Here is a 115,343-nt window from a genome sequence, read left to right as displayed (position 1 = left end):
CTGTTCCATTAGGCAGGCCATAGGCCTCATCCATCAGATCCTCAAAATCCATTTCGGTCTTCATCAGGCATCCCCCTTACGATCTGTATTCGCACGCAAACCCCAATCAATAAAACGAACGATGCCCTGATTCAGAACCTCAAGCTCCTGCCGATTCATCGCATAATGCCCCATCATTAATGCATTGACATACAACATCTCAATGGCAATCGGAGTCATTTGGGCATCTGGTGAAGTCAGGACCCGCTGAATAATTGGATTGCTGATGTTCAGGTACAAGGTCGAATAACCTGCCGAACTAATGCCGGATGACAATGATCCGAGGACAGATGAGAATAATTCGGTACTCTCCTCACTTGCTTTTTCCAATGCCCGCAGCGTGGAAGACTCCTGCGAGAGCGTGAACAGCACCGGCAAATCAGCTGGCTTGAAGCCCTTGACCTCTGCACGGCAGCGGAAACGTTGCAAAGCAGAGTCAGCAAGGCGCAAGGCATCATAATACTGATTCCGTTCAGCTGGTGGCACATCAGTGAAACTCATGGATACCTCATCCGGCTGCAACCGCTGCGTCTGTACATGCTGCACCACTTGTGGCAGCATTGCCATCAAATCGCTGTCGTAGATGTATCCACCGTTAATGACCAGCATCGATTGGGCTGACGCGACATGATGAATCTGGCGATACTCATCCACTGTGGTCGTGAAGTACAACGTCTCTCCCTCACTCATCAACTCGCCCAGTTCCCGATGACCACGGGTACTTTCAAATGGAAGCCAGTGGTGAATCATGGCATAGAACTCCTGATCCTGCACAGCCAGTGCCTTCATCGACAGCGCATGCAGGCGAATCAGCTTTTGCAGCCGTTCCGTCTGGCTCTCAGCCATGTCGGCCAATCCTTTACTAAGGGCATCGCCAAGTTCGGAGCGAACCTCTTCCAGCTTTTCATTTTCATAAAAATGCTCCCGTGAAGCTGTTGGTTGAAGCTCATCTGTCCAAATCAGGCATTTCACGAAGAAGGCCCAATCCGGCAAAATATTCTCAGCCTTCTCCGAGATCAGCATTCGCTTTAGATACACCCGGTGAGAACGCTTGGCATTCAGATTAACTGCATGCGGAAGAACAAAGGCGATGCCTCCTGTACGGCCAGAAGCCGTCGTCAGTGGGATGAAATCCTGAAACTTCTCTCCAAGCAAGCGTTCACCAAAAGCCAGCACTTCCGCTCTTCGTCCACGTGCAAGCTCAGGCTCCATCAGCCAGATTGGTGACTGGCTATTGACGATATGCTGAACCCCCTCGCTGTGCAGGATGACCGGATAAGGCAATAACGCTCCGTAATAGAACAAAGCTTCTTTCACATATTCCGTTTCAAAATAATGCGCTGCATCCGGTGTACAACGCAGATATACTTTCGTTCCCGGAGACAACTGTGTCTCCAATTGCCGAATCGTATACGTTCCATCGGGCTTACCCCGCCACTCCATTGAAGGTCCACCCTTCGCGGATTGCGTCAGCATGACGATTTCATGACTCACCATGAAACAGGACAATAATCCGATCCCGAATCGCCCGATGAACGAAGTCTCTCCATCCAGCAAGGCCTGCTGCCCACGCTTCGAGGATTGTCCGATCATCGCAAGAAACTCATGGATATCGGCTTCCGTCAAGCCAATGCCGTTGTCCTCCACCATCATGGTCAACTGCTCACCTGTTCCGGTCAGTTCTACACGTACTTCACCCTGGAATCCCGGTTCCGCTTCTGTTCGAGCTGTAATGGCATCCGTCGCATTTTGCATTAATTCACGTAAAAATACTTTAGGGCTGCTGTATAGATGGTTCGATAGAATCTGGATCATACCACTTAGGTTTACCTGAAAGCGATACTCATTGGATGCTGTCATTTCGCTCACCTTCCTCTGGTCCAACCACATCTGATGTTCCCTACTTGGAAGTGTTCATATGATGTGTTAGACGAAATAGTTATGTAATCACAAGAAATGAGGCGTTCCATTGGATGGATACGCCAAGTAACGACGTCAAACCGGCCTTGGCTAACCAAGACCGGCGTTAGATGAATATTCAGGCATTCCTGATATGTAAGAGGCCTTATGTCTAATTACCACGTTATGGATGGCAATGAAACGAGATATTGCATCCTTTTAACCAGAATACATGGTATAGACCACAGTGAAAACAAACCTGAGACCCGATTTCGCCGGACTTTAGGGGTGAAGTTGCTGCCTTCTTTTGGGACTAAAGGCGGAGAAGTTTTATTTCCGGACCTCCATTTGAACGATATTGCTCATCTGGACGTATAATCTCCAAACTCAGATCGGACGGTGAATATACATGATTGAAGTTCGCAACATTTCCAAGCAATTTAAAGTACATCAGGCACTGAACGATGTCAGCTTCACGGTTGAACAAGGCAGCGTTACCAGGCTGATCGGGCCCAACGGTTCGGGCAAAACCACTCTGATCCGCATCATGAACGGCGTTCTTGGCGCTTCGCGCGGGAGAGTGAGCATTAACGGTCTTGATCCCTTCCGTGAGACGGAGAACGTACTCGCCATATGCGGCACGTTAACCGAGCAGAGTGGATTGTATGAAAATATGAGTGGGCGTGACAACCTGATCTTTTTCGCTGAAGCTTTCGGTGTACAACATGCCAAAGCACGGATTGATGAGCTCGTGGATCTGTTCGAATTACAGGAATATCAATATCGAAAAGTAGGCACCTACAGCACATGTATGAAAAAACGCGTAGGTCTAGCACGGGTGCTGCTGCACCGCCCCTCCATTCTCTTTCTGGATGAGCCAACCAATGGGCTTGACCCGGATGGAATTCAGATGGTGCTCCGAATCATCCATCGGCTAAATCAGGAGGAACAGATGACGATTCTCGTATCGTCTCACGTGTTATCACAGCTATCGGCCGTGTGTGATCGGTATATTTTCATGGAAAAGGGGCTCAAGGTTGAGGAGGGTACGGAGCAGGAGGTCGTCAACCGATACCTGACCTCACCCCGGATTGAAGTTGAAGCGACCATGCCAAATGGCTGGCAAACGGTAGCAGGGTATACACCGGAGACAGTTTCCGCGAAGGGATCGGCAGCAGCATGCGAAGATGCATTCCAGCGAAGATTTTTAATGAAATTCAATTTCATATCTGTCCATTTTATCCGGCTGAGATGTGTAACATATTTTCCATAGTTTACCGATATAACGTAAGGTGATAATGTGTTACTTACATACATAAAAAGAAGGGTGACGATTGATTTATGAACAAATGGTCTACACGTATGCATCACACGGTTTTCACCTTGCTGCTGTTCACACTGATCACGGCAGCAGTGCTTGGAGGCGGAGCCAATGCTCATGCAGCTTCCCTCAGTCAAACTACGGTCTATTACGAATCCGATGGTGTATTGTACAAAGTATCCGGTGACGGAAGCGGAACTACAGAGGTATTGCTTGATTTTGAAGGAGATGGTCTGTCTGCGGCGGGCTCCTATCTCTATTACACCCGTTCCGAGTCTTCCACAACGCTGCTTCGTGTTCCCAATGACGGTTCAAGTGATTCTGCTGAAACGTATGCAACAGATGTGTTGAGCTACTTTACGGATAATGGGTTCATCTATTATATGGATTCCAAAGGAACGATCTATCGTGCAAATGGCAATAGCGAAGCTTCCGCTGCCACCAAAATTGCAGACAAAGCAGATACAGATTTCCCGCTGCTCGCCGTAACGAAAGGCCGTGTATATTATAACGGGCTCGTTAATGGAAACCCATGGATCGTTTCCAAGGCATCCAATGGAAGCGGAGCAGTGCAACGAATTGCTGCTGGTGCAGTAGAGAGTCGTTATTTTATGAACGTGGCCAAAAACGAACTGCAATTGATGGTGAACACTGACCCATACGAGCAGTACTACTCGACCAACGCCATTCTCATGTACAAGGTAAACTACAATACAGGCAAAGGTACAGCAGTTAATCCCAAAGCAAAGCTGGATGTGAACGCTGTTTACGCTGGCGGCTGGGGCAACAATCTGTATGTGTATAACAAAGGCATCAAGCTGGACAGCAACAAGGATTATGATTATTCAACAGGCAAAGCCTTTGCTTTGACCACTTCTGGCAAAACTCTTCAGATTCATAGTAAGAGCATCCGGGAGGTCAATCCACTGGGTACAGATAAGGTTGTCGTTGTGGATGCAGACAAAAAGGCGTATGCCAAAACCATCGCCGGGAACAAGGTATCCAAATCTGCCAACCTGAATTTGAACAGTGTCACTTTCGTAACTGCTCAGTTGACCAACGGAACACCAACTATTGCATATCTTTCCGGTACAAATGGTCTATATTCCGTGAGCGCAGCTCTCAAAGTAACCAAGCTTGCTGGAGAGGAATGGTCAACGTTCCAGCTTCATGACGATGTTCCGGGCATGTTCTACATCAACGCAAATGATCTCTATCGGCTGTATCATGTGCAAGCCAATGGTACAGGCAAAAAGGTGCTAAGCGACGTGTTCCTGGATGATATCCTGTTGGTCGTGCCAAACTAACCCACACATGTGGGTATAGACTTATAGAAACTTATAGCTATCTCAACATTCTAGTTTCAAATATAGAGGATAACCCTAAAGCCATCACGGCTCTGGGTATCCTCTTTTTTTCATGTCCAAAACTATTTTTCAAAAACCCTTCCATATGAGAATGATAATTGTTATCATTAAGAAAATAAGACAAAAGGATGGTCCGTATGACTGAACAGCTTTCCTTCATTTCTGAAACCTCATCTCTACCGCTCCTCTCTTCCATGTGCCGTGTACGGCGCGGGGAGCATTTCCGTGTGCAAGGCAAGACGGTGTCCCGGCCCATGCTCTGTCTTATTTTACAAGGAGACGGTGTTCTGGTCTTGAACGATACAGTCTATACCGCCGAAGCCAATCAACTGTATGTTCTGAAGCCAGGAACAACGATTGAGGCGGCTGCACGCTCGGCTGTTACGGAGTTTATAATACTTAGCATGGATACGGTATGTTTGCAGCAAGTGCGTGGCCAATGGAAAATGTCCTCCTCTTCTGGTTTCCCGCTGGATTGGGAGACAGGCAGACTGATGGTTCGTCATGACCAACAAGCCAGAGCGCGAGTTGAACAATTGTATGAAGCCTATCGCGGCGTTCACCCCGATCACTTTATCAGTATACATAGCCAGCTGCACGAGCTTTTGCAGTATCTCTCGGAGAACCGGCTTGAAGAAAATTATGAGAAGGTCGATCCGGCGCTTGAACGCAGCATTATGTATATGAAAAGGTTCATGAGTGAAGGTATCAGCATGGATCAACTGGCCAAAATTGCCGGATTGACGCCAAGCTCCTATTCTCGCAGTTTCAAGAAAGCCAAGGGCATGTCACCTACCGATTATCTGAATCGCTTACGGATTGACGAGGCCAAAAAACAGCTCAAGCAGGAAACATGTGTACTCAAAGACGTCGCCGTATCTGTTGGCTATGGCAATGAATATTATTTTAGCCGCAAATTCAAACAAACCTTGGGGATCGCACCCAGCTTATATATGAAAAAAGACCAAATTCGCGTGGCTACCGCGTCCAGAATGGGACTTCATGAGAACCTCTCTTCGCTCGGATTGTCTCCCGTAGCTGCAATGGACGGATTCCATGATCGGGAGCTTGATGAAGTCGAGCAGCAGCAGCGGCTATCCACACAATTGGAGAAATTACGTCAGGCCAAGCCGGACCTGATCATCGGTGACTTTTATCATCAACCCTTTTACGATCAGCTCAAAAGTATTGCACCTACGGTTATCCTGGATCAGGCCCATGACTGGAAAGAAAATCATGTACGCTTGGCTGAACTGGTCGGACGGGAGCAGCAGGCCTTACAGAATTTCAAACAGCTGGAGCTTCGCAACCTTGATATCGGACTCCGTTTGAAGCATCATTTCGGGCAAGAACGTATTATGCTTATGCAGGTTACGAATCAGTCTATCCGGCTCCAGGAAAATATCGAGCATCCATTGAATCGTCTTATCTACGGTGAACTTGGACTGAACCCTGCACAGATCATGTCTATAGATTTCATGACAGATGAGTATGCGGCAGATAGCATTCCCATGCTGGACACGGATCATCTGTTCATGAACCGCGTCTCCAATACTCCTGCCAGTGAGAAACTGCTTCGGCGCATGAAACAAACTACAGCCTGGAATCGCTCTCCAGCCGTGTTGAAAGGTAACGTACATGATATATCCGATTGGTCTGTACGATCCTGGACCCCAAGCGGACGCCATCAGATCATGGACGAACTGGAACAGATCGTTCAGCGGCTTGTGACCTTATCACGTGTGGGATTAATCGGCCAATTGTAAAGCATGTGTTTTTCTTCATTATAAATGTACAAGTACGTAACCCCCCAAGACAAAAGAGCCCTCTCCAATTCGGAAAGGGCCTTTTGCTTTTGCTGTTATTCATGTTCCTTGATCTCTTCCTTCGGAACCAATTTGTATATTTCTTCATCTTCCATGGTATCAATCAAGCGATCCAGCCATTTGTAATAGGCCTCTGCTTGAAGCACCTTATGCTTGTCTTCCTTAAGAATGCGAAGAAGTTCAGCATCTGCTTGTTCATCCAGGTCAGCAATCAAACGATTCATTTCATCAACGGATTTGCGCAGTACCTGAAGGTTACTCTCCACGGCTTTTCTCCATTTAATTACAAAATAATCCGTAAACGTCTGATGCCAGTCATACTCCACTTCATATAGGTCTTTCCGGGAGCCTTTGCTCCATACTTTATTCACCATTTTTAGATCCAGCAGTGTACGTACGCCGGTACTCATGCTCGTTTTGCTCATTTCCATTTCCCGGCCCATATCGTCAAGGGTCATAGGTTTGTCTGCAAAAAAAAGCAATCCATATAAGTGTCCCGTGGACAGCGTAACGCCGTATAGATCCATATTACGCCCAATGGCTTCAATGACGCGTTTACGGATTCTAAGAACGGTTGCCTGCTGTTCCTCTTGTAAATGGTCCAAGCTCATGCTTGCAACCTCCATTCTCAACATTCCCAGTCTCGGCAAAATAATTGCAACTGTAAGATCCGGCTTACATGGGAAAGTATCCGGCAGGACATCCTATATGCCAACAGGCTTTAGGTTACCCCATGTATTTCATGGGAGCTTTACCAGGTTGCAAACGCCTACGACTTTCTTTTAACCAAAAAAACTGCTTAGATTCAGCACATTTTCTATTGTAGAAAAAGCGATATCAAATGTAAAGGTGTCTTATTAGCCAGAATAAGGAGAATGACGGAGCATATGGACGGAAAACTTTGTACAGTTTTTACTGTACAAACATTATGTACTGTTTATTCAGTTGCTATACGGGTTAAGTATTGTTAGAATACAAAACGTTACCCAGAAAGACGGGAAGCGAAGCAACGATTACCGGATTTCGTGGCTGGGCGCACAAGTGTATGGGCTTGTGGATGCTGAAAGCCGTTCGAAGTGCACAACACATCAGAAGGGGTGAAAACATGACCATACTTGAAGTAAAAAATGTAAGTAAACTGTTTGGACCCCAAACCGAGCAAGGTCTACAATTACTGGAGCAAGGTTGGGGCAAAGAAAAGTTGGCCAAAGAAAAACAGATAACGGTTGGTGTCAACCGGGTCAACATGGAAATTCAGGAAGGTGAAATTTTCGTCATCATGGGACTGTCCGGAAGTGGTAAGTCTACACTTGTTCGAATGTTCAATCGTCTGATTGAACCGACATCGGGAGAGATTCTTGTCCATGGTAAAGATCTACGTAAGATGAACAAAGAACAATTGCGCGAAGTGCGTCGGAAAACGATCAGCATGGTATTCCAGAAGTTTGCGTTATTCCCGCACCGTACCGTTCTCGATAATGTGGAGTATGGTCTCGAAGTTCAAAAAGTAGATAAAGATGAACGTCGAGAAAAAGCAAAAACGTCGCTTGAACTGGTTGGCCTTAAAGGCTGGGAAGACAAAATGCCGGATGAGCTGAGTGGCGGGATGCAGCAACGTGTAGGTTTGGCTCGTGCGCTGGCGAATGACCCGGAAGTCCTGTTAATGGATGAAGCATTCAGTGCACTTGATCCACTGATTCGTCGGGATATGCAGGATGAGCTGATTGAGCTTCAGGATAAAATGAAAAAGACCATTATTTTCATTACCCATGACTTGGACGAAGCGCTGCGCATCGGCGATCGTATTGCCCTTATGAAAGACGGCGCAGTCGTGCAGATCGGTACTCCGGAAGAAATCATGATTCAACCGGCCAACTCATATGTGGCCCGCTTCGTCGAAGACGTGGACTTGTCCAAGGTCCTTACCGCATCTCATGTTATGCGACGTCCTGAAACGATTACGCTTGACCGTGGTCCTCGTGTTGCCCTCGAATTAATGCGCGAACGTGGTATTTCCAACCTGTTTGTCATTGACCGTTCGAAGAAGCTGCTTGGTGTTATTACAGCAGAAGATGCAACCCGCGCGATGCGCGAAAACAAAGTGTTGAACGATATTCTGATCACGGATGGGCCGACTGTAGCGCCTGAAACCCTGATTCATGAATTGTTCGAAATTGTAAGTTCAGCCCATGTGCCGCTCGCTGTTGTTGGCGAAACTGGCCGTCTGCAAGGTGTTATCGTCCGCGGTGCCCTGCTTGGAGCACTAAGCGGTGAAGTTGCAGTAAAGGAGGAACTTGTGAATGATTCCCAAAATACCACTAGCATCGTGGATTGAAGCGATTGTTGACTGGATGAGCACCTCGCTCTCCGGATTATTTAAAGTCATTTCTGTTGTTATTCAGGAGGTTGTCGGATTTTTCTCCGGGCTGTTCATGCTCCCCCATCCGCTCCTGTTTATTGTAATACTCGGTGTATTGGCATATCTTGTTGGCCGAATACCACTGACCCTGTTTACAGTTATCGGTTTCTTGCTCGTAGATAACCTCGGATATTGGTCCCAATCGATGGATACTTTGGGCCTCGTTATTACGTCAGGATTAGTCTCCATTCTGCTTGGTGTTCCCATCGGTATCTGGCTCGCATACAGCAAAACTGCAGCCCGGATTATTACACCATTGCTTGACTTTATGCAGACCATGCCTGCATTTGTCTACTTGCTGCCAGCGGTAACCTTCTTCAGCCTTGGTGTGGTTCCCGGTGTTATCGCGTCCGTTATATTCGCGATTCCACCTACGATTCGCCTGACTCACCTCGGAATTAAGCAGGTATCTGGCGAACTGGTCGAAGCAGCGGATGCTTTTGGTTCTACGTCCATGCAAAAGTTGTTCAAAGTACAGCTTCCACTCGCATTGCCTACCGTAATGTCAGGGATTAACCAAACCATTATGCTGTCGCTGTCCATGGTTGTTATTGCTTCCATGATCGGTGCACAGGGTATTGGTGCGGAAGTCTATCGTGCGGTAACACAGTTGCAGATTGGTAAAGGTTTTGAAGCTGGTCTGGCTGTCGTGGTTCTTGCGATCGTACTTGACCGTTTCACTCAAAATCTGTTTATGCCAGGCCGTAAGAAAAGCTCACGCTTCTCAGCGAAACAAAAAGCCTGGATTACTGCTGCAGCCACATTTGTTGTGCTCGTAGCTGGTTTCTCACAATACTTTGTTGGCGGCAACAGTACTTCTGCCGGCGGTAACAACACTCCAGCGAATGCTGTAGGTGAAGAAGTCAAATATCAGATCATTGGTATTGATCCGGGTGCAGGCATTATGAAATCCGCTGCCAAAGCCATTGAAGATTATCATCTGACGGACTGGACCCTGATTGAAGGATCTGGTGCAGCGATGACTGCCACACTGGACAAAGCCATTAAAGCGGAAGAACCGATCATTATTACAGGCTGGACTCCACACTGGATGTTCAACAAATATGATCTAAAATATTTGGATGATCCCGAAAAATCTTTCGGTGATGCTGAAGAAATTCACACCATCGCACGTAAAGGCTTGAAAGGAGATCACCCGGTTGCTTATGAATTCCTGTCCCGTTTCCAATGGACATCCGATGAAATGGGAGAAATGATGAGTGCCATTCAGAATGGTACATCTCCAGAAGAAGCCGCAAAAGACTACGCTGAGAAACATGCAGACCAGATTGACGAATGGACCAAAGGTCTGACGCCAGTTAACGGTGATGCATTTAAACTTAGCTATGTAGCCTGGGATTCTGAGATTGCGAGTACTAACCTGTTGAAATATGTCATGGAAAGCAAACTTGGCTATAAAGTTAACGCCCTGCAAGTTGAAGCTGGACCGATGTGGACGGGTGTCGCCTCAGGCGACGTAGATGCCTCTCCAGCAGCTTGGCTGCCATTGACTCACGCTGACTACTGGGAACGTTACAAAGACCAGGTGGATGATCTGGGAGCCAACATGACCGGTGTACGCACAGGGCTCGTTGTTCCTGCATACATGACAGACGTTAATTCGATTTCAGATTTGGAAACAGGTGCTTCTTCCTCCACTCCATCGGCGAATGCCAATGTGGGAAATGAAGTGAATCATCAAATTATCGGTATCGATCCAGGTGCCGGAATTATGAAATCCACAGCGAATGCCATTGAGAAATACGGTTTGTCTGACTGGAAACTGGTTGAAGGTTCAGGAGCCGCAATGACAGCTACGCTGGATAAAGCGGTTAAGAATAAGGAACCGGTTATCGTTACCGGTTGGACACCGCATTGGATGTTCAATGCATATGACCTGAAATACCTGGACGATCCGGAAGGCGTCTACGGTGAAGCAGAACAAATTCATACCATTGCCCGTAAAGGGTTAAAGGAAGACAAACCTGTCGCTTATGAATTCCTGGATCGCTTCTCCTGGACACCTGAGGATATGGGTGAAATCATGGTTGCCATTCAAAACGGAGAAGATCCCCAAAAAGCCGCAGCAGCTTTTGCCGAGAAGCATAGCGACAAAGTGGCTGAATGGACCAAAGGTCTGACTCCGGTGAATGGAGATTCCATTAAACTAAGTTACGTAGCCTGGGACTCCGAGATTGCAAGTACGAACTTGCTGGAGTACATCCTGAAAGAAAAACTGGGTTACAAAGTAACCTCTCTTCAAGTGGAAATCGGTCCAATGTGGACCGGCATTGCCAATGGTGATGTTGATGCAACTCCAGCTGCATGGTTGCCGCTCACCTCTGCAGATTATTTCAACAAATACAAGGATCAGATCGATGATCTCGGTCCAAATATGGACGGTGCCAAAACAGGTCTGGTTGTACCAACCTATATGGACATCAATTCCATTGAAGATTTAAAAGATAATTAAACCAGATTGAGATGAATAAACCTGAATTTGGCAAAAAGACCACCGAAATCTTTCGGTGGTCTTTTTGAGTGTAACTTTTACTTGGCAGTGCCTTCAAACCTAATGAAAGTCTGAATGGACCTGAAGTGCCGTTAAAGTAGATTTTCTCCCTTTCAATGAAAAGCTTCGCTCTGGATGTGGATCAGGAGTCGGCTAATCACTCACGGTTTAGAGCAGAGCATGTGCAAGCGCTAATGAATCGGAGACTTCTTATTTAAGGATATGAAGTGACTCCAGAAATCTAAAGAACCTGAGACACGCTATATCAGAAAAAAACAGTCGTTTATAGTGTTTTTGTCAGGCAATTCAGTAAATAGCATGTCTCATGTTCCTTACTTTGTAAAAAGAAGAGCTGAAGGCAAAATAAGGCGTCCCAGGTTCCTTAGATAATTTGTCCACACATTCCCAGGGGTAAACTGGCCTAGGCTTCAACACTTTTTAAAAAGCTAACTTCCACACCCTAACTAACCTCGAAAATCTCAAGCATAAAGCTAAACGTACTAATCGTTACCTTCTACATTAAAGGCTGTGAAACTGAATTATGTACTCAGGCTCTGCAAATTTCTTTTCTTTTTTCCCGCTCATCCAATCAGCAGCAATAATACGCCAATCGTAATCAGCACAATACCAAAAATCCCATACACCACTCTTGCACCCTGACGTCCAATGGTTTTCACAAAGAGACCTGCTCTAAAACTCTTCATAAACCAATCCCAATTGTTGATTCCACCCAACAAACTGAAAATCCCTGCAGCAATAGCCAATAGTGCGATTAAAACCGGTTGATCTTGCATGTCAACACTCCTTCAATATAATCCTGTCTACTATACCTTCCTCTGGTAAAAATGAACAGTCATTAATTAGTAAAAAAACAGCTTGCAGATGAAGGCCTGCAGGCTGTTTTCCTTAGAGTAAAAGAGTTTAGCGTTTCAGGTTAAACTGGTTTTGGCTTCCTTTTCATAGGAAGATTGAGACGTCTTATTACTTCGCCTGAAACTCACTCGCTGACATCAACAGCGTTACAACTTCAGCACGAGTTGCTTCAGCGAGCGGTTTAAACATGTTCTTGCCTGTGCCTTTCACCAGTCCTGCATCATATGCAGCTGCGATATAAGGCACGGCCCATGCAGGTACTTTATTTGCATCTGCAAAGGTTAATGTAGTATTTGATTCAACTGGAAGTCCGAGTGCTCTTACGAGCATAACCGTCATCTCTACACGGGATACTTTGCCGGATGCACGGAACGTCTCATCCGTATAGCCACTAATGATCCCTTGTTCTACAGCTTGAGCAATAAAGGATTGTGCCCATGTTGGAATTTTGGAAGCATCCTTAAACGTCAACGCCTTGCTGCTGGCTGGATGTTCAAATGCTCTTGCCAGCATTACAATGAACTCGGCGCGTGTTGCCGGGGTATTTGGACGGAAATTACCGTCCTGATATCCATTCACAATTCCCCGGGAAATGGCCTGCTCAATGGCAGCTGCTGCCCAGTGATTGCCGATATCTTTCAAAATCACACCCGGATTGGTTGGTGTAGTACCTCCTCCATTCCCATTCCCATTCCCCGGAACGGAAGGTGTTGTAGGCGTGGTCGGAGTTGTTGGATTGGTTGGTGTCGTTGTACCTCCACCACTATTACCACTGCCCGGATTACTTCCATTATTTCCACCGCCATTACCAGGATTGCTTCCATTCCCGCCACCCGGAAGTGGAGCTCCCTTCAGATCGGTACTACGTCCTTCCGTTGTCTGATTCACCGTACCTACCCGGTCCAGATGTTCATGGAAGACTTCATAATCGACCAGATTCAGTTCATAGTACCGGTTGTCATCCTTAGCCGCTCTCATGGAACGATAAAAGTCTCTACCGTTAGCCATAAACGAGTTCGTCGCTACGATGTAGTATCCGTTTGGATCGATATCCGTGTACGTACCATTGGCATTCTTAATCTGTACTTTGAGTACGCGTTGACCGACTTGGGTCACCGTATTAGATATAGCATCAACTTTCTCTCCCGGCTTCGTGGAATCGTAGTAGAAACGCATGCCTGAAACTTGCGGGAAGCGCCCTTCTCCTGTTTCCACGCCGCTCACACCATTTTCCAGCGCAGCCGTAATTTCCTTACCTGTCATTTTCAGCGCAGACAGGTTGTTGCCGTATGGCATTACGGCCAGCAGGTCGCCCAGGGTAATATCTCCCTGCTTGAACGATTCCCGAATGCCTCCACCATTTTGGATGGCGACATATCCTTTGACATCGTTTTCCTTCACAATGGATTTCACTTTCTCCAGCATGCCGTCTGTCACGAAGTTTCCTAGATTCGTTTCTTTTTTACGAACACTGTTACGTTCTCCATCAAGGAATACATTCGTTTTACCGATAACTTCTTTTTTGAACTCAGCCAGAGGTTTCGCATAGGTTGCCAGCTTCGCTTTTGCAGTCGGATCATCTGCGTAAACATACTTACCGGTGGCATCCTTTGCATCCAGGTTCAGCAATTTGCCGTTCCATGTTTTCAGTACGCCTGCTTCGTTGAACGTTACATCCAATTGACCCAGGGAAACGTCATATTCTCCCGTCTGTACGACCAGCGTCGGATCGGTGTGTGCATCTACAACCACCGGTTTGTTCAGAATAGTGTGTGAATGACCACCCACTACGATGTCGATGCCTTCTACCGCTTCTGCCAGTTTCAGGTCTACCGAGTAACCCAGATGCGTCAGCGCGATAATTTTGTTGATACCTTCATCTTGCAGCATGTTCACTGTCGCCTGAGCACTAGCTTCGTAATCCTTAAACTTCAGATCATCTCCTGGTGATGACAGAGATACGGTATCCGGTGTCGTCAAGCCAAAGATTCCGACTTTCTCGCCGTTTACTTCCGTAATAATGGCCGGATAGATCCGGGAATTCTCGCCTGGATTTCCGATGGTATCGTTGTACAAGCCACCCAAATTCGCATCCTTCGTATAGTCAATATTGGCACTCACAAATCGGAATTCCGCTTTTTCAATAAATTCCTTGAGTACGCTTGGGCCTTTATCAAACTCATGGTTTCCGAAGGTCATAGCATCGTATCCGATCATGTTCATGAAATCCAGATCCGCCAGACCGTTATAAAGGTTAAAGTACAATGTACCAGAGAATACGTCCCCTGCATCCAGCACCAGGGTGTTATCATTGCGTGTTTCCTTAATCGCTGTTACGCGGCGCGGGATGTTATCCAAATGCGCGTGTGTATCATTGGTGTGCAATACACGCAGGTTGAAGTCTCCCTCTTCTGCCGCGCTTCCAATGCTCAGCTGCGCGAGCAGCGGATCATGGTCACTGACCCGACCATGGGAATCTTCGAAGTCAGCATTCACATGAACTGCTTCGATCGCCGCAGTTTCGGACAGATTTTTGCTCACCAGAATGTGATCCAGTGTCTGAGAGTTTCCGTCATAGATGTAGGAATAACGCTTGTTCTCTGGCAGTTTGTTTACCAGATTGTCCAGCTTGTCTCCTGCAACGATGTTCAGCGTCTTGGAGAACTGAAAGTCATTGAAGTCGCCAAGAACAGCGACATTTACCTCAGGGTCTTTGTTGATTAATTCAGTTACAAAATTATTGACAATTGTCGCTTGCTGCGCACGCTGCACTTCGCTGCTGCGGGTTACAGGCTGAACATTTCCAAATGGGGCTAAATCTCCACCCTTGGAATTGAAATGGTTAGCGATAACAACCACACGTTCACCATTAAATTCAAACTCTGCCGCAAGTGGTTTTCTTGATGTTTTAAAAGCAACATTATCCGGTTGAATTCGCCCTGGATTCAGAGACAGGTTTCCACTTGCATCAAGGGACAATGCTGTTTTTGCATCACCCTTGGTACCTGCTTTTAAGGATACCCGATCCGGATTGTACAGGAACCCTACACGAATGTTGCCTCCGGTTGCTCCCCCATCCATATTATTTAGCGGTGCAATATCGGTATACTGATAGCTTGGTCCATTATTGCTTTTAATTGCATCCAGAAGTGTTTTGAAGCTTTCACTCGCGTCTGTGTTTCCGCTATCTGTTGCACCGTCATTATCCTGAACTTCCATAATCCCGATGATATCAGGACTTTTCAGATTGTTCACAATAATTTTGCCGATTTTATTACCACGTGTCGCATCTTTTTTGCTGAAGTTCTCCACGTTAAACGTAGCAATGGTCAACTTGTCTTGGTTCGGTTCAATCGACGTCGTAGCCTGTTGCAAACCACTCGATACAATGGCAGGCAGGCTGCCTTCCAAATTTACTTTATAATTACTACCCGAATAAGAAAGCACTCCATTAATCGGACCTGTAAATTTATCACCCGTGGTCGCAGCTTGAGAAGGTTTTTTGTTAATAAACAAGCGTTGAGGATTTAGAGAACTTTCAAACTCTCCTGCTCCGTCTCCACGTAAGATTAATCCTCCTGCCGGAGTCTTCAATGGATTATTAGGTTCATTGTCTACTGTCACTGCTAGTCCAGTACTACTGGAGTATGGTCCAAGAATAGTTGCATCATTTAACTGAACACGCATGCCTTCAAGACTTTCATAGAAATCAATGGCATCCATGTCCGGGTTGAATTCGCTCAATCCATCCGAATCAATGACATTCGGTATTACGCGGCCCCCTTTTCCAATGATTACGGGTTGTGGCAATTCAACATTGGGTTGTTCCAACGTGATCTCAGAAGCTACAATTTCAGTGGTTGGCAGGTCTGTTACGCTTGCTGCATACTCTTTCACCTTGCCGGCAACCTTTACCTGGTCCTTGACTTTCATTCCATGATCTTTCTTATAGATTAAAATTCCCTCAGAAGTTGCTGGATCTCCATCTTCCTGACCAGGAATGGATTGCATATAGAATGAATCTGCGTTAACTAGAGATGTAACAATCCCATCTACATTCTGCACATTCAATCCATCATAAATGGAATAATGGCCTGCCCCCTGAATTTCGTGAATACGTACACCATCCACCCGATCCACCGCAGTATACTCAAAAGAAAAAATGGTGCTTACTCTGCTATCCGCAGTGGCAACAGCTTTAATGATTTGATCCTGATTAATCGTAATAGGCTGTGTGTATTCCGTTGAATTCACAGTTGGTTCGGAACCGTCCAGTGTATAGAAAATTTGGGCACCGACATATGGAGAAGTCAACGTAACTTCCGTTCCTTTTACAATGCCACCGGAAGGTGTGCTCGCTGTGACGGAGAGCAGATCTTCCAGAATATCCGACGCCGTTCGAGGAATCAACTCCAGACCATAAGTGGAATGGTAAGTCAAGACTCCTGTCACTTTATAATACGATTTGCCAACGGAGAGAGCAGATGGGCTGTTTTTGGCATAAATCAGCATTTCCCCGCCATGATCATCTGTCGCCGTATACGTGGAAGAGCTGCTTTTTGTCACCTGAATGTTGTTTACTTCGACAAGCATCCCTTCATACTGCCCTCCAGAACCCTTAGTCCCCCCCGCACCTGGAGCAAAATGGGATGAGTTGAGCGATACAGGTGAAGGTAGATCCTGTGACTTTTCGACAGTCCGAATATAGCCACCCTGAAATCCGGATTTGCTTGCTTCAACTTGGACTAGGCCGTTATAGATCGTAATTGGACCGTAGGCTTCAATCCGATCTCCAACTTCCACACCAGAAGCATTGCCGCGCACAACGATTCCGGCATCGTTATCCTGAATATACAGATTCGATACACCGCCGGATAATTCGCTGTAAGTTACAATGCCTTGAACGGTAACGGTCGTATTTTCAGTCGCTTTTCTTGCATCAGAGATGGAAATAGGGCTGTTGTCGACGATGGTGTAGTCAAATCTGGTAACATCGCTATTGTCGATCCCCTCTTTGACTGCGTAGGTTTCAATATGAGTTGCATCATTTACCGTGATGGGCACGGTGTAGGGAAGATAATCAGTGTCCGTATTCTGCTTGTAGTATACCGTTGCACCGACTGTGGCTGTTTCTAAGGCCACCTTGGTCCCGGTTGGAATAGCGCCGGAAGCAGGATTAGCTGTGACGTTTGCCACTTTGGTTACAGGAGTCTCATCGATCAATTGGAAGGTTGTTGAGATATTGTAGTGTATACCTTTGGAGCTGAAGTACTCAGCTATATTACCATTGCTAATACGAACTTTGGCTTTATACAAGGAAGGATTACTTTTCAGTCCGAAAATACTTCGAGGTGCAGAGGTGGGTATCTGAACAGGCATCATTTTACTGATATTTGTTTCATCAGGAGTATCGGCTATTGCAAAATTGGTATCCAAGGTGAAATCCGGGTTCAACCTTACATTTGGGCCGCTACTGTAGGTTCCTACAACATATCCTTCAATTGAAATGTTCGAATCTCCAAAATTAAGATTAAGCGCCTGAGCAACCGTTAACGGCTCATCCGCCGCGGCTGCCTTACTGCTGAACAATCCAGCCGGAATAGCACCTGTGATGAGCAGAACCATGGCCAGGAACAACCTGAGCCACCTCTTCATTTGCAGAACATGCATCTTTTACCTACCTCCATGTTTTAAATTCATAATCATTTGTTCATGAAGCTTGTACATTAGTTCAAATATAAGATAACTGAACTTCTATTACGTGTAAACAATATTCTTTTTAAATGACACAAAATAGAACATACACATCACAAATTTGACGATTAAAAATAAAAACAAGTAGAAAAGTACTAATTTACGTCTTTTATATGTCAGTTTTTTTGCTTTTACAGTGGATATCTGTGTATAACAGCCTATATCGAGTGATTTAAACTGACATATCAGAGATATGAATCTCTGTAATCGACATTTATTGATAGTTATCCCTATACGCAATTCGCCTTAAAGCGATTTGGTCCAAGATCTTTTCACAGCAAAACGATGCGACAGTCAAGATTGACCATCGCATACATCTCACTCGTTATGACATCCTAAGTTAAGCCATACATTTCAACTTTGCTATATCCAGCGTAGAGTTTGTCCTATTTCAAGAAATAAGTTACTTCTTCACCGTGCTGTTATATTGCCCAATCTTGTCTGTAATTTGCTTCGCTGCTGCATCCAATACGTCTTGCGGTGTACCTTGTCCATTCAGAACGGTCTCGATCGCTCCTTCGACAATTTGACGAGCTTCGGGGAATACACCCATGACGGCCCCGGATGTTGCTGTCGAATCCGCGGAAGCATGCAATTGGTCGACTGCTGTCTGGAATTGCGGGTACTTCGCCATATTATCCTTTAATACTTGCTCATTGTAGGCTGCTGTCGTAATAGGGAAGTATCCTGTCGCAACACTCCAGTTGGCTTGTACCTCAGGTGTTGCCAGGTACTTTATGAATTCCCAAGCGGCTTGCTGCTGAGCCTCGGATTTGTTGTTCATGATATACAAGCTTGCGCCACCAACAACCACGCCGCCTTCTTTGGCATCTGCCGGACGTGGCAGGAAGCCTGTTCCCAGCTCAAACTTGCCACCAGCACCCTCTACAATTTTTCGCAATCCAGCGGTGGAATCCAGCGTCATGCCGATTTGCTGTGCGGTGAATGCAGCGGTCGTATCGTCCGTGCTACGTCCCAGATTAGAGACGGTTTTCTCGTCCATCATCTTTTTCCACCACGTCAAAGTCTTCACACCAGCCTCGGAGTTCAGCATGGATTCAGTCGCTGCACCGGTTCTTCCGTTACCATTGTTTACATAATCTGCATTCTGGTTCGCGAAGAACTGTTCCATAAACCAGCCATAAATGGCCATGGACGCGCCTGGTTTACCGTCTTTCGCCAATGCTTTAGCCGCTTGCTCAAACTCTTCATATGTCTTAGGCGGGTTCTCCGGGTCCAAACCAGCAGCTTTGAACATATCTTTGTTGTAATACAGAATCGGGTTCGATGTGTTGAACGGCATCGCGTTCAATTTGCCATCGATGGTGTAATAACGGATGATATTGGGCTCCAATTGGGACAGGTCGAACTTGTCTTTATCGATAAATTGCTGTACCGGCGTAATCATGCCCGAATCGATCATGAACTTGCTGCCGATCTCGTATACCTGGATAATATCCGGACCACTGTCCGAGCCCATAGAAGCTTTGAGTTTGTTCAGGCTCTCATCATATTTCCCTTGATAGATTGCCTTCACCTGAATGTCCGGGTGACCTGCGTTGAAATCGGAAGCGAGTTGATTAATGGCTTTCTCCCCTGCACCTGACATCGAATGCCACCAGGTCAGTTGTACCGGCTCAGCAGCTGCGGCATCTGCCTGCGCTCCGCCCGTTGTGCTTGTTGTTTCGGTTTTTCCGCCACAAGCGGACAATACCAGCATAAGTGCAGCCAACATCAATGCAAATGTTCCTCTTTTTTTCAAACGAAACCCGATCATAATCGCTCTCCTTTTTTTGGGGCTCACTTCAAAATAAAACCTTGGAGATGACACGGAGTGGCCGTTACGGGTCCGAATCGTTCTTTCGATCGCTGTTATCCCCCGATTTTATTCAATTCCCTTCAAAGGGGAAAATCCGGGGATAAAGGCGAACGCTTCGCTTCTACAGAATCGATTACGTCCCTCCACTACTACCGTGGTTTATCTTCTCAACATTTTATTTCAAGAGTGAGGCCTTGTTTATTCGCTCCTGGGTATCCAAACCACAAACCCGTAAATCCATAAAACTTTTAACTTAATTAACCCTTCAGCGCGCCTGCGGCCATACCTCGGACAAGCTGCTTCAACCCGAAGACCAGAAGCAGCAGCGATGGTAAAATAACAAGCGCTGTGCCGGCAAACACCAGATTCCATGCTGTGGATTCCTGGAACTCCAGCATCGAGATTCCGATCTGTACCGTCCTCATCTCCGGGGTATTTGTGACGAGTAGAGGCCAAAGATAGGAGTTGTACATGCTCAGGAACGAATAGATTGCCAATGTTCCAAGTGCCGGGCGGGACAATGGCAGGACATGGGACACAAAATACCGGATATGCCCACAGCCATCAATCTTCGCTGCTTCAAACAGTTCCTTGGGCAGCTGCATGAAGAATTGTCTCAGCAGGAATGTACCGAACGCTGTTGCCAGGAACGGAATCGTCAGCCCCTGATACGTATCGAGCCAGCCCCAGCTGCGTACTGTCAGATAGTTCGGAATCATGGTAACTTCCCAAGGAATCATCATCGTCGCCACAAACATGCTAAAGATGACGTTCTTGCCTTTAAACTCCATTTTCGCGAATGCATAGGCCGCCATACTCGCTGTAACAAGCTGACCAAGCATCGTCAGTCCTGCCACCAGAAACGTATTGCCGATAAACGTACCAATCGGAACGATATCGAATACTTCCGTGAAATTGGACAGGTCTATGGATTGCGGAATGATATGAGGCGGATACGCACTGGCATCCTCCGGCGTCATGACCGCCATGAAAAAGGTGTACAGCACCGGATACAGTACAAGTGCCGCACAGATTGTAAGCAACATATACAGCAATGTTTTGGTCCATGGTGTTCTCATTGGTAATGCACTTTCCTTTCCATCCATTTGAACTGAATCAGGGTCAGCAGCATAATGACCGCGAACAGGATAAGCGCCTGCGCACTGCCCGTCCCAAAGCGGAAATTAACAAAGGCTTCCTGATAGATGGAATATACGAATACATTGGTACTGTCCATCGGGCCGCCCCGGGTTAGAATGTTGATTTGACCAAACGATTGGAACGCACCAATGATCGATACAACGGTGACGAAAAACAGGGTTGGCGACAACAGCGGCATCGAGATTTTGCGAAAAGTAAGCAAAGGACCTGCGCCATCCATCTTCGCGCTCTCATAAATTTCATCCGGGATGCCCTGTAATCCGCTGGATAGAATAATGTAATTGAATCCGAGATTCATCCAAATCGTCATAATGGAAATCGATATTAACGCCCAATCCGGGCTGGTCAGCCAGGGAATTGGATCGATTCCAACTTTTCCTAATAAATAATTCAGCATGCCCAAGGTCGGATGGAACAGGAACTTCCAGATGACCGCCGATGAACCGACAGACAATACCACGGGCAGAGAGAATACAAACTGAAATATACGCATTCCCTTGAAACGGTTGTGTGTTAATGCCGCTAGAATCAGAGCTGCCAGCATGCCGGTTGGCACGGTAAACAGGACAAATAGCAACGTCACTTTCATGCCTTGCAGGAACAGTCCGGACTGAAATACCGCCTTGAAATTGTCCAGTCCCACATAAGCTGCAATCTGCCCGGTAGGGTCAGTGGAATGCAGACTCAGGTACACCGACTTAAACATCGGATAAAACAGAAACACTGCAAATAAAAGCAGCGATGGTGCCAGGAAACCATAGGCCAGCATATTCTCCCGCATTCGCTGCACACGCAGCGAAGCTGTCCGGCGCTGACTCGTATTAGATACGCGCCGTCTGGCAGCAGGCAAGCCGATCCGGTTGTCAAGCTCACTCATCGGATTTTCTTCCCCCTTAATCTACGCATTCGGTGTGTGAACTTCATCACCCACACTATCTAGTGTAAAAGCCCACTGTCACAGCAGCACTCATTCTGAATCAACGCAGCGTTAATCGTGGACATGCGACTTTACCAAACAAAGGACGTTAAACATACTTCAAAAGAAAATCACTAAACAGCAAAAAAACCGCAAGAACTCCCTTGGCTCGGGAAGGTTCGTGCGGCTTTATGTGTTAAGAGAAGATGAACAACGATTCGATATCAACTCCATAAATTTAACAGAAAACTGGATATTTAACGTTAACGCAAAATGTTCAGTTGAAATTTTATTAGAAAATGGATGGCATGTAAGTACATTACAGACCCGTCTCACGTCTCATGCCATCGCCCAGTGTAGAAGAATTTTACTAACGATTGAGATGATATGGCACAGTCGTGACAATCACGTCTTTGTAATTAATCAGATAAGCGCGGATCATGAAGCTGGTCTGGTTGTGCAGTACATTTTGCCACCAATGCTTGGTGATGAACTGCGGAATTAGTATCGTGATATGGTCCGTCTCGGCCGTCTTCCATTCCACGGTATCAATGAACTTCTTGAGCGGTCCCATAATACTGCGGTATCTCGATTTAATGACAACCAGGCGAACGCCAGGGTTCCACTCTTCCCACTTCTGCTCCATCTTGCGGATGGCTTCATCATCGAACCCGATATACAAGGCAACCACGTGATCTGACATCGTCTGTGCGTATGAGATTGTGTTCATGACCACCCTCGTAATGCCAGCCACTGGAATAACGATCGTATTGCCCTTTCTCACCGGTTTCTCCAGCTTGATATCAATCCGCAATTCATCCGCGATGTTGCAGTAATGTCGGTGAATGCGCATGAACACATAAACGACGAGTGGCAAGAAAATAAAGATAACCCACGTTTGCGTGAACTTGGTGAATATAAAAATCAAAGTAATCGACAGCGTGGTCAGCATCCCAATCGTATTGACGAGCAGCTTCACACCCCATCCGGATGGTTTGACTTTGATCCAGCGAATCATCATGCCCAGCTGCGACAGGGTGAATGGAATGAATACACCCACGGCGTAGAGCGGGATCAGACTTTCCGTGTTTCCTTTGAATCCAACAACCAGCAAGGCAGACATCACACTGAGAAAAATAATACCGTTCGAGAAGCCAAGGCGGTCTCCTCTAACCATAAACATATGCGGCATATATTTATCCTTTGCCATCATGAAGGACAGCAGCGGGAAAGCAGAATACGCCGTATTCGCCGCCAGGAACAGAATCAAGGCCGTCACACCCTGAATAATAAAATACATCGCACCCCTGCCAAACGTAGCTTCGGCAATCTGGGAAATAACTGTAGCTTTCGGATCAGGCTTCACCCCGTAACCATAAGCAAGTAACGTGATGCCGATAAACATGGCTCCCAGAATACATCCCATAAGCATCAAGGTTCCCGCTGCATTTTTCTCAGCAGGCTGCTTAAAGTTCGGAATGGCATTACTCACCGCCTCAACCCCGGTCAAGGCCGAACACCCAGAGCTGAACGCCTTCAGCAGCAGAAACAGACTCACATGAGACATACTCGTTCCGAATTCAGGGGCGGCAGCTTCCATGCCACCAGCGAGAAATTTGATGCCCCCGGATATAATCAGAATCGCAATCGAAAAGATAAACAGATATATGGGGATCGCCAATACGGAAGCAGATTCCGTCACCCCTCGCAAATTCATAATAGTCAGAAATACAATCATGATCAGTGCAATGACGATGCTGTAATCATGAAGCATTGGAAAGGCAGATGTAATCGCATCCGTCCCTGCGGACGAACTTACCGCCACAGTCAGAATATAATCGACCAGCAAAGATCCCCCGGCAATCAAGCTCGGAGCCGTACCGAGATTATCCTTGGCTACGATATACGCGCCGCCTCCTGTGGGATAAGCAAATATCGTCTGGCGGTAGGAAAAAATTAAAATGACGAGTAATCCCAACACGGCGATGGAAATTGGAACAGAGTACCACAAGGCGGCGAATCCGGCCGCAACGAGCACCAATAAGATCTGCTCCGTACCGTAGGCAACGGACGATAGTGCATCGGAGGACAGAATGGCGAGCGCCTTCCATTTCCCCAATTTCTCTGCATCCAATTCAGCCGATTTCATAGGCTTGCCTATTAAGATTCTCTTCATTTTGCCAAGCATGATCATAACTTCCTTCCGTCTTTCATCTGTGAAGCATTGTTATTATGCAAAATCGCCGAGCCATTGACAATACGTCATTTCACCCGAATTTCGCCAGCGTGTGATAATGCATTCTACGATTCAATAATCGATAACAAAGCCGCGCTTTATCAGTTTTTTGAACGTTTTTGAACCAAAATGGCGTTTGTTCGCTGAAAAAAAGGAAATGGCCTTTGGTTTAATAAACCAAAGACCATTCATATTAGACTGTGTTGTAGCTCTTTCTTTTATACGATTTCGATCCGTCAAACTTCTATGCCCAATATACCAGGACGTGGAGTGACACCGAAAGCTTGGGCCAATGTAGCTAGCTGCTCATCCGTAATTCTCTGTCTGATCTCATGGCCTGCAACCAGCATATACACCTGAGCCGCTTTCTCAATAGTCTCTATAAGGCCAAAAGCTTCATCAATCGTTGTACCCGTTCCAAAAATCCCGTGCTGCGGCCAGATGACCGCGTGGTATTCCTTCATTTTCTTAGCCGTTTCCCGTCCGATTTCATTCGATCCAGGCACCATCCACGGAATAATACCAACACCGTCAGGAAATACGACAACGCATTCCGTACACATCTGCCACAGCGTCTTTGTAAATTTCATTTCATCCAACTCATGTATAAAGGTCATTGCAAGCACATTGGTCGCATGGTTGTGCATCACAACCCGGTGTTTCGGGTCGACTTTCAGACGTTCGATATGGCTCATAAAATGGGTAGGTAATTCACTGGTCGGATTGGCCCCCGACTTTAGTCCCCACAGCACTTCCAGCTCCTGTCCATCATCCGATACACGCAAGACCCCCAGATTACTCTCTGGATCAGCCAATACATTTTTGAAATATTTGCCCGAAGCGGTCACGATAAAATACTTTCCTGCCAGCTCATGCATCGAAAATGCAGGTTTGATCTTGCGAATAACATGGTTAACATCGATGTATTGGGCGACTTCCTCTTTCTCCAGCAAATAGCTGACATTGCCACCATTTCGTTCATCCCACCCGTTTTTCCACATATGTTGAGTAATCTCCGCCATCTCACGGACAAATGGGATATGGAAGCCCGCCGCCTGCGTTGTTTCATTGGTAAGGGTCACGTTCATCATCATTCTCTCCTCATGATAAAAAAATAAAATGCTCGTCACGCACATAGTAAGTTCCTTTTTTCACATTTATTATACCTTTGTTTATCTTTAAAAGTCAACATTTCACAGATAAATATACTTTATTTATTTTTATTTATTTTTGTTTATGTTTGTTTTATATACATTTATAAAAACAAGCAAAAAAATACCTCACCGGCGTCCGGCGAGGTCAGTCACACATCTATCTAACACGAGAAGGGGTTTACAAGAATTATCTTACCTCTGCTACCTTAATAGAAGCTGAAAATGAAATAAAAAAACGATGAAAACCCATTTCCCAAAAAATAATGGTCACCGCTTCTTTCCATCATTCAAGCTATATATTTAAAGACGTTGTGCTGCCCTGAATGTGGAACATATTTATTCCTTTTTCAGCAAATAGGACGGGTGCATCAGCCCTGTCGGTTCATAACGCTCATCCCGTACATATTCGAAGCCCAGCTTGGACAGCATGTGGCGTGACACTTCATTATCCGGGTGATGCCTGGCAAACAAAGCTTTCACCTTCAGTTCGCCAAATGCATAGTCAATCACCGCCCGTGCCGCCTCCATAGCGTAGCCTTTGCCCCAGTAATCTCGGGTAAGATGAAATCCCAATTCGTATATCTCTTCTTCCGGAGAATATGGACGCAAGCCGCAGCAACCGACAAATACTTCCGAATCTTTCTCAAACAGTGGCCAGTATTGCATTCCCGCGTCCTCTTGCCTTTTTATTCCTGCGTCAACCGCGCTTCCACTTCATCCTCGCTCAGAAATCCCTTGCTACTGATCCACTTCGTTACCTCATGATCTCCCCATAGAGCTGCCGCCAGAGCACGGTCTTCTTCACTCCATGTCGAGAATACAAGCCGCTCGCTTTCAAGAAACGTTGTTCTGTTCATCGTCCAATACCCTCCTGTTTCACAACATCAGTCTGTATGCTGTTTCTAATATAAATTACTCGAATGGTAGCCTATGTAAACAAAATTATGATCTAAACCTATTAGATCAGTGATGTCAGCACCATAAAAAAAAGAAAAACCTCTGCAGACAACATGTCCGACAGAGGTTCACAAAGCACGCTACATTCATTAGAAATCAGATATCGCGATTTGAATCGTGCCTGTTGAAGCACCTGCGGCAGTAGTCAACAGTGCAGCTACAAGCAGCAAATCAACAGACAACGTAAGGCTGTTGTCAGCTGGGATCATATACGTGATCACTGGAGCGTTAACACGAGTCACAACCAGATCTACCGGGGCAGGACCAAAATTGTTCACTGTGATGCTGGCATTCGTGCCTCCAGCCAGGTTTTCATAAAACGATTCACCCACGCTTGCAGCCAAAGAATAAATTTGCTGTGGTAAAAGGATGGCCATGGAAATCACCTCCTTTTGCTTTGATACGGTATTCTATGCTTGGAATCTATTAATGTAACGGTAGATTGACCGCGCGATAACGTCCATTTTAATAGAGATGCTAGAATACTAGACACAAAAAAAGCCCCGCCAGTCATTAGGCGGAGCCAATTACACAAAACTTATACTCTAAGATGATTAAGCGTACAGCATGAAAAAGTTCAACTCATGCCCTTGCTGTTTCAGGTAATTATACAACTGTGAACGGTGATGGAACACATGCGTTAGCGTTTCAATCTGCCATTGAGCCTGCAAATGACCGTGCTCCATATAGAAAGCTTTGGTTGAACGATTCAACAGATCTTCTTCGCTCAGTGATACAATATAAGCTTTGTAGGACTCCAAATTCCCCCAAAGTGTTGCCTCCAATTTTTCAATATCCTCGATCCCTGACAGACTATTCTCTACCTCACCAACCTCGGCTTCGTTCTTCTCCTGCATAATGGCAAGGTCCGATGCCGTGATCTGAATAAAATGATGGACCAGTTCCACCAGTGAACGCATATTGTCCTGCGGGCGGTAAGCCCAATCCTCTGGACGGATCAGACGAATCAGGCTCGCCCCCGTACGTACTCCCGTCTCCAATTCATTGAGCAGATGATCCCGCATTTGCATAGTTCCATTCATATATGATATCTCCTTTACTATTATTCTCACGATTTCAGTATACCGGAAGGGGCAATCGACTTATTGTACAAATCGGACAACCTTTGTTGATGTTCTTTGGCAGCGGTCAGCGGAGTTTCTCCATAAAACTTGCGGAATTGACGAATCAAGTGGGCTTGGTCAAAAAAACCATGATTCAGGGCCAGCGCTGCCCCGTCCGCCGTATGCCCCTGATGAATACTGCCCAGTACACGGTGAAAACGAACCACCTCACTGAATCGCTTCGGACTGATTCCGATCCATTCTGCAAACTTCCGATGCAGCTGGCGTTCACTGACAACTTCTCGCATGGCCAGCTCACTGACGCTCATACGTCCCCCATCGATAAAGATACGATGCAGCACGTTTTTCATCAAATCAGTCTCGTATGTATTGGTTTGCACGGATAGTGGACTCAGATAGGCATTCATTACCTCCCCCCGTTCTTCAAAGGTTCTTGTTCCAGCCATCCGCTCCTGAAGCTCATTCAACCTGACTGGCCAACATTCCTCAAGCGGAATTCGCATGTCCGTAAATCCTTCCAATGGCAAACCATGAAAGACGTACGCCCCACCCGGAAAAAAACGTACGCCAAATGTATAATCGGCGGAAGGACTTACATCGGATGCCTCAGGCGCAGCGAACGGATGCGAATAATTGCCACAGTATGCATAGGTATGAACCGAACGGACCGCGTCGTATGTAATCAGCATGTCCGTGCAGCCATCCGGTAATACCCGAGCCGGTACTGATATAGTTTCCTGATCTTGCTCTCCCGTGTGCGGAATAGAACCCGATTCCCAATAACAGGCTACATGAGCCATTAGGGAAATAGAAGGTATTTGTTCAATATAATACGTGTTCCGATCTGTCCCATTTATCTGAATGGGTCTGAACAGCGGATGCAGGCTGGGGTCCACGAACCATCCCTCCGTTACTAGCATTTATGTATTTATCTATCATACCATCAACCGATGAAATGAAGAAAAAAGTGCCCCGCCGGACGATCCGACGGGGCTAGTCACACATCTATTTAACACGAGAAGGGGTTTACAAGACTTATCTTACCCCTACTACCTTAACGGAATCTGAAATGAAGATGAAAAGAACATCAAATTTTATGGACAACTCCGGAGACTTTCATTGCTCCCATGAAGGATTAAGCGCCCTAGCCATGGCTTGGATATACTCCTGGCTAAAACGCCGGCAGTGCTTCATTCATTTCACTGTAAACTTGACCCTTGTTCCATCGGCATACTGCTCCAACTGATTGCCCACCCAGGAGCCAGCTCCCCTGTTATCACTTGGACTTATGTATCTGATATCTGCGCCCGCGCCACCTTCTTCACACATCGCCATCGGCCATTCATCCCGGTCATAACCCGTCTTGGTCGGATAGCCTTTCAGCGACTCTCTGCGATTGGCATCCGCCCCATCCCGGTCAATGGTACAAACTGCCGAATGTCCTGCTGCGATGGCGTCACGGATATGTGCCCCTGTCTCCGGGTAACGATCCATCGGGAAGGTCAACGTGTATGTGGTAGCAGCACCTTGGACTGTCGAAGAGGGCTGTACATATACACTTCCAGATAAAGCCATAACGAAAATAAGGACAAGCATACACCACTTCTTAACCATTCTAACACCTCCAAATAATGTTAAATACTCTCTAATTTTACAGACGGATTGTGAGAGAGTATCGCACCATTTGTAAAATAAATGGAAGAAATGATGTTACATGTTGACCTATTGACAAGCGATTTGCCTTGTTGGAATTTTAAAATGATGGATTTCAGGTCAAACGCCCAGTCGTTTGGGTAGGCAATCGCATAGAATGCCGTATAAATGATTTGGGAGGTTTTTTCTTGAATAATTATCCAATGATGCATCCAATGGTCAACTCACATTATGTACCGCACATGCCACATAACATTGTCGTTCATCCAGTGGATCATTGCGTAGTCGAAAGTCTGATGTCCCTGGTGGGAAAAGTAGTTATCCTGGAAACGACTCGCGGCAGACTGGATGGATGTGTGGTCGCGGTTAAACATGACCATGTTGTACTGGAGGAAAGAAACAGAAAATTCTTCGTGCGCATTGCCGAAATCGTCTGGATTATGCCTGACTAAATACCGATTGAGGGCTATCGAACCGAACGCCTCTTAAAATGGAGGATCAGACCACACCTAAGAGATGACTCCTGTGCAGCACGTGCTGCACAGGAGTCATCTTTTTAGTCTGCTCGCTCCACTGTCCCTATTTTTTAAAGAGACGCGTACTGGTTTAAAGTTTCCCAAAGGAACATTATAATGAGAGTACGAAATAACGATGCATTACGAGGTGAGAATTTGCAATATCTGTTTACAATACTATTCATCCTAGGCTTTATGGCTTTTTTCGTATTTGTTGTTTTGATAATCTTATCCATACGAAAACATAACCGGATACCGATAAGATATGTAATTTTAACGGCGGCATGTTTTGCAATTGCTTCGATCGGAATGTATGGCATGTTGACTTTACCTTCAACTCCTCTGCAATCATTTGGGACAGATCACACAGAGAAACACGAATCGAATGCCTCTGGCTTCCATATGACAACCGTGGAATTCAAAAACAAGTTCAATGGCGCCGTGGGCAAATACCGACTGAATGGTTTGAGTATTACCCGCTTGGATATGAAAGACTCTTCCGAGCAGAGCACTGGCGTGTTCGAGTATGTATTCAATGATAAATTACGATTGGTTGGTACTTTAAATTCAGATCAAAAAGTGCAAGAAGTCAGGCTGTACTGGACTGGTGATGTCAACGAACCAACAGGTGGAATCTTTTTGACGGCTATCGCTACACTTATTCTGACCACCAATAGCGAGTACACGTATAATGATGCGCAAGACGTGATTCAGGTTATGGGCATATTGGATCGTGATGTAAGTCAGAGTGATTTTGATGGAGCGACGGTTCGAAATGGATATGAATATCGCTTCAGCGTAGAGGATCATGATCTCTCTACTTTTGAAATAACTGTTGCGAAATGAGACCCTATTGTGTAAAGAGGCCGCTCCATGAAGGAACGGCCTCCCGTGTGCGAGAGTTACTCAATGGTGATCTTGCCTTTGAATCACATGATTAACGATCCTCTGAGCATCGTATTTAACCCATCCCAACAGTGCTGAACCTCGTGATGTTTGCCAAGGCAGCCCTACAAAGTACAGTCCAGCAACCGGTGATACGCCTCTCTCGTGTAAAATTTCACCTTGGGAATCAAAAGCAGTAGCGATATCAATCCAACCATCATTTCGTTTAAACCCAGTCGCCCAGATTATATTGTCTACGGGTGTCTCACTCCCATCCTCATATAGGATGCGGTTATCTATTGCATTTATAGCACGTGGACACTTGTTAACTTTCCCTTGGGTGATCAACTCTTTTAACTCATAGCCATATACGTACTCAGACTGATTGCGTAACCATTTTCCGACCATACCATCTGCACTTGCACGTAATACTCCGAGGTAATACTCCGAGCTTTTCGAAATACCAGAATATACTTCGTTTCATGATATGCAAAGGCCTAAAGGTTATATTTCGAGCTATGGATATGTATACGGTTTGTCTATCATCTGATGCTAACTCCACGGCGATTTGGGCACCTGAATTCCCTCCGCCTACGACTACTGTTGTTCCAGGAAGCAATTGAGAAATATTTTTATACTCTGATGAATGAAGCTGAATTACATTCTCGGATAATGACTTCGCAAAATGAGGAACATTCTTGGTCTGGAAAGGTCCTGTCGCAACGATAATATTGCGCGCCTCAATCATTCCATCATTAGTTTCAGCTTAGTACACCTCATCTTGCTTCGAGAGACGAGTGATTAAACAGTTTAACTTTATTGGAAGCTCCATTTGTTTAGCATAGTTTTCAAAATAATCTGCAATTTCATCTTTGCTTGGCAGGCTATTTTTATTTCCACTAAGAGGCATTCCGGGTAATCCGTCATACATTCGTGGGGTAAAAAGACGCAAGGAATCATACCGTTTACGCCAAGATTCCCCGACAGATGAGACAGCGTCAACGATTAAAAAGGTTAGCCCCGACCTCTGAAGATCGTAACCTGCCGCCAAGCCTGCTTGCCCGGCCCCGATAACTAATACATCATACATATGTATCATCTCCAATATCGCTTATGTATTAATATATGAGTACTTATTCATATGTTCATTTTACTTAACTATTGTCTATTTAGCAATAGTAGAAAATATCACTACTTTTTTTAAAAAAATCAACATTAAAAAGACTCCCTCACGGGAGCCTTTAATCAATTCATCCTAGTTTGCTTGTAACGTATCTTTAATGCTATTCCTGATATGCTGGTTATTTTTCACCTGGTGTATTGATCGATGTCATCGATCGCAGACTGGTGCTCTCTTCTATGATGGTCTTCATGTTGACGAACGTCGTTCTTTAACTTGGCTAAGAATCCCCACCCCATAAATACAAGTAAAAGTACGGTAATCAAAGCATAAGCAAAGCTATATTGATTCATGTAAAAATTGATAAAAATTGCAGCGAGCATCAAGCCCAAAATCCACAATGTCCACTTCGTGCCCTTTCTCAAATGATTTCCTCCCTCGATCTTAGTAAATGAAAAAGGCTCCCTTTCGGGAGCCTTCATCTATCGGCATTACAAAAGGTTTTTATACCTTTATTACATCATGCCGCCCATTCCACCCATACCGCCCATGTCAGGAACGCCAGCAGCGCCTGCAGGTTCTGGTTTGTCAGCGATAACCGCTTCAGTAGTCAGGAACATTGCTGCTACGGAAGCAGCGTTTTGCAATGCATAACGTGTTACTTTCGCAGGGTCAACGATACCCGCTTCGATCATGTTAACCCACTCACCAGTCGCAGCGTTGAAGCCTACGCCAGTTTGCTCTTTTTTCAGACGTTCCACGATTACGGAACCTTCTTCGCCAGCGTTAGCTGCAATTGTACGGATTGGTGCTTCCAAAGCGCGCAGGACGATGTTTACGCCTGTTTGCTCGTCACCGGACAGGGCTACGCCTGCAACCGCGTTGTATACGTTCATGAGCGCTGTACCACCACCGGATACGATACCTTCTTCAACCGCAGCGCGAGTTGCGTTCAGGGCATCTTCGATGCGCAGTTTGCGTTCTTTCAATTCTGTTTCAGTAGCCGCACCGACTTTGATTACTGCTACACCGCCGGACAATTTAGCCAGACGCTCTTGCAGCTTCTCTTTGTCGAACTCGGAAGTTGTTTCTTCCAGTTGTGTACGGATTTGGCTTACACGTGCATCGATATCGGATTTGTTACCAGCACCGTCAACGATGATTGTGTTTTCTTTCGTTACACGGATTTGACGAGCTGTACCCAGTTGTTCCACAACAGCGGATTTCAGGTCCAGACCCAGTTCTTCCGTGATCAATTGGCCACCAGTGAGGGCAGCGATATCTTGCAGCATTGCTTTACGACGGTCACCAAAGCCAGGAGCTTTAACAGCTACAGCGTTGAATGTTCCACGCAATTTGTTCACAACCAGCATCGCCAGTGCTTCGCCTTCGATATCTTCAGCGATCAATACAAGCGGTTTGCCTTGTTGTACGATTTTTTCAAGCAATGGCAGGATTTCTTGCGTGTTGGAGATTTTTTTGTCTGTGATCAGGATGTACGGGTTGTCCAGAACAGCTTCCATTTTGTCCGTATCCGTGATCATGTATGGAGAGATGTAACCGCGGTCGAATTGCATACCTTCAACCACTTCCAGCTCGGTAGCGAATCCACGGGATTCTTCAACCGTGATAACGCCGTCTTTACCCACTTTTTCCATAGCTTCAGCGATCAGTTCGCCTACTTCTTCGTCAGCTGCAGAGATTGCTGCAACTTGTGCGATGGATTGTTTGGTTTCAACTGGTTTGGAGATGGATTGCAGTTCAGCTACAGCAGCTTTAACCGCTTTGTCGATCCCTTTACGGATACCGATTGGGCTGGCGCCTGCAGTTACGTTTTTCAAACCTTCTGTGATCAGCGCTTGAGCCAATACAGTTGCAGTTGTTGTACCGTCACCGGCAACATCATTGGTTTTGGTTGCTACTTCTTTAACCAGTTGTGCACCCATGTTCTCGAATGCATCTTCCAGTTCGATTTCTTTAGCAATCGTTACACCGTCATTCGTGATAAGCGGGCTTCCGAATTTTTTCTCCAGAACCACGTTACGGCCTTTAGGACCGAGTGTTACTTTAACTGCATTAGCCAATGCGTCCACACCACGAAGCATGGAACGACGAGCGTCTTCACTGAATTTAATGTCTTTAGCCATGGTAAGAAAACCTCCCTAGTATATTGTGTAAAATGGTGTTGCTATATGGTTCGGTTAACCGATTAAATTTGAATTAGTCGAGAATCGCGTGAATATCGCTTTCTTTCATAATCAAATATTCTTTACCTTCGAACTTGATTTCTGTACCGGCATATTTGGAGAAAATAACGCGATCTCCTTCTTTCACTTCCAGAGCTACACGTACTCCGTCTTTCAATACTCCTGCGCCAACAGCAATAATTTTACCCTCTTGCGGTTTTTCTTTTGCGGAGTCCGGCAGTACGATCCCGAAAGAAGTTGTTTGCTCTTGCTCCAGTGGTTCTACCAATACGCGTTCACCTAAAGGTCTGATCATGAAAAATAGCCTCCTTTTGAAATTATATAACGTTACATTGTAGGTTGTAGCCATATGTATTAGCACTCGACAGTGTTCAGTGCTAACAACCAACTTTATGATACTTCAACTTGAAGCATGATTTCAAGTCCTTTTCATGAATTCCTGCGAGATTTTACGTTGTATTTACACCAAGCCAACCAAAAAACTCCCGGTGTGCCTGCGTAAATGCCGTATTACCTTATTAACTTATTCCACAGAATCCGTAAGTCCTCCTGCATCGTTCTCAGGCAGCCCTTTTCCATTGTATCCATTGTTGAACATAATATGCCTGCTTGTCCCGTTCGTCAGAACATAAGCTGTAAAAGCTTGTCTCCCTTTAGTTCCCGGGTAAGAACTGATCGCCTTATCCCGGGACGGGCACCATACAAGATTATCATAGTTACAAAAATCGTATGGAATCTCTCTTGTTATACTGCGCTCTGCTTATCATCCTCGTCACGAACATAACGTGACTCGATCGCTGCATCAGCTGCAAGCTGTTTGCGATACACAAAGCCAGAGAGAAACACACTGACCTCATATAACAGCAGCAAGGGAATCATCACCAGAAAATCGGAAATAAAGTCTGGCGGTGTGACCACAACCGCAATGAAGATCAGGACAAAATAAGCGACTCTGCGCATTTTGCGAAGCCGGATGGGATTCAATATCCGTAGTCCTGTCAGGAACATAATAATTAACGGAAGTTCAAACAACAAGGATACCGGCAGTACAAGGCCAAACAAAAAGCTGAAATACTGCTTCATTCCGTAGGTCTCGACAAGCCCCATTTTTTCCGTAATCGATGAAGTAAAAGAAAGTGCCATCGGGAAAACAACGTAATATGAAAAAGCCAACCCGATCAGAAACAACAGAAATACATAAGGTACATACTTCAGCGTGGCTTTCCGCTCACGCGGCCGGAGACCCGGACTGACAAACTTCCAGATCTGAAACACTGTAAACGGCAGCGTAATGACCAGTGAGAACAGACCGGCAATCTTCATGTAGATGCCAATCCCGTCCCAGAACGAGAATGCATGCAACACAAACCCCTGAGCGGTCTCTGCCTTCGTTAGATATTGATACACCGGGTCCGCCACCAGAAAGCCTGCCACCAGCCCCAAAATAAAAATGCTCAACACATAAATCAACCGCTTGCGCAACTCACTCAAATGTTCTGTAATCGTCATTTCTTCCTTCTGCTGCGTCATGCCTGCCCCCCATTGTTGCCAGCTTAAAATACAAAACCCTTCCGGCAGGAAGGGATTTCTCTTTCATTGCCGTCAAAGTTATTCCGGCAGGCGTTTATCCTCAGGCTTGTCTGCAGATGCCGTCTCAGATGCCAGCGGCTTCGCCTTTTCCTGCTCCTTGCGACTGGATGAATCATCATCCGCAATAATCTCACGTGCGCCTTCTTTGAATTCACGGAAAGTGCGTCCGACGGCTCGCCCCAGTTCCGGAAGCTTGTTGGGTCCAAACAAAAGCAACGCGATAACGGCCAGCAATATAAAACCTGTTGGTCCAATGGAACTAAACATTGATATTATTCCTCCTCATTTCAAGCTTCAAAGATGCACACGCTTGGCCATAAGCTCATGGATGTCTTTGCTTCATTTTGAATTATGTCAATCATACCATAGATGTAACCACTTACATAACCCACATTATTCACAAAAAAAGACCTCGACATCCAATCATTTTTCCTGCTTGATTTCACACCTGCTACTATATGTTTCACACTTATTGCTTGAACTGCCCCGTAACCATCAACAATGCTTCCGGAAGCTGGTCCATAATGGCCGCCAAATGCTCATGCACACCCTTCGGTGTACCTGGCAGGTTGACAATCAATGTACGTCCGCGAATACCGCATACGCCGCGGAACAGCATCGCAGAACGATTTTTGCCCATGACACTGTATCTCATAGCTTCCGCCATGCCAGGGACTTCCCGTTCAATGACCCTCCGGGTTGCTTCTGGAGTAATATCACGAATCGCAAGCTCCGTACCCCCAGTAGTTAATACCAAATCAGCGTGAAAATAATCTGTCATCTCAATCAAAGCTGCGATAATCTCATCGGGTTCATCGGGAACGATGCGGTACTCCACGATTTCCCCACCCAGTTCTTCTTCCACAAGTTCCCGGATCACTTGGGCACTCGTATCCTCACGTTCCCCGCGGGCCCCTTTGTCGCTGGCTGTCAGGATTGCTGTTCTCCACACCATAAAGATCACCCTTCTCCTCTATGAAAATAAATGTCCCTTATCGGCTGAAATCGCCGTTTTTGCCACCACTTTTGGAATTCAGCATGGTTGGACCGATAATCATATCTTTTTGCATGGCTTTACACATGTCATAGATCGTCAGTGCCGCTGCCGACGCCGCCGTGAGCGCCTCCATCTCGACACCTGTCTTTCCTTCGGTTTTGACCGTAACTTCAATCTGCAATTCATCGACACCGTTGTCATGAAAACGAATATCCACACCCGTCAATGCCAATGGATGGCACATCGGAATCCAGTCCGACGTCTTCTTGGCGCCCTGAATACCCGCAATTTGGGCCACAGCTAGAACGTCACCTTTACCGATGCGGCCCTCCCGAATGGCTTCAAGCGTAGCCGGATTCATCGTCACTTTGGATACCGCCACAGCTGTACGCACAGTACTTTCCTTACCTGAAATATCAACCATCCGGGCTCGTCCCTGTTCATTAAAATGAGTCAGTTTACTGCCCGAAGCCTGGTCGTTATTCGTTTCTGAATTCAATCACATCACAACCCTTTATTCGATATGTAATATACCTTCGGTTGTTATCAACAGATCAAGCCGCAGATCAAGCGGGTCCATCGGAATTTCATCTTGAAGCTGGCCCGGCAATACCAATGCAGCCATCCGTGGTCTTTTGTCCGTCATCGCACATTTTGCTGCAAGTGTCTCGGCAAAACGATCATAATAACCGCCGCCATAACCAATACGCCCTCCACGGAGGTCATATCCCAGCCCCGGTACGATGACTAGATCGATATCCGGCCAGCGATCAGGTGGCAGCACTTCACAGGAATCCTTGGGTTCAGGTATTCCCCATATTCCCGGCTGAATATCCTGTTCACCCATGATACGCCGCAATTCCATCCGAGCCGGATTCGCCAGCACTTTCGGTGCGAGCATCCGATCTCCATGCTTCCAGCCCTCTTCAAATAAAAAGGCTGTAGATGCTTCGCTTCCATAAGACAAATAGCTAAAAATCATAAGCCGCTTGTTCTCCAGCTTCCATTTGTCCCGTCTAAGGCGCTCCAGCTCCAGCTCCCGCTTCGTCACATGATTAATCTCAGTCATCACCTGCTGACGCATGCTTTCATCCATCAGATCCCGGCTCTGTCTCAGCTTGGAACGAAGACGGCTTTTCTGTTCCGTATGATCCTGCATGTCCTTGAATAACCTCCTGTTGATCGGGAAGGTAAACTAGCTTTCCATTCAAACCATTTATATGTTATGCACCAGTTGTCATCGTGTTGGAATCGTTAAAATGATTCATTTTCTGCAAAATCCTCATGTATTAACATGCCTTCTTTCAGTTTATCATTGATTGACCAAAAAGACTACACGCCCCAGGCACTCCTAATCGGTGCATTTGCTCTGTATTTCATGTAAACTGGGATATAGTTGTCATATCAAGAACTGGACCTATGGAGGAACTTAATTTTATGCTGCTGCAAGTATCCGGAATTATCAAACGTTTTGGTGTCGATCCAATCCTGGACGGCGTGAACTTACAAATATTAGAACGCGAGCGCATCGGCCTCGTTGGTGTTAACGGTGCAGGAAAATCCACTTTGCTCAAAATCGTAGCTGGGGAAATGTCCTACGATGGCGGACAGATTTTCAAATCCAAGGAAACAACGCTTGGTTACCTCGCACAGAACAGCGGACTGCAATCCGATCGCTCCATATGGGAAGAAATGATGAACGTATTCGCCCACCTAACCCAGGCAGAAGCGGATTTGCGTCAGATGGAGCAGGATATTGCTGACCCCGCGCAGATGGAAGATGAAAAAAAATATGCCGATCTGCTTGAGCGTTACGCCAGACGCTCGGACTGGTTCAAGGATCATGGCGGTTATGAGATGGAAACCCGCATTCGCAGTGTACTGCACGGGATGGGCTTCGGTGAATTTTCACCAGATACCCAGATTGCCACTTTGAGCGGCGGGCAAAAGACCCGTCTTGCGCTTGCTCGCATTTTGCTTCAGGCCCCTGACCTGCTCATGCTGGACGAGCCTACCAACTATCTCGATATCGCCACCTTGACGTGGCTCGAAGATTACCTCAGAGGTTATTCCGGCGCCCTGCTGGTTGTATCTCATGACCGGTATTTCCTTGATCGGCTTGTAACGAACATCGTGGAGATCGAACGGCATCGCTCCAAAAAATATACGGGCAATTATAGCCGGTACATGGAACTGAAAGCCGCCGAGTACGAAAGCCAGATGAAGCAATACGAGAAACAGCAGGATGAAATATCCAAGATGGAGGAGTTTGTTCAGAAGAACATCGTGCGTGCTTCAACGACCAAACGGGCACAAAGCCGCCGCAAGGCACTCGACAAGATGGATCGACTCGACAAACCGATGGGAGATTTGAAGAAAGCTCATTTCTCGTTCGAACCGGCTGTGATGTCCGGCAAGGAAGTACTCCGTGTGGATCAGCTTTCCGTTGCCTACGATGAGGCTTCGCCGTTGTTCCGCAATGTATCTTTTGATTTAAGACGCGGGGAAACGGTTGCTTTGATCGGTCCGAACGGTATCGGAAAATCAACCTTGCTGAAATGCCTCACTGGAAGTTTGCGTCCTGTAAGCGGTGAGATCCAATGGGGTACCAAGGTGCAGATTGGCTATTATGATCAGGAGCAGACCGGACTTAACCCCTCCAATACCGTATTGGAAGAACTGTGGAGCGCCTATCCAGGCATGGAGGAAGCACGCATTCGTACGGTGCTGGGCAACTTCCTGTTCAGTGGAGATGATGTCCTCAAAAAGATCTCATCGCTAAGCGGTGGAGAAAAAGCACGTGTCTCCCTCTCCAAGCTCATGCTCAAGGAAGCCAACATGCTCATTCTGGATGAGCCTACGAACCATCTGGACCTGTTCGCCAAGGAAGTGCTTGAAGCAGCGCTGATGGACTATGAGGGCACGTTGCTGTTCATCTCGCATGACCGGTATTTCCTCAATAAAATGGCTGAGCGTATTGTCGAGCTGCATCCCGGTGGAACAGAGCATTACCTCGGCAATTATGATGATTATGTGGAGAAGAAACAGGAGCTTGAAGATATTGCTCGCGAAGCTGCTGAAGCACGCCTTGCTTCTTCCAAAAATTCGGCCAAATCGGATCCAGCCCTATCCGCAATCGAAAAATCCGGTGCCGCCTCATTCGAAGCAGACAAGCAGGCCAAGCGCGAAGAACGTAACCGCCAGCGTAGGCAGGAAGCTCTGGAACAACAGATTGCGAAGCTGGAAACGGAGATTACAGAGCTCGAAGCACAGATGGCTACGCCTGAAATATTTCAGGACTACATGAAGCTGCAAGAGCTCCAGGAGAAAGCGGAGGATCACAAGCTTCAACTGGCCAAGGCTTATGAAGAGTGGGAAGAATTAGCTATGGAATAACATTAAAATAGAACGGACTTTATATCCAAAGCTGATTCCTTAGGGGGATCGGCTTTTTGGATTGAGCATAAATTGAGAAGTTGAGTAGGATGAGTACCCATTTGTCAATTCCACTCGAATCAAGTAAAATATTTTTACGTTGTAAAGCCTCTCATTTATCCACAAGAAAGCAAGATAGCAAGCAATTCAATTTATTTAATTATACGGCGGTAGAATAGCTTTTTTTGTACAAAAACCATATTTATCCACCAAGTTATACACATTATCCACATCTTTGTGAATATAACTCGACCATTTTATCCCCTAAAGCCTTTTATTTCCGAAAACATTACTGGTTTGACTTTTAGATAGTTACCCACAATTTACACTGAATATGTGGATAACTATAATCACACCTTGACAAACGCATTCGTTCTTTCAATTTTTTTCTCCTATAAAAGGACAAAAGCAGACCTCAGTATTTAAGGCCTGCCTCTGGTTTATATTTGACATAAAGTTATGTGATTTACTGGAGTACTATTACGCGTGCACTGATTCATCACTTTCGGAAGATTCCGCCTTCAGTCCGGCTGCATTACAAGCTGCAACATACGCCAGACCCGCTGCCATAACAATATCATTGTGCGTGGCAGTTCCTCTAAATTCACGTCCTGCACGCTCCACGGTAACCGCAGCTTCTGCACTCGCAGCCTCTCCTCCGCTCAGTGCGTGCATTTCCATATCGACAAACGTAATGTCGTCCGAGATACTTTGACCAATCGCACGAATCGTTGCATCTACCGGACCACCGCCAACCGCAGAATAGGATTGCTCCCCTGCGCTCGTGCGAATGCGAACTGCTGCCATTCGATCCGTCATGCTGCCCGCCGTAACCTGCAATTCAACCAGTTCATAATCCTGTGCAGGAATATTCATGGTCTGGCTCACCATCTGCAATAACTGGTCATCACTGACCACCTTCTGTTGATCGGCAGTTTCTTTAAATATCTCATACAGTTGTTCCATTTGCTGCTCATCCGGTTCAAAGCCATATTTGCGAACCCGATCCTTCAAGGCGTGACGCCCGGAATGTTTGCCCAGAATAATCATGCTGCGTGGAATGCCCAGCGCTTCCGGGTCCATAATCTCATACGTACTCCGATTCTTGAGCAAACCATCCTGGTGAATACCAGACTCATGCTGGAAGGCATTGCGCCCTACTACCGGTTTGTTATAGGCAATTGGGAAATGCATCGCACGGCTAATCTGACGGGAAGTCTCATACATCTGGTTCAGTTTGATATTTGTCGTTGCGCCAATCACATCTCCCCGCGTCTCCAGAGCCATAATCAGCTCCTCCAGGGCACAGTTACCCGTCCGTTCTCCCACACCGTTGATGGTTACTTCAATCTGGGAAGCACCGTTGGCAATCGCAGCCAGACTGTTGGCAACCGCAAGTCCCAGATCGTTATGACAGTGTGCGCTGTAACGAACCTTGTCTCCGCCTCTTGCGCCCTCACGTACCTGACGGAACATCTCTCCATATTCATGCGGCAGTGCGTACCCAACCGTATCTGGCAAATTGATAATACTTGCTCCCGCTTCAATGGCTACTTCGACCATCTCGATCAAATCATCCATCTTCGTGCGAGCCGCATCCATGGCAGTGAATTCCACAATATCCGTGAACTGACGTGCATAGGAGACCATCTCCCGGGCGGTAGCTACGACTTCGCTGCGCGGACGGCGCAGTTGATGCTCTATATGGATGTCCGAAGAGGAGATAAACAGATGAATACGACGGCGTGCTGCGTCAGCCGTTGCTCGAACGGCTGCATCAATATCCCCTTTGACCGCACGCGCGAATCCGCAAATCTCCACGTTTTGCAGTTGTCTGGAAATCGCCTGAACCGCCGCGAACTCACCTGGACTTGAGATCGGGAATCCAGGCTCGATGACGTCAATGCCCAGAGAAGCCAATTGATGTGCCAGTTCAATTTTTTGTTCAGGCTGCAGACTCGCTCCCGGTGCTTGTTCTCCATCGCGCAGTGTTGTATCAAAAATCTCAATCATCCGTTTGTTATTGTTCGTTGTCATATTCATCAACCTCCATCAAATTTGAATGTATATTGGATTTTTGGGATCGGAACGAGGCGTTCACTTCCCGTTTTCTATGTTTATTCATTTTGCACTCCATGCCGGCGTGCACGTCGACTTGCACGCCAGTCTTATTTCTTTCTAAACCATGATTATGGATTCCCATCGCCCACCCTGCTGCCGGCAGCAAACACAAATAACCCGCCATCTCATCTAAGAGACGGCGGGTTATTATCCCCTCCGCGGTACCACTCTTGCTTGATGGTCCAGGCTTGCGCCAGACACCATCCACCTCGTCGTCTCCGGCCTAGATCCATTGCAGTTGCGTACACGCAACAATAACAACCGATCCAGCCGGAGAAACACCCTATAACGGAGGTTAGCCGTTGCTGTGTACCACGATGTCCTTTGGTTACAAGGACAAGGGATGAGACATCGTCTCATCTGTTTCCACAGCTCCGTTCCCGGGCGAGATTCGAACGATTCCAGCCACTGCGTTGCACCAACCCGCAGCTCTCTGTGCGCTTTATCGTTTTACTGCTCCCGTTCATTACATTTATGATATGTGACCATGAATTACATCACCATTTTGAAAATCAAAAAAGCCTGCCATCTCCTGCAATAATGCAAGAGACGACAGGCTGTTCACCTTCGCGGTACCACTCTTGTTGACTTTCATTTCCTTCGAGCTGATCCTGTATGCGTCCATACCGTTATCATTGCCCAAAGTGACAAAAGCCCCCTCAGTTATTGTTGATCTTCTACCGATATGTCATCCGGATTCCATCAACAACGGCCCATTCACGGAGGCAACCCGTAACCATGTACTTTGGGCCATCATCGGCCTTCGGCTTCTCCCGAGGAGTTACCGTGTTCCATCGTTCCGCTTCCAGGTGAGTTTCAGGTTTCCTTTGACTGCGTTGCACCACCCCGCAGCTCTCTAAGACCGGGAAATACCCTACTGTTCCTGTTCATTGCGTTTCAGTTCAGGAATCTATATAAGTCAACAAATGAGTATTTACACTGGCGCTCCGATGACAGAACAACCTTCCGATCTCTGTTATCCCCAGATTTCTTTGATTCCCTTCTCTAAAAGGGAAAATCCGGTGATAAAGGCGAACGCTTCGCTTCTCCAGGTTATTTCTGTCCTCTCCGCTATCGTGTAAATGTTTAGTTGAACATATCGTATTCCTGTTTTAATTTGTAATTAATATACAGTCTTCACTTGAGGCTGTCAAGTCTTCATATGCATGCTATAACGATTGTACAGACCATGCCTCAAGTGAAAGTCCAGGATCAGCTTTGGCATCGAACTCCGAAATTTCTCCCCGCTGCCATTTCAAATACGCTGCAGCTCCAATCATCGCTGCATTGTCCGTGCAATATTCCATCGGCGGGATTAGCAATTCGAGCCCTTCCTTCGCACAACGCTCCTGCAAAGCTGAACGCAATCCCCGGTTTGCCGCAACGCCACCGCATAACAGCAATTGACGTGATCCATACTCACGGACTGCCCGTACTGCTTTTTCTACCAGCACTTCGACGACAGCTTCCTGGAAGCCCCGTGCCACAGCCGATGGTTCAAGTGTTTCTCCGCGCATTTTAGCTTGATTCAGCACATTCAAAACAGCAGACTTCAGACCACTCAGGCTGAAATCATACGAATCGGCTTCCAGCCAGACGCGTGGCAAAGGTACCGCCTGCTCTGCTTCAGCAGCCATCCGGTCCACATGTGGTCCTCCCGGATAGGGACAACCCAGTGCACGCGCTACTTTGTCATAAGCCTCGCCTACAGCATCGTCACGCGTACGTCCGATCAGTTGGAACTTACCTTCGGATTCCATATGCACTAGCTCGGTATGACCACCTGAAACCACCAGTGCCATCGCTGGATATTGCAGCTCATGGGTAAGTCTGTTGGCATAGATATGTCCCGCAATATGATGTGTGCCAATGAGTGGTTTGCCAAGTGCCATGGCCATGGTTTTCGCCGCGACGATACCGACCAGCAATGCACCAACCAGTCCAGGCCCTTGCGTCACGGCGATTGCACTCAGATCACGCGGACGGATGCCAGATTGTTCAATAGCCTGTTCCAACATCAGTGTAATGACTTCAACGTGTTTACGCGAAGCCACTTCAGGTACAACTCCGCCAAATGCCTTATGTGTCTCGATCTGACTGGAGATCAGATTGGACAGCACTTCCCGTCCATCCTTGACTACCGCTACGGATGTTTCATCACAGCTTGTCTCCACGGCCAATATATAAGATGGTGCTGAACTTACCTTTTCATTGAAATCCTTCATGAATCCGTTACGCTTCCTTCCTCTTCGCCGCTCCGGCTCGCAGGCGGCAAATTCGCCCACATAATCATCGCATCTTCCCCATTGTCGGAGTAATACCCTTTGCGAAGACCAGCCGATTCAAACCCTTTTTTCTGATACAAGCTCTGGGCAATCCGATTCGAAACCCTGACTTCCAGCGTCATTCGTTCCATCCCGAGATAAGCCGCCGTTCTCATCAGTTCGTCCAGCAGCTTCTCGCCGAGCTTGCGCCCACGATAAGCTTCCCGGACTGCAATATTGGTAATGTGGGCTTCATCCATGATTGTCCACATACCGGCATAGCCGATCGCTGTACCTTCCAATTCCATGACCATATATTTAGCAAAATGATTGTGTGTCAATTCATTCTCAAATGCTTCTTCCGTCCAGGGCAGGGTGAAGGCTTCATGTTCAATAATCATGACATCTCGAATATCATCCAGAGTCATGAACCTGAACTGAAGCGCTGCTTCCTGCTGATGATTCTCCACGTTGTCCATCTGCTTCCCCTCCCCCTTTAGCCTTTGCGCAGCAGGTTGGCTTCCGCTTCAGCCAGCTGGGTGTAGTTGGGTACGAGCGCATGCACGTCATCTCGCTGACCTGCAAGCAGCGCCTCGGCGCCTAAGCGCCCAACCCAGCGGCCCTCCAGCTCATAGGGTACGAGCTGGAGCGCCGTTCCTGCGGGGCAGCGAAGCTCAGCCGCTGCTGCCGCATGCGGGCCCGTCTCGCCGACAATCCAGACGGCAGCGGGCCGCTCTTCCGGCGCCGCCTCCGCCATGCGGGCGGCGAGGGCTTCCAGCCATCCGTCCACCATACGGATGGCATCTGGCGCCAGCCGCCGGGGCGCAGCGCTCCCGGCGGAGGCAAACAGCGCGGTATAGGCTTGACCGCGCCTTGCATCCACAAGCGGAACGATCCAGTGGACAGGGGCGGCACCTGTGCCGCCCTGGTCCGCGGATGGCGTTCCGCCAGCCCCTGCTGCGGCATCCTCTGCCGCAGCTTCGGCCTTGGCGGCGAGGCCACTGTGCCAGCCGCCCCAGGCCAGGGCCTGAAGGCTGGACACCCCGACAACGGGGATGTCCCAAGCCCAGGCCAGCGTCTTCGCCGCGGTCACCGCAATGCGGATGCCCGTGTACGATCCCGGGCCAATGCCGACGGCAATGCCGTCCAGCTGTCCTGGCTGCGTGCTGCTGGCTTCCAGCAGCTGCTCCATTACAGGCACGACGTGTACCGAATGGTTGCGTTCAGCCCGTTCATTGCGTTCTTCCAGAAGGGCGTGGCCTTCCATCACTGAGGCTGCCATCACCGCAGTCGAGGTATCCAACGCCAAAAACCGCTGGCGCGGCTGTTTTTGTAAATCTTCCATCATCATTTGACTCCATTCTGTCTGAACTGTCGGCACATGGCAGCATAAGTCTCGCCATACCCATCCAGCGTAATCGTTCGATCCTCTGGACCCGTCGTTTCAATCTGCACATGCAAGTGTTCCTGCGGCAGTAATTCGGGAATGATACTGGACCATTCCACCAGACTGACTCCGGTTCCATAGAAATACTCATCCAGTCCAAGCTCGTCCGCTTCTTCCAGCGATATGCGATACACATCCATGTGATATAAGGGCAGACGCCCTTCGTATTCCTTGATCAGTGTAAACGTAGGGCTGTTAACCACGTCACGTACACCCAAATGCCAGGCAAACTTTTGCGAAAATGCCGTTTTGCCCGCGCCCAGATCACCGTCCAGTGCAATCACCATGCCGGCGGTTGCCTGTTCAGCGAGTCTGGACGCGAGTACTTCTGTATCTGCAATGCCATGGGAGTGATACACCCACTGCTCATGCGTCTGATTCAATATACGCCCCACCTTTGGCGGTCAAGCCGCCTGAGTTCACTTTGAACTTTATTATATCGGTCCCATTCTCCCCCCGCAACATCGAAGGAGCAGAAGCAGAGCAGAAGACAGGCCACCATTCACACGAACGACAAATAAACCGGTACCTGACGGCACCGGCCTTCCTAGACATCCTTTACCAAACTTTCTCTTTTACTCTTCCAAACGATCTACACGTACCGTCTGGGTATTCCCCGGTCTGCTGCCCACTTGCACTGTTGCCATGCCATTCGCTTCATCCACATTTTCGATCCAGACCGGATCTCCTTCCAAGGTAACTTCAATCGTATCTTTGGAGTCATAAATGGCTTTCGCGCGTTTCACATCTAACATTATTCATACTCTCCTTCCGGATCATCATGCGATTCCCGCACCATGCTATCTGTCGTACTTTCACCGATATAACCGTTATCTTCTGTAACTTGTCCACCGCCCAAACCCTCATTCACCATCCGGTCAATGTCCAGCATGAACGACTCCCGGTCAAGCGGCAGCTCTTCTGAGGTAATAGCCTCCCAGTTAACCGCTGTTGCAGGCGTATGAAAATCCTCAGACCCTTCCGACTCGGCACGAGGATACGGAGAAAACGTATGGGCGTGAGCTTCAGCTTCGTCTCGTTTGTTCTTCATAGGGGTGCCTCCTGACGTGATAGTTAATAAATAATATCATCCTCTTCCAAAACCAACGTTTGACATCGCAGTTCTTAAAGGATGTTTCTGTTATCATCCCCCACTCTTTCTGAAGCATACCGCTTCCATGGAAATACGGTTATCCCGCCCGTGAAATGCCCATACTATACATAAAATGTTCTCGGAAAGGAGCCGTTCATGCACACGGTCTGGAAAGGTGCCATTAGCTTTGGTCTGGTTCATGTTCCTGTCAAAATGTTTTCGGCTACCGAAGACAAAGACATCTCCATGCGTTATATTCACAAAGTCTGCGGCAGTCCACTTGCTTATGTACGCAAATGTCCCTCCTGCGAAGTTGAGGTTCAATGGGAAGAGATCACCAAAGGATATGAGTATGAGAAAGGCAAATTCGTCTTGTTCGAGAAGGACGAGCTTGAAGCGTTAAATGATTCCAGTAGCAAAACCATTACCATTCTGGATTTCGTGGATTTAACGGAGATTGATCCGATTTATTTTCAAAAAACGTATTACCTCTCCCCCGATCAAGCGGGAGGAAACGCCTACCAGCTATTAATGACTGCCATGCGGGATACAGGCAAGATTGGCATCGCCAAAATATCCATTCGCTCCAAAAGCAGTTTGGCTGCGATCCGAGTGCTGGATGATTGCCTCTCCATGGAGACCATTTTCTACCCGGACGAGATCCGTCCTGTTTCTCAGGTTCCCAACCTGCCCGAGGTTCTGAACGTAAACGAGAAGGAATTGACGATGGCCAAGCTGCTGATCGATCAGTTATCTACTCCTTTTGAACCTGGTAAATATACAGACGACTACCGCGCCAAACTGCTGGATCTGATCAATCACAAAGTAGCCGGTGAAGAAATCAAAATTGCTCCGGCTAAGCCGGAAGCCAATGTCATGGATCTGATGGCAGCACTGCAAGCAAGTATTGAAGCTGTGAAGCCCATTCCAACCGATCCCGGAACTACCACAGCCAAACCCAAGAAACGTGCTCCGAAGAAAACGTCGGTCCAGGCAGCGGCCGGGGGAGAAACAGAGGCTCCTGCTCCTGCCAAAAGAAAGAAGGCTGCGCCTAAGCCCAAGGCTTAAGCGACTAACAGCAATGAGACTCACTTGTTATCAATGTCTACATTGGAGATCCGGCCATGAAGCCGGATTTTTATTTTGTATTCCATAATAGAAGTAATATTCAACCAAGAATGACTACACCAAAATCGAAAATACAATTGACGAAAGTTGATTTATATTTTATATTAACTTATGAAAAGTAACTTATTTATAAATGTACAGTTGAGTCTCATATCCACATGAGCTATGACATTACAATAGCCCTATACCATTGCCAATGGGCGAACCGCAACAAACCAACTAAACTTGTTTACAGGAGGAAATCCTTATGACTTCTACTTATCAAATTCCTGCTACAACCCATCTGGGTGAAGTAAGTCTGCGAATCAGCAATTTGGAGCGATCCATTCAATTTTATACCGAAGTGGTCGGACTGAAACTGCTTGAACGCAGTGAAAAAGTCGCTACCATGACTGCCGATGGAAAGCATTCGCTTCTACGCCTTGAGCAGTTGACCGATGCCGTGACGATGCCTGTTCGCTCCACTTCAGGCCTATATCACTTCGCCATCCTGCTGCCCGACCGCAAATCGCTGGGCCTTGCCCTCCGTAACCTGGCTGAATCCGGCATTGAAATTGGTCAGGGTGATCATCTGGTCAGTGAAGCATTCTACATTTCAGACCCGGATCAGAACGGTATCGAAATCTATGCAGACCGTGCCCGCGACACCTGGAAGCGGGATGCAGATAATAACTACATTATGTCAAGTGATCCCGTTGATGTAGACAGCCTGTTCGCCTTGGCCGCAAACGAGCCTTGGCAGGGATTGCCCGCCGGAACCGTCATTGGTCATGTTCATTTCCACGTACGTGGTCTGGAAGAATCGCGCCGTTTTTATACAGGAGTCCTTGGTTTCGACATCGTTGGTAACTTCGCCAATATGTCCGCCCTGTTTGTGTCTGCAGGCGGTTATCACCATCACATCGGGCTGAACATTTGGGCTGGTACAGGCGCCCCTGTAAATCCTGACAATGCGACAGGCATTGACTACTTCACCATCGTTTATGACGAGAAAGAACAATTGGAACAAGCTGTAGAGCAACTGCGTCAGTCGAACGCATCTATCGAACAGCAAGGTAAGGACTGGTTTACTGTAGACCCACAGAATATTCGCATTCGCTTGACCACAACGAGCTAACACGGGAAATCCGTGACGTAAATATTGTGTATAAAGTTGAGTCCTCTGATTAGCCCTGACAACTGATTTCCTCGCTCCTATAAGGAAATTAGTTGTCAGGGCTTTTTTGCCTGCCTTTTTATATGTTGATATTTGTCTTTATCCATTTCCTAATAAAATTGGTGCAATTGGCACATCCTAACCAAATATCTAGATCGACATGCGAAGGAGAACCCACATGATTGAGAAGGGGCGTTTAACTGTAAGACAACTGGGCTCACTGATGTTCTTATGCACGATTGGTGAACAGATTATCGTCTTCCCCTCCATGATCACATCATTTGCTCATCAGGATGCATGGTTGTCCGCATTATTGGGCGTTGCTGGAGGTATGGGGGTATTGTCCATTATGCTCGTTGCTTACAAACTGCAGCCCCGGATGAATCTAATTCAACATGTACTGCATACTCTGGGACCCTGGATCGGGGCCTTATTCAGCTGTTTTTATTTATTCTATTTTCTGATGGGTACCTCCGCATTCATAAGAGAAATTGGAGATTTCATGACGACCCAGATCCTGCCTGAATCCCCGCTCTTCATTGTGAATTTGCTCTTTGTTTGTACTCTAATCTGGGGGCTCTTTTCTGGGCTGGAACCCATAAGCAGGAGCGCCGAGGTATTTCTTCCTCTGATCGTGCTGTTTCTGCTCATTCTGACGGTATGTATGTTCCCGCAATCACATCTGGACAACATCAAGCCCGTTCTTGCACAAGGCTTTCTGAATCCCTTCAAAGGCTTTGTCGCTGTGCTTACCTATCCTTATTGTGAATTGTGCATCTTTCTTATGCTCTTTCCTTATGCCAAAAAGGAAGCTCATTGGGAAAAGGATATCCTTCTGGCAGCCATGATAGGCGGATTAATGCTTACCCTGACGCTAACCATATGTCTGTTGGTCATGGGGCCATTTATGACGCAGCACCATTGGTTCGCAGCATTTAATCTGTCGCTGAAGATTAACATAGGCAACTCTTTACAGCGAATCGAAGCCTTTATGGCCTCCGTCTGGATTATTGCCGTTTTTTTCAAGAGCATTCTGTTCTTCTATAGCTTTGTACTCGGAATTACTCATCTCTTCAAATTGTCCAGCTATCGTCCACTCATTTTGCCTAGTGCCCTGTTGATTCTGGCCCTGTCCATTGTTGTGGCTCCCAACGAAAATTTCTACCTTAAGGTTGTTATTCCGTATTGGATTGATTGGGACCTGACCTGTGGCATCGGAATTCCTTTGCTGCTCATTATGGTACATAAACTAAAGGCACGGCTGCGGAAGGGTTAAACTTGTGACACTCAACATACGGCATCAACCTCCAGACAAATTTGAAAGCGGAGAGGAGTATTAAGCACATGTTCCATCCCCTGATTCCTTTTGAACCTGTATCCCGAGATGTGATCCCTACCGGGCAAAACTGGATTGCCCAAATCAAATGGGATGGCGTCCGCATGCTTGCTTACGAGGATGGACAAGAACTTCAATTGATCAACCGCAGACTGCACAATCGAACTGCACAATATCCTGAGCTGGTCCAGCCACGTAATCTATGCTCCGCTCCTTCTTATATTTTGGATGGAGAGATTATTGCCCTTGACCCGGATACGGGAAAACCGTCCTTCTATCACGTGCTGCGGCGAGATCGCATGAGCAGACCGGATGGCATTGCCCAAGCTGTAACCCAGATTCCGGTGACTTACATGGTATTTGATATTCTTTTCTGCGATGGGGTATGGGTCACAGATCAACCACTTGCAGATCGTCAGCGTCTGCTGCATCAAGTTCTGAATCCTGCTCCCCACGTTCAGGAGGTGACCAACACGTCCGATCCCGACGCCCTGCTCACTGTGATGAGACAGCACCAGATGGAGGGAATTGTATGTAAAGACCTTTCCAGTACCTATGGAATCAACGGTAAGGATCAACGCTGGCAAAAGGTCAAGATTTTCCACGATCTATATGCGATGATTGGCGGGGTTACCTACCGCAGTGGCATCGTGAATGCAATCGCAGTCGGTGTATACGATGGGCCTCACTTTGTCTATATTGGTCATGTCGGCACGGGTAAACTGAACTCGGACTCCTGGCGTAAACTAACCGAAGAAGTACAGCCTCTCATTCGAAAGGATAGACCCTTTCATAACATACCGGAGAGAAGCGCGGAGACCACATGGGTCGAACCACAAATCGGTGTCAAAGTGCAATTCATGGAACTCACACACCATCTTACCCTACGTCACCCAAGCATCCAGGCCTTTGCTTCGGTAAAGCGAGATGAGTGTCAGATCAGCCAGATCAGTCATCTTATCCCTGAACGATAAACCACTTTCTATCCGCCTGAAATAGTAAGAGGCCATTTAAAATCATACTTGTCACCATAGGAGGTGTTCTTCATGGCCCACACGATAAAGGGCACTATAACCATTAATGGAATGGAGCTTACCGTAACCAATCCGGACAAGCTGTTATGGCCCGAAGCAGGTGTAACCAAGGCTATCTATTTGCAAAAGTTGGCGGCAATGGCCCCCTATCTGCTTACCTACACCCGAAATCGGCTGCTCACCACGATACGTTATCCACATGGTGCAGGCGGCCAGTTTTTCTATCAGAAAAATGCCCCGGAGCCCGTTCCGGAGTTTGTACGAACCGAGATGCATGACGGGATACGATATGTGGTGATGGACAACCTCCCTGATCTGTTATGGCTTGGCAATTTGGCCGCTCTGGAATTTCATCCTTCCTTACATGCCGTAGGCAGCCATCTGCCTTGCGAGTGGATGATTGATCTCGATCCTTCGCAGGAAGAAGAACCTCGCATCATGCAGGCAGCACTGATCGTGGGGGAAACGCTGACTTCGCTTGGTCTGAGATCGGTACCGAAAACCTCCGGTGCCACAGGTATACAGATTATTGTTCCGATCCGCCAAGGTGTAACCTTCGATGAATTAAGGGACATCGGTTATTTTGTAGGCAAATACGTTACTCAAAAACATCCGGATCTATTTACACTCGAGCGACTAAAAAAAGACCGGGGGGACCGCATTTATTTTGATTACCTCCAGCATTACGGTGGCAAAACACTCGCAGCTCCTTACACTCCCCGCGCCAAACCAGGCGGTACTGTGTCTACTCCGCTCACATGGGATGAGGTTCGGAACAACGTTTCGGTCAAGGATTACCACTTGATGAACATCGTGGAACGCCTGACGCAGACCGGGGATCTGATCGCAGCTGTGGAACCCCAACCCGTTGAACTGGTCATCCAGCATTTAAAACAAAGATAGCCGGTCACCCTCAAACCAAGGGTGCCGGCTATCTTTTCGTTACGTGCGATGAGATTCGCTAATGTATACCTTTTTTCTTGAAACGTCCGCCCTTCACATCGTGAATGTTACCAATCGCCACAAAGGCATGTGGGTCCCAATCTTCAACAATGGACTTCAGCTTAGCTTCTTCCAAACGGGTGATCACCACAAAGATAATTTTCTTCTCGTCTCCGCTGAAGCCGCCCTCTCCATCCAGGAAAGTGACGCCACGACCAAGACGGTCGGTTAAGGCTGAACCAATATCACGGTACTTCTCGCTGATAATCCATACCGATTTGGATTGATCCAATCCTTCATTCACAATATCAATCATCTTCATGGCAATATAATAAGCAATCATGGAATACAGGGCATTTGGCCAGCCAAACACAAAACCTGCACCAGCAAAAATAAATACGTTAATGAAGAGTACGATTTGGCCTACAGACAATGGCGATTTCTCACTCAGCAGAATGGCTACAATCTCCGTACCATCCAGTGAACCACCGGAACGAATGACGAGACCAACACCAACCCCCAAGATTAATCCACCAAATACAGCTCCAAGCAGCGGTTCACCTGGCGTCAGTGCAGGAACGCGGTGTAACAATGATGTTCCAATCGACATTACAACGATCCCGAGCAATGTAGATAACGCAAACGTTTTACCAATTTGTTTATACCCCAGAATGAGGAAAGGCAAGTTAAGCAAGGTCAGGAAAATTCCGAGTGGCAGATGTGTAAGCTCTGACACCATAATCGAGATCCCTGTTATTCCCCCATCAATAACGCCATTCGGCACGAGAAATACTTCGAGTGACACAGCCATCAGTGCAGCACCGACCAGAATCATCACAATGCGCTGCAGAAGCTTCAATGAAAACACCGAGCTCTTCACATTGCGGTCCGGCTTGGATGTTAGTTCTTTAACCGATACATTGGACATGGTATCCCCCCCATTTTGATCAAAATGTGAATCCATTTCATAAATCATTTAAGTACTCAGGGGAACCCTGCATACAAAGGAACAACACCGTTCCAACACGATATGCACCCCGTTATAAAAGCACCTAAAGGCTATATGAAATGTATTCATGTATGTCTTAATTCCGGTTGACACTTTCAAAAGAGAGCAAAAGGGAGCCTGTTTTCCCGCAGACTCCCCTCCTTCGCCAAGACATAATTTATATAAACATTATATCATAAAAGATCAAATTTGAGCAAAATAGTTAGCAAAAAGAAGATAAATTCACAAAAAGTGAACTTATCTTGAGAAATCCGCCCTATAACGGCTAAAGCAGCGGAGAAAGCATGCGAGAAAGCATTTCCGCCCCTTTTTGCCACCGTGAACGCTGCTGAAACACCTTCACATCAATCTGGCTGCATTCTTCCAGATCACGTTCAAAATCCTCGGTCAGCCGTTGCATGGATGAAGTCTCAAACAACACTGCGGTCAACTCGAAATTGCAGAAAAAGCTGCGCATATCCATGTTGGCTGTGCCTACCGTCGCAAGCAAATCATCCACAATCAAGACCTTGGCATGCACAAAACCTTTACGGTATTGATAAAACTGCACTCCAGCACGCAATAATTCTTCGATATAGGACAGAGAAGCCAAGTGCACAAGCCGGGAATCCGATTGATACGGAATGATGATTTTCACATCTACCCCACTCACGGCAGCCGTCTTAATCGCTTCATACAATGCGGGATCCGGAATGAAATAGGGTGTTGTGATATATATGCGTTCGCATGCCACGGAAATCGCCCCAAAGCACATTTCCTGAATGGCATCCCAGTCCTGATCCGGGCCGCTGGCCAGAATCTGAATTCGCTCTTCCCCGCTGCAAATATGTGGCGGGAACAGCTCTGTCAGTTGAGGCTCTGTAATCTGCTCGCCTGAAGCAAGTTTCCAGTCATTCAAGAACGTATTTTGCAGGAAATATACGGCATCTCCCTCGATCTGTATATGGGTATCGCGCCAGAATCCAACCTCCGGATATTGTCCGAGATAATCATCACCTACATTAATCCCACCCACAAATCCAATCCTGCCATCCACCACAACAATTTTGCGGTGATTCCGGTAGTTCACCCTGCGGTCAATCATTGCAATGAGCGGCGGCAGAAAATAATGAAACTCCACGCCCGCGTCCTGAAACTTGCGGATAAAGCTCCAGCTCATCTTGTGACTGCCGAGTCCATCGCAGATCAAACGCACTTTGACGCCTTCTTTCGCCTTGCGAATCATCACATCCTGAAATTTCGTACTGATAACATCATCCCGAAAAATATAAAATTCAACATGCAGATGGTGCTCTGCCTGCTCCATGGCCCTCAACATGGCTTCAAATGTCTCTTCACCATTCGTAAGTACTTGACTCCGGTTGCAGCCTGTAATTGGGCTCTCAGACAAGTGTGATAACAAATTGAACAAACGGTGCTGATGGTTGTATCGGCTGCCCGACATCTGATCGGCATGCTCGATAATATGAGCCTGTTCCCAGATCGTTTCCCGTATTTCCCGAAATATTCGTGAACCGCCTTTACGGACCTTTTTGCGTTTGCTGTAGTCCTGGGCGACAAAATAATACACAACAAAGCCGATCAAGGGAACACAGAATAAAATAAAAAGCCATGCCACAGCTTTCGCCGGATTGCGGAATTCCAGCAACAGAATGGTGGCTGCCTGGAAAGTAAATACGAGTAATATAATGACCAGCCAAAACATTCGGCTTCCTCCTCATGGCAAGGGATAACCTTGCCGTTCTCTCACTGTACAAGCTTTGACGATAAAGCCTTTAGCTAATCATTAGATACCCAATGTATGCACTGTTCGTAACGTTTGCTTAGATAAAATTTTACATACACAGCGCATCTGCAGCAGCACTCAGCCAGTTCTTGCCATGCTTTGGCGTTGTATATTCTGACTGTGTTCCCCTCTACATATGATTCATTCAAGTCTGCGGATCAGCACTCCATCGCCATTTGGCACACTCTGCCTTCCAGACTCTTCCTCTTTTCTTGATCAGAAGGTGGTCTTCTTACGTAAAATTAGATATAATATTCGTTAAAAACTTATTACTTAAAGGAGAAGACTAGTTAATGGAAAGTGAGAGGTATGCGTTAAATTTAGTATTGGTTGCATTTTTGATAGGACTTTCGGCGTTTTTTGTTGCAGTGGAGTTCGCTCTGGTACGGATTCGTCCGAGCCGGATTGACCAAATGATTGCAGAAGGAAACAAGCGTGCCTTGGCTGTTAAACAAGCCGTTGCCAACCTGGATGGATATTTGTCCGCCTGTCAGTTGGGTATCACGATTACATCTCTGGGACTGGGCTGGCTGGGAGAACCCACGGTAGAGAAAATTCTCCACCCTGTGTTCGAAAGCATGAACATGCCTGAGGCAGTTTCTTCATTCTTATCGTTTGTTATTGCGTTTGTTGCCATCACGTATTTGCATGTGGTAGTTGGTGAACTTGCACCTAAAACGATTGCAATCCGTAAAGCCGAAGCCGTTGCTCTGCTGACGTCTACACCTATCATCTGGTTTAACCGAATTATGTATCCTTTTATCTGGCTGTTAAACAGCTCAGCGAATCAACTGGTCAAGTTATTCGGAATCAAACCTGCATCGGAGCATGAAGATGCACACTCCGAAGAAGAATTACAGTTTATCATTAATGAAAGCTTTGAGAGCGGCAAAATCAACCAAGCCGAGTTCGGATATGTAAGCCGGATTTTTGCTTTTGATGAGATGCTTGCCAAAGAAATCATGGTACCCCGGACTGATATGGTCTGCCTTTATGTCAATAGATCGAACGAGGAAAACCTGGATATTATCCGTCAAGAACAATACACCCGTTTTCCAGTAGTAAATGAGAGCAAAGACGATATTATCGGTATCATAAATACCAAACAATTTTTCCTGGAGTTGTACGGGAACGAAGAACCTGTCGATCTCTCTTCCCTCATTCAGCCGGTATCGGCTGTTCACGAAACGACTCCGGTCAAGGACCTGCTCAAGAAAATGCAGAAGGATGGCGTGCATATTGCCGTGCTGGTCGATGAGTATGGAGGTACGTCCGGGATTGTAACGATTGAGGATGTGCTTGAACAGATTGTCGGTGAAATCCGGGATGAGTTCGACGCAGACGAAGTGGAGGATATTCAGGTTATCAATGAAAACTATGTCATTATGGATGGCAAGGTGTCCTTGTCCAAAGTAAACGATATGTTCACGTCAAACCTGGATGCGGACGAATGGGATACCATTGGCGGATGGCTCTATAGCCATCGTCCCGAGATGAACGAACAGGAAGAATATGAATTCGAGAATCTGACTTTCGTTTTGCTGGAAAAAGACAAGAATCGCTTCTACAAAGTCGCTGTTGTTCCCAAGGAACCGCTGACCATGTCCGACTACACCGATGAAGATGATAAAGAGTCCAATTGGGCTAAATAAAGCAACTACTTCATATATAATAAGAAGAGCACTTGCCTACATTGGCAAGTGCTCTTCTTATTATATATGGCTCAATGTGTCACTTCCCCATGTTATCACTCAACCAAAAATGGAACTTACCGTCCCGTTTTTTAGTTTGATTTTAATACCCACTTCGCAATATCATCGATAATGGCTTTGGAGACATTAGATGGCTCAGCATACTCTTGACCAATCGAAAGTCCATCATAGCTGGACAAAAGATGATTTACCTTTGGATAGCTATTGTACGTTACATTGGAATGACCTTGCAGAGCCGATTTCCAGGTTTGGAATTGATTCATAGACACTTGCACATCGTTTTCGCCTTGGATAATAAGCATAGGGGTGTTTTGTGTTTTAGCCAGTTTTGCAGGTACATAATCTCTCTGCTCAAACCACCAATAAGCAGGTTGAAGTGGAAATGCCTCAGGAAGATGATCTACAGAATATTGAGGATCTTTAACGATCGCAGCCACATTTTTATAAAATTCAGCTTGTTCTTTAATGTTCTTCGTGTCTAAACCTAGCCGCTCCATCCGGTCTACCAATTCGTCCTGCTGCTCGGTAAGCACATCCACAAAGCTACTACTTGGTGCAGCAAGCAGAATACTTCCTGCAATATCATGCTGCTTATCATCAGCAATGATTAACGGTAATGCAAACCCGCCTTGACTATGTCCAGCCACAAAAATCGCTGTAGAATCAATATGTGTATTCTTTTTAAGTAATTCTACTGCATCGTTTACCTGATCTACGCTCTCTTGTTTTAATGTGAATTTAGGCTGTGAAGCCACCTTATAGGTATGCTCATACGTGACCTTATCGTATCTTAATACAGCAACTCCTTGTGAAGCTAAACCTACCGCAAGATCGCGAAATGGCTTTGCACCACCAATGGCAGCATCTTGATTGCTAGGCCCAGATCCGTGTACCAGAATGACAACTGGGAAAGGTCCCTCTCCCTTGGGCAAAGTTAATGTCCCTGGTAAAGCTAAATCACCTTGACCAACCGTAATGTCTTGTTCTGTATAGGCAGATGGGTTGTCATAGCTTGGTTTTTGATACACATCTGGAGTAGCGGCTGCAATATACAAGTCATCTACAAGTCCGTTATGATTCATTCTGACCGTAATATTTAAACGAGTCAGTTCTGTCTTAAAAGTATAGGTAACATTGCGATGCACTATGTTATTTTCTACACGCTTAGCTATGGCTTCACTTGTAATTTTACCATTTTGTCCTTCTAAAGCTCCCCATAGCTGACTCAACAACGTCGGTGACAACACTCCACTCACAGAGGTATCAACATACTTGGCGGCCTCCTTGCCATCGCCCTCACTTATAAGTGAAATAAATATATCCTCAGGTGCTGCCTTCAGCGTCTCGGTAAGAAATCCCCCATCCATATAGGTAACTCCTTTCGTTAACTGAACAGGATTCTCTAAGGATATGGCTTGCCCATTCACCATCGCCTGTTTCTCTCCTACCTTAACTACAATAGTAAGCTCACTTCTACTTATTGTAATTTTTCCTGTTTTTTGTTGCCAAGATACCTCTGCCCCATTCTTTTCTGCAATCTCACGAATAGGAACAAGATTTTCATGACCAGCGGGTTTTTCAGCAGCTTCTGAGATGGATGTCACCGGAAGGATGAGACCTACGAAAGTAAGAGAAAGTAATAGCTTTTTCCAATTGTTCATTGTAATAACTCCTCCTAATCATTTTATCTATTATATGCATAGATCTATGAGCATTTATTGGCTAGGACTATACTTATAACAACAATAGCAATGATGAATAACAACAGGACCCAAGATAATGGATGAGCGAAGTTAATCGTCCAGCCTATGCCATAACGTTTTTCTACGGTAAAAGAAGGATCATTGGCATTGAAGTAAATAAAACCAAGCTTCCAATGATCATCGTCATTCACAGGCTGCTCCTTGGATCTTTCACGATCCTCTTGATGATTCCGAATTTCCCCACCGCCTTGTCTGCCTGTGAGAGACAGCCATACAGCGCCTAACACGATTACCATAGGGGTGATGAAGCTAATAGCTGTCAACAAGACCAGATTAGGGACGAACATATTGATCTGAATGAAGGCAAATAAAATGGTAAGAAGTAACCCCGTTATAATCGTAAATAGGGACCATTTACGGCGGAATTGAATATTTTTAGCAGCAAATTGGGCAGGATCAGATGGGGTAAGATGTTGTTTGCTTGTTTTAATACTCCAGTTCACCAACATCATAAGTGCAATGATTCCTAACTGTACAAGATTAATAGCCAGTACCGAAAGGTAGGTTTTAGGCACACTGGAAGTGACATTGCCCTGAAAATCATATTTCATTGGAATGATGTTAGGCAGTACCTTATAATTCACGATCGAAATGATCGCAATGGCTACAATAATAGCAAAGTGAATGAGAAACCAATAGTTGGAATAGGTGAGCTTGTTTTGGCGGAAGGTGGTATCAATTTTAACCCGTTGAGGTGCTTCTACAGTTGTAAGTGTTCCCTTTAGCTTTTTCATCTTGAAATGAAATATCATATTTAGTGCTGCCCAGTACACAATGAATATTATTGTGGAAACACCGGTGATGATTGCGGTAGACTCTTCATTAGCAGATCGGAGTAAATACAGACAGACAAGTATAACCATCCCGTTCCCGATCAGACTTACTGTAGCAAACATACTCCGGAGCTTACGTAAGATGGGTGTGTAGTAATTATATTCACTGACCGTAACCCCAAAGCTGATGGTTTCCCTTGACAAATATGGTGCAAAGGATAGAAGTACGGCTAATGGAGCAAAGATTAAGATGATAGGTAATATAGTAAATAGTTCCATACATAACACACTCCCTTGATTCTTTATTCTCTGTTGTGACCCATCTTTATATCATCATACATTTGGTCTAATACCGCAGATAGTTCCTCTTTGGTCATTCCGCGACATATCGCTTCGGCAATAATCGGTCTTAACTCTCTCTGCTGCTTTTTCAAAAAATCATCCGTTAAATCAGGCATTCCATCAGGGTTCACTACGACTCCCTTTTGTCTATGAATTAGAATGTATCCATCTTGCTTGAGTATTGTATAAGCTTTGTTGACCGTATGAAGGTTAACCCCAATATCGGCGGCCAAATTCCGAACCGAAGGTAGCGCCTCACCTAGCTGTAATTCACCACTAGCAATGCCTTCGATAATTTGATAAACCAGTTGCGAATAGATGGGAAGTTCGGATTGCATATCCAGTTGAATAATCAAGAGTTCACCTTCTTTTTGTTATCTGTTATATATCAAGTATAACAGATATAACATGAGTGAGCAAGAAGTATGAAAAAAAGCCGCATATCAATCGCGAGGGCAAGTTACCAGGCCCTTCACCATTGATATGCGGCTTATCCATGTGTTTCAAGAGCAAACATTAGTGGTGACACATGACAGAGTTTTATTTCAAATTCCATTCAAAGTTCAGTCTTATCTTCAACAATCCGATAATGGATTTTGCGAACTATAATTTTCAGAATCATATATAAAGGAATAACGATAATCATCCCAAGAATGTTCCCCAGGTCTGCACCTACAAGCAGTAAGATGACGGTAGTCAACGGATGAATGTCCAACTGTTTGCCATAGACATAAGGAGAGATCAGATTATCCTGAATTTGCTGAGCGATAACAATGATGACAAGCGACCAGATCGCCATTGAAGGTGATTCAATGAACCCCACAATGACGACAGGAATGGCTGCCAGCAAAGCCCCTACATAAGGAATGAAGTTCAGGATAATGGATACGGCCGTCAGGAGTAATGCATATGGCAAACCGAGAAAGAGAAAACCAATATACATCAGGATGCCCAAGGCTACATTGACAATGACACGACCTACAATGTAGCTGCTCAAAGCTTCATCGATTTCATGTACCGTCTCTTCTCCATCTTTACGGTAACGTCTCGGGAGCAACAGTGTAAGATTAGTTCCAAATTTGCTGCCTTCCTTGAGCATGTAATACAGCATGATCGGGAACGTCGCCAGAATGATGACCAGATTAGATACGACAGAAAACAATCCGGATACATAATCCGTTACCTGGGCAATTCCTTGACTTAGAAAATCGGAGAAGCGTGAGAACAGATCGGAATCCTCAGGTATATATTTTGAAAGAAAACCGCTCTTTTCGAATTCAGCCAACTGATCACTGAGCGAAGTAACCAGTACTGGGGCATTCTCCACAAAATTCAACAGTTGTTCACGCAGTGAAGGCCATACAAGCACACTGAATCCTGCCATAATCAGCGCAATCACCACATAAATAATAAGGACTGACAGTGCACGCTTCATTTTGTGCCGTTCCATATAGTCGACGAGCGGACGCAGCAGATAATAGAAGAAACCAGCAATCAGCAGCGGAATGATGATGATATGAATCAGCGAGGTCAAGGGGCTGAAAATAAAGTTGACTTTATCCCCCAAATACACGATGAGCAGCAGCAAAATAATTGCTGTGCATATACGGTAAAACTTGTTGTTTATCAAGAAACGTGATCCCTCCATACGCTGCTCTGCCAAATACGACTGCGGCGATAATATGTATGTCATGCAACTTAATACAGCTTGGGCAGCGTGCTCCATTCCAAGCCGTATGCTCATGTATGATTATATGTACCCTTAAATGCTAGTCATGCCACAGCGGATGCTGAATATACTCTCTTTTCCATCCTGAAGGAGAAATTGGGCAAAAAAAAGAAGCAGGCAATTAGCCTGCCACATCTCTTTTGTTGAATACAACCCATGAGATCAACATGAAAACAACATAATATACAGCTAGCACAGCAACAGAAAAGCCAAGTGTCATGCCTGTATTCCCACCGTCAAACATACTAAAGTCCGTCACTGGATCCATATACCGACTGAGATCCATATTATTGAACAGAACATACTTGGCCCATTCGTAACGAACGGGGTTGAAGATCAATGAGAACAAATTCTGTGTAAACATGATAAATAGAGACAAACCGATGGCCAGAGCTCCCGAACGAAACACGGAGGAGACCATAAAGGCAATAGCGAGCGTAATAAACAAGTCCACGTACAGATATCCCCATAGTGCAAATGCGTGTGATGCAGAAGCACCGCTTCCATCCTGAGTTACGGAATGGGAGAACAGGATATACGACATTACGGTTGCCAGAATAACAACAAGTAATGTACTCAGAATACTAAATCCAATCACGGTCAAATATTTGGATGCCAGTATTTTGCTGCGTGACCACGGACGGATCAGCAGAAGTTTAATGGTTCCCCAAGTGAACTCTCCGGCCACCGCTTCAGCTGCAATGACGACACAGAAGATCGTATTCAGGAAAAAGACGACCTGAACGGTAGTAATAGCTGCTTGCCAGTATGGAACTTCACTGGACCCCATGCCTTCATTGAGCAGAACCGGCATCAACAGCGTAATCAATGCCAGAATAGATAACATAATCCAAGTACGCGGACGACGGAAAATTTTCATGTTTTCATTCATAATGAGATTGCCGAAATTACCCAATGCTTCCGCCCCCAGTCACCTGCAAAAATTGATCTTCCAGCGTATGGGTTACGCTGCGGATACCGTATACCTGGAACCCTTCACTGACCAGCCTCGCATTCAAGTCGGGAATCTGCTCACGGGATAAACGAATCACAATGGCATTGCCCTGAACTGTAGCTTCGCTAATTCGTTCGGCTGCACGTGGAGCATCATTTACCTCAAAAGCAACTTCAGTAAGTACGTCCGCTCCCGCCTCAGCTCTGAGATTTCTCACATCAATCAATTTGCCATTTTGGATAATTGCAACGGTATCACACATCAATTCCATCTCCGACAACAAGTGGCTGGATACAAAGACGGTGATCCCTTCCTCCTGACAGAGCTGACGCAAATAATCTCTGAGTTCCCGTATTCCCTGTGGATCGAGCCCGTTGGTGGGTTCATCCAATACCAACAACTTTGGTTTATGTAATATGGCTTGGGCCACGCCTAGACGCTGGCGCATACCCAGAGAATAGGTCTTTACCTTGTCATGGATGCGGGCTGTAAGCCCAACTCGTTCAATCGTCTCGGCAATACGTTCTTTCGTAATACCGGGTGACATCCGGGCAAAGTGAACGAGATTCTGATAGCCTGTCAGAAACTTGTACATTTCTGGATTCTCGACAATAGCCCCAACCTGAGCGATGGCTTGCTCGAATTCATTCTTTACACTGTGTCCCGAGATGATGATATCTCCTTGACTGATGGACATCAGCCCTACCATCATTCGAATCGTTGTTGTTTTCCCCGCCCCATTGGGTCCTAAAAAACCAAAAACCTGCCCCGGAGAAATATCCAGAGTCAGGTCACTGACCAATGATCGGGAGGAGATGATTTTACTGACGCCCTGAAGACGGACGACCGGCTCCTGCTGCATTCCATTTCCTCCTTCATCAACAGACATTCGCATCATGCCCGTTTCTCATATGGAGATAGTGTATCATAATCTTTAGTATATTGTCCCGCAAACTGGGATTTCCCCTGACGTTTCATATGAACTACACACGCTTCACAGCATCCAAGCGGCATTTCACTCCGATAAAATCCAGTGCGAAATACGTGATTGCCTCCACAGTCCTCTTCCTTTAGTTCGACAGAGCCTCTAGCGACCGACACAATCATCCCACAACTGACACAGTAAAAGCGGTCCGTTTCGATCAATGATTTTCCTTCCCCTCACAAGGAGCAATGAAGTCCCTGTTATTTGTCGTTAGACGCTGAATTTTGATACATTTTGTATCTAACTCGTAATTTACTTGACACTGGGACTAATGTCAACCCCCTATAGATTTAAAAAGAAATGAAATGCAAAAAAAGCTCTATAAATGCGACTAAAGTCTCGCATTCATAGAGCCTCTTCAAGTAAAAATGATACAATTTGGTTCATAGTATGGGTTAATACTATCAATTGCTTTTGTCATGCTCGGTATCGATATCTCTATTCTTCGGATAATACCAAAGCAATGTCCAATCGTCCCCATCTTTTACGATATAACAATCCTGCACAATTTTAAATTGACCAAAGGTTCCCGTAAACTTCTGGGTAACACTAATGCGATACGCCTCTGCAAATGGTTTAACGCCATCAATTACCGTAACGTCAAACTCACGCTCTGGTTTTTCCATCTCCAGATCAAAGGTTTCGACCCCAAAGTGCTGCATGAAAATATGAGCTCTGGACTGTAAATAGGCGCTTTTGGGAAAGCGCTCTTTCATCAGTGGATGAAACAACTCCCATGAACTGCCGAAATCACCTGTCTGCTCATATTTGTAAAACTCTTGGGCAATGGCAGCAGCTTCATCTGGTGCATCCGCACGAAACAAATATGGGATAGTTCTGCCTATAAGCCACAACAGCAGCAGCACAAGTGCAATGAATCCAATTTTTTTGAGCAGTGCATTCCGGTTCCTTCTTCGCAGCATGTCCCGTCCCCCTTGTCCTACTCCCATACTTATGATGGATAGCAAGCAAGTAGAAGCGGAACTAGCGAGCAGCATTTCCTGGGAAATCACTTTCTTTTGACTGACGATCGCCTTGGAGACCTGAAGCTTCTGAAAACGACATTAACCCCCATATATAAAGCAATTCCGCCACATCCGCCAAGCAGATCCACGCCTACATCACGGATTGAACTCGTCCGGTTAGGGCTGAACTGCTGAATATATTCATCAATGGAGGCGATAATCGCTACGACGGTCAGAGCAGCAGTGACAAGATATAAATATAAGGTCTTTGTTTTCGTTTATGTTTATGCCCTCGTTTCCCGTAATCCTCCTCCATAAGCAAGGTTCTCACCACTTTCATAAGCCTTTCTTTATTTCTGTTTATTTCTCCAAATGGTCTTGAATTATTCCGTGAATCCGATCCCTTTCCTGCTGATTCACGATGTAATAATAAATCCCATTGATTTTCTCGCCTTTACCCTTAATCTCCACCGTATCTACATTCTCCAGATCATTACGATAATCGAGGAGAAGTTCCTTCATCTCATCAAAAGTAACATCCGTTCTGACATGAGTACCTAGTTCATCAAGCATATTCTGGATATGAAGTACACTGGAGAATTGCATCGTATTCTTAAGCATCTGCTTCAGAACCTCACGCTGTCGATCATTCCGCCCCAAATCCCCTTTCGGGTCATCATAGCGCATTCTTGAAAAACCGAGCGCAGCAACACCATCCAGATGAATATTCCCTTGATCGTAACGCTGGCCCTCATAATCAAATGCAAAAGGATTATTTACATCCACGCCCCCGACCAGGTCGATGATTTTGGCAAAGCCCTCCATATCCACTTTCATATAATAATGGATAGGGACTCCCAAAAATTGCTCAACAGTATTTACCGACATGTCTACGCCTCCGAAGGCATAAGCGTGATTGATCTTATCTTCTGTATTGTGTCCCACAATCTCTGTCCGTGTATCCCTTGGAATATTAAACATGAGCACTTTCTTTTTCCCCGGGTTCACACTCAGCACAATCATCGTATCCGAGCGCCCTCGATCATTTGGACGCTCATCCACACCAAGAATAAGCGCATTAAAAGGCTCCTTACTGTTGATGTCCACTGGTAGCCCACCTCTGCTATCTGTGACCGAGACGGGCTTTACAGGATTCCGGGGCTCATAGATTTGGTCAGCGGTTGATTTAACGGATTGGTAGAGATATATGGCATAACCAAACACAACAACTACAAAAAAGGAAACAATCCAGATAGTAACTTTCATCCACTTTTTCATGGGTTCTTCCTCACTCACATTCAAGATGATGAATAGCGATTAAATGATTGCTGCCGCTTTTCCTTCAAGCTTCGTCAAACCCGGACGACCAACAGAATAATATTGAAGATTAGATGCCTGAACCTGTTCAGCACTATACAAATTACGACCATCAATCATAATTGGATCCTTCATGATTTCAGCCAGTTCTTTCAAATCGATATGAGCGAATTCCTTCCATTCAGTCAAAACGCACAAGGCGTCTGCTCCTTCAGCAGCGTGAAGTGGATTCTCTTCCCACGTGATGGAGGCTACATCTACCTCTTTACGGAAATTCTCAGTTGCAATGGGATCATAGGCCTTGATTACTGCTCCAGCATCACTTAAATGCTGAATGATATCGATCGCTGGAGCATCCCGCACGTCATCTGTCTCCGGTTTAAACGCTAATCCCCACACAGCAATTGTTTTTCCTTTTAAAGATCCCAACGCCTCTTCCAGTTTATGAATGACATGAAAACGCTGATCCTGGTTTACTTGGACAACGGATTTTAACAGCCTGAAATCATAATCGACCATACCCGCGATTTGAATTAGTGCCTGAGTATCTTTGGGAAAGCACGAACCCCCATAACCAATGCCTGCCTTCAAAAAGGAAGCTCCAATACGCTTATCGTAGCCCATGCCTTCAGCTACTCGCGTAACGTCAGCCCCTACTTTTTCACATATATTCGAGATTTCATTGATGAATGAAATTTTGGTTGCAAGAAATGCATTGGAAGCATATTTAATCATTTCGGCTGATCGAATATCCGTAATGATCAGGTTCTCCGTCAATGGCCGATGAAGTTTCTTCAGTGTTTTAATCGCCCGATCACTGTCTGTTCCAATGACAATCCGGTCAGGATTCAGCGTATCCTTGACCGCTGATCCTTCGCGGAGGAACTCGGGAACAGAAGCCACATCGAAAGGCTGAGCTGAAATACTGCTAATCAGCTCGCGGACACGATCATTGGTGCCTACAGGAACGGTGCTTTTGGTCACAATAATTTTATAGCTCTCAATATGGCTTCCAATCTCTATAGCTACTTGCTCTACATAGCTCAGGTTGGCCTCGCCGCTCGGAAGAGAAGGCGTGCCTACAGCGATAAAGATAATATCCGACTGGCTAATCGCTTCAGCAATATTGGAGGTGAACGATAGTTTGCCTGCTTGCATGTTGGAAGCCATCAACTCTTTGAGGCCAGGCTCATAGATGGGCACATTGCCCTCGTTGAGCATCTCTACTTTGGCCTCATTGTTGTCCACACAGATGACCTGGTTGCCGATCTCCGAAAAGCATACTCCCGATACAAGACCTACATACCCTGTTCCAATCACCGCAATATTCATCTTGTTTTCCCCCAATTCACGCAATTTTGGATAATATCTGTCCATTCCATCTCGATTCGTACGATATCTTCTTCCACCAGCTCACTGCCCATCTGAACTTCAATGATTTCAAGTTCGGTGATAGCTCTTACACTATGTTTGCCGCCAGAAGGGATTGAAATGATATCGCCCTGATTAATCGGTTTTAAATCACCATCCAGAATCAACTCACCTTGCCCGGAGACAATTGTCCAAACTTCGTTTCGTTTCAGATGATATTGGTAAGATAAATTTTTATCAGCCCCAATAATAATCCGTTTTGTTAGTACCTCTTCTCCCCGGGAATTCCGTGTATAATCAAGAACTCTATAACAGCCCCAGCGTCGTTCTTCATACATGGGACGTTCCGCACTATCTTTAAGAATTTCTTTGATTTGTGGACTAGCCTCTTTCTCGCTGACTAGAATACCATCCGGGCTTGTAGCTACAATCACGTTTGAAACGCCAAGTACACATACCGGGATATTCAACTCGTTGACCAAATGTGTGTTTAATGAGCTATCAGTAACTACTCCCTTGCCCACAATGTTGGTGCTCATCTCATCTGTCAGCGTATTCCAGGTTCCAAGGTCTTTCCAATATCCATCGTAAGGTGTAACTACAATTTGAGAGGCCTTTTCAACGACTTGATAGTCGAAACTGATTTTCTCCAGCCTTCCGTATTGCTTGAGCATCTCTTCATACTGAATTGGCAGCTCAAGCTGGATCATCAGATTAATCAGGTAATTGAGTTTGAACGCAAAAACCCCGCAATTCCAAAGGGCAGATTGCTTTATCATCTCTGCCGCTTCAGTTTCACAGGGTTTTTCTTGAAAATGTGATACTTTGGCGTAATGGTTGTGTTTTTCGGTTTCATGTGGATCAGGAATAATATAACCGTATTTCTCTGAAGGATGCGTAGGTTTTACCCCGATTAATGCGAGCTCCGCACCAGAATCATCCAACACTCCTTCAAGCTCCATAACTTTATAGAAAAAGGATTCCTCCACATATGGGTCAACAGGAAGCACAGCAACCGTTTCGTTCAGACTGACACCCTGTACCGAGTACAGATAAACAGCTGCCAAGGCAATTGCAGGAAAGGTATCTCTGCGTTCTGGCTCTACGATAAGCTCAACCTCATCGCCCAGTTGACTCCGTAAAATCTCCACCTGCGGCTTGCTCGTTGCAATCGTGGCCTGTTCGCTTAATCCCGTATGCTGCAGTTGCCTCCATACCCGTTGAACCATGGATTCCGCCTGCCCCTCCGGGCCCTCCAACACTTTCAGGAATTGCTTCGACCTCGTATCGTTGGATAAAGGCCATAACCTCTTGCCTGATCCACCGGAGAGAAGTACGATTCTCATGGTTATCACTCCACTCTCTATATTTTAAGCAGCTTTAGTCCAGATTTTTTATCTGCTTCTTTTTAAAATGAGCTTTTCGTTCAGACGCTGCATCACAAATTGAATATCTCCTTTGTTATAGAGCATTTGTCTTATTGGGATTTTATAGATCTTTTTTAGTGAGATCAGAGATACCATAACCCGCATGGTCGAACCTGTGAGCAAAGAAAGACCTATCCCATATAATCCGAAATGAGGGGTTAGAAGTAGAAACAAACTTATGCTTACAGCTACTCCAGCACTTTGTCCAACGAGAATGACTCCTGGGCGACCTAGAGCGTTAAAAGAAGAGGCTAAAATTCCTGCTCCCCCGCCCACAACACATTCAATGGATAATAGATAAAATGCGCCACTGGCCTCCAAAAATTCCTGCCCATACAATAAACCGAGCAAAAAACGACCTACCACCATAGAAGGCACGATAATGATCATCATAAAAACCATATTGGTTCTGAAAGATCTGCCTACTAGGCTGAACACTTTTTCTTGTTCTAATCCAGTAGCTCTTGGAAAGATCACATTCGTTATAGCGGTCTGGAATACATTAAACATACGGGAAAGTGCGTATACAACGGAATAAAGACCGAATTCACGTGGAGTAAGCAGTGCCAAAATAATAATTTTATCGGACTGATTATACAATGTATTCAGCAGTTCCACTCCACTAACTCTTGCAGCATAACTTAACAAGTACAAGCCGGACTTCATCTGACGAAAAACGGAGAAGACCTGCCGTGAAATATGCTCCCTGAGTGAATACGCATAGAAAACCACAACGCAAACGAACGATACAAAACTTACAATTATTGTACGTTCCAACGACAACGTCCCCGTGATCCATAGAGACACGAGCCCTATCAAATTGATAAATGGCGCAAGCAACCTCGCTAAATTGTAAATTTGGAACTTTTCCATCCCCTGAGCAGTAGCTGCGAATACGCCCATTATTAGCAAAACAGGCGTCAAAGACGCGATATATACCCTCGATATGGAAATAACGGACTCCGCATAATTGGATAACCACGAGGATACTCCAAACCAACTAATGACCCCAACCACAATACTGACCGGAATCTGTATCAGGAATCCGATTCCTGTAAACACAGGAATTTGTTTATTATTCTTTTTGATATGGTAGATAAGCGCCGTTGGTAACCCCAGTGTAGCCAGATTGGTTAGGAATCCGGGCCAGAATAAGATAGCTGCCAATTCGCCCTTGCCTTCAGCTCCAAACATTCGACTGGTAATGATTGAAGTTACCGTTGTAATTCCCAAGATGAGAATGTTAGTGAAACTGGTCATTAATATAGCGATGTACATATTTCGCTGTTGAATGTTTCCTTTTGGAGCTAATTCCATCATAACCGTTATCCCCCATGGTTTTTGCTGGTTTCACATATGATTTAAATGGAACATCCAGCATGGCTAAACCGTGTTCATAATAATGTTGACTGTATCTTTAGCACATTTGTTCCAGGAAAATAAACCGGAGCGAATTCTTCCTTTATATGACAATTGCTTACTCAACTCCGTATCTGATGTAATTTCAATCAAACATGAAGCTGCTTCTTGCGGGCTCTGGGGATCGAAATACAACACTGCATCCCCGCAAACTTCGGGTATGGATGCACGAGAAGATACGATGACCGGACAACCCAACGCCATCGCTTCTAGTGGCGGCAAGCCAAATCCTTCATATAGAGAAGGGAAAATAAACCCTGCAGCATCTTCGTATAGCGCCTTTAATTCCTCATCCGTAACATAGCCCACCCAATTGATTGCATCAGATTGTACCCATGTTTGTTCACCAAACACTTTACTGTTCTTAGAGCCAACAATCACAACGTTCAGATTATGAGCTTCGAGTTCGGGTAAAACATCAACAATCAGGTTGAAGTTTTTGTAAGGATTCATCGTACTTACAGCCAGAACATAAGGAGACTTTATCCCATATTTTTCAAGAGTACCTGAAGCCGCCTTTTTTCTGTGAATGTGATCGATCCCCAGATGAGTGACCACCAGCTTATGCTCGGCTATTTTACAGTGCTGGATCAATTCCCCTTTAGAGAAGTTAGACACCGTAATAATTTTTTTAGAGTTTTTACCCAGACGAACCATCAAAAATTTGTACCAGGCCCGAAAAGCAAACGAAAAAGCCTTCGGATAATTAAAGACAGCAGCATCATGGATGGTTACAATCTGATTCTTATTAAAAGCTGGTCCTGTGTTGCACAGGTTTATTAACAATCCCCCTTTGGCATAGAAGGGAAGTTCGAGTTGCTCCCAAAGATGTCCTTTCAATTTACCAACCGCTTTGTGGCGTATATGCTTAAATGCTGGTTCGTTAATTATATTGGAGGGAGATAATAAGCAAAATTCATAACGGTTTCCGTCAATTTCACCCCGATCAATCAATTGATCGATTTCTTTCACAAGCTCCAGCGCATATCGCTGAACTCCCGTCATCGTTTGGGTCAGAAATCGGGCATTAATATATATTCTAATCATGTGCATCTCCAGCTCTCTTAGAAAATTCTAACCCGCTAGTAACGGGGATCTCCTTAACAGAAGCCCCGGTATACGACTTATAATAGAGACCAACAATCTCCTCGTTCATCCTGGCAGCGCTAAATTTATCTTTATAGATGGCATAGCCTGCCTCACCCATGTTCACCAATTCATCCTTGTCTAGATTGTTCAGGGTGTTTAAAAGTTCATATTTATGTTCAATGTCAAAAATATATCCATTCTCCCCATGCCGAATCAGCTCAGGTAATGCGCCGCGATTACTTCCAATGACAGGCTTCCGGTTTTTCATAGCCTCTATGGCTACAAGCCCGAATCCTTCCCATCTGGATGGCATAATAACCGCATCACATTGCTGATAATAACGATCAATTTCGGCATTGTTCACCCAACCCAGACGAATAACGTTATCAGGAAAATCCCATACCTTATCTTCAAGTACGGTGTCACCAATAACATACAAGCGAATATGCTGCTGCAATTCAGGATTCTCGTTTAAGATGTTAAGGACAATATCAAGTCCTTTTTGCCGGTCATACCTGCCAACGAATAATAATTGAATGATGTCTGTCTCCGCTGCGGCTTCTTCTAGGGGAATCACGTTAGTAGACTCCCGTTCGCGTATGCCGCTATATACGAGTCTTGATTTGGAAGGGGATAGACCTCGACGTAAAGATTGTTCCATCTCATGCTGGGAAATGTTAATAATTACATCTGTTTTAAACTCCATGAGCTTTTCTATTAATAGAAACCCCTTTTTATACAACGGCTTGGTATCCATCAAAAAAGCCCAGCCATGGGAGCAATAAAATATACGAGCCTTCTTGGGTTGAAAGAAAAATAAGCCCCTTGCGAGTAGGCCCGCAAATGAGCTATGAACGTGAATAATATCAGGTTGAATGTCTTGGATGACTTGATGAATCTGCCGCATAGCCGAAAGGAAATATTTAGGATGACGTCTATACTTGTAATGCAAAATATGATCAGACTCCAAATCAAAACTCGTAGCACTGTTATAATCACTCATCAGCAGATAAACATCAAAAAATTGACGTTGGTATCCAACAACTTCATTAAGATAAGTCGCCATTCCACCAATGACATATTCACCGATGTGTAAAATCTTCATTTCTATCCCACCGCTTTCTGTGATATATCACTAGAATCAAGAGGCTGAACGAGAGCCATGCCAATGACCATCCAGAAAAAGATGTTCGAAGGTAACATCTCCAGTACATTTGTTGTAAGACTTGCGGCTGTTACACCTGCTATAAGTGCAATTGCCATCTGCGGCAGACGCAACAGGTTAGTAGCAGGCAGCGTATTCATCTGCCTCACCAGAGAGGCGATAATCCACATAAATAACATCATAAAGTAAATCATACCGATCCAACCTGTCTGTTCATAAAGGGAAAAATACTGATTATCCACAGCAAAGTTATAGGAATCTACGCCGATAATATGTGTTCTCCGACTTGCAGCCCCCACTGAACCGATACCATTACCAATAACTCCATTTATCGTGAACGGAGAGGTAAGAATGTTCCCCCATGTCTGAAATCGATCTAATAAGGAATACACAGAAAGCAGGTTGTAGGACTCTAGCATTCGCCCCCCATAGAACACCACTGCAGGCATCATAATGAACGTGCATGCAAGCGATAACGTACTCTTTTTACTATATTTTCGAACCTGAAAAAAAAACATAACCACTTGATATACAATCCACAAAACCAATGCAGAACGAATGGTGGATAACAGCAAAAAGCTGATCGTTAGCAATTGAATGATTCCCCGAATCAGCCGTTGATTCATCGCCATTTTGGTTCGTTCTGCTATTAAACCTGTGATCACCAAAGCATACGCATAACCGTCAGGTGAATATGTAATGGATGACAGCCGCGGCACACCCTCAAAATAGTTTTTAACATTTACGCCATAGACAAAACCAAGTGAAATCAAATTCTCAATGCCAAGTGAATACTGAATCAACCAGCCAACAATTAATAAAATAAAAATAACAAAATTTGTTCTGGTAAACGAGTAAACTCTGTGACATTGTGAGATCAGCATCCCTGTAAACATCATCATCATAGGTAGGAACGTTATTTTAATCCCATATACAAGTGTTATAACATTTGCACCCAGCAACAAATTCAACGAACCTAGTGCAATAATGGATCCCAACAGGAAGAGAATAGGTTTGATAAATGCCTTGTGGCCTCGATATACTTTGCTCAAGGCAAAGATCCCGATCCCCATCATCCCTACGTCCTTAAGGGAACGAATAATGATGTTATCCACATAAATAGAAACCAAACCATAGATCGATAAATAAATCAACAATATATGGATGGTTGCCATAAATGGTGTATGCTGTGATTCCTTTTTTATTTGGATATTCCCATAGGTATTGGCATTAAAGTAATTAATTTGCATATTACCCTCCACGCCTGATTAACTTTTCGTATATCTCAATATGCTCTTTTAGAAGGTAGGCTTCATTAAACGTCTGACTATGTGCGTAACATTGCTGCTTCAATTGAACTTTTTCCTGTTCTCCCAGATGATAATATTGATCAATTGCTTGGGCAATAGCATTCGAACTGTGCGCAGGAAATGAAAACTTCTCCGTATCCAGCAGAATCTCCGCCATGCCTCCCACACGTGATGCGTATACAGGGGTACCCACCTGATAAGACTCAATAACCACTCTTCCAAAAGGCTCATCCCACGTAGAGGGAACCACGATAAGATCCATCTCTTTCATGTGATAGGCAATTTGGGATTTATCCAATTTACCTTTGAAAACAATTCGCTGATCTGACCCAGCCAGTTGTTTCAAATGAGGCCGCAGTGGACCTTCCCCATAAATGTACAATTTCCCTATAATATGTCCAAGACTCTTGACCGCATCAATTAAATATTGAACGCCTTTCACTTCCGTTAATTGTCCGAAATAGCCAATATTCAGCGGCTTGTTATGGTTAACCTGCTTCTGTGTATACAACTGCTGGACCTTGGTATTATCCTCTACGATGTTATGAATGACTTGTTTCGAGGAGCGTTCGAAGAAACCAAGCGCTGTATGACTCCCAAGAATGTGATTGGATATACCAACGACCGATGAAACCATTCGGCTATATCTTCTTGATATTTGTCTATATATCCTGGAGTACGCTGAAATTTTAATAGGATCAATTAGCGAGAAGTCGCGCAGCGTGTGCACGACCGGAATATGCAATTCATGTGCAGCCTTCCAGATCGCTAAGCTAAGACCCGGGATATTCTGTGTATGAATAACTTCCGGTCGTGTCTGTGTAAGATACTGTTTGATGTACTTGTATTGCCTGATATTAAAAATATCCTGAATTCTCCAGACCACCTTGTTAACTGTAGATACTTCCTTGTCAGAATCCCCGATCCAGTACCGATTGTTATACGGTAACCTCGAAATCTCTATCCCGTTAACCAGATCTGTACGTACTTCCCGTTTTTCATGTCCGCCCACAGTAATTACCTTGACATCATAATGGCGATTCAATGTCTGGGCGAGAATTTGTGTTGATATTTCGGCTCCCCCAATAATATGGGGTGGATACAAACTGTGAGCAATTAATACTTTTTCCATTCTTCTCAACTCACTTTAATCAGCATCATGTGGTTGCCTGCAGGATCGACCGATAATGCTCGATCGTACGCTGTAATCCCTCTTCCAGGCCAATCTCCGGTTCCCACTTTAAGATTTCCCGTGCCTTATCAATTACGGGTCGTCTTACTTTTGGATCATCTTCTGGCAACGGTAGAAATACCAAATTACTCTCTGATTGTGTTAGCCTTTTAACCAAATGTGCGACTTCTAGTACGCTATATTCGGTTGGATTCCCAATATTAATAATTTCTCCATTAGCTTCCTCTACAGCCATCAGTTTTTGCAATCCTTTTATATTATCATCTACATAACAGAACGAGCGTGTTTGTGATCCATCGCCATACACCGTAATATCCTGCCCTGTCAGTGCCTGTGTTACAAAGTTGGAAATGACACGACCGTCATCGTTTCGTAGTCCAGAGGAATACGTATTAAAAATACGTGCTACCTTCACGGGAACACTGTGTTTCGTGTAGTATTCATAACAAAATACTTCGCCTAAACGCTTGGCCTCATCATAACAGGCTCTAGGGCCCCAAGTGTTCACGTTACCTCGATAGCTCTCAGGCTGTGGATGAACTTCGGGATCTCCATAAGCTTCACTCGTACTCGAATACAGGAACTTTGCTCCTTTGGTACGGGCGAGCTCTAACAAATGATAGGTTCCTCGAGTGTTCACCCAGATTGTGCCGATCGAATCTGCCTGATAGAACTTGGGTGAAGCGGGTGAAGCCAAATGATAGACTTCATCTACTGGCTGATCTACCAGAAAATCCAGTGAGTCGGGCAACGTAACATCAGCTTCACGGAAAAAAAAGAGGGGGTTGTTAGCCACCTCTTGCAAATTTTTAGAAACGCCTGTTGAAAGGTTATCTATTCCGGTAACCTGATGTCCTTGATCAATTAATGATTTGACTAGATGTGAGCCTAGGAAACCGGCCGCTCCCGTCACTACAACATGTTTCAATGCGATCACACTCCATATTATCTAATGAGTAGGTTAAAATGTATTACTTTTGATCATAACGCCAATGGTTTTAAAAATGATGATGATATCCATCTTCAAAGAGACGTTAGAGATGTAGTGAAAATCATATTGCAGATTATGGTGAATCGGCTCCTTGCGAACATCACTTACTTGCCATAATCCAGTAATCCCTGGTTTCACCAGAAAACGTCTGCGCTCCAGATCTGTGTAGCTTTCTTCTACGATTCGCTTCATTTCAGGTCTAGGACCTATGAAGCTCATTTCACCCTTGATAATATTAATCAATTGTGGAAGCTCATCCAGGCTCGTTTTACGAAGCAATCTACCCAGCCGTGTAATTCTCGGATCATTGCTTGTCGTTGGAGATACACCATATTTCGGCGCATCCGTACACATCGTTCTGAATTTATAAATACTAAATTTAACTCCATTTTTCCCGTAACGTTCTTGTCTGAATATTACAGGTCCTTTGGAATCAAGCTTAATCATAATTGCTGCAACAAGCATGACAGGTGATGTAATCAGCAGCAGCACAGCCGCAATAATAAAATCGATAAACGGTTTTATTACGTCAGCATATCCGCCAACACGCTGGGAGTATGGCTGTTCCAATACTGCCGAAGTGCCATCCTTGGCAAGGGCTTCTCCACTCCCAAAGTATTCCGGTCTTGATAGTTTCACAGGCTATCCCCTCCTGCTACAAGCATTTGGTTCAATTGTTCCTTCATCAAAATCTCTTCAATAGCCATTAGGACTGGCGCACGCAATTCTTTATTTTTGAGAGCAAAATCAAGTGTGGTCAGGATATAGCCCAGCTTCTCACCCACGTCAAACCGTGAGCCTTCAAAATCATAAGCACTAATTCCTTCATCCCGATTCAGCATTTGCAACGCATCCGTGAGTTGGATCTCACCACCTGCACCCACATTTTGTTCTTCCAGATACTCAAATACTTTAGGTGTCAAAATGTAACGGCCCATAATAGCCAAGTTGGAAGGTGCTGTACCCAATGGCGGTTTTTCAACCATGCTATTTACAGAAGACAAACGGCCCTCTGTATGCAGGGGATCAATAATTCCATAGCGGTAGGTTTCACTTGGACTCACGGTTTTCACACCGAGTACAGATTGTTTGACCTTCTCATATTGCTGAATTAACTGCTTTGTGCACGGCACATCAGAAACCACAATATCATCGCCAAGCAATACTGCAAACGGTTCATTGCCAATAAAGTTTCGAGCACACCAGACAGCATGCCCGAGTCCCAGTGCTTCCTTCTGCCTTATGTAATGAATATCAACGTTGGAGGACTTCCGGACTTCTTCCAGTAAGCTGAGCTTTCCTTTTTCGAGCAGATTTTGCTCCAGTTCAAACGCACTATCAAAATGATCTTCAATCGCACGTTTTCCCTTGCCCGTTACAATAATAATGTCCTCAATTCCGGAAGCTACAGCTTCTTCAACGATGTATTGAATGGTCGGTTTATCCACAATAGGGAGCATTTCTTTAGGCATTGCCTTTGTAGCGGGTAAAAATCGGGTTCCCAAGCCGGCTGCGGGAATGATTGCTTTCCTCACTTTAGTCATAAATACCACCCTATCCATTATTATTTTTTTATGTTTAAAAGCATGAGTTGAATCATTTAAATCCATGAAACCATGAAATAAATTGATGCAATTCTTACTTTTAATTTCATAAAAGGGCATTAAACCCAACCTCACATCACACCCTTGACGATATACGTCTAAGGTACACTACCCACAGTGTGACCGAGTGCCTACCTTGATAAAGGTATAGTAGACATCACCTTGACGATATAATCTTTAGTTTAATGTGCACATTCGTTATGCATTTCCGCCGTAATAAGAACTCCGACTTTTGGGCAGTTTCACATTATTCAAGACGGCTCCGAGGATACGTGCGTTCACATGTTCGAGATGGGCTTTTGCCTTTTTAACGACATCCTTCTTCACCTTGCCCGCACTCACAACAAGAATGACACCATCACACAATGAACTAATAATTAAAGCGTCCGTAACGGCCAGAACAGGAGGTGTATCAAATAAAATCACATCGTATTCGTCTTTCAAATCTTCAAGCAAAGCTGTCATTTTACGTGATCCAATCATCTCTGAAGGATTAGGAGGTATAGGGCCGGAAGACAGAACATGCAGCCCTTCCACTCCAGTTTCTCGAAGGACTTCCGTAACTTTATATTGGCTGGATATTACACTTGTCAGCCCCACATGGTTAGGAACATTAAACATGCGATGCACCGCAGGTTTACGTAAATCCGTATCCATCAGCAGAACCTTTTTCCCCTCTTGCGCATAGGTAACTGCCAGATTGCCAATCGTTGTTGTTTTCCCTTCACCGGACAATGCTGAAGCAATCATGATCGTCTGAATCTGACTATCAATAGATGAAAATTGAATATTGGTTCTTAACTTTCGGTAAGATTCAGATGATGTAGATTTGGGATTAGCCATTGTTACTAGGCTCCCTTTTTCATTGGTTAACCGTGGCATACGGGCCATCACCTACCTGTTTTTGAGATGTTGTTGACTGTTTGGAGAAACGAGCTTCTTCTTTTCGGATTCTAGAAATGACGGCAAGTGTAGGAATACCCAGTTCTTTTTCCAGTTCATCCTCTGTTTTCAAAGTATCGTCCAGGTATTCCAACAGGAATACAAACCCTATAGCTAGCAGAAGTCCTACAAGGAAACTGATCAGGATGTTTAAAACGGGATTGACATTAATGGGTCTGGAGGAATCTGTAGGCTTGGCTTCACTCAGAATGGTTACGTTGTCAACTTTCATAATTACGGGGATTTGGGATTTAAACACTTTGGCAACCGCGTTTACCGTTTTCGCTGCTTTTTCAGAAGATAAACCAGTGGCGGTCAAACTCATAACCTGTGATTCGTTCGCAGTCGTTACCTGGATGATCTGTGCCAGTTGATTCCCGCTCATGCCTAGATCGGGGTATGTAGCAGCAACTTTATCGAGGATTGCTGAGGATTTAATAATTTCGATATAGGAATTAATTACCTTAATATTAGTTTGAATTGAACTAATATCCAGGGTCGGCACACCTTGAGCATTATATGCCTGATTAACGATTAATTTGGCGTTAGCCTCGTAAACAGGAACAGTAAAAAAATAACTTTTCACTCCTGCCCCAATACAAGCAACTGCAACAAAGGCAATGATGATCCAAAAACGTTTACGTAAAATATGCATATACTCTTTTAGCTCCATCTCGTATTCCTCCCATTCAAATCTGCAATTATGATGAAGATTGTCTTTCTATCTATGTTTAGCTGGTCTCCAGAACAACAATCTGCGTTTCTTAATCGTGGGCACTTCAAGCTTTACGATTTGATTGTTCCATACCGAGCACGCATTATTTTGCAAATTTTGAACTAGACGATTTCCAAATCGGCGGTCAAGCAGGTGATATGCGGCTTTCATCGAGAATGTCCTTTCTTCCAAGTTATGGGCATCTGATGAAATGAAATGAAATCCGTTTTCTTTGCAAAAATGAAAACACCATTTCTGAACTTTTCTTCCGAAAAGCCCCATGACCGATTGAGCCGTGATTTGACATAGAGCACCTTGCCCAAAATATTCAACCAACAATTCGGGATTGTTCTGGATAGGACGATTTCGTTCGGGATGAGCAATAATAGGAATGATACCCGCTAATTTAAGTTCATGGAGTATCCCGGGGAACTGCGAGGGAATATGGCCAAAGGGCAATTCCAGCAACATGTAACGGCTCCCGGCGAGTGTGCAGCACTGTCCTGCATATAAGTCTGCAATCAGGTTGTCATGCACCCTGATCTCCTGTCCGGGACGGATCTCCAAGCGAATGTTGCGTTTGCGAAGTTCTGCATGTAGCAGGTCCACTGCCTGATTGACCACGTTGGGTTGATTGTTGTACTGCCCGTTCAGGTGATGCGGAGTAGCAATGATCGAGGTAATTCCTGAGGCTGCCGCTTTCTCAGCCATCGCAATGGACTGTTCCATATGAACAGGGCCATCATCCAGACCGGATAAAATGTGGCAGTGCATTTCAACCATATCTAAACTTCCTGAAATAGTATGATCCCCCTCGCCCCTTTATTCATTGCGCAAATGCTTTTGGTGTTAAAGAACTAATGCATAACGCTATGAAATATAGTAAAATGGCGTTAAGTACATGCTTGTTCAGAATATGTTTAGAATGTGCAACTCATATGGTAAAATCAATGTAATGATAGGTTTCCTGCAAGTTAGGTTGTTCCGATGCCTTCTCATACTGAAACCGGGAAACGGTCGGAAATTGAATTTCTCGAATCATTGTATTTAACTGTCCCGTTATATATAGTGTCTGCTCTTGCTGAATATGCAAATTTGAATGATACAATGTGAGCTCACCGAAGGGCTGCTTCCATTGCAACCTTGCGTGGAGTCGTACACATACATGGCTATCTTCTACATCCAAACCAATCAGCATCTCTGGTGATAGTGGCAAGTCCAGGTCGCTCAGGAAGGTGATTGCTCTTGTGTCCATACCAAGCAACAGAACGGGGCGTCTTTTGCGGTCTACCAATTTGCCATGGAACTCCTGAATGTACATATGGACATTTAATTTGAGATTCGCCCATTCCTGAATCATTGAATTCATGGCTTCATTCCTTTAGAATGGATTAGCTTGCAAAGAGTTGCCACTGCTCCTTCTCACAGGTATATAGGCTAGGCAACGTGGTCATACTTAAAATATCCCAAATGATACATTTTGTAACTCCATAGGTCCAATTTACGATACAATTTGTATCATGTCAAGCAGTATTTGGACATGGTTCTTTTGATTTACGACAATATGAGATGCCCTTAGACAGACCTATATACAACTAAGACTAATAAGGCGTTACGATTATGCAGGAAAGCTGCCCTGATCAAACACTTGGCTCAGGATTGTTTCAATATATATTTGATGGCGTTCAGGGGGAAATAGCATATGAGCTACGGAAATCGCATTGCTGAATTAAGGGAACAGCGGGGACTTACTCAAGAAGAACTTGCGAGCTCCATTCATATTACAAGAGCTGCTCTCTCCCACTACGAGAAGAACCGACGCAAACCGGATTTCGAAGTGTTAACGAGACTTGCTGACATCTTTGGCGTCTCCATTGATTATCTCATTGGACGGACGAAACAAAGTGATGTCGTTATGGATGAGGACGTAAGGGAGTTCGTGGACGCCCTTGAATTATCGGATAAGGAAGTGCTGGAACGCTTCGGCCTGATGATTGATGGCAAACCCTTAACAGAAGAAGAGGCACGTCGTTTTATTGCTTTTGTCCGTATGGAACGCAGTATGGATTAAACTCGCAAAGAAGACCCAGTACCGAGAAATACACTCTCCGGTTGCTGGGCTTTTTCATGTCTTGATTTCCCTCCATCTATTCTAGGCTTGTCGATGTGTTGTCAAGCGCGCTTGTTGTTGTCGGAGGATACGAAATGGTTCCAACGCTCCGGGTCGATTCCGCATTGCAGTAAAACTTTCATGATGTCCATCTGGGTTGCTTCGACTGGTTTACCTTTCGGCTTACGATCGCCCCTGTTTGGATGCTTCATATTCATTCCGCTAACCTCTCTTATCTTTATACTTTCCCTGCCCTCCAAAACTAGCCTTATTATACTTGAGAAAGTTCTTCAATGTTGTCGTCTCATGGCGATAGCGTTTTTTGTGCGGGTTCTAATTTTGTCGAAAACCAAATAGGAGCTCTACGACGCCGCATTGGCCGCCATAAAGCTCCTAGTATTCTTAATACAACCGGTTCATGCATTCGAACAGGAAAGCATTAACCTCCTGTACGTGCAAGTTCACGCATGTTGGCTTCAAAAGCAGCCAGCAAAGCAGCCTCTCCGGTCAGGCCTGTTGCCTGAATCCGTTCGATTTGCTCTGTCATTCGTTTGAAGTCCTTCGGTATAACCCGAACAAATTGATCTACAGATTGCTGCCAGTTATCCAGAATGCGCTGACCAGCCGCACTGCCTGTATTGGCAACGTGACGTTGAATCATGCCCCGCAGATCTGCACTTTCAGAGACATCTTCGATACGCTCCAAAAGTACCATTTCCAGATTACAACGTTTCAGGAATGTGCCTTTCGGATCATACACATAAGCAATGCCTCCGGACATCCCGGCTGCAAAGTTACGACCTGTATCACCCAGAACGACGACACGTCCACCTGTCATGTACTCACAACCATGGTCACCTACACCTTCAACAACCACTTTGGCACCCGAGTTCCGTACAGCAAACCGCTCCCCGGCGATACCACGAATATAGGCTTCACCACTGGTTGCCCCGTATAGAGCGGTGTTACCAATGATGATGTTATCTTCGGCATCAAATGTGGCTTTTGGTGAAGGCATGACGATCAGTTTACCTCCGGACAACCCTTTACCTACATAGTCATTGGAATCCCCTTCAACGGTCAATGTCATACCTTTAGGTACAAAGGCCCCAAAGCTTTGTCCAGCAGAGCCGACAAATTTGAATTGAACCGTATCTTCCGGCAATCCTGCAATCCCATATTTGCGCGTGATTTCACTACCCAAAATGGTTCCTACTGCACGATTTACGTTGGTAATTGGAAGCACCGCTTCAACCGGTTGACCAGATTCAAGCGCAGGTTGCGCCAATGGCAGCAACTGCTGCATATCCAGCGTCTCTTCCAATTGGTGGTTTTGATGCTGTGTACGGTAACGTGCAGAACCTTCTGGCATTTCAGGCACATGCAACAATACGGACAGATCTACACCTTTTTTCTTCCAGTGATCTACAGCCTCTACCGTTTCGAGGCAATCGGTACGACCCACCATTTCCTGAATCGTACGGAAACCAAGATCAGCCATGATTTCACGGACATCTTCAGCAACAAAACGCATGAAGTTAACGACATGAGCAGGATCTCCGGTGTAATTTTTACGCAATTCAGGGTTTTGTGTCGCTACGCCTACCGGACACGTATCCATCTGACAGACACGCATCATGATACAGCCGAGCGCAACGAGTGGCGCTGTAGAGAATCCATACTCCTCAGCTCCGAGCAAAGCAGCGATGGCCAAGTCACGACCATTCAGCATTTTGCCGTCTGTTTCCAGTACGACACGGTCACGCAGATTGTTAAGCATCAACGTTTGATGTGTCTCTGCAAGACCCAGCTCCCAAGGCATTCCCGCGTGGCGAATCGATCCTTGCGGAGAAGCACCTGTACCACCGTCATAACCGCTGACAAGGATAATGTCGGCACGACCTTTGGCTACGCCCGCCGCAATCGTTCCTACGCCGACTTCGGATACCAATTTAACGTTGATCTCTGCACGTGGATTGGCATTTTTCAAGTCATAGATCAGCTCAGCCAGATCCTCAATCGAGTAGATATCGTGGTGTGGTGGTGGAGAGATCAGACCTACACCCGGTGTTGATCCGCGAACCTCAGCAACCCAAGGGTATACCTTACGTCCAGGCAGCTGTCCACCTTCACCCGGTTTGGCTCCCTGTGCCATCTTGATCTGAATCTCGTCGGCATTGACCAGATAGTTGGATGTTACACCAAAACGTCCGGATGCCACCTGTTTGATCGCACTGCGACGAGAATCACCGTTGCTATCTTTAACGAAGCGAGCCGGATCTTCCCCGCCCTCACCTGTATTGGATTTACCACCAACACGGTTCATGGCAATAGCGAGGTCTTCGTGTGCCTCTTTGCTGATTGAACCGAAGGACATTGCCCCTGTTTTGAAACGGCGCATAATGTCTTCGACGGATTCTACTTCTTCCAAAGGAATCGCAGGACCGACCGGTTTCAGTCTCAGCATGGAGCGAATGGTCAGCAACTGATCATTTTCGCCTTGCACGAGTTTGGAATACTTTTTATACAGTTTGTAATCGCCCGTACGTACTGCATGCTGCAGCGTATGGATCGTTTGCGGATTGAACAGATGCTCTTCTCCATCGTTACGCCATTGGTATTCCCCGCCGGAATCCAGTACTTTGTCATTGCCATCTTTGTCCGTAAAGGCACGATTGTGATGAGTCAATGCTTCGGCAGCCACTTCTTCCAGACCAATCCCGCCAATTCGGGAAGGCGTCCAGGTAAAGTAACGGTCAACGAAATCTGATTTCAGACCCACCGCTTCGAAGATTTGAGCTCCGCGATAGGATTGAATCGTCGAGATCCCCATTTTGGACAATATTTTAATAACACCCTTGGTAGCGGCTTTAATATAGTTCTTCACGGCTTTCTCATGCGAGATGCCACGCAGTAGCCCTTGCTGAATCATGTCATCCAACGTTTCAAACGCCAGATACGGGTTCACGGCACTTACGCCGTAACCAAGCAACAAGGCATAGTGATGAATATCACGCGGCTCTGCCGATTCCAGCAAAATGCTGACTTTGGTTCTGGTTCCCTGACGAATCAGATGGTGATGCAAACCTGCTACTGCCAGCAATGCTGGAATAGCCGCATTCTCGGCGTCCACACCACGGTCAGACAGGATCAAAATGTTGTGACCTTTGTCAATGACACGGTCTGAAGCTTCGAAGAGCAGTTCCATCGCTTTGCGAAGTCCTTCTGCGCCCTCTTTTGCTGTAAAGAAGATCGGAATCGTCATGGAACGGAAGCCCGGACGACGAACGTGGCGAATCTTCGCAAAATCCTCATTAGAAAGTACCGGTGTATCCAAACGAATCTGACGACAGCTCTCCGGTTCAGGATTCAGCAGGTTACGCTCAGGTCCGATCGTTGTTGCCGTAGACGTTACAATCTCTTCACGAATCGCATCGATCGGTGGATTGGTAACTTGTGCAAACATCTGCTTAAAATAGTTGTAAAGACGTTGCGGACGATCCGACAGAACCGCAAGCGGCGCATCATAACCCATGGAGCCTGTAGCCTCCATACCTGTTGAAGCCATGGGCTCCAACACTTTGCGTAATTCTTCAAATGTATATCCATAGGCCAGCTGAAGCTGGGTCACGTTATCATGTTTTGGATCAGGCAGTTCCGGTGCATCCGGCAGCTCATTCAGATCCATCAGATGCTCATCGAGCCAATCCTGATACGGATTCTCGGCTGCAATAAGAGCCTTCACTTCCTCATCCGCGATGATACGGCCTTGCTCTGTATCGACAAGCAGCATACGTCCTGGACGCAGGCGATCTTTGTATAGAATTTCTTCAGGAGCGATATCAAGTACCCCAACCTCGGAGGACAAAATAATACGGTCGTCTTTCGTTACATAATAACGTGCAGGACGCAGACCATTCCGGTCGAGAGTTGCACCAATCTGCAAACCGTCGGTAAAGGCCATAGCAGCCGGTCCGTCCCACGGCTCCATCATCGTGCTGTGGTATTCATAGAATGCTTTTTTGGCAGGGTCCATTCCCTCATCTGTACTCCAAGGCTCAGGAACCATCATCATGGCCACGTGTGGCAATGAACGGCCGCTCAAATACAGGAACTCCAGCGTATTATCAAACATGGCTGTATCCGAACCATCCGGATTGATAACCGGTTTTACTTTCGAGATGTCGTTTCCGAACACTTCGCTCTCAAACAGCGACTGCCGAGCATGCATCCAGTTCACGTTACCACGCATCGTATTGATCTCACCGTTGTGGATCATGAAGCGATACGGGTGAGCACGCTCCCAGCTTGGGAATGTATTCGTACTGAAACGGGAGTGAACAAGCGCAATTGCTGATTCCACGAGATCTTCCTGAAGATCCAGATAGAACTGTCCCACCTGTTCCGTTGTCAGCATGCCTTTGTAAACGATTTTGCGACAAGACAAACTTGGCAGGTAGAATGAACCACCCTCTGCTTCCTCCGCCGAATAACGAATAGCCAGCTCCGCACGTCTGCGAATGACGTACAATTTCCGTTCAAATCCCAATTCATCCTTAACTTCTGCCGATCTTCCAATGAACACTTGACGCACATAAGGCTTCGCTGCAAGCGCAGAACGTCCCAGCATCTCATCAAACGTAGGCACATCCCGGAAACCCAGGAAGGTCTGTCCTTCATCTTCGATGATCTTCTTAAGGCTCTCTTCATGCGCGCTCCGAATGACAGGGTCCTGTGAAAGGAACAGCATCCCTACGCCGTAGAAGCCCTGTTCAGGCAATGCAAAACCAAGACGGTCCGCTTCCTGCGCAAAATAGCGATGTGGAATCTGGATCAAGATACCGGCTCCGTCACCGGAATTCGGCTCACTGCCCTGTCCTCCGCGGTGTTCCATGTTACTGAGCATGGTCAGTGCCTGACTAACGATGTCGTGTGAAGGTACTCCTTTGATGTTGGCAACAAAACCCATTCCGCATGCGTCTTTTTCGAACTGTGGGTCGTACAGACCCTGTTTAGGAGGTAATCCGATGTGTCTCATGGAACGCAACCTTTCTATAATGAAGTATTTCGGAAAGATCAAGAACATAGGCAACAAGCAACAATGAAACGGGAGGAGCGGGCATTTTCAATATGAATATACGCCTGCTAGATGAACGAGGACGACAGCAATAAAGGCTGTCAATCTTATAAGTGCTGCTATTGCGGCAGAGGCTATCCATGAGATGAGCTGATCCGAATCTACCGGCTAACAGCTTGGTATAACAACACGCAACCGCTGGCACGGCCGCTGATATGGAGCGACGTTTTTTGATATAGTTCTATTATTTTAACACCGACCTAACATCAGCGCAATTTAAACTTTTTAATACCTCTGATAAGAAATGTTTTGCAGTACAGCTTTAGTGTGTTGATGTTAAAATTCATCTCTATTTCGAATAATTATACACATTTTATGTTAGAGTACAACTAATTTTAATTGCTGACAAAAGAAAATCATTCCATATGTGGCCTGTGTTTAACCATAGTTGGGTCAATTTCTCATACGATGTTCCAGCGATTATCTTAATCCTTATACATTTGTATACAAAAAGAGTCTGCAACCCATTTTCGGGTCGCAGACTCTTTGCACTATTTGACTACTATATTGCATAATTTTGATACTTGAGTCCAAAGTTTATTTTCACTATTCTGTCCAGTTTCAGTTCAATTCGGCTTATGCCGTCACCACTTGACCGGATTCAGCCACTTCGGCTTCTTTTTTGCGACGTCTGCCGTTCCAAAGGAAGAAAGCCAAGGTCAGCAGCACAGATATACCTGCGTAGATTGACAGAATACCGACCTGATGCCACATCACATCGAAATTGCCACTGGATACAACCGCTTTGAAGCCCATAATGCTGTGCGTCATTGGCAGCCAAGGGCTAAATGACTGGAGCCATGACGGAATCAGCTCTACCGGGAAGGTTCCCGCACTTGCTGCAAGCTGGAAGACCAATAACAGGATGACAACATAACGACCTGGCAAGTCAAGCCAAGTTACGAGGGCCTGAACAATAAACATAAAGGTCAGTCCCGTAAAGATCGTGAACAGATAGAACAGCGGTACGCTGTGTGTTTCTAATCCAAGACCGTACAGCATGAAGCTTGCCACGATTACGGATTGGATAATACTCACAAAGCCGAATACGAGTGTCCGGCTGACAAAACGATTCCAACCCGTTGCGCCAGGTACGGAAGTTTCACGCATTTTCAAAACAATCGTTGAAATCAGTGATCCAACAAACAAACCGATGGACAGGAAGAACGGCGTCAACCCTGTACCGTAATTGCTCACGTTCTCAGTTGTGTTCTCGGATGTATTCACAGGTTCAGCGAACATATTCACCACATCGTCCGTTTTCTTGACTTCTGATGTTTTCTGAGCCGCATCATTCAGCTTGGTAGCCAGTTCGCTTGAGCCGTCTTTCAGCTCTGTTAAACCGTCTGCCAGCTTGCCTGCACCGTCACCGAGTTGTTTGGAGCCGTCCGTGAGTGAACTCACGCCACCGCTCAGTTTACCTACACCCGTTTGCAGGGCTGACGTTCCCGAGCCCAGCTGCTTGGCTCCATCTGCCAGCAAGGTACCGCCACTTGCAGCTTCGCCCAGCTTGCCGCTAAACTGCTTCAGACCATCGGAGAGCTTCGCTCCGCCTTGGCTAAGCTGTCCAGCGCCTGCCAGCAATTGCTGCTGACCATCCACCAACTGGTTCGCACCCGTCAAAAGCTGCTCTTGGCCTCCATGCAGCTCGGACGCACCTGCTGCCAGTTGCTGATTGCCCTGGTGTAATTGATCTGCACCCTGCGCAAGCTTTTGTTCGCTCTCATGCAGTTGTTTACTGCCTTCGGCAACTGCTGCACTGGCTGCCAGCAGCTTCTGTACGTCCTCACTGGCTTCCAGCTCAGGGTTGGATGCAGCAAGCTGCTTCAACCCGTCAGCAACGCCCTGAGCACCGTCAGCAACCTTGCTGCTGCCGTCTACTGCCGATTGCAGGCCAGTGGATAAGGTGCTGCTGCCTTGCACAGCGCTTTGCAGACCCTCGGAAAGCTTCGCACTGCCCTGCTCAGACGATTTCAGACCCGCTTGCAGCTTGCCTGCTCCGTCGACAGAAGACTTCAGTCCGGTTTCCAGCTTGGCACTGCCGTCCTTCAGCTGGTCTGCTCCGCTCTGAAGCTGGCTTGTTGCCGCCACTTGAAGCTGCTGCAAACCGGATACCAGATTCGATGTTCCACTTTCAAGTTTGGTTGCACCCGTGTGCAATGCATTGACACCATCACTTAGTGGAGACAAGCCATCCTGAAGTTCCAATGATCCGGATGCCAGCTTCGCCAGATTGTCCTTAAGCTTCACAGCTCCATCATCCAGCTTGCCTGCGCCCGTATTCAATTCTCCTGCGCCATCGCCAGCTTCAGCCAATCCGTCCGATACTTCGGAAAACTTGTCGAGCAGTGTTTCCGCATAGGATTCCGTTACTTTGGCCGAAACCTTAGCTTTCAGATCCTTGATAGCCGTCTTGCCAATCTGCGCACCCACGAAGCTGTAATTGCCATTCGGTTCGTAGATCAGATCAGCCGGCTCTGGCTTATCATCAAGCAACGTCGTTGCCTGGGATGAAAAGTTTTCCGGGATTGTGATTTGCATATAATACTTGTCGTTTTCCATGCCTTCTTTGGCTTGGCTGGCACTGACAAAGTCCCATTTAAAATCTGCATTCTTCTTCAGCTCATCAACGAGGTCACTACCGACATGCAATGATTTGCCTTCTAGCTCTGCACCTTTATCCAGGTTAACAACCGCAACCGGCATTTCGTCGACATGACCATACGGGTCCCAATAGGCAGCCAAATAGATACCACTATATAGAATCGGAATAAACAAAATTGCAATAACGGGGATCAACACCTTCGGGTTTCTCACGGCCGATCCCACATCCTTGAAAAACACGGATAAAGATTTCATGTCATTTTCTCCCCTTGTTCTCTCTGCTTTCCAAGCAGAATAACCATAATGAAATTAATTTGATGCATTCCGGAAATTTACCGAAACACGAAGTGACTACTTTCCTCAAACGGTCACTTTAGAGCAAAAAAACAAACCTGTCTCTCGACAAGCCTCACTGCCTGCAATCTTATGACTAACCCATATTATAGTAGAATAAATTCGGGCTACGTTGCAGCAGCAATTCCTTCCATTAAGAAAAGGCGAAAGTAATTCTTGATTTCCTCTTTGCTCAGCGGCTTGTGCTGCTTGCTCCAATCTGAGGTAAGGGCAATATACAAACGAATCATCATAAAAGCTACTACCTGTGGATCACAATCCCGAATCTCTCCGTTGTCTCTTGCCTTCTCAAGCTCCCGTGCCAGAAAATCGGAGATGACTTTCTCCACTTTCTCCAAACCTTCCTTGGCCTGAAGAGTTCCAAAATCCTTAAGCTCCTGGGACAATTTAACCAGCAAATCGTGATCACGGCGAAACTCCAGCAATGAATCAAGCACACGAAACAGATTATCAAAAAAAGCACTTTCCTGATGAACTTCACGATGAGCAATATTTTTCATTTCCTGGATTACTTCCACCAAAATCTGATCAAACAATTGTTCCTTATTTGTAAAGAACGTGTAGATCGTTCCCTTGCCAACATTCGCAATCTTCGCTACCTGATCCATCGTGGTTGCCTTGTATCCAAACATGGCAAAAGACTGCGCGGCTGCATGAATGACCTGCTGTCTCCTGTCAATCGGAGCCATCATATCCCTCCTCGTTGTCGTTGATCGTCCTCTTTAAATGACCAAAAATACAATTCGGTCATTCGGTCAAAACCAAGATTACCACTCTCATCATCAGATTGCAACCCTAACAATAAAAATTTGTGTTAATTTTTTTTAACCGAAATGCAGTGGAAACTGCTTCTATCGTCGTCTATAGTGTATGATGACTCCAATAACACGGATAAAGACGAATTTTTGATGTATCAGAACATTAACTATAGTGTAAATATGTAACGAATGAACATGATTTTCCGCTTCGCTGTATATTCATGTAGTAATGCAACGTGCGGTATGAATGTGAATGTTAAATTTAAATTGATGAATAAAGGTGAACTCATGCGAAAACCAAGAGTGCTCTTGTTATCCGAAGGTTTCGGCACCGGTCACACCCAGGCCGCCCATGCGCTCGCAAGCGGCATTAAGAAAGTCAGTCCACATGTGCATAGTCGGGTCATTGAGCTCGGCAAATTTTTAAATCCAACCATGGCTCCACTTATCCTGTCCGCATACCGCAAGACACTAACCGTCCAGCCAAAGCTGGTCAGTCTGCTGTATCGGACGCAATACAACAAATCCCTAAACGGATTTACCAAACTGGCCTTGCACCGGATTTTCTATACACAGACGGCTCAAGTCGTCTCCCAGTTAAAACCCGATGCCGTGATCTGTACCCATCCATTTCCGAATGCGGTCATCTCACGACTGAAACGTCAGGGACTTAATATTCCCCTATATACACTCGTTACAGACTACGACGTACATGCAACGTGGATCAATCCCGAGGTCAACAAATATTTGGTATCCACGCCACAGGTAAAGGCTCTGCTTGAAATTAGGGGTGTTGAGCCTTCTCGTATCCAAATCACAGGAATTCCTGTCCATCCTGACTTCTGGGAAGCAGGAGACAAGGTGAGCCTCAGACAGGAAATGGGGCTCCAGAACATGCCTACTGCTCTGCTGATGGGTGGCGGATGGGGACTTTCCTTTGATGAAGAGCATATGAAGGCCCTCACGTCATGGGCGGATCGGGTACAGCTGCTGTTCTGTCTGGGAAGCAATGAGAAAATGATTGCCAAGTTGAAGGAAATTTCCTGCTTTCAGCATCCGAATATACGAATTCTAGGGTATACCCGAGAGGTCAGCAAACTGATGGACGTATCCGATGTGCTCATTACGAAACCAGGTGGCATGACTTGTACGGAAGCACTGGCTAAAGGCCTGCCGATGTTATTCGTACCTCCATTGCCGGGGCAGGAAGAAGAGAACTGTGAATATTTTGTACAAGCCGGATACGGACAGGTCATTCACTCTGCTGACGTTATTGCGGATCGCTTCAGACATTTGTGTGAGCAGGTCTACGCACCAAATCAAGCTGAAAGCCAGCTGAAATCAGTTCACCAGCCAGGTAGCAGAAACACCTATGATCCAACATGTTGTGCCCAGGCTGTCCATGATTTATTGTTCCCGGCTACAGCCGAAGTCACATCCGCGCCCAAGGAGCGCTTCACAGCCGGAATTGGGGCAACTTCGCTGTCAGGTACCCGAATCCCATTCTAGCAGCTCTATGACCCCTCCTAGTCGTTCTACGAGGGCGTTTCATCTAATAAGGACATGCATAAAGAAGGTTCCCCTCCAATGATCCGGAAGGGAACCTTCTTTTATTTCGTTCATATCTCCGTATGATTTGCTGCAAAAAAGGGTAATTTAAATAACAAACTCTCATCACCAAATAAATTAAAAACGAGGAAATAAAACTCCATCCCAGGGATTTTCAAGGTCTATGTAGCGAATACATAGTTAACTACCCTGCCTGTTTGCAGAATTTACAGGTCAATTACTTGTAAAAAGTATGATGCCCGATCGTTTTTACTTTTTTCTGGGAGCGAGCCACTGTCAGATCATCCGCAAGCGTCAATGACAAGAAATAATACGTATCATCGGCAACTTCCTTTTTCCCATTCAACGCTGCATTAACTGCCTTGATACTGTCCTCATTGGGAGTAACACGTTTCAAGCGCCCGTTCGCTACAGGACTGAATTGAGATTTCTGGTAGATTACTTTGTAAATAGTATCGGGAAAATTGGCTGACCGCAGCCGGTTTAAGACAACATTGGCAACTGCCACTTTGCCTTCGTACGGTTCACCTTCCGCCTCTGCCATGACGATTTTTTGCAGCAGAAGCAGCTCTTTATCGGACACACTGTAAGACCAGGTTGCAAGTTTCGAGTCATCCTGGTTCAGGAGTTTGGTCCGCGTAAAGTAAAGTTTTTGGGGGGGAGTCGTAATTGCAGCTACCGCTTTGGCACGCTCTACTTTGGCCAATTTGAGAGCAGCCTCTTTCTTCGCTTTGGCCGCTGCTGCAGCTCGGGCCGCATGTTTAGCCTTGGCTTCTTTCTGCTCCTGCTCTTCCTGAGCAGCCGTCAGCCAGTTCTTGGCCGGAAGCGAATTGGTCCAGTTATCAGTCTGGATAGACGTATCAGTAGACAGACTTGTCCCGTCTTCCATCATTCGCCTGTCTCCGCTAAAAGAATTTTTGCTATTTTCCGCAGAAGCCGCAAGTTCGGTCATCTGTTTGCTATCACTTTCCTCATTCCACTTTCCAGTCGCCTGAACGACATTAGCCCCCACTATACATACAAGCAGCACAGATAACATCGGTGCTACCCAACGATTCTTGCTTATAATATCCATTCGAAGATTCCTCCTGTCGAAACAATTCCCTAATCTAAGTAACCACAAAAAAAGAATTTGAATAACGATGGCTAATATTACATAGGGAATAACGTAATGTCAATGTGATTTTATGCCATATCAATGAGTTTCAGGAAAAAGAAAACGTATCCACGACCTCATACATCGGCGCCTGACCTGGCTGTGTCACATAAAGCACAAAATCTTGCACCATCCAAGAATGAACACCTAAAAATGGTCCTGGAAGCACTCCAAATATTCCTTTATCCTCATTTCCTGGGTCCCGACCCAGAAATTTACGCGCAATCGTAATATGAGGAGAATACGGTCTTAATTCAGCCGCGAATCCAAGGGAGGAAGTTGCGTCCACGATCCGTTTTTGAAGAAGATGAAGTTGATCGGCATCTCCTTCAACACCTTTCCACAGCACCTTTGGCGCCTCTTCCAAACCGAACGTTCCCCATCCGGATAATTGCAGTTCAAAAGGCTGAAATCCCAACGCTGCCGAGCGCAGTGCTTTCCGAAGTTGTCCAATGTCACTAACAAGGGTATCTCCCAGAAATTGCAATGTAATATGATAATCCCGGTAGTCCGTCCATTTGCGAAAATCAAGCTTCCCTTGCACCTGCTCCGCAGACATCCGAATTAAATTCTGAATATGTGTTGGCACACGAAGTGCAGTAAATAATCGTTCCCGTCGGGATGGAAGATCCGTATATGAAAAGTTATTCATGGTATACACCTCTTCAAAAGTTGGTTTTATTATTTCACAGTCGTCTCCATAGTTTCAAGCTGGTTAAATATAGAGTGACACAATTTTTGGGATTTGCACATGAGGCTGTATTCCTGCCTTTTACGCATATCACCTTCTTTTCTGCTACACTAATACCACAACTTATTTCAATTCAGGAGGCCACTAACTATGGGTAAAATTGTATGTTTTCCATCCTTGTCGACAAAGCAGCAGCAACGCATTCTGGATGTAGCACCAGGTTATACACTTACGGTTGGCAAAGCCAAAGAGATTGACGCATCGGAGTTAAAAGAAGCCGAAATCATCGTAGGCTGGTCTCCTCTGGTAATCGAGCATGCACTGAAAGAAAACAGTCCTCTGAAATGGGTTCAGGTCTGGTCCGCAGGCGTGGACAACCTTCCATTCTCAGATTTGGAACAAAAAAGTATATTGGTAACCAGTGCTAATGGCGTACACGCCATTCCCATTACCGAAATTATTCTGGGTATGATGTTGTCCCACAGTCGCTGGCTCAGACAAGCGATGCTGCATCAGCAGCAGGCGGAGTGGAAATCCCCAGGCAAACCACTTCCTGAACTGCATGGCAAAACTGCGGTTATCATCGGCGTCGGAGAGATTGGATCAGAAACCGCACGTATTCTCAAGGCACTGGGCATGAAGGTCATTGGGGTTCGACGCTCCGGAAAAGACGTTCCAAATGTAGACCAAATGTACAATATGTCCGGACTTCATGAAGCACTTGAGCAAGGCGATTACGTTATCAATATTTTGCCACTCACCGATGAAACCCATCATATCTTTAATCAGACTGCATTTGAGCATTTCAAATCCGGTTCCTGTTTCGTCAACGTGGGACGTGGTCCAAGCGTGAGTACGGAAGCTCTGCTGGGTGCACTGGACAGTGGACAGGTTGCCTTTGCTGCACTTGACGTATTCGAGGAGGAACCGCTGCCCGCCAATCATCCACTGTGGGGTAAAGAGAACGTCCTGATTACGCCGCATATTGCAGGCAGTACAGAGCAATACACCGAACGGGCACTTGATATTTTTGTTCAAAATTTGGAAGCATATATTGCCGGAAAAACTCTCCCGCTCAATCTGGTGAATTATAGTCATAAATACTAAAAATGCTTCCAGTTCCTATGTGCAATTGTACAAATCCATGTAAGGTAGTTTCCCTACGAAAATCAAAAACCTCCATATCGGAAAATGGATTTTTTCCGGTATGGAGGTTTTTTCTGTTATTTTCAGTTCAGTCGTTCTAAGTGCATAGCCAAATGTGACGTATAAACGTGCCTTTGCTCACCGTTCGATACTGATCGATGTTCCATCCGGCATCCAGAATGTGACCCTCCACCCATTCGGTGGAAACGATAACTGCCCGTCCTGCAAGTCTATTCAAACTGGTCAACATGGCAAGTTGTTCCTCATCCGGAAGAACAGAGCAGAGATTATAGGGCATGTCCAGAATGGCTGCATCGTAGAAATCTTCCAGATCATTCATATCCCCGAGGGTAATTCTGGCTGGATCATAACCATAATGAGGAAGATTAATGCGGGCGCCCTGGACCGCTAAAGGGTTCAAATCATTCCCTTTGGCCTCAATCCCCATCGACAACGCCTCAATGACAACGGTTCCCATTCCGCAGCACGGATCGAGCAACCGATGTCCCTCCACTTGCGGAATCGCAATATTGACCAACGCTCTGGCTAACGTAACACCAAGACCTGTAGAGTAATTTTGCGGCTTCTGATGATGGGATTGCCACGAGCGATCGGCTTCTGTCCATTGACCGAAGAGCCATTTTCCATTCACATGCATTAGTCCAAAAGTCACGTCAGGCTGCTTCATCATAGCTTTGCCTTTAATGCACATGCCCAGCTCTTTTTCCAGCAGACGGGAATGTGCATAATCCGGCATGTCATCGCCCTCTTTCAAGCAAACAACCTTGAACGTTTCACCGGATGACAGATCGATTCGTGAAGCGACAGGCTTCAGATCTGCCACTGTATCCGCTTCGGCCATCACATCCAGTCTGCCCCGGACAAACGGACTTCTACCTGGTGGAATGCAAATATTGGAGCGAACATAGGCGTGATCGCCTGAATCCATATCTGTGCCAGGGACAAGCATCGTTCCCAATTCCAGTTCACATAGGGCACGTTCATTCTCATGGCAAGCAAAGGTATATACATAACTTCCGACAACTGAATCGTTGCTGTTTGTAGAGCTCAACATGGTAGCCGTCCTTCATGTTTCTTCTATTATAAGAAGAGGTTTTATATTTTTAATTTTTCAATGGAAGAAAGCAAATCTTCGGACAGGTCTTTCAAGGTTTGAATATTGCCGCTAATCGTTTCCATTGAACTCACCTGTTCCTCTGCCGACGCTGACACTTCCTCTACACTAGCCGCCGATTCCTCTGACACTGCCGAAATTTGTTGACTGAAATCATTCATGCGTCCGCTCGCTTCCTGCATGCCTTCCAGTCCATCCGTCATTGTACCAATGACCTGGACCATACCCTCTACCGACTCACTAATGGTACGGAACAGATTGCCGGAATTACATACTTGCTGCTGCCCACGCTCTGTTTCCAGTACACCTGTTCGCAATTCCTCAACAACACCCTGAGAATCCTTCTGGATGTCCTCCGTGATGACGGTAATCTCTTCTACAGAGGTCCGAACGGCTTCGGACAACTTCCGCACTTCTGCTGCAACAACTGCAAATCCGCGTCCACTCTCTCCTGCACGGGCAGCTTCGATGGAAGCATTTAATGCGAGCAGGTTGGTCTGGCGCGCAATGTCATGAATGACTTGAACCAACTGCGATATATTTTCGTTTTTGCGGTCCAGCTGTTCCATCTTGTTCATGGAAGACGAAACTGCACCAGCAATCTGCTGCATCTGGTTCACAGATTGCTCCATGGACTCACGACCAGTCAGTCCTTGTTTCAAAATGAGGTCTGACATCAGCCGAAGCTGGTTCCCCTGTTCGGAATGTTGCTGAATATGTGCGTTCAATCCCTCGACGGTGCGGGCGGATTCAACAGCCGTTTCCGCCTGACTCTCTGCCGCTTTTGCCGACTCTTCCATCGTTATGGCAATTTGGCGACTGCCGATCTTAACCTCTTCAGAGGAAATGGCCAATTCGCTGCTTTGGCGGTTGACGGCTTCAGCGATGCGTCTGACATTCAATACCATAGAGGTCAGATTACCTTTCATGTCATTCACGGCTTTGGCAAGTACACCAACTTCGTCTTCATGTTTGGTATGTATGTCCTGGACATTCAATTGACCTTCCGCAATCAGTTTCACGGCACTAATCACCCGAAGCAGAGGTTTAACGACTTGTGAACGAATGATGGGAATGCTCACGGCTGTAATCACAATCATAATCAGGACACCCACAAAAATGATCATCCTGCCATCTTGTACGGATCGAATGGTCTGCGCGGCAGAGATATTGGACTGCTCCTGATTGTATTGCACCAGATAATCGAGATGAACTTGCATGGAATCAAAGGAAGCTGCCCCTTTTTCAGCTACTTCCTTGGCCAACTGTTCCTGGCCTTCATCACTCAGCTTGATGGATTGCGTGTTAATCTTGAGGTACGCTTCCCACTTCATCTTCAGTGCGTCCCAATGTTCCTGTTCTTCCGTAGATTTGTCCTGTTGATCATATATTTTAATGGCTTGAGCTGTTTCGCGAATGTATTTGGTGCGCTCTTCAGCCAGGTTCGCTTTCTCACTTGCTTGGGCATCATAATGGCGATAACTCAATGACAGAATATGTTCTGTTGTATAGTTCAATCGGTTAATCTGCTGGAGTGACGGTATCCAATTATTGGTGATATCATTCGTGTTATTTTCCATTGAATTCATTCGTGTAATAATCGTGACGCTCAGAAGAATTAAACAGAGGATTAATAAATAGAACGCGATGCTGATACGCAGACCGATACTCTTGATCCTGAATCTGCTAAACATGTGATTTCCCCCTTGTGCCCATCTTCGGCCACTTCCGTATTTTAGGTGCTTTTGTCGTTGTTTTACCCATCTTTTGGCATCTTGCAAAATACTCTTTTCTATATTATATCTATAGGAAAAGAGACGTAAAGTATTATAACATTCTTTTGTTTTAGACATGCTGTATTTTGTAAAATCTTGTGATTATTTCACACTATCTGTAGAACAGAATCGAATGATGTAAAATGATGACCAAAATGAAGCAAAAAAGAGCTGCAGCATACGGCAAATATCCGATCTGCAGCTCTTACAATTCGACTCCATTCAGATTGCAGGTATGGAACCAGCCAATCTTTGTATCATAGCGGGCTAACAGCCGCCCCCTTATGCGTTCACCAGCAACTTGTAAGATGCCAACCTTCGCTCGTAATCTGGTCCAGTTGTCACCACAAGCAGTTGATCCGTATTCAACCTTTGGCACACCTGCTCCAACTGATCCCAGACCTGTGCCGGTGTACCGGCATAATGCCGTTGAACTTCATTCTCATTGGCATAGGTCCCTTCGTTGGTGCTGTTACTTGTGTTGATGTTGTCAGCCTGCGTAGAAATTTCTTTCCCAACCACTCTGCGTTTCTCTGTCATTTCTCGGCTCCAGGACAACGCTTCTTCCTGCATCTCTGCACACAGCACACTGACAGCAGCCATAACCTCCGGCTCTTTCCTATTGGCGCTGGGGATAAAGCCCTCCCGATAACGCCGTACAGCCTCCGTACCATCCGCATCACTCATGAATTGTCCAAATACATACCCCATACCGAAGCGAGCGGCAAACTCAGCACTCTTCACGTTGGTACCCAACATCCATAAGGATAATGGAAGTTGCGGAATCGGGCGGGCCGTCACCGGATGTTCCTCATAGGCATAACGGTCTTCCAGAAGTTCAGTCAGTGCAGCGAGCGATTCAGGCAACTTGGACACATGTTGCAAGTAATTGCCACTCAAGGCCATCGTTGCATGGGGACCGCCCCCAGGAGCACGTCCCAAGCCTAACTCAACACGTCCCGGGTAGAGCGCCGCCAGCAGTCGGAACGACTCCGCTACCTTAAGCGGGCTATAGTGAGGTAACAGTACGGCACCGGAGCCAAGCTGGATCGTATTCGTTCGCGCGCCAATATGGGCAAGCAACACTTCCGGTGATGCTGATGCAAGTTCGTTCATGTCATGGTGCTCCGACGTCCAGTACCTTGAATAGCCCCATGCTTCAGCATGCTGCGCAAGTGTAACGGATTGTTGCAGCGCCTGTTCTGCTGTGGCGCCGTTCAACCTTGGAACAAGGTCAAGTACGCCCAGATTGTATTTTCCACTGATGTTCGCACCCAAGCGTCTCATCTCCCTTCGTCTCGCTTATCTCTAATCCAGATCGTAGATGGAACCAACCTTGAGACCGTATAGTTCATTGTATATTTTCTCGGCAAAAGCATCCGTCATCCCGGCGATATAATCGATCACCATATGCTCCCAAGTCCAGATCGGATTTGCCTTCGCCTGATCCTTCTCATAGCGCTGCAGCCAATCGGACGGAATAATGGATTTGGACGTTTCCGGGTCAAGAAAAGCATCCCATAGACGTTTAATAATCCATTCACTGCGTTTTTGCAACCTCTGCACACGCAGGTCACGAATCATGGTCACCCAGGCAAAGCTCTTGAGCACACTTACCGTACGCAGCATATCGAGGTCCTCGGCGCCTTCACGGACAAACGTCACCTTTTTCCAGTCTCCGTTATCAATAACCCCCAGGCTAGCAACAAAAAGGCTGACCCAGTAAGCCTTGACCTCACGGCGGGTTCGTGAGTAATCATGCTCGCAGAACGGCATCTTTTCATTCCAGATACGCAGGAACGAAGCGAGGACTTCTTCGACTTTTTTCCCAATCGCTTCCCTTGTCCATCCGTTCCAGAACAGATCCTCCAGTGTCGTAATCTTATCCACAATCAGTCGATTGATATGCGGATCTTGCAGAAAATGCTCGTGTACTTCGATTTTACCAGCCTTAATGCCGTCTTCCAGATCATGTGCAGAATACGCAATATCGTCGCAGAGGTCCATTAGCTGTGCTTCAAGCGTCTTTTTGCCAGCAGGAATGTCCCAACGATTGCGAATCTCGTGGATATACTGCCATTCATGATGATACATGCCTTTCTTGCTCTCCGTGCCAGGATACGGGTACTTGTTGATGCCAAGCAGCACCGCATCCGACAGGTTCAGCCCATCGATATCTTCCCGTTTTTCCAAATACATAATGAGACGGAAGTTATGCGCGTTGCCTTCAAAGTGCTCATACTTCCGCTTGAGCTCTGCACGAATTTCCGATTCCGGTTGAGGTGATTTGGCCCCGCGATTTTTCTTCATGATTTTCTTGGCCTCTGTGTTAATGAGATCATCGAGGATGCCATCCAGCACTTCTTCCCCTTTATGCCCAAAAGGCGGGTGGCCGAAGTCATGCGCAATCGCAGCACACTCCACCACTTCCGAATCAATAATCAGTCCAGGGCTGTCCGCCTGATTCAACTCCACCTCCGGGTAGCGACGCAGTAAGCTTCTTGCCGCTTCTCGTGCAATCTGCGCCACCTCCAGGGAGTGGGTCAATCGTGTGCGATAATAATCGCCCGTTCCTGCACCAAACACCTGCGATTTGCCTTGCAGCCGACGAAAAGTCGGTGAATGTATCAGTCTGGAATAGTCGCGCTCATAGGCTGCACGAGCCCCATCCAGTTTCGTTAGTTCAGGATATTGTCTATGTTCTCTCAGATCGTTCCATTGCATGTTGATCACTCCTAGCCGACTGTCTCTATTTTGAGTGATTATACACATATTCTGCAGTTTCGAAAAGCAAAACCTGTCTGCGATTGTCATCTCTTCTCACATCAACTTGTGATGCACAGTCGTCTTCTCTTATTATACCCTGCCAGACTATCATCCGTGCACCTAAATGATAATGATATAAAATGACATTATAATTCACTCAAATTTTGAGGTGTTTTTTGTCCATAGGAGTAACCACGCCTTTAAGGTTTAAGTTAACATTCTAGGTGCGAAAATTGAGTTAATAAGTACAACGTATTCCATTGATTAAATTCTCTAAAAAAAAAGTTCGGTAAAGTATTCCTCAAAGAATGAGAAATTTACTTTACCGAACCTTTAATTCTAATGCCTGACATACTCACATTACTTTTGATGATTGAAATTTTCCGAGATTCAAGTTATGAAGAATGGTGGATTTTTTTTCTCTCGCTAGCTGATTGTAACTTATTCCCAAAAACAACCATGTAGTCAAGTAGGAAAATTCAGGGACGGATAACATTAAGGATACATAAATTATTAGCAAAGAAATTTTAAGACCATCATTAAAATAGTTTCTCTTTAGTTTAAAGATTGGATACAAGAAAAATATAGTAAAAAAAATAAATCCAAGAATACCGCTATTAACCAATAACGTAGAGAAAAAATCGGTTGAGCGAACATATCCAAATCCAATCCCGAACAACTTATTGAAAAATGGCATATGAGAAAAATATTCTAGATGTTTGAACATAGAAGAGGATCTTTGAATTCCAGAGTGGGAATCAATCTTATTAAATAGTAAGAACTCAAGAACAGATGCAACCCTTTTATAATTTAGGATAACTAAAATTGTGGAGAAATATATGAGTATTTGACAATACCGATCTCTTAAATGATAACGCAAAACTCTATACATGAAATAAATTAATATTCCTAAAAATGCGGTTGAAGAGGTAGATAAAATTAATGCTATTAGCATGGGAATGTGGAATAAAGGTTTGCGTAAATGTATTGCGAATATCCAGAGAGGTAATACAGTTAGCGCGAAAGCACTTGGCTCTCCTGTTAGACTCTTCATTCTGAGTGTATTTATTCCAAAAGCATCAGTCCTCTGACTCATGCTCCCCAATCTGGGATCACCGTTAATATCTAAAGCAAATACTCTGTTACTTAAAAAGTCTCCAGTTGTTCCAAATAGTAAATAATAAATCCATTCGTAAAACCCATAAATAAGAAATATAGAAGTACCTATGAATATGTACTTATTCCACTCTTTCTTGTAAAAATACTTAGTGTAAAAGCAAATTATTGAAGCAGCAATAAGATACATGGATTGAGTAAACAGGCTAGATCTAAAAAAAACATGCCCATTTTCGTTAACTAATATAACATTGTGCACAAAATTGTAATCATATCCATCATTCATTTTGAATAAAACAGTTAATTGTGCTATACCGTTAAATAGTGTCAACACGTAAACGAAAATAATTAAGTCTCTATAAAAATAATTGGTTACCTGTTTAACTTCCATATTGTTTTTGAATTTTAGACTAATAGCAAATAAAAGCACAAAAACAACTGATAACAAGGATATAAGTAGCCCAGGCGTTGTTCCTGGATTTGAAGGCATTAAAACCCAAGAATTTATAGGTAAAACAATGGCCCATATTTTAAAATAATTATCAAAAGGTTTAGGTGCGGATAATGCTTTAATATACTTTCACCTCTCAATATCGCTTTTTGATACAAATTGTATCACAGCGGATAGTATGTATCAATACCAAAGGAATTTTTCAGTGAACACAGTTTCATTCATTTTTTTAAAAGTTACATCTGGAGAAACCACTATCTATAAATATGACTTATCTACATAGCCCTTCTCTACTTCCGCTGTTTCTTATTAACAAATCCTGATGTTTACAATAAAAAAAACCGACAGGAAGGAAATACCCTGTCGGAGAGTGCGATAGTGGTTGCACGGGTTAGGCCGTTGCAGGTTACAGAAGAACTCTACCGTACCTTAAACCCTTACGTTACGTAAACTGTTGTAACCCTGCTTTCTTATTACACCGGTTGTATTACTGCAGTATTGCGGATTTAGACCATAACTTTGCAGATATCGTTGGTAAACTCTACCGGGTCTTGAATTGGCAGTCCTTCGATCAGCAATGCTTGATGATATAACAAGCTTGTGTAAAGGCTCAGTTTTTCTTTATCCTGTGCGAATGCGTCTTTCAGGGATTTGAAGACATCGTGATTTACGTTGATCTCCAGCACTTTATCTGCCTGTACATTTTCGCTGTTCGGCATAGCTTTCAGGATTTTCTCCATTTCAATCGTCAGCTCACCTTCAGTGGACAAACATACCGGGTGGCTTCTGAGGCGTTTGGAAGCTTTAACAGCTTTTACTTTGCCGCCAAGCTGCGTTTGCATCGCTTCGAACAACTCTTTGTTATCGTTGTCTTGTGCGTCCGTCTCTTCTTTATCTGCAGTGTCCTCAATGCCCAGGTCACCGCTGGAGATGGATTTGAATTCTTTTTCTTTGTAGTTCGTGATCATCTTGATTGCAAACTCATCGATGTCGTCAGTGAAGTACAAAACTTCATAGCCTTTGTCGAGTACACCCTCGATTTGTGGCAGCTTCTCAATCCGTTCAATGGATTCACCGGATGCGTAGTAGATGTACTTCTGATCTTCAGGCATTCTGGAAACGTACTCGTCCAGGCTAACCAGCTTCTTCTCTTTGGAAGAAGAGAACAAGAGCAGATCCTGCAGGGTATCCTTATTCACGCCATAGTCGCTATATACGCCATACTTCAGCTGACGGCCAAACGCTTGATAGAATTTCTCGTAATTCTCACGCTCGTCCTTGAGCAAGCTTTGCAGTTGGCTCTTGATCTTATTCTTGATGTTCTTCGCAATCAGGCTGAGTTGACGGTCATGTTGCAGCATTTCACGGGAGATGTTCAGAGACAGATCCTCGGAATCAACCATACCTTTTACAAATCCGAAGTAATCTGGCAGCAGATCACCGCATTTATCCATGATCAATACACCGTTAGAGTACAGTTCAAGCCCTTTTTCATACTCTTTTGTATAATAATCAAACGGTGTGTTCTCCGGGATAAACAGGATCGCATTATATACCACTGCGCCATCCGCGCTGATGTGCAGATGTTTAAGCGGTTTGTCAAAACCGTAGCGTTTTTCCATATAGAAGTTGTTGTAGTCTTCTTCGGTCAATTCGCTTTTATTTTTACGCCAGATCGGCACCATGCTGTTCACGGTTTGCTCTTCTTTGTACTCCTCGAACTCGTTCTCTGTACCCTCTTTTGGACGTTGTCCTGTCACATCCATCTTAATTGGGTAACGAATGAAGTCGGAGTATTTCTTGATGATGGATCTCAGGCGGTACTCTTCCAAAAATTCGTCATACGAATCTTCTTCGGTATTTTGTTTGATCGTCAGGACGATTTCCGTACCCACGGAATCTTTCTCGGCTGGAGAGATCGTGTACCCGTCCGCACCTTCAGATTCCCATTTCCATGCTTCGTCGCTGCCCAGCGTTTTACTCGTTACCGTCAGCTTGTCCGCCACCATAAATGCGGAGTAGAAACCAACCCCGAATTGTCCGATGATGTTGTGGCCGTCTTTCGCTTCATTCTCTTTCTTGAACGCCAGTGAGCCGCTCTTCGCGATAACGCCCAGATTGTTTTCGAGCTCTTCCTGCGTCATCCCGATTCCTGTATCGGTCAGTGTGAGCGTGCGGTTCTCTTTGTCGATAGTGAGCTTGATGTAGTAGTCCTCTTTGTTGAAGACGAGTGTATCGTCAGTGAGTGCTTTGTAATATATTTTGTCAATGGCGTCACTGGAGTTGGAGATCAGTTCTCTCAAAAAGATTTCTCTTTGGGTGTAAATGGAGTTGATCATCATATCCAGCAAGCGTTTGGATTCAGCCTGGAATTCTTTTTTAGCCATGAATGGGTGTCTCCTTTCAAATTGGGGATAAAATGATTGGGTTAAATATAGAAAGTAACTGAAATAATCCTTGGGCGATTAGTAGACTCCAAAACCTTTGATCGCGCTGGTCCACAAATATTGTGATTGACTCTAATGATTCATTGTAAAAATAAGTGCATGACGTTCTGCAATGTAGCCGTTCCGGTTACGAATCGTTTTTCGGATCGCTGTTATCCCCGAATTCCTTTGATTCCCTTTTTAAAAAGGGAGAAATTCAGTGATAAAGGCGAACGCTTCGCTTCCTCCAAATCGATTTCGTCCCCTCCACTACGTTTGCATCTAATCAGGAACTGATTTTTAGGATTGAGATCATCAATGAAGTGAATCTGTTATAAATGTGAAACACCGCTTCTTCAGGTCTTCTATGTCTCCTTGGCTTCACATGTCCTATTCAAAGTTAACTTAATCCATATTCAAAAACACAATCATTCCATATGTAGTCGTGTAGTAAAAACATCATTTGTTAGCACTCCAGTCTTCAGAGTGCTAAACCCTTCCTTTTATATAACATATGGGAAAATTGGGTGTCAATACGAAGTTGGTTATTTTAACAAAATCATCGAATAACATTTCAAGTTTTGCACATCTCTAACCATTTTAGCTCAATACATCATGCAACACAAAAGCCGGCTCGAACCAAAGTTCGAACCGGCTTGGAGACGAATTGTAATAAGTATGTTGGAAGAGTAGCTAGTATAACATCATTCCATCTAATGGATTTCGAAGGGTCATCCACCTTGCTGTGTAGCAACTGGCGCGCTGGTTTACCGGCATTGGCGGGTGACAGTGGCAAGCCACAAGCTAATGAACCTCACCGACGTTAATTGGCCTTTTTAGGATCATTTCATAACCTAACGAATCGTAGACACGCTATTTCTCACCTTTAGTCGACCTTTGGAGACTTTCCGCAGGTTTTTCGCAAAATAGCGTGTGTGAAATTCTTTAGACTGGGAAATGGGCAGTAAATCGCAGAATAAAGCTTCCTAGGTTCGTTAGATTTGGAACAGAAGTTGGCGTTACAGCTACAAAATTACACTTACAGTTAGCGTTGGCGTTCAAGCTGCGTTACAACAAAACTTAGAGTTATAGAGATAGGGTTACAAATTTAGGGTACGGGTACGGGTACGGGTACGGGTACGGGTACGGGTACGGGTACGGTTGGAGATGCAAACCTCTACTTTTTGGCCATCTTTGGATCAAGGGTATCGCGCAGACCGTCCCCGAGCAAGTTGAAACCAAGCACAGTGAACATGATGGAAAGTCCCGGGAAAATAAGCGTCCACGGCGCTTTTTGCAGAAACTGGCGGGAATCCGACAGCATTTTGCCCCACTCCGGGTCAGGTGGTTGAGCACCCATGCCAAGAAATCCGAGCGCAGCTGCTTCAATAATCGCTGTTCCAATCCCCAGTGTGCCTTGTACGATGAGCGGGGTGAGACTATTGGGCAAGATGTGCCGGAACAGAATTCGCATATTACCAGCCCCCAGCGTACGAGCAGACGTAATGAATTCCTCCTGCCTCAAGCTAAGTACCCTTGAACGCACCAGTCGTCCGTAGGTCGGGATGTTCACGATCGCTATCGCGAGCAGTGCATTTTGCAAAGACGGACCGAGAATCGCCACAATGGCAATTGCCAACAGGATAGCGGGGAAAGCGAGCAAGATATCGAACAAACGCGAGATGAGCATGTCTGCCCATTTTCCATAATATCCAGCAATCAGACCGAGCAAAGCGCCCGCAATAATAGAGCCAATAACAGAAAAGAAACCAACCCACAATGAAATGCGCGCTCCATGCAGCACTCTGGAAAATACGTCACGTCCGAGATCATCGGTACCAAACCAATGCTCTGCCGAAGGGGCCTGCAGACGATCCGTAAGCACCTGCTCTTTGTAATCATACGGGGCAATATACGGGGCAGCAAAGGCCAGCAGGATGAAAAAAACGATAATGATCAAGCCTGCCAGCGCAAGCCGATTTTTCCGAAACGTTCTCCAGGCTTCCCGCCATGGACCTGATGCAGGTGCCGACGCAGCGTCAATGGATGCTCCGGTATTGGTTGATAATTTGGCCATGCGGCGTCTCCCTTCTTGGATATGAATGAAATACAAGATCAACGAGTTCTATTACACTCAAGCACTACGATTGCAGTACCATCTTCCGATCGCTGTTATCCCCAGATTTTATTGATCCACCTATTTAAAGGTGAAAATCCGGTGATAAATGCGAACGCTTCGCTTCTACAGATTGCTTCTGCACTCTTCGTATCGTGTAATTTTTTAAAGATCTTATATTAAGTTCCATTCATCAACCCAAATGATGAATTTCCTATTTATAACTAATACGCGGATCGAATACGGCGTACAGCAAGTCCACAATCAGGTTGATCACTACGAAAAAGAATGCCACGATCAGAATGCCGCTCTGGATCACCGGATAGTCCCGCGAACTAATTGCTTCATATATATAGCGACCGACACCGGGCCAAGCAAAGATAGTTTCCGTCAGCACTGCACCACCTAACAAAGATCCGGTCTGAATGCCGATGACGGTGAGCACGGGAATAAACGCATTTTTCAACGCATGCCCATAAATAACAAAAAACGGGCCGAGTCCCTTCGCCTTCGCAGTACGAATATAATCCGAACTCATCACTTCGAGCATGCTGGAACGCGTCATCCGGGCAATAACGGCCATCGGAATTGTGCCGAGCGCGATACTTGGCAGCAGCAAATGTTTCGTTACCGTCCACAACTGATCCCAGCGTCCGGCAATCATCGTATCCAGCACATACAAGCCCGTAATGGCTTCAATGGGATCACGCGCATTCATTCTGCCGATGGATGGCAGCCAGTGCAGTTTGTTCGCAAACAGCCACTGCTCCATCAACCCAAGCCAGAAGATCGGCATTGATACACCCACCAATGCAATGACCATGCAGCAGTAATCGAACCACGAGTTATGTTTCCACGCACTGACGATCCCTGCATTCACGCCAATAATGATCGCAAACAGCATACTCGCCATCGTTAATTCAAGGGTTGCTGTCAGATAGGGCACAATTTCCTGGGCAATGGGAACCTTGGTGCGGATGGATGTGCCCAGATCTCCCTTAAACAGGTCGCCCAGATAAGCGAAATATTGTTGAAACCATGGTTTGTCCAGTCCGAGCTGGTCACGCAGAGCTTGCTTGGATTGTTCGGTTGCCTTTTGCCCGAGTATGGTCTCGGCCGGATCACCCGGAATGGCGTGGATAATGGAAAAGACGATCAGGGTCATGCCCAGCAGCACGGGCAGTAACACGAGTACACGTTTGACGACGTAACTGTTCAATCCTCATTCACCTGCCTTTAACGTATAAAAAGCGCTGGCAGACATGCATGCTTTAGATCGTTACATCCTGATGTGGGTTCTGCCAAGCATTGCGTGTACGCCAGCGCTTTGAACTAATGGTTCCTATTTAATACTAAGTTCAGCTCATACATAAGTTATTCGAAGTAGGCATTAGCATAGGATTCCGTGCCCAATGGGGACGGTACAAAATTCTTCAGGTTCGCTTTACCTGCCAGAATAGGAGTGGTGTGCACAAGTGGAATCCATGGAGCATCTTCCTTAATAATCACTTGCGCTTGCTTGTACAGTTCCGCACGTTTGTCCTGATCCGTTTCTTTCTGCGCACTCGTCAGCAACGTATGCAATTCTTCGTTTACATAGAAGCTGCGGTTGTTGCCCGGGATTGCATCCTTATCGAGCAATGTGTACAGGAAGTTATCCGGGTCACCGTTATCACCGGTCCAGCCGAGCATGTAAATATCGTCTTTCTCGCCGGCTTTGGCATCATCCAGATACGTTGCCCACTCCGGTGATTCGATGTTGACGGTCACTCCGATTTTCTCAAAATCGGCTTGGATCGCTTCGGCAACCTTCTTGCCGTCAGGCATATACGGCCGGGATACTGGCATGGCATAGAATGTTACCGGGTCAGGCAATCCGTCAGGGTAGCCGGCTTCGGCAAGTAATGCTTTTGCTTTTTCCAAATCATAAGCATAGTCCTCAATACTATCGTTATACCCCCAAAGCGTTGGCGGCATCGGGTTTACCGCTGGTTGCGCTTGTCCGGCAAAGAAAGCATCGATAATGCCCTGTTTGTTTACCGCGTGGTTGAGGGCTTGTCTTACTTTCACGTTATCAAACGGTTTTTTCTTAAAATTGAAGCCAATGTAGGCCACATTAAATGGTGGACGCTCGATTTTTTGCAGCTCACTATTTCCCTCAAGGATGGACAGATCATCCGGATTTAGATCCTCCATAATATCAATCTCGCCGTTTTGCAGTGCATTGAAGCGAGCCGTGTTATCCGGAATGGAACGCACGATCACTTTGTTCAGCTTCGGCAGTCCCTCTTTCCAATAATTCGGATTCTTCTCCAGGGTGATGGAGTCGTTTCGCTTCCACTCTTTGAATACAAATGGGCCTGTGCCTACTGGCTCGCTCTTGAAATTTTGCTTTTTCTCCTGAATCGCAGTTGGACTTGCAATGCCAAATGGCGTCATCGCTATGTTTTGCAGGAAAGGCGCTTGTGGCTGGTTCAGTGTGAACTCGACGGTTGTCTCGTCAATCGCCTTTACTTCCTTGATCACACGTCCGTCTTCTGGACCAAACATAGAGTCATAATAGTCGAAGGAATCTCCCTCGAATTTATATTCACTGGCTGGATCACTCCATCGGTTGAAGTTGAACACCACAGCGTCTGCGTTGAAGTCGGTACCATCGTGGAATTTCACGCCAGACTTCAGCTTGAAGTCATACTTGAGTCCATCCGCCGAAATCTCCCAGCTCTCAGCCAGTCCAGGAACAACCTCGGTTCCACCTTCTTTGTAGTCCAGCAACGAGTCGAATACCTGATGTCCAATCTTCAGCGACTCCCCATCTGTAACGATTGCCGGGTCCAGTGCCACGGAATCTCCGCCGCGTCCCATAATCATCGTATCCTGTGCCGCCACTTCTGCTGGAGGCTCGCTACCTTCCGCTGGAGCGGGGGAATTACCTGTACCCTCGTTACTGGCGCTGGAGCAGCCCGATAGAATCAACACTGTGCTCATGGCCATTGCCATGACCCCGGATAACCACTTTTTTCTCATTCGCATACGTACAACACCCTTCCCTGTCTCATAATGTGTGTGATACTGGCGTGAAAAAACTCCAATGATTACAATCGATTGGTTTGGTGCTTTGTATCATATGAAAGGCTTTAAATGCCTTTGATACCTGTGATGGATGTTTAGATAAGTTGAGGAGTATATATGAAATGTAAAAACGGATGTAACCGTACACATTTTGTAAGTTTTTTCGGATGATGTGACGAGTTGTAAATGCCTGTGGTTGTTGCGTAATAATTGAACTTAGGTCAATAAGCAACAGTAGAATGGTACGGACTTGGTGGCGGCTTAAAAGGCTGATTTAGAGAGAACGGTGGTGTTGTTTGGAATGGAGTTTGGCTTAATGTTTGACTTGAAGTTTGACTTGGAGTTAGATCATCATAGTTAAAAGTGTAATTGGCAAAATCTAATGGTGGCAATTAGCCGGAACAGAAAGTTGGTAAACAGGACATTTAAGTGGTTTCTCAAGCAGGTTGGATTGGATTGTTTCAATACGTTGTGAGATTGATCTTGAGATGTTGGATTTTACAACAGGGAGACATTACAATAACTTTTCATGTTAAAGTCTTGTCATGATGAGGAGGTTTGTGTAAATAAACAGTGGTGAAAAACGATTTCGTGTAACTTACTTTACATCACATTCATCAATTAGACAAGAGATTTACGGACATAAGTCTTCAACTTTATTATATATGTCAATATCATTTACATAAAACACAAAAAAGGAACACTATTCGACAAAAAGCGTCGTGTGTCCCTTGTTGTGCTCCCTCTTTTAAAACCAGGAACAACTTATATTTTTTGTTAGGTCAGCTTATTTTTTGAATAAACCTCTGCGGTACATGACCGTGATAAAACGGTAAAAATCATAACTCGCCCCACCATCGATGCTGAACAACGGATTTTTGGTGTCATATGCCAGTGCTGCGTCAACGGCCGCTTTTGCCCAGACTGGAACTTCCATCTGCTGGCGCGCCTGCAGTTTATCGACCTGGGATTTCAACGCATCAAACGCTGCTTTCTCTTCGGCTGTCATCGGTTCGCCCCCTTTCGGTGGTTCGGTTGGGTTCGTAGGATTTGTGGGATTTGTGGGATTGGTCGGTTCGGATGGCTCTGGCGGCTTCGGTGTTGCTGTTGCATATTTTGCTTTCAATTCCGCTGCCGATCCTTGGAACTCGTTCATATCCACGTTACCGCTGATCCCGTTCACCTTGCCCGAGTCCGTATACTGCCAGAACGTCCAACGTTTCCAGGCTGGCTGGTCATCCGGTACACGCGTGTTGCTGTAACGCGCAATCCATAGATCATATGAGCTCATCGAAGGTTCAAAATTGCCAGCAAATGAATTGCCCGTGTATATGATCGGTTTCACACCCGTGATACGTTGCAATTCCATTAAAAAAGCCTTAGCTACCGTGTTGATCTGAGCTTTGCTCAGGTTACCCGGATTGTTCTCGTAGTCCATAACAGGAGGTAATTGCAGCGCCTTGGCGCCTCCTACTTTTTGCAGTGTCGTGGCATAATGCGCCGCTTCAGCCTTGGCACCATCGCTAGTCGTTGCGCGAAAAAAATGGTACGTCCCTACCAGCATGCCCGCCGCCAGTGCGCCAGTCACATTGGTTTGGAAATTCGGATCCGTATACGTCTGCCCTTCGGTCGCCTTGATGAACACAAATGTCATGCCGCTCGCCTTCACTTTGGCCCAATCGATATTGCCCTGATACCGCGAGACGTCAATGCCCTGCGTATTGCCCGAGCTTCTCGTTTGCATGTTTCTCACACCCTTTATGCGGCAAATTGCCGTTTGTATATAGTTAATGCTTGGGGATCAGGGGTTGCTTGTGTGCGTGTCCCTGATGTTGGTGAAAGGTAAGTTTGGATGGCTATAGGTTAGTGTCGATTCTGCTATTTGGGTAAGATTAGGTGCTGCTTGGTCAGTCTGCTTCGAATTCTATGTCGATGCTATTTAACTTCTATTGGTTGTCTACTGGGTTTCCATGAACTAACTGAGAAAAAAATACCAAGTCGGTACGTGACAGTTCCAGATACGGATCGTTCTTCCGATCGCTGTTGTCTCCAAATTTCTCGATTCATTTTCTTAAAGGTTTGAAATTCGGAGACAAAGGCGACCGCTATCGCTTCTTCAGAATCGATTCCGTCTCCTTCACTACTTGTAGCTAATATTTGAATATTGCTCTCTCTCTCTCTTGCTACTAGGCACATTTAAATGAATGCTAAGTCCTTACTTCGTTTCATCTCTGGTCTGTTGATCAGCGTCCTTATGGTCTGAGTGTACAAAAGATTCTTTGGACTCAGGAGTATAGTTACGTGGGAGTTCCCCGGTTCCTCCCTTGCCCTTGAGCACCTCAATAGCCTGCCGGATCACAGGTGGAATTGGTGCGCCCAGCCTGCCCCCGTTTTCGATAATGGACAATAACTCATTCGCGATATAAAAAAAGGCGACAGCATCCCTAAACAAATGTCCGTCTCCCAGAACACCGTCCACCAGATGAGCCACCGATACCATTGCAAATATAAATACCTTTCGAGCGATGCCGAACATCCCCACATTACTCTCCAGCTTGCCAGTCATCCCCGCCGCCGCGATACCTGTTAGGTAGTCGAGGATGACGAATACGAGCAATACGCCGAGTACGCCTGACCAGCCTCCGAAGAAGTAAGTTACTGAGCTGCTCATGAGTGCAATTCCCCATTTCCATAGGGTATCCCATCGTTCCATGTTTTCACCTCCTTGGTCTAAAAAATTGTTAACTTGCTTTAGTTGGTAAGGAGAAGAATTACCTTAACTATTTGTTTGCAAACTCTTCACTTCCCCATGTAAAAAGATAAACTAAGTAAATTTATCTGTTATCAGGCAACTGAATAAAAAGCTAATCCATCTTTTACTTTATTAGTAATTTTTTATTCTAATGTCCTTTACTTCCACTTCTAAATCCTGAATGCTTCCCATGTATAAGACGTATTTGAATTTAGAACAGGAACACGAAAGCCACTACTGTTTACGAAAGCATTCGAAGATGGAATTCCAAGCCCTGAATATTCATAGACATTCACGATGTATGCTGATCTTCCCTGACCATTCGAAAATGTATAGTAGTTGTAGTTTGAACCTGTCGAATTCTCTGCTGCAGCACGAGTGTAATAATCGTAAACATTCAGATCCTCACCACTTGCTTGTACAGTTCGGCGGATAATAATTTTGTTTGGCCTGAAATCAAGATTGGATACTGATAAATAGTTAAAGGCGTAGCTGCCGTTATATGTCATAAAATACATTGAAGTAGCCGCTGATTGAATCGTTCCAGTTGCATATTTCGGTCCGACATTAATTTGATTGATCTTTCTCGCAAATTCTAAATGTGTATCGCTGCCTGATGCTGCTACTCCCTTGGCAGTAATGGCGGCAGCGATAGCCGATTTCCCATCACTGACAGAGGACTTTAAACTTTCAAACTCTTCTCTAGATGGAACTTGTACCCATGCGCCCCATGAGTCATAAAGATTTCGCTGCCATGTGGTAAATCCTACTGGAAGAAATGTTATTAAAGTTTGTGTTACTCCTGGGGTGGGCTCTTTATTTTGTGTTCCATTTTTACTAACTTTAAGACTGAATGCCACTCCAACAGGGCAATTTTTTAGAGTTTCAGCATTCAGACTAAATTGACAATAAAATTCTCCCTCAAATACAAAGTTATTTAGATCTTCATTTTCTTTAATCCTAGATGATTTTTTGAGATAGTTTTTGTCAGCATACTGCTGTAATTCCATTTCGTTATTTTTGCTTTCCATTACGGATAGCTGCCTTGAAATATTGGAAGAATCGTTTATAAATTGTTCTATAATAGATTTCTCACTTACTCCTATCGTTCCGTTAATCGATATTGGTGAAAATTGTTCCTGAACCTGATATGTTACAGTATAATAAGCCGATGGATCATATTGAGAGGCTGGCATGGAAGCTAACTCTAACCCATAAACTTCTGACTCCGGATTAAATCGTAGGATCTCCCAGTAATCTCTGACATCATTTTTATAAACGGACAGTATTTTTTTAACCTTACTATTTAATTTAGCTGACAAATTATAGTTATTAATGTTATATGATTTATGCACATCTGAAGTATATACTGGATTAGCACTCTCTCTAATTATCATTCCTGTACCTACTTCAACCTGATTATCTCCCTCATTGAAAGTCAATTGACCCTCTGACGTGATCGGCTCGATAGTTGGGGTCCCCAGTTGGTATATTAGTTGATATGGCTTCCATTCAGAATATCTTGTATATGCTGACCGTATTGTAGGAGAAACCGGCAATGTGGTCGTAAAGTGAGTCGCAGAACTTCCTGACATATATATCGAGTCTAATGGACACCAAGCTTTGCCAACTGTTTCACCATTGTATGGCTTACTTACATCGCCTTGATTACCAAGATACATCTTCCAGCCCATAAAATATGCCTTAATCTCATCTGCTGTGGGCGTGTATGAATCTCCCCATCCACTATCTGCATTAGCAATAGATACATTGAAGTCTGATAAATCTGCAATTCTGAAGTAGGCGTTATCAGATTCAGACATATTTCCGTTTTTAGTAAGCACATTACCATTGTACTTCGTAACAACCAAGCTGTTAAAAGCTGCTACTGGTTCGGATAGAGTACAACCAACTATCTTGTAACCAGACGATGATGCTATCGATCGGTAACGAAGACTTTCATCCAAAATTATCTTGCGCCACTTGGTCAGCTTGTAATATTGGCCATTCTTTTCAAACACTTCGTCAGCATTCAAACCTGTCACCGGGTCTGAGTATAAATCCGTTTGAAGTGCGAGCATACAATCTTCACGTGTTTTTAACGGTTTCATTACCTTACCAAGAGTCATGATTGGATATGCAAAACTCGCTTTATTCCCCGTAGTCCATGTCCATTTACTCACATCAAACTCTTCTGTATAATGCGTAACACCGCTAAGATTTACACCCATTCTTACAGCCCTTGAGACAGTTTTAATGGTTTTAGTCTCACCTGGATTAATGAACATACCTTGTAGTCTTGTATATGAATCATATACACTTACTCGAATTTTGCCTGTACTTGCTGCCGGGTTACTAATCGTGTAATCTTGATTTGCTAATACACTTAAGTAAGTCACGGCATATGCATCAGTTCCAATAGAACCAGATACTAACTCACCAGTAGCCGTAGTTGTAGACGTTTCTAGAAAATTGTGTCCTGTGTGCTCCCATTCGTAGAATGGCGGCAATAAATTCTCTCCGTAGCGAATTACATACGGATTTCGAACAGGCTGAATGCTATCGACATATGGATATTTAGCTCCTACTTGTTCCGGTGTCATACTGGCAAGCGCAGCGTAATCGGTAGTGCTGACTTCATAGAGACGTACAGCATCTGCGTAACCGTACTGACCTACGGCTGTACCTGAAACACCCACGTCAATATTTAGCTTTATATCCGTTGGTGCCGTATAACGGGTCCAGGTTACGTTAAATTTAGAGTTATCCTTTACAGGATTCCCCACTGCCCGAACTCCGGGGAGATTAATAAACATACTTGTCCCATCGAAATTTTTGACTTCAGCGATTGCTACATACGATTTCCCTGCCTTAAGCGATACAGTAAAGAAGCCAATACCTGATGTACCTGTATTAATCGCTATTTTCAAACCGTTTGATCCCTGCAGTTTGTTCGCACTGTCTAAAGTTAATGTAGATTGATGTACACCAATCTTGGATAAGTCTTCACACCCGCCATCACGCCCCAACAAATTCACCAGCGTTCGGCCCTTCAACCCATCCAACTTAAACGCCGAGGCACGTTCAGAATGAACAACTTGCAATCCCGGCTCCAACGTCACGGACTTGCGCTTCTCCGTATCCAACCGCTCTTGAATACTACTCACCTGTGCCTCTGTGTCCTCAGCCTTTTCTTCGACTTTTCCCACACTCTCATCAACCTTCTCCCAGTTCTGATCCAGATACTTATCCAGATCAAAATAGGTCGTCGATGGTGAGGAACGGTCAATCTTATTTAGCCCCAAATTCGGTGTCTTTGGTTCATTCATTTATGCTCCACCTCCTGCAAATTTATCCTGCCGGGTCTGTTCAATGTCAGCCAGCGTC

The 115,343-nt window shown here is 45.6% G+C and carries 90 protein-coding genes, 2 pseudogenes and 2 other annotated features (2 of these 94 cut by a window edge); of the genes and pseudogenes, 17 read left to right on the top strand and 75 right to left on the bottom strand.

Annotated features, from left to right (window positions below):
- Window positions 1-64, bottom strand: the start of a protein-coding gene (locus tag BMW94_RS12620) for a hypothetical protein (protein ID WP_090998773.1). The gene continues 992 nt to the left of window position 1, outside the view; 64 of the gene's 1,056 nt are visible here — the first part of the coding sequence; it begins with the start codon at window positions 62-64; its stop codon lies beyond the left edge, outside the window.
- The gene (locus BMW94_RS12615) at window positions 64-1,899 is read right to left on the bottom strand and encodes an HSP90 family protein (RefSeq protein ID WP_090998771.1); all 1,836 of its coding nucleotides are present in this window, start codon (window positions 1,897-1,899) and stop codon (window positions 64-66) included. The genes BMW94_RS12620 and BMW94_RS12615 overlap by 1 nt, the downstream gene beginning before the upstream one ends.
- A 448-nt stretch (window positions 1,900-2,347) precedes the next feature.
- Here BMW94_RS12615 and BMW94_RS12610 point away from each other — a divergent pair, with 448 nt between their 5' ends.
- The 3 genes from BMW94_RS12610 (at window position 2,348) to BMW94_RS12600 (ending at window position 6,392) form a co-directional block, all read left to right on the top strand.
- Window positions 2,348-3,211, top strand: a complete 864-nt coding sequence (locus tag BMW94_RS12610; protein ID WP_090998769.1) for an ABC transporter ATP-binding protein — start codon at window positions 2,348-2,350, stop codon at window positions 3,209-3,211.
- Window positions 3,212-3,279: 68 nt separating this feature from the next.
- Entirely contained in the window at window positions 3,280-4,566 is a 1,287-nt protein-coding gene (locus tag BMW94_RS12605; protein WP_090998766.1) for a DUF5050 domain-containing protein, read from the top strand.
- Between the two features lie 197 nt (window positions 4,567-4,763).
- Window positions 4,764-6,392, top strand: coding sequence for a helix-turn-helix domain-containing protein (locus BMW94_RS12600; RefSeq protein WP_175480668.1), 1,629 nt, complete (start codon window positions 4,764-4,766; stop codon window positions 6,390-6,392).
- Window positions 6,393-6,487: 95 nt separating this feature from the next.
- On the opposite strand, the gene BMW94_RS12595 is transcribed toward BMW94_RS12600, so the two are convergent.
- Complete coding sequence (locus BMW94_RS12595) at window positions 6,488-7,063, bottom strand: GbsR/MarR family transcriptional regulator (RefSeq protein WP_090998762.1); 576 nt, start codon at window positions 7,061-7,063, stop codon at window positions 6,488-6,490.
- A gap of 494 nt (window positions 7,064-7,557) precedes the next feature.
- Between BMW94_RS12595 and BMW94_RS12590 the strand changes: the two genes are divergently transcribed.
- Both BMW94_RS12590 and BMW94_RS12585 read left to right on the top strand, forming a co-directional pair.
- On the top strand, window positions 7,558-8,787 hold the full coding sequence (locus BMW94_RS12590) for a quaternary amine ABC transporter ATP-binding protein (protein WP_063564457.1): 1,230 nt from the start codon (window positions 7,558-7,560) through the stop codon (window positions 8,785-8,787).
- Window positions 8,753-11,344: a glycine betaine ABC transporter substrate-binding protein gene (locus BMW94_RS12585; RefSeq protein ID WP_090998760.1), complete on the top strand. Its 2,592-nt coding sequence runs from the start codon at window positions 8,753-8,755 to the stop codon at window positions 11,342-11,344. The genes BMW94_RS12590 and BMW94_RS12585 overlap by 35 nt, the downstream gene beginning before the upstream one ends.
- Before the next feature lie 620 nt (window positions 11,345-11,964).
- Here the strand turns inward: BMW94_RS12585 and BMW94_RS12580 are convergent.
- The 13 genes from BMW94_RS12580 to BMW94_RS12525 form a co-directional block, all read right to left on the bottom strand.
- The gene (locus tag BMW94_RS12580) at window positions 11,965-12,177 is read right to left on the bottom strand and encodes an immunity 17 family protein (protein ID WP_064640044.1); all 213 of its coding nucleotides are present in this window, start codon (window positions 12,175-12,177) and stop codon (window positions 11,965-11,967) included.
- 187 nt (window positions 12,178-12,364) lie between these two features.
- On the bottom strand, window positions 12,365-17,926 hold the full coding sequence (locus BMW94_RS12575; RefSeq protein WP_090998758.1) for an S-layer homology domain-containing protein: 5,562 nt from the start codon (window positions 17,924-17,926) through the stop codon (window positions 12,365-12,367).
- Between the two features lie 487 nt (window positions 17,927-18,413).
- Entirely contained in the window at window positions 18,414-19,787 is a 1,374-nt protein-coding gene (locus BMW94_RS12570; RefSeq protein WP_090998756.1) for an ABC transporter substrate-binding protein, read from the bottom strand.
- A gap of 299 nt (window positions 19,788-20,086) precedes the next feature.
- A complete protein-coding gene (locus tag BMW94_RS12565; RefSeq protein WP_090998754.1) occupies window positions 20,087-20,908 on the bottom strand; it encodes a carbohydrate ABC transporter permease in 822 nt (273 codons plus the stop codon).
- Window positions 20,905-21,867, bottom strand: a complete 963-nt coding sequence (locus BMW94_RS12560) for a carbohydrate ABC transporter permease (RefSeq protein ID WP_090998752.1) — start codon at window positions 21,865-21,867, stop codon at window positions 20,905-20,907. Before BMW94_RS12560 ends, BMW94_RS12565 begins: the two co-directional genes overlap by 4 nt.
- Before the next feature lie 409 nt (window positions 21,868-22,276).
- Window positions 22,277-24,094, bottom strand: coding sequence for an APC family permease (locus BMW94_RS12555; RefSeq protein ID WP_090998750.1), 1,818 nt, complete (start codon window positions 24,092-24,094; stop codon window positions 22,277-22,279).
- A gap of 284 nt (window positions 24,095-24,378) precedes the next feature.
- Window positions 24,379-25,230 carry a rhamnulose-1-phosphate aldolase gene (gene rhaD / locus BMW94_RS12550; protein WP_090998747.1) on the bottom strand — a complete coding sequence of 284 codons (852 nt, stop codon included), beginning with the start codon at window positions 25,228-25,230 and terminating at the stop codon, window positions 24,379-24,381.
- A gap of 402 nt (window positions 25,231-25,632) precedes the next feature.
- Window positions 25,633-25,962, bottom strand: coding sequence for a GNAT family N-acetyltransferase (locus tag BMW94_RS30930; RefSeq protein WP_254790220.1), 330 nt, complete (start codon window positions 25,960-25,962; stop codon window positions 25,633-25,635).
- A gap of 20 nt (window positions 25,963-25,982) precedes the next feature.
- A complete protein-coding gene (locus BMW94_RS30925; protein ID WP_254790219.1) occupies window positions 25,983-26,153 on the bottom strand; it encodes a GNAT family N-acetyltransferase in 171 nt (56 codons plus the stop codon).
- 189 nt (window positions 26,154-26,342) lie between these two features.
- Complete coding sequence (locus BMW94_RS12540; RefSeq protein WP_090998745.1) at window positions 26,343-26,630, bottom strand: hypothetical protein; 288 nt, start codon at window positions 26,628-26,630, stop codon at window positions 26,343-26,345.
- Between the two features lie 177 nt (window positions 26,631-26,807).
- Window positions 26,808-27,296, bottom strand: a complete 489-nt coding sequence (locus BMW94_RS12535) for a DinB family protein (protein ID WP_090998742.1) — start codon at window positions 27,294-27,296, stop codon at window positions 26,808-26,810.
- Window positions 27,297-27,322: 26 nt separating this feature from the next.
- Window positions 27,323-28,234: a helix-turn-helix domain-containing protein gene (locus BMW94_RS12530; protein ID WP_090998740.1), complete on the bottom strand. Its 912-nt coding sequence runs from the start codon at window positions 28,232-28,234 to the stop codon at window positions 27,323-27,325.
- Window positions 28,235-28,532: 298 nt separating this feature from the next.
- Complete coding sequence (locus BMW94_RS12525) at window positions 28,533-28,952, bottom strand: NucA/NucB deoxyribonuclease domain-containing protein (RefSeq protein ID WP_090998738.1); 420 nt, start codon at window positions 28,950-28,952, stop codon at window positions 28,533-28,535.
- A gap of 227 nt (window positions 28,953-29,179) precedes the next feature.
- Here BMW94_RS12525 and BMW94_RS12520 point away from each other — a divergent pair, with 227 nt between their 5' ends.
- Together BMW94_RS12520 and BMW94_RS12510 are read left to right on the top strand one after the other, a co-directional pair.
- On the top strand, window positions 29,180-29,443 hold the full coding sequence (locus BMW94_RS12520; protein ID WP_090998735.1) for a DUF2642 domain-containing protein: 264 nt from the start codon (window positions 29,180-29,182) through the stop codon (window positions 29,441-29,443).
- Between the two features lie 381 nt (window positions 29,444-29,824).
- Entirely contained in the window at window positions 29,825-30,352 is a 528-nt protein-coding gene (locus BMW94_RS12510) for a hypothetical protein (RefSeq protein WP_090998731.1), read from the top strand.
- A gap of 60 nt (window positions 30,353-30,412) precedes the next feature.
- On the opposite strand, the pseudogene BMW94_RS12505 reads toward BMW94_RS12510, so the two are convergent.
- The 9 genes and pseudogenes from BMW94_RS12505 to BMW94_RS12465 all read right to left on the bottom strand — a co-directional run bounded on the left by BMW94_RS12505 (window position 30,413) and on the right by BMW94_RS12465 (window position 37,464).
- A pseudogene (locus BMW94_RS12505) lies at window positions 30,413-31,490 on the bottom strand (flavin-containing monooxygenase).
- 209 nt (window positions 31,491-31,699) lie between these two features.
- The gene (locus BMW94_RS12500) at window positions 31,700-31,936 is read right to left on the bottom strand and encodes a hypothetical protein (RefSeq protein ID WP_090998729.1); all 237 of its coding nucleotides are present in this window, start codon (window positions 31,934-31,936) and stop codon (window positions 31,700-31,702) included.
- A gap of 90 nt (window positions 31,937-32,026) precedes the next feature.
- Window positions 32,027-33,658, bottom strand: coding sequence for a chaperonin GroEL (gene groL, locus BMW94_RS12495; RefSeq protein WP_063564477.1), 1,632 nt, complete (start codon window positions 33,656-33,658; stop codon window positions 32,027-32,029).
- 73 nt (window positions 33,659-33,731) lie between these two features.
- Window positions 33,732-34,013, bottom strand: a complete 282-nt coding sequence (gene groES, locus BMW94_RS12490) for a co-chaperone GroES (protein WP_024630746.1) — start codon at window positions 34,011-34,013, stop codon at window positions 33,732-33,734.
- Window positions 34,014-34,462: 449 nt separating this feature from the next.
- Complete coding sequence (gene tatC, locus BMW94_RS12485; protein ID WP_090998727.1) at window positions 34,463-35,248, bottom strand: twin-arginine translocase subunit TatC; 786 nt, start codon at window positions 35,246-35,248, stop codon at window positions 34,463-34,465.
- A gap of 78 nt (window positions 35,249-35,326) precedes the next feature.
- Window positions 35,327-35,575, bottom strand: a complete 249-nt coding sequence (tatA, locus tag BMW94_RS12480) for a twin-arginine translocase TatA/TatE family subunit (RefSeq protein ID WP_090998725.1) — start codon at window positions 35,573-35,575, stop codon at window positions 35,327-35,329.
- A gap of 202 nt (window positions 35,576-35,777) precedes the next feature.
- Complete coding sequence (locus tag BMW94_RS12475) at window positions 35,778-36,263, bottom strand: MogA/MoaB family molybdenum cofactor biosynthesis protein (RefSeq protein ID WP_024630749.1); 486 nt, start codon at window positions 36,261-36,263, stop codon at window positions 35,778-35,780.
- A gap of 37 nt (window positions 36,264-36,300) precedes the next feature.
- Window positions 36,301-36,804: a cyclic pyranopterin monophosphate synthase MoaC gene (moaC, locus tag BMW94_RS12470; protein ID WP_082935190.1), complete on the bottom strand. Its 504-nt coding sequence runs from the start codon at window positions 36,802-36,804 to the stop codon at window positions 36,301-36,303.
- 15 nt (window positions 36,805-36,819) lie between these two features.
- Complete coding sequence (locus BMW94_RS12465; RefSeq protein WP_090998723.1) at window positions 36,820-37,464, bottom strand: 5-formyltetrahydrofolate cyclo-ligase; 645 nt, start codon at window positions 37,462-37,464, stop codon at window positions 36,820-36,822.
- 278 nt (window positions 37,465-37,742) lie between these two features.
- Between BMW94_RS12465 and abc-f the strand changes: the two genes are divergently transcribed.
- Complete coding sequence (abc-f, locus tag BMW94_RS12460; protein WP_090998721.1) at window positions 37,743-39,701, top strand: ribosomal protection-like ABC-F family protein; 1,959 nt, start codon at window positions 37,743-37,745, stop codon at window positions 39,699-39,701.
- Between the two features lie 519 nt (window positions 39,702-40,220).
- Here the strand turns inward: abc-f and BMW94_RS12455 are convergent.
- The 7 genes from BMW94_RS12455 to BMW94_RS12420 all read right to left on the bottom strand — a co-directional run bounded on the left by BMW94_RS12455 (window position 40,221) and on the right by BMW94_RS12420 (window position 46,623).
- The gene (locus tag BMW94_RS12455; RefSeq protein WP_079695244.1) at window positions 40,221-41,777 is read right to left on the bottom strand and encodes a 2-isopropylmalate synthase; all 1,557 of its coding nucleotides are present in this window, start codon (window positions 41,775-41,777) and stop codon (window positions 40,221-40,223) included.
- Window positions 41,778-41,990: 213 nt separating this feature from the next.
- Window positions 41,991-42,337, bottom strand: a binding site (T-box leader).
- Between the two features lie 66 nt (window positions 42,338-42,403).
- Window positions 42,404-42,761 (bottom strand) — a binding site (T-box leader).
- Window positions 42,762-43,030: 269 nt separating this feature from the next.
- Window positions 43,031-44,086, bottom strand: coding sequence for a tRNA (adenosine(37)-N6)-threonylcarbamoyltransferase complex transferase subunit TsaD (gene tsaD / locus BMW94_RS12445; RefSeq protein ID WP_090998716.1), 1,056 nt, complete (start codon window positions 44,084-44,086; stop codon window positions 43,031-43,033).
- A complete protein-coding gene (gene rimI / locus BMW94_RS12440; protein ID WP_090998714.1) occupies window positions 44,083-44,604 on the bottom strand; it encodes a ribosomal protein S18-alanine N-acetyltransferase in 522 nt (173 codons plus the stop codon). Before rimI ends, tsaD begins: the two co-directional genes overlap by 4 nt.
- A gap of 17 nt (window positions 44,605-44,621) precedes the next feature.
- The gene (gene tsaB / locus BMW94_RS12435) at window positions 44,622-45,470 is read right to left on the bottom strand and encodes a tRNA (adenosine(37)-N6)-threonylcarbamoyltransferase complex dimerization subunit type 1 TsaB (protein WP_090999076.1); all 849 of its coding nucleotides are present in this window, start codon (window positions 45,468-45,470) and stop codon (window positions 44,622-44,624) included.
- 2 nt (window positions 45,471-45,472) lie between these two features.
- Window positions 45,473-45,955, bottom strand: coding sequence for a tRNA (adenosine(37)-N6)-threonylcarbamoyltransferase complex ATPase subunit type 1 TsaE (gene tsaE, locus BMW94_RS12430; protein WP_090998712.1), 483 nt, complete (start codon window positions 45,953-45,955; stop codon window positions 45,473-45,475).
- 192 nt (window positions 45,956-46,147) lie between these two features.
- On the bottom strand, window positions 46,148-46,327 hold the full coding sequence (locus BMW94_RS12425) for an H-type small acid-soluble spore protein (RefSeq protein WP_090998710.1): 180 nt from the start codon (window positions 46,325-46,327) through the stop codon (window positions 46,148-46,150).
- Window positions 46,327-46,623 (bottom strand): hypothetical protein, encoded by a 297-nt coding sequence (locus tag BMW94_RS12420; protein WP_090998708.1) that lies wholly within the window; start codon window positions 46,621-46,623, stop codon window positions 46,327-46,329. The genes BMW94_RS12425 and BMW94_RS12420 overlap by 1 nt, the downstream gene beginning before the upstream one ends.
- A gap of 198 nt (window positions 46,624-46,821) precedes the next feature.
- Between BMW94_RS12420 and BMW94_RS12415 the strand changes: the two genes are divergently transcribed.
- From BMW94_RS12415 to ligD, 5 genes are all read left to right on the top strand, one after another.
- Entirely contained in the window at window positions 46,822-47,733 is a 912-nt protein-coding gene (locus BMW94_RS12415; protein ID WP_090998706.1) for a non-homologous end joining protein Ku, read from the top strand.
- 307 nt (window positions 47,734-48,040) lie between these two features.
- Window positions 48,041-48,910 (top strand): VOC family protein, encoded by an 870-nt coding sequence (locus tag BMW94_RS12410; RefSeq protein WP_072734331.1) that lies wholly within the window; start codon window positions 48,041-48,043, stop codon window positions 48,908-48,910.
- Between the two features lie 217 nt (window positions 48,911-49,127).
- Complete coding sequence (locus tag BMW94_RS12405) at window positions 49,128-50,225, top strand: GerAB/ArcD/ProY family transporter (RefSeq protein ID WP_175480667.1); 1,098 nt, start codon at window positions 49,128-49,130, stop codon at window positions 50,223-50,225.
- Between the two features lie 68 nt (window positions 50,226-50,293).
- Window positions 50,294-51,259 (top strand): ATP-dependent DNA ligase, encoded by a 966-nt coding sequence (locus tag BMW94_RS12400; protein ID WP_090998702.1) that lies wholly within the window; start codon window positions 50,294-50,296, stop codon window positions 51,257-51,259.
- A 72-nt stretch (window positions 51,260-51,331) separates the two neighbouring features.
- The gene (gene ligD, locus BMW94_RS12395; RefSeq protein WP_090998700.1) at window positions 51,332-52,222 is read left to right on the top strand and encodes a non-homologous end-joining DNA ligase; all 891 of its coding nucleotides are present in this window, start codon (window positions 51,332-51,334) and stop codon (window positions 52,220-52,222) included.
- Window positions 52,223-52,280: 58 nt separating this feature from the next.
- Here ligD and BMW94_RS12390 read toward each other — a convergent pair whose 3' ends face one another.
- Both BMW94_RS12390 and cls read right to left on the bottom strand, forming a co-directional pair.
- A complete protein-coding gene (locus tag BMW94_RS12390; RefSeq protein ID WP_072734452.1) occupies window positions 52,281-53,189 on the bottom strand; it encodes a YitT family protein in 909 nt (302 codons plus the stop codon).
- Between the two features lie 346 nt (window positions 53,190-53,535).
- Window positions 53,536-54,975 carry a cardiolipin synthase gene (gene cls / locus BMW94_RS12385; RefSeq protein WP_090998697.1) on the bottom strand — a complete coding sequence of 480 codons (1,440 nt, stop codon included), beginning with the start codon at window positions 54,973-54,975 and terminating at the stop codon, window positions 53,536-53,538.
- Window positions 54,976-55,349: 374 nt separating this feature from the next.
- On the opposite strand from cls, the gene BMW94_RS12380 reads away from it, so the two are divergent.
- Window positions 55,350-56,708 carry a hemolysin family protein gene (locus BMW94_RS12380; protein ID WP_090998695.1) on the top strand — a complete coding sequence of 453 codons (1,359 nt, stop codon included), beginning with the start codon at window positions 55,350-55,352 and terminating at the stop codon, window positions 56,706-56,708.
- Window positions 56,709-56,839: 131 nt separating this feature from the next.
- On the opposite strand, the gene BMW94_RS12375 is transcribed toward BMW94_RS12380, so the two are convergent.
- From BMW94_RS12375 to BMW94_RS12265, 23 genes and pseudogenes are all read right to left on the bottom strand, one after another.
- Window positions 56,840-58,429, bottom strand: a complete 1,590-nt coding sequence (locus BMW94_RS12375; protein WP_090998692.1) for an alpha/beta hydrolase family protein — start codon at window positions 58,427-58,429, stop codon at window positions 56,840-56,842.
- Between the two features lie 44 nt (window positions 58,430-58,473).
- On the bottom strand, window positions 58,474-59,583 hold the full coding sequence (locus tag BMW94_RS12370) for a DUF1648 domain-containing protein (RefSeq protein WP_090998690.1): 1,110 nt from the start codon (window positions 59,581-59,583) through the stop codon (window positions 58,474-58,476).
- A gap of 23 nt (window positions 59,584-59,606) precedes the next feature.
- Window positions 59,607-60,002 carry a GntR family transcriptional regulator gene (locus BMW94_RS12365; RefSeq protein ID WP_090998688.1) on the bottom strand — a complete coding sequence of 132 codons (396 nt, stop codon included), beginning with the start codon at window positions 60,000-60,002 and terminating at the stop codon, window positions 59,607-59,609.
- Window positions 60,003-60,202: 200 nt separating this feature from the next.
- Window positions 60,203-61,276, bottom strand: a complete 1,074-nt coding sequence (locus BMW94_RS12360) for an AI-2E family transporter (RefSeq protein WP_090998685.1) — start codon at window positions 61,274-61,276, stop codon at window positions 60,203-60,205.
- A 220-nt stretch (window positions 61,277-61,496) separates the two neighbouring features.
- Window positions 61,497-62,291: an ABC transporter permease gene (locus tag BMW94_RS12355; protein ID WP_090998683.1), complete on the bottom strand. Its 795-nt coding sequence runs from the start codon at window positions 62,289-62,291 to the stop codon at window positions 61,497-61,499.
- Entirely contained in the window at window positions 62,284-63,192 is a 909-nt protein-coding gene (locus BMW94_RS12350; RefSeq protein ID WP_072734347.1) for an ABC transporter ATP-binding protein, read from the bottom strand. The genes BMW94_RS12355 and BMW94_RS12350 overlap by 8 nt, the downstream gene beginning before the upstream one ends.
- Before the next feature lie 527 nt (window positions 63,193-63,719).
- Window positions 63,720-64,238: a hypothetical protein gene (locus BMW94_RS12345; protein WP_090998682.1), complete on the bottom strand. Its 519-nt coding sequence runs from the start codon at window positions 64,236-64,238 to the stop codon at window positions 63,720-63,722.
- Between the two features lie 86 nt (window positions 64,239-64,324).
- A pseudogene (locus tag BMW94_RS31280) lies at window positions 64,325-64,522 on the bottom strand (VanZ family protein); the annotation flags it as partial.
- Between the two features lie 118 nt (window positions 64,523-64,640).
- Complete coding sequence (locus BMW94_RS12335) at window positions 64,641-65,558, bottom strand: LCP family glycopolymer transferase (protein ID WP_090998678.1); 918 nt, start codon at window positions 65,556-65,558, stop codon at window positions 64,641-64,643.
- A 39-nt stretch (window positions 65,559-65,597) separates the two neighbouring features.
- Window positions 65,598-66,929: a UDP-glucose dehydrogenase family protein gene (locus BMW94_RS12330; RefSeq protein ID WP_090998676.1), complete on the bottom strand. Its 1,332-nt coding sequence runs from the start codon at window positions 66,927-66,929 to the stop codon at window positions 65,598-65,600.
- A complete protein-coding gene (locus tag BMW94_RS12325; RefSeq protein WP_090998674.1) occupies window positions 66,926-68,314 on the bottom strand; it encodes a sugar phosphate nucleotidyltransferase in 1,389 nt (462 codons plus the stop codon). The genes BMW94_RS12330 and BMW94_RS12325 overlap by 4 nt, the downstream gene beginning before the upstream one ends.
- Window positions 68,315-68,362: 48 nt before the next feature.
- Complete coding sequence (locus tag BMW94_RS12320) at window positions 68,363-69,715, bottom strand: lipopolysaccharide biosynthesis protein (protein WP_090998672.1); 1,353 nt, start codon at window positions 69,713-69,715, stop codon at window positions 68,363-68,365.
- 63 nt (window positions 69,716-69,778) lie between these two features.
- Entirely contained in the window at window positions 69,779-70,786 is a 1,008-nt protein-coding gene (locus tag BMW94_RS12315; RefSeq protein ID WP_254790218.1) for a glycosyltransferase family 4 protein, read from the bottom strand.
- Between the two features lie 67 nt (window positions 70,787-70,853).
- Window positions 70,854-72,008: a glycosyltransferase gene (locus BMW94_RS12310; protein ID WP_090998668.1), complete on the bottom strand. Its 1,155-nt coding sequence runs from the start codon at window positions 72,006-72,008 to the stop codon at window positions 70,854-70,856.
- A gap of 2 nt (window positions 72,009-72,010) precedes the next feature.
- Window positions 72,011-73,318: an O-antigen ligase family protein gene (locus BMW94_RS30480; protein WP_090998666.1), complete on the bottom strand. Its 1,308-nt coding sequence runs from the start codon at window positions 73,316-73,318 to the stop codon at window positions 72,011-72,013.
- A 1-nt stretch (window position 73,319) separates the two neighbouring features.
- Complete coding sequence (locus BMW94_RS12300) at window positions 73,320-74,510, bottom strand: glycosyltransferase family 4 protein (RefSeq protein ID WP_090998664.1); 1,191 nt, start codon at window positions 74,508-74,510, stop codon at window positions 73,320-73,322.
- A 25-nt stretch (window positions 74,511-74,535) separates the two neighbouring features.
- A complete protein-coding gene (locus BMW94_RS12295) occupies window positions 74,536-75,498 on the bottom strand; it encodes an SDR family NAD(P)-dependent oxidoreductase (protein WP_090998662.1) in 963 nt (320 codons plus the stop codon).
- Between the two features lie 33 nt (window positions 75,499-75,531).
- A complete protein-coding gene (locus BMW94_RS12290; RefSeq protein ID WP_217648184.1) occupies window positions 75,532-76,200 on the bottom strand; it encodes a sugar transferase in 669 nt (222 codons plus the stop codon).
- Window positions 76,197-77,105, bottom strand: coding sequence for a UTP--glucose-1-phosphate uridylyltransferase GalU (gene galU, locus BMW94_RS12285; protein WP_063564639.1), 909 nt, complete (start codon window positions 77,103-77,105; stop codon window positions 76,197-76,199). The genes BMW94_RS12290 and galU overlap by 4 nt, the downstream gene beginning before the upstream one ends.
- 258 nt (window positions 77,106-77,363) lie before the next feature.
- Window positions 77,364-78,047: a CpsD/CapB family tyrosine-protein kinase gene (locus BMW94_RS12280; RefSeq protein WP_090998660.1), complete on the bottom strand. Its 684-nt coding sequence runs from the start codon at window positions 78,045-78,047 to the stop codon at window positions 77,364-77,366.
- Window positions 78,028-78,780, bottom strand: coding sequence for a YveK family protein (locus tag BMW94_RS12275; protein ID WP_090998659.1), 753 nt, complete (start codon window positions 78,778-78,780; stop codon window positions 78,028-78,030). The genes BMW94_RS12280 and BMW94_RS12275 overlap by 20 nt, the downstream gene beginning before the upstream one ends.
- Window positions 78,781-78,828: 48 nt before the next feature.
- The gene (locus BMW94_RS12270; RefSeq protein WP_090998657.1) at window positions 78,829-79,605 is read right to left on the bottom strand and encodes a tyrosine-protein phosphatase; all 777 of its coding nucleotides are present in this window, start codon (window positions 79,603-79,605) and stop codon (window positions 78,829-78,831) included.
- A gap of 151 nt (window positions 79,606-79,756) precedes the next feature.
- Entirely contained in the window at window positions 79,757-80,191 is a 435-nt protein-coding gene (locus tag BMW94_RS12265) for a hypothetical protein (RefSeq protein ID WP_090998656.1), read from the bottom strand.
- A gap of 333 nt (window positions 80,192-80,524) precedes the next feature.
- Between BMW94_RS12265 and BMW94_RS12260 the strand changes: the two genes are divergently transcribed.
- Window positions 80,525-80,893: a helix-turn-helix domain-containing protein gene (locus tag BMW94_RS12260; RefSeq protein ID WP_024632898.1), complete on the top strand. Its 369-nt coding sequence runs from the start codon at window positions 80,525-80,527 to the stop codon at window positions 80,891-80,893.
- Between the two features lie 101 nt (window positions 80,894-80,994).
- Here the strand turns inward: BMW94_RS12260 and BMW94_RS30475 are convergent, their stop codons facing one another.
- From BMW94_RS30475 to BMW94_RS12245, 4 genes are all read right to left on the bottom strand, one after another.
- Window positions 80,995-81,150: a hypothetical protein gene (locus BMW94_RS30475; RefSeq protein WP_161634243.1), complete on the bottom strand. Its 156-nt coding sequence runs from the start codon at window positions 81,148-81,150 to the stop codon at window positions 80,995-80,997.
- A 221-nt stretch (window positions 81,151-81,371) separates the two neighbouring features.
- Window positions 81,372-85,970, bottom strand: coding sequence for a glutamate synthase large subunit (gene gltB, locus BMW94_RS12255; protein WP_090998654.1), 4,599 nt, complete (start codon window positions 85,968-85,970; stop codon window positions 81,372-81,374).
- A gap of 675 nt (window positions 85,971-86,645) precedes the next feature.
- Window positions 86,646-88,928, bottom strand: a complete 2,283-nt coding sequence (locus BMW94_RS12250; protein WP_090998652.1) for a YhgE/Pip family protein — start codon at window positions 88,926-88,928, stop codon at window positions 86,646-86,648.
- A gap of 206 nt (window positions 88,929-89,134) precedes the next feature.
- The gene (locus BMW94_RS12245) at window positions 89,135-89,716 is read right to left on the bottom strand and encodes a TetR/AcrR family transcriptional regulator (RefSeq protein WP_090998650.1); all 582 of its coding nucleotides are present in this window, start codon (window positions 89,714-89,716) and stop codon (window positions 89,135-89,137) included.
- Between the two features lie 357 nt (window positions 89,717-90,073).
- Between BMW94_RS12245 and BMW94_RS12240 the strand changes: the two genes are divergently transcribed.
- A complete protein-coding gene (locus BMW94_RS12240) occupies window positions 90,074-91,294 on the top strand; it encodes an MGDG synthase family glycosyltransferase (RefSeq protein ID WP_090998648.1) in 1,221 nt (406 codons plus the stop codon).
- A gap of 277 nt (window positions 91,295-91,571) precedes the next feature.
- Here BMW94_RS12240 and BMW94_RS12235 read toward each other — a convergent pair whose 3' ends face one another.
- Window positions 91,572-92,429, bottom strand: a complete 858-nt coding sequence (locus BMW94_RS12235; protein ID WP_090998647.1) for a cell wall hydrolase — start codon at window positions 92,427-92,429, stop codon at window positions 91,572-91,574.
- A gap of 130 nt (window positions 92,430-92,559) precedes the next feature.
- Complete coding sequence (gene thpR / locus BMW94_RS12230; protein WP_090998645.1) at window positions 92,560-93,162, bottom strand: RNA 2',3'-cyclic phosphodiesterase; 603 nt, start codon at window positions 93,160-93,162, stop codon at window positions 92,560-92,562.
- A 189-nt stretch (window positions 93,163-93,351) separates the two neighbouring features.
- On the opposite strand from thpR, the gene BMW94_RS12220 reads away from it, so the two are divergent.
- On the top strand, window positions 93,352-94,308 hold the full coding sequence (locus BMW94_RS12220) for a D-2-hydroxyacid dehydrogenase (RefSeq protein WP_090998641.1): 957 nt from the start codon (window positions 93,352-93,354) through the stop codon (window positions 94,306-94,308).
- A gap of 136 nt (window positions 94,309-94,444) precedes the next feature.
- Here the strand turns inward: BMW94_RS12220 and BMW94_RS12215 are convergent, their stop codons facing one another.
- The 12 genes from BMW94_RS12215 to BMW94_RS12155 form a co-directional block, all read right to left on the bottom strand.
- Window positions 94,445-95,422 (bottom strand): TRM11 family SAM-dependent methyltransferase, encoded by a 978-nt coding sequence (locus tag BMW94_RS12215; protein ID WP_090998639.1) that lies wholly within the window; start codon window positions 95,420-95,422, stop codon window positions 94,445-94,447.
- Between the two features lie 41 nt (window positions 95,423-95,463).
- Window positions 95,464-97,176 carry a methyl-accepting chemotaxis protein gene (locus BMW94_RS12210; RefSeq protein ID WP_175480666.1) on the bottom strand — a complete coding sequence of 571 codons (1,713 nt, stop codon included), beginning with the start codon at window positions 97,174-97,176 and terminating at the stop codon, window positions 95,464-95,466.
- A 363-nt stretch (window positions 97,177-97,539) separates the two neighbouring features.
- On the bottom strand, window positions 97,540-98,535 hold the full coding sequence (locus BMW94_RS12205; protein ID WP_254790217.1) for an MsnO8 family LLM class oxidoreductase: 996 nt from the start codon (window positions 98,533-98,535) through the stop codon (window positions 97,540-97,542).
- Window positions 98,536-98,565: 30 nt separating this feature from the next.
- The gene (dgt, locus tag BMW94_RS12200; RefSeq protein WP_090998633.1) at window positions 98,566-99,981 is read right to left on the bottom strand and encodes a deoxyguanosinetriphosphate triphosphohydrolase family protein; all 1,416 of its coding nucleotides are present in this window, start codon (window positions 99,979-99,981) and stop codon (window positions 98,566-98,568) included.
- 2,115 nt (window positions 99,982-102,096) lie between these two features.
- On the bottom strand, window positions 102,097-103,977 hold the full coding sequence (htpG, locus tag BMW94_RS12190; protein WP_090998629.1) for a molecular chaperone HtpG: 1,881 nt from the start codon (window positions 103,975-103,977) through the stop codon (window positions 102,097-102,099).
- 1,216 nt (window positions 103,978-105,193) lie between these two features.
- Window positions 105,194-106,093: a nickel transporter permease gene (gene nikC / locus BMW94_RS12185; protein WP_090998627.1), complete on the bottom strand. Its 900-nt coding sequence runs from the start codon at window positions 106,091-106,093 to the stop codon at window positions 105,194-105,196.
- Between the two features lie 253 nt (window positions 106,094-106,346).
- Window positions 106,347-107,351 (bottom strand): ABC transporter permease, encoded by a 1,005-nt coding sequence (locus BMW94_RS12180; protein ID WP_090998625.1) that lies wholly within the window; start codon window positions 107,349-107,351, stop codon window positions 106,347-106,349.
- Between the two features lie 155 nt (window positions 107,352-107,506).
- A complete protein-coding gene (locus BMW94_RS12175) occupies window positions 107,507-109,159 on the bottom strand; it encodes an ABC transporter substrate-binding protein (protein WP_090999072.1) in 1,653 nt (550 codons plus the stop codon).
- 832 nt (window positions 109,160-109,991) lie between these two features.
- Window positions 109,992-110,948, bottom strand: a complete 957-nt coding sequence (locus BMW94_RS12170; protein WP_090998623.1) for a glycoside hydrolase family 25 protein — start codon at window positions 110,946-110,948, stop codon at window positions 109,992-109,994.
- 471 nt (window positions 110,949-111,419) lie between these two features.
- Window positions 111,420-111,917, bottom strand: coding sequence for a phage holin family protein (locus BMW94_RS12165; protein ID WP_090998621.1), 498 nt, complete (start codon window positions 111,915-111,917; stop codon window positions 111,420-111,422).
- A gap of 209 nt (window positions 111,918-112,126) precedes the next feature.
- Window positions 112,127-115,285, bottom strand: a complete 3,159-nt coding sequence (locus BMW94_RS12160; protein WP_090998619.1) for a pyocin knob domain-containing protein — start codon at window positions 115,283-115,285, stop codon at window positions 112,127-112,129.
- Window positions 115,286-115,343 carry the 3' end of a putative phage tail protein gene (locus tag BMW94_RS12155; protein WP_090998618.1) on the bottom strand. It continues 488 nt past the right edge of the window, so 58 of the gene's 546 nt are visible here — the last part of the coding sequence; its start codon lies off the right edge, out of view — the gene reads right to left on this strand; the stop codon is at window positions 115,286-115,288.

This window comes from Paenibacillus sp. OK003, from assembly GCF_900109515.1.
In the GTDB taxonomy this organism is placed as follows: domain Bacteria; phylum Bacillota; class Bacilli; order Paenibacillales; family Paenibacillaceae; genus Paenibacillus; species Paenibacillus marchantiae.
Note: the sequence above shows the minus strand (reverse complement) of the source record. Positions and strands in the feature narration are given on the sequence as shown.

Bases quoted from the DNA above. Each gene is read 5' to 3' on its own strand.
- BMW94_RS12260 (WP_024632898.1), top strand. From the start codon at position 80,525: ATGAGCTACGGAAATCGCATTGCTGAATTAAGGGAACAGCGGGGACTT.
- BMW94_RS12420 (WP_090998708.1), bottom strand. From the start codon at position 46,623: ATGAAGAACAAACGAGACGAAGCTGAAGCTCACGCCCATACGTTTTCT.
- BMW94_RS12510 (WP_090998731.1), top strand. From the start codon at position 29,825: ATGTTGACTTTACCTTCAACTCCTCTGCAATCATTTGGGACAGATCAC.
- BMW94_RS12220 (WP_090998641.1), top strand. From the start codon at position 93,352: ATGGGTAAAATTGTATGTTTTCCATCCTTGTCGACAAAGCAGCAGCAA.
- BMW94_RS12275 (WP_090998659.1), bottom strand. From the start codon at position 78,780: ATGGAGCTAAAAGAGTATATGCATATTTTACGTAAACGTTTTTGGATC.
- htpG (WP_090998629.1), bottom strand. From the start codon at position 103,977: ATGGCTAAAAAAGAATTCCAGGCTGAATCCAAACGCTTGCTGGATATG.
- BMW94_RS12570 (WP_090998756.1), bottom strand. From the start codon at position 19,787: ATGATCGGGTTTCGTTTGAAAAAAAGAGGAACATTTGCATTGATGTTG.
- BMW94_RS12310 (WP_090998668.1), bottom strand. From the start codon at position 72,008: ATGAAGATTTTACACATCGGTGAATATGTCATTGGTGGAATGGCGACT.
- BMW94_RS12425 (WP_090998710.1), bottom strand. From the start codon at position 46,327: ATGTTAGATGTGAAACGCGCGAAAGCCATTTATGACTCCAAAGATACG.
- BMW94_RS12235 (WP_090998647.1), bottom strand. From the start codon at position 92,429: ATGGATATTATAAGCAAGAATCGTTGGGTAGCACCGATGTTATCTGTG.
- BMW94_RS12245 (WP_090998650.1), bottom strand. From the start codon at position 89,716: ATGGCTCCGATTGACAGGAGACAGCAGGTCATTCATGCAGCCGCGCAG.
- BMW94_RS12580 (WP_064640044.1), bottom strand. From the start codon at position 12,177: ATGCAAGATCAACCGGTTTTAATCGCACTATTGGCTATTGCTGCAGGG.
- BMW94_RS30475 (WP_161634243.1), bottom strand. From the start codon at position 81,150: ATGAATATGAAGCATCCAAACAGGGGCGATCGTAAGCCGAAAGGTAAA.
- groL (WP_063564477.1), bottom strand. From the start codon at position 33,658: ATGGCTAAAGACATTAAATTCAGTGAAGACGCTCGTCGTTCCATGCTT.
- BMW94_RS12610 (WP_090998769.1), top strand. From the start codon at position 2,348: ATGATTGAAGTTCGCAACATTTCCAAGCAATTTAAAGTACATCAGGCA.
- tatC (WP_090998727.1), bottom strand. From the start codon at position 35,248: ATGACGCAGCAGAAGGAAGAAATGACGATTACAGAACATTTGAGTGAG.
- BMW94_RS12400 (WP_090998702.1), top strand. From the start codon at position 50,294: ATGTTCCATCCCCTGATTCCTTTTGAACCTGTATCCCGAGATGTGATC.
- BMW94_RS12540 (WP_090998745.1), bottom strand. From the start codon at position 26,630: ATGGCCATCCTTTTACCACAGCAAATTTATTCTTTGGCTGCAAGCGTG.
- BMW94_RS12410 (WP_072734331.1), top strand. From the start codon at position 48,041: ATGACTTCTACTTATCAAATTCCTGCTACAACCCATCTGGGTGAAGTA.
- BMW94_RS12600 (WP_175480668.1), top strand. From the start codon at position 4,764: ATGACTGAACAGCTTTCCTTCATTTCTGAAACCTCATCTCTACCGCTC.
- BMW94_RS12325 (WP_090998674.1), bottom strand. From the start codon at position 68,314: ATGAGAATCGTACTTCTCTCCGGTGGATCAGGCAAGAGGTTATGGCCT.
- BMW94_RS12380 (WP_090998695.1), top strand. From the start codon at position 55,350: ATGGAAAGTGAGAGGTATGCGTTAAATTTAGTATTGGTTGCATTTTTG.
- tsaD (WP_090998716.1), bottom strand. From the start codon at position 44,086: ATGAAGGATTTCAATGAAAAGGTAAGTTCAGCACCATCTTATATATTG.
- BMW94_RS12280 (WP_090998660.1), bottom strand. From the start codon at position 78,047: ATGCCACGGTTAACCAATGAAAAAGGGAGCCTAGTAACAATGGCTAAT.
- BMW94_RS12265 (WP_090998656.1), bottom strand. From the start codon at position 80,191: ATGAATTCAATGATTCAGGAATGGGCGAATCTCAAATTAAATGTCCAT.
- BMW94_RS30930 (WP_254790220.1), bottom strand. From the start codon at position 25,962: ATGCAATACTGGCCACTGTTTGAGAAAGATTCGGAAGTATTTGTCGGT.
- BMW94_RS12560 (WP_090998752.1), bottom strand. From the start codon at position 21,867: ATGAGTGAGCTTGACAACCGGATCGGCTTGCCTGCTGCCAGACGGCGC.
- groES (WP_024630746.1), bottom strand. From the start codon at position 34,013: ATGATCAGACCTTTAGGTGAACGCGTATTGGTAGAACCACTGGAGCAA.
- dgt (WP_090998633.1), bottom strand. From the start codon at position 99,981: ATGCAATGGAACGATCTGAGAGAACATAGACAATATCCTGAACTAACG.
- BMW94_RS12575 (WP_090998758.1), bottom strand. From the start codon at position 17,926: ATGCATGTTCTGCAAATGAAGAGGTGGCTCAGGTTGTTCCTGGCCATG.
- rimI (WP_090998714.1), bottom strand. From the start codon at position 44,604: ATGGACAACGTGGAGAATCATCAGCAGGAAGCAGCGCTTCAGTTCAGG.
- BMW94_RS12210 (WP_175480666.1), bottom strand. From the start codon at position 97,176: ATGTTTAGCAGATTCAGGATCAAGAGTATCGGTCTGCGTATCAGCATC.
- BMW94_RS12590 (WP_063564457.1), top strand. From the start codon at position 7,558: ATGACCATACTTGAAGTAAAAAATGTAAGTAAACTGTTTGGACCCCAA.
- BMW94_RS12160 (WP_090998619.1), bottom strand. From the start codon at position 115,285: ATGAATGAACCAAAGACACCGAATTTGGGGCTAAATAAGATTGACCGT.
- BMW94_RS12170 (WP_090998623.1), bottom strand. From the start codon at position 110,948: ATGCAAACGAGAAGCTCGGGCAATACGCAGGGCATTGACGTCTCGCGG.
- BMW94_RS12370 (WP_090998690.1), bottom strand. From the start codon at position 59,583: ATGGAACTATTTACTATATTACCTATCATCTTAATCTTTGCTCCATTA.
- BMW94_RS12455 (WP_079695244.1), bottom strand. From the start codon at position 41,777: ATGACAACGAACAATAACAAACGGATGATTGAGATTTTTGATACAACA.
- BMW94_RS12335 (WP_090998678.1), bottom strand. From the start codon at position 65,558: ATGAAAAAGTGGATGAAAGTTACTATCTGGATTGTTTCCTTTTTTGTA.
- BMW94_RS12270 (WP_090998657.1), bottom strand. From the start codon at position 79,605: ATGGTTGAAATGCACTGCCACATTTTATCCGGTCTGGATGATGGCCCT.
- BMW94_RS12525 (WP_090998738.1), bottom strand. From the start codon at position 28,952: ATGGTTAAGAAGTGGTGTATGCTTGTCCTTATTTTCGTTATGGCTTTA.
- BMW94_RS12585 (WP_090998760.1), top strand. From the start codon at position 8,753: ATGATTCCCAAAATACCACTAGCATCGTGGATTGAAGCGATTGTTGAC.
- BMW94_RS12535 (WP_090998742.1), bottom strand. From the start codon at position 27,296: ATGAATGGAACTATGCAAATGCGGGATCATCTGCTCAATGAATTGGAG.
- abc-f (WP_090998721.1), top strand. From the start codon at position 37,743: ATGCTGCTGCAAGTATCCGGAATTATCAAACGTTTTGGTGTCGATCCA.
- cls (WP_090998697.1), bottom strand. From the start codon at position 54,975: ATGTTTTGGCTGGTCATTATATTACTCGTATTTACTTTCCAGGCAGCC.
- BMW94_RS12475 (WP_024630749.1), bottom strand. From the start codon at position 36,263: ATGGTGTGGAGAACAGCAATCCTGACAGCCAGCGACAAAGGGGCCCGC.
- BMW94_RS12345 (WP_090998682.1), bottom strand. From the start codon at position 64,238: ATGCTGCGAAGAAGGAACCGGAATGCACTGCTCAAAAAAATTGGATTC.
- nikC (WP_090998627.1), bottom strand. From the start codon at position 106,093: ATGGCCAAATTATCAACCAATACCGGAGCATCCATTGACGCTGCGTCG.
- BMW94_RS12175 (WP_090999072.1), bottom strand. From the start codon at position 109,159: ATGAGAAAAAAGTGGTTATCCGGGGTCATGGCAATGGCCATGAGCACA.
- thpR (WP_090998645.1), bottom strand. From the start codon at position 93,162: ATGAATAACTTTTCATATACGGATCTTCCATCCCGACGGGAACGATTA.
- ligD (WP_090998700.1), top strand. From the start codon at position 51,332: ATGGCCCACACGATAAAGGGCACTATAACCATTAATGGAATGGAGCTT.
- BMW94_RS12165 (WP_090998621.1), bottom strand. From the start codon at position 111,917: ATGGAACGATGGGATACCCTATGGAAATGGGGAATTGCACTCATGAGC.
- galU (WP_063564639.1), bottom strand. From the start codon at position 77,105: ATGACTAAAGTGAGGAAAGCAATCATTCCCGCAGCCGGCTTGGGAACC.
- BMW94_RS12250 (WP_090998652.1), bottom strand. From the start codon at position 88,928: ATGAAATCTTTATCCGTGTTTTTCAAGGATGTGGGATCGGCCGTGAGA.
- BMW94_RS30925 (WP_254790219.1), bottom strand. From the start codon at position 26,153: ATGAACAGAACAACGTTTCTTGAAAGCGAGCGGCTTGTATTCTCGACA.
- tsaB (WP_090999076.1), bottom strand. From the start codon at position 45,470: ATGGAAGATTTACAAAAACAGCCGCGCCAGCGGTTTTTGGCGTTGGAT.
- gltB (WP_090998654.1), bottom strand. From the start codon at position 85,970: ATGAGACACATCGGATTACCTCCTAAACAGGGTCTGTACGACCCACAG.
- BMW94_RS12595 (WP_090998762.1), bottom strand. From the start codon at position 7,063: ATGAGCTTGGACCATTTACAAGAGGAACAGCAGGCAACCGTTCTTAGA.
- BMW94_RS12320 (WP_090998672.1), bottom strand. From the start codon at position 69,715: ATGATGGAATTAGCTCCAAAAGGAAACATTCAACAGCGAAATATGTAC.
- BMW94_RS12415 (WP_090998706.1), top strand. From the start codon at position 46,822: ATGCACACGGTCTGGAAAGGTGCCATTAGCTTTGGTCTGGTTCATGTT.
- BMW94_RS12375 (WP_090998692.1), bottom strand. From the start codon at position 58,429: ATGAACAATTGGAAAAAGCTATTACTTTCTCTTACTTTCGTAGGTCTC.
- BMW94_RS12215 (WP_090998639.1), bottom strand. From the start codon at position 95,422: ATGTTGAGCTCTACAAACAGCAACGATTCAGTTGTCGGAAGTTATGTA.
- BMW94_RS12615 (WP_090998771.1), bottom strand. From the start codon at position 1,899: ATGACAGCATCCAATGAGTATCGCTTTCAGGTAAACCTAAGTGGTATG.
- BMW94_RS12350 (WP_072734347.1), bottom strand. From the start codon at position 63,192: ATGCAGCAGGAGCCGGTCGTCCGTCTTCAGGGCGTCAGTAAAATCATC.
- BMW94_RS12390 (WP_072734452.1), bottom strand. From the start codon at position 53,189: ATGTCCAATGTATCGGTTAAAGAACTAACATCCAAGCCGGACCGCAAT.
- BMW94_RS12465 (WP_090998723.1), bottom strand. From the start codon at position 37,464: ATGCAGGATCATACGGAACAGAAAAGCCGTCTTCGTTCCAAGCTGAGA.
- BMW94_RS12555 (WP_090998750.1), bottom strand. From the start codon at position 24,094: ATGCTTGGCAAAATGAAGAGAATCTTAATAGGCAAGCCTATGAAATCG.
- tatA (WP_090998725.1), bottom strand. From the start codon at position 35,575: ATGTTTAGTTCCATTGGACCAACAGGTTTTATATTGCTGGCCGTTATC.
- BMW94_RS12605 (WP_090998766.1), top strand. From the start codon at position 3,280: ATGAACAAATGGTCTACACGTATGCATCACACGGTTTTCACCTTGCTG.
- BMW94_RS12300 (WP_090998664.1), bottom strand. From the start codon at position 74,510: ATGGAAAAAGTATTAATTGCTCACAGTTTGTATCCACCCCATATTATT.
- BMW94_RS12405 (WP_175480667.1), top strand. From the start codon at position 49,128: ATGATTGAGAAGGGGCGTTTAACTGTAAGACAACTGGGCTCACTGATG.
- BMW94_RS30480 (WP_090998666.1), bottom strand. From the start codon at position 73,318: ATGCAAATTAATTACTTTAATGCCAATACCTATGGGAATATCCAAATA.
- BMW94_RS12565 (WP_090998754.1), bottom strand. From the start codon at position 20,908: ATGAGAACACCATGGACCAAAACATTGCTGTATATGTTGCTTACAATC.
- rhaD (WP_090998747.1), bottom strand. From the start codon at position 25,230: ATGAACGTGACCCTTACCAATGAAACAACGCAGGCGGCGGGCTTCCAT.
- BMW94_RS12330 (WP_090998676.1), bottom strand. From the start codon at position 66,929: ATGAATATTGCGGTGATTGGAACAGGGTATGTAGGTCTTGTATCGGGA.
- BMW94_RS12240 (WP_090998648.1), top strand. From the start codon at position 90,074: ATGCGAAAACCAAGAGTGCTCTTGTTATCCGAAGGTTTCGGCACCGGT.